96 protein-coding genes and 1 riboswitch (1 of these 97 running past the window's edge) are annotated in these 114317 nt (G+C 70.2%); of the genes, 49 read left to right on the top strand and 47 right to left on the bottom strand.

From position 1 onward, the window contains the following. The 3 genes from CEK65_RS05195 to CEK65_RS05185 form a co-directional block, all read right to left on the bottom strand. Positions 1-92, bottom strand: partial view of an ion channel gene (locus tag CEK65_RS05195; protein WP_152180990.1) — the beginning only. Its footprint begins 574 nt before the window's first position; only the first 92 of its 666 coding nucleotides appear in the window; it begins with the start codon at positions 90-92; its stop codon lies off the left edge, out of view. A gap of 149 nt (positions 93-241) precedes the next feature. Then, on the bottom strand, positions 242-2119 hold the full coding sequence (thiC, locus tag CEK65_RS05190) for a phosphomethylpyrimidine synthase ThiC (RefSeq protein WP_152180989.1): 1878 nt from the start codon (positions 2117-2119) through the stop codon (positions 242-244). A 111-nt stretch (positions 2120-2230) separates the two neighbouring features. Beyond that, a riboswitch (TPP riboswitch) is annotated at positions 2231-2331 on the bottom strand. A 213-nt stretch (positions 2332-2544) separates the two neighbouring features. After that, entirely contained in the window at positions 2545-4401 is a 1857-nt protein-coding gene (locus CEK65_RS05185; RefSeq protein ID WP_152181077.1) for a methyl-accepting chemotaxis protein, read from the bottom strand. 367 nt (positions 4402-4768) lie between these two features. Here CEK65_RS05185 and CEK65_RS05180 point away from each other — a divergent pair, with 367 nt between their 5' ends. Continuing rightward, a complete protein-coding gene (locus tag CEK65_RS05180; RefSeq protein ID WP_152180988.1) occupies positions 4769-6340 on the top strand; it encodes a BCCT family transporter in 1572 nt (523 codons plus the stop codon). A 22-nt stretch (positions 6341-6362) separates the two neighbouring features. On the opposite strand, the gene ggt is transcribed toward CEK65_RS05180, so the two are convergent. Then, the gene (gene ggt / locus CEK65_RS05175) at positions 6363-8084 is read right to left on the bottom strand and encodes a gamma-glutamyltransferase (RefSeq protein WP_226980476.1); all 1722 of its coding nucleotides are present in this window, start codon (positions 8082-8084) and stop codon (positions 6363-6365) included. 490 nt (positions 8085-8574) lie between these two features. Between ggt and ilvC the strand changes: the two genes are divergently transcribed. The 9 genes from ilvC (at position 8575) to leuB (ending at position 17718) form a co-directional block, all read left to right on the top strand. Beyond that, positions 8575-9582 carry a ketol-acid reductoisomerase gene (gene ilvC / locus CEK65_RS05170; protein WP_010343386.1) on the top strand — a complete coding sequence of 336 codons (1008 nt, stop codon included), beginning with the start codon at positions 8575-8577 and terminating at the stop codon, positions 9580-9582. 43 nt (positions 9583-9625) lie between these two features. Beyond that, positions 9626-11347 (top strand): acetolactate synthase 2 catalytic subunit, encoded by a 1722-nt coding sequence (ilvG, locus tag CEK65_RS05165; protein WP_152180987.1) that lies wholly within the window; start codon positions 9626-9628, stop codon positions 11345-11347. Continuing rightward, positions 11331-11579: an ACT domain-containing protein gene (locus tag CEK65_RS05160; protein ID WP_017910519.1), complete on the top strand. Its 249-nt coding sequence runs from the start codon at positions 11331-11333 to the stop codon at positions 11577-11579. The genes ilvG and CEK65_RS05160 overlap by 17 nt, the downstream gene beginning before the upstream one ends. 177 nt (positions 11580-11756) lie before the next feature. Continuing rightward, positions 11757-12857, top strand: coding sequence for a threonine dehydratase (locus tag CEK65_RS05155; protein ID WP_043094831.1), 1101 nt, complete (start codon positions 11757-11759; stop codon positions 12855-12857). Next, a complete protein-coding gene (locus CEK65_RS05150; RefSeq protein WP_026144683.1) occupies positions 12854-14410 on the top strand; it encodes a 2-isopropylmalate synthase in 1557 nt (518 codons plus the stop codon). The genes CEK65_RS05155 and CEK65_RS05150 overlap by 4 nt, the downstream gene beginning before the upstream one ends. 84 nt (positions 14411-14494) lie before the next feature. After that, complete coding sequence (gene leuC / locus CEK65_RS05145; protein WP_152180986.1) at positions 14495-15910, top strand: 3-isopropylmalate dehydratase large subunit; 1416 nt, start codon at positions 14495-14497, stop codon at positions 15908-15910. Further along, positions 15910-16089: a hypothetical protein gene (locus tag CEK65_RS05140; protein WP_043094828.1), complete on the top strand. Its 180-nt coding sequence runs from the start codon at positions 15910-15912 to the stop codon at positions 16087-16089. Before leuC ends, CEK65_RS05140 begins: the two co-directional genes overlap by 1 nt. After that, on the top strand, positions 16089-16667 hold the full coding sequence (gene leuD / locus CEK65_RS05135; protein ID WP_017914017.1) for a 3-isopropylmalate dehydratase small subunit: 579 nt from the start codon (positions 16089-16091) through the stop codon (positions 16665-16667). The genes CEK65_RS05140 and leuD overlap by 1 nt, the downstream gene beginning before the upstream one ends. After that, on the top strand, positions 16657-17718 hold the full coding sequence (leuB, locus tag CEK65_RS05130) for a 3-isopropylmalate dehydrogenase (protein WP_152180985.1): 1062 nt from the start codon (positions 16657-16659) through the stop codon (positions 17716-17718). Before leuD ends, leuB begins: the two co-directional genes overlap by 11 nt. 178 nt (positions 17719-17896) lie before the next feature. On the opposite strand, the gene CEK65_RS05125 is transcribed toward leuB, so the two are convergent. The 8 genes from CEK65_RS05125 to CEK65_RS05090 all read right to left on the bottom strand — a co-directional run bounded on the left by CEK65_RS05125 (position 17897) and on the right by CEK65_RS05090 (position 27401). Then, the gene (locus tag CEK65_RS05125; RefSeq protein ID WP_152180984.1) at positions 17897-20902 is read right to left on the bottom strand and encodes a ligand-binding sensor domain-containing diguanylate cyclase; all 3006 of its coding nucleotides are present in this window, start codon (positions 20900-20902) and stop codon (positions 17897-17899) included. A 114-nt stretch (positions 20903-21016) separates the two neighbouring features. Further along, a complete protein-coding gene (locus tag CEK65_RS05120; RefSeq protein WP_226980475.1) occupies positions 21017-22414 on the bottom strand; it encodes an ATP-binding protein in 1398 nt (465 codons plus the stop codon). Beyond that, complete coding sequence (locus CEK65_RS05115) at positions 22411-23088, bottom strand: response regulator transcription factor (RefSeq protein ID WP_010344484.1); 678 nt, start codon at positions 23086-23088, stop codon at positions 22411-22413. Before CEK65_RS05115 ends, CEK65_RS05120 begins: the two co-directional genes overlap by 4 nt. A gap of 21 nt (positions 23089-23109) precedes the next feature. Next, positions 23110-23766, bottom strand: a complete 657-nt coding sequence (locus CEK65_RS05110; protein ID WP_152180983.1) for a tetratricopeptide repeat protein — start codon at positions 23764-23766, stop codon at positions 23110-23112. Then, the gene (locus CEK65_RS05105) at positions 23763-24581 is read right to left on the bottom strand and encodes an SDR family oxidoreductase (RefSeq protein WP_152181074.1); all 819 of its coding nucleotides are present in this window, start codon (positions 24579-24581) and stop codon (positions 23763-23765) included. The genes CEK65_RS05110 and CEK65_RS05105 overlap by 4 nt, the downstream gene beginning before the upstream one ends. Next, positions 24581-25258: an iron-containing redox enzyme family protein gene (locus CEK65_RS05100; RefSeq protein WP_043094824.1), complete on the bottom strand. Its 678-nt coding sequence runs from the start codon at positions 25256-25258 to the stop codon at positions 24581-24583. Before CEK65_RS05100 ends, CEK65_RS05105 begins: the two co-directional genes overlap by 1 nt. Further along, entirely contained in the window at positions 25255-26748 is a 1494-nt protein-coding gene (locus CEK65_RS05095; protein WP_152180982.1) for an AMP-binding protein, read from the bottom strand. The genes CEK65_RS05100 and CEK65_RS05095 overlap by 4 nt, the downstream gene beginning before the upstream one ends. After that, complete coding sequence (locus CEK65_RS05090) at positions 26745-27401, bottom strand: thermostable hemolysin (protein WP_152180981.1); 657 nt, start codon at positions 27399-27401, stop codon at positions 26745-26747. The genes CEK65_RS05095 and CEK65_RS05090 overlap by 4 nt, the downstream gene beginning before the upstream one ends. A 184-nt stretch (positions 27402-27585) precedes the next feature. Here CEK65_RS05090 and CEK65_RS05085 point away from each other — a divergent pair, with 184 nt between their 5' ends. The 3 genes from CEK65_RS05085 to CEK65_RS05075 all read left to right on the top strand — a co-directional run bounded on the left by CEK65_RS05085 (position 27586) and on the right by CEK65_RS05075 (position 30428). Then, the gene (locus tag CEK65_RS05085; protein ID WP_173003362.1) at positions 27586-28248 is read left to right on the top strand and encodes a TetR/AcrR family transcriptional regulator; all 663 of its coding nucleotides are present in this window, start codon (positions 27586-27588) and stop codon (positions 28246-28248) included. Between the two features lie 134 nt (positions 28249-28382). Continuing rightward, positions 28383-29042 carry a protein-L-isoaspartate O-methyltransferase gene (locus CEK65_RS05080; protein ID WP_010344493.1) on the top strand — a complete coding sequence of 220 codons (660 nt, stop codon included), beginning with the start codon at positions 28383-28385 and terminating at the stop codon, positions 29040-29042. Positions 29043-29060: 18 nt separating this feature from the next. Continuing rightward, a complete protein-coding gene (locus CEK65_RS05075) occupies positions 29061-30428 on the top strand; it encodes a TolC family outer membrane protein (RefSeq protein WP_017911135.1) in 1368 nt (455 codons plus the stop codon). Positions 30429-30730: 302 nt separating this feature from the next. Here the strand turns inward: CEK65_RS05075 and waaA are convergent, their stop codons facing one another. Then, positions 30731-32050 (bottom strand): lipid IV(A) 3-deoxy-D-manno-octulosonic acid transferase, encoded by a 1320-nt coding sequence (waaA, locus tag CEK65_RS05070; protein WP_152180979.1) that lies wholly within the window; start codon positions 32048-32050, stop codon positions 30731-30733. 103 nt (positions 32051-32153) lie between these two features. Between waaA and CEK65_RS05065 the strand changes: the two genes are divergently transcribed. Beyond that, complete coding sequence (locus CEK65_RS05065) at positions 32154-33095, top strand: LpxL/LpxP family Kdo(2)-lipid IV(A) lauroyl/palmitoleoyl acyltransferase (RefSeq protein WP_152180978.1); 942 nt, start codon at positions 32154-32156, stop codon at positions 33093-33095. A 4-nt stretch (positions 33096-33099) separates the two neighbouring features. Here the strand turns inward: CEK65_RS05065 and CEK65_RS05060 are convergent, their stop codons facing one another. From CEK65_RS05060 to CEK65_RS05050, 3 genes are read right to left on the bottom strand one after another with little or no spacing between them, the layout of a single operon-like run. Further along, complete coding sequence (locus tag CEK65_RS05060) at positions 33100-34455, bottom strand: O-antigen ligase (protein WP_152180977.1); 1356 nt, start codon at positions 34453-34455, stop codon at positions 33100-33102. Then, a complete protein-coding gene (locus CEK65_RS05055; RefSeq protein ID WP_152180976.1) occupies positions 34436-35548 on the bottom strand; it encodes a glycosyltransferase in 1113 nt (370 codons plus the stop codon). The genes CEK65_RS05060 and CEK65_RS05055 overlap by 20 nt, the downstream gene beginning before the upstream one ends. A 10-nt stretch (positions 35549-35558) precedes the next feature. After that, complete coding sequence (locus CEK65_RS05050; RefSeq protein WP_010344507.1) at positions 35559-35756, bottom strand: zinc-finger domain-containing protein; 198 nt, start codon at positions 35754-35756, stop codon at positions 35559-35561. A 180-nt stretch (positions 35757-35936) separates the two neighbouring features. On the opposite strand from CEK65_RS05050, the gene CEK65_RS05045 reads away from it, so the two are divergent. Beyond that, positions 35937-36197, top strand: a complete 261-nt coding sequence (locus tag CEK65_RS05045; RefSeq protein WP_225851569.1) for a helix-turn-helix transcriptional regulator — start codon at positions 35937-35939, stop codon at positions 36195-36197. A gap of 465 nt (positions 36198-36662) precedes the next feature. On the opposite strand, the gene CEK65_RS05040 is transcribed toward CEK65_RS05045, so the two are convergent. Together CEK65_RS05040 and CEK65_RS05035 are read right to left on the bottom strand one after the other, a co-directional pair. Then, entirely contained in the window at positions 36663-38948 is a 2286-nt protein-coding gene (locus CEK65_RS05040; protein WP_017910606.1) for an NADP-dependent malic enzyme, read from the bottom strand. Between the two features lie 148 nt (positions 38949-39096). Further along, positions 39097-40461, bottom strand: a complete 1365-nt coding sequence (locus CEK65_RS05035) for a dicarboxylate/amino acid:cation symporter (protein WP_026144702.1) — start codon at positions 40459-40461, stop codon at positions 39097-39099. A 449-nt stretch (positions 40462-40910) separates the two neighbouring features. On the opposite strand from CEK65_RS05035, the gene CEK65_RS05030 reads away from it, so the two are divergent. Together CEK65_RS05030 and CEK65_RS05025 are read left to right on the top strand one after the other, a co-directional pair. Further along, the gene (locus CEK65_RS05030) at positions 40911-42083 is read left to right on the top strand and encodes a porin (RefSeq protein ID WP_152180975.1); all 1173 of its coding nucleotides are present in this window, start codon (positions 40911-40913) and stop codon (positions 42081-42083) included. A gap of 316 nt (positions 42084-42399) precedes the next feature. Further along, the gene (locus CEK65_RS05025) at positions 42400-45045 is read left to right on the top strand and encodes a PAS-domain containing protein (RefSeq protein ID WP_152180974.1); all 2646 of its coding nucleotides are present in this window, start codon (positions 42400-42402) and stop codon (positions 45043-45045) included. Positions 45046-45206: 161 nt separating this feature from the next. Here the strand turns inward: CEK65_RS05025 and CEK65_RS05020 are convergent, their stop codons facing one another. After that, positions 45207-45557 carry a DUF5713 family protein gene (locus tag CEK65_RS05020; protein WP_152180973.1) on the bottom strand — a complete coding sequence of 117 codons (351 nt, stop codon included), beginning with the start codon at positions 45555-45557 and terminating at the stop codon, positions 45207-45209. Between the two features lie 94 nt (positions 45558-45651). After that, positions 45652-46290: a response regulator transcription factor gene (locus CEK65_RS05015; RefSeq protein WP_017916289.1), complete on the bottom strand. Its 639-nt coding sequence runs from the start codon at positions 46288-46290 to the stop codon at positions 45652-45654. A gap of 283 nt (positions 46291-46573) precedes the next feature. On the opposite strand from CEK65_RS05015, the gene CEK65_RS05010 reads away from it, so the two are divergent. Then, positions 46574-49708 carry a ligand-binding sensor domain-containing diguanylate cyclase gene (locus CEK65_RS05010; RefSeq protein WP_152180972.1) on the top strand — a complete coding sequence of 1045 codons (3135 nt, stop codon included), beginning with the start codon at positions 46574-46576 and terminating at the stop codon, positions 49706-49708. A 19-nt stretch (positions 49709-49727) separates the two neighbouring features. Here CEK65_RS05010 and CEK65_RS05005 read toward each other — a convergent pair whose 3' ends face one another. Genes CEK65_RS05005 through CEK65_RS04995 form a run of 3 tightly spaced genes read right to left on the bottom strand, consistent with a single transcriptional unit; the run spans position 49728 to position 52892 of the window. Next, positions 49728-50810: an ABC transporter substrate-binding protein gene (locus tag CEK65_RS05005; protein ID WP_193314697.1), complete on the bottom strand. Its 1083-nt coding sequence runs from the start codon at positions 50808-50810 to the stop codon at positions 49728-49730. Then, a complete protein-coding gene (locus tag CEK65_RS05000; protein WP_017910911.1) occupies positions 50807-52195 on the bottom strand; it encodes a sensor histidine kinase in 1389 nt (462 codons plus the stop codon). The genes CEK65_RS05005 and CEK65_RS05000 overlap by 4 nt, the downstream gene beginning before the upstream one ends. Continuing rightward, the gene (locus CEK65_RS04995) at positions 52188-52892 is read right to left on the bottom strand and encodes a response regulator transcription factor (protein ID WP_017910910.1); all 705 of its coding nucleotides are present in this window, start codon (positions 52890-52892) and stop codon (positions 52188-52190) included. Before CEK65_RS04995 ends, CEK65_RS05000 begins: the two co-directional genes overlap by 8 nt. 222 nt (positions 52893-53114) lie before the next feature. Here CEK65_RS04995 and CEK65_RS04990 point away from each other — a divergent pair, with 222 nt between their 5' ends. The 5 genes from CEK65_RS04990 to CEK65_RS04970 all read left to right on the top strand — a co-directional run bounded on the left by CEK65_RS04990 (position 53115) and on the right by CEK65_RS04970 (position 59431). Next, positions 53115-54305, top strand: a complete 1191-nt coding sequence (locus tag CEK65_RS04990; RefSeq protein WP_152180971.1) for a porin — start codon at positions 53115-53117, stop codon at positions 54303-54305. 130 nt (positions 54306-54435) lie between these two features. Next, a complete protein-coding gene (locus CEK65_RS04985; RefSeq protein ID WP_148828832.1) occupies positions 54436-55761 on the top strand; it encodes a CitMHS family transporter in 1326 nt (441 codons plus the stop codon). 105 nt (positions 55762-55866) lie between these two features. After that, positions 55867-56607, top strand: a complete 741-nt coding sequence (gene phbB / locus CEK65_RS04980; protein ID WP_010344527.1) for an acetoacetyl-CoA reductase — start codon at positions 55867-55869, stop codon at positions 56605-56607. A gap of 252 nt (positions 56608-56859) precedes the next feature. Further along, positions 56860-57891 (top strand): LacI family DNA-binding transcriptional regulator, encoded by a 1032-nt coding sequence (locus tag CEK65_RS04975; protein WP_017913223.1) that lies wholly within the window; start codon positions 56860-56862, stop codon positions 57889-57891. Between the two features lie 181 nt (positions 57892-58072). Next, positions 58073-59431: a diguanylate cyclase gene (locus CEK65_RS04970; protein WP_152180970.1), complete on the top strand. Its 1359-nt coding sequence runs from the start codon at positions 58073-58075 to the stop codon at positions 59429-59431. Positions 59432-59515: 84 nt separating this feature from the next. Here CEK65_RS04970 and CEK65_RS04965 read toward each other — a convergent pair whose 3' ends face one another. Further along, positions 59516-60862 (bottom strand): MFS transporter, encoded by a 1347-nt coding sequence (locus CEK65_RS04965; protein ID WP_152181072.1) that lies wholly within the window; start codon positions 60860-60862, stop codon positions 59516-59518. Between the two features lie 299 nt (positions 60863-61161). On the opposite strand from CEK65_RS04965, the gene CEK65_RS04960 reads away from it, so the two are divergent. Both CEK65_RS04960 and CEK65_RS04955 read left to right on the top strand, forming a co-directional pair. Beyond that, the gene (locus CEK65_RS04960) at positions 61162-63621 is read left to right on the top strand and encodes a TonB-dependent receptor (protein ID WP_152180969.1); all 2460 of its coding nucleotides are present in this window, start codon (positions 61162-61164) and stop codon (positions 63619-63621) included. A gap of 47 nt (positions 63622-63668) precedes the next feature. Next, a complete protein-coding gene (locus tag CEK65_RS04955) occupies positions 63669-65597 on the top strand; it encodes an alpha-amylase family glycosyl hydrolase (RefSeq protein ID WP_193314696.1) in 1929 nt (642 codons plus the stop codon). A 337-nt stretch (positions 65598-65934) separates the two neighbouring features. Here the strand turns inward: CEK65_RS04955 and CEK65_RS04950 are convergent, their stop codons facing one another. The 3 genes from CEK65_RS04950 to rsgA form a co-directional block, all read right to left on the bottom strand. Then, positions 65935-66618 carry a type 1 glutamine amidotransferase domain-containing protein gene (locus tag CEK65_RS04950; protein WP_152180968.1) on the bottom strand — a complete coding sequence of 228 codons (684 nt, stop codon included), beginning with the start codon at positions 66616-66618 and terminating at the stop codon, positions 65935-65937. A 101-nt stretch (positions 66619-66719) separates the two neighbouring features. Beyond that, complete coding sequence (locus CEK65_RS04945) at positions 66720-67964, bottom strand: flavohemoglobin expression-modulating QEGLA motif protein (protein WP_152180967.1); 1245 nt, start codon at positions 67962-67964, stop codon at positions 66720-66722. 8 nt (positions 67965-67972) lie between these two features. Further along, complete coding sequence (gene rsgA, locus CEK65_RS04940) at positions 67973-69100, bottom strand: ribosome small subunit-dependent GTPase A (RefSeq protein WP_152180966.1); 1128 nt, start codon at positions 69098-69100, stop codon at positions 67973-67975. Between the two features lie 308 nt (positions 69101-69408). Between rsgA and CEK65_RS04935 the strand changes: the two genes are divergently transcribed. From CEK65_RS04935 to CEK65_RS04925, 3 genes are all read left to right on the top strand, one after another. Then, positions 69409-70686: a pyridoxal phosphate-dependent aminotransferase gene (locus CEK65_RS04935; protein ID WP_152180965.1), complete on the top strand. Its 1278-nt coding sequence runs from the start codon at positions 69409-69411 to the stop codon at positions 70684-70686. A 102-nt stretch (positions 70687-70788) separates the two neighbouring features. Further along, on the top strand, positions 70789-71430 hold the full coding sequence (locus tag CEK65_RS04930; RefSeq protein WP_152180964.1) for an SGNH/GDSL hydrolase family protein: 642 nt from the start codon (positions 70789-70791) through the stop codon (positions 71428-71430). A 57-nt stretch (positions 71431-71487) separates the two neighbouring features. Then, on the top strand, positions 71488-72159 hold the full coding sequence (locus tag CEK65_RS04925) for a methyltransferase domain-containing protein (protein ID WP_017910897.1): 672 nt from the start codon (positions 71488-71490) through the stop codon (positions 72157-72159). Positions 72160-72841: 682 nt separating this feature from the next. On the opposite strand, the gene CEK65_RS04915 is transcribed toward CEK65_RS04925, so the two are convergent. Continuing rightward, positions 72842-73633, bottom strand: a complete 792-nt coding sequence (locus CEK65_RS04915; RefSeq protein WP_193314695.1) for a polysaccharide deacetylase family protein — start codon at positions 73631-73633, stop codon at positions 72842-72844. Between the two features lie 43 nt (positions 73634-73676). On the opposite strand from CEK65_RS04915, the gene grxD reads away from it, so the two are divergent. Then, positions 73677-74603: a Grx4 family monothiol glutaredoxin gene (gene grxD, locus CEK65_RS04910; protein WP_043094779.1), complete on the top strand. Its 927-nt coding sequence runs from the start codon at positions 73677-73679 to the stop codon at positions 74601-74603. Between the two features lie 267 nt (positions 74604-74870). On the opposite strand, the gene CEK65_RS04905 is transcribed toward grxD, so the two are convergent. Continuing rightward, entirely contained in the window at positions 74871-75416 is a 546-nt protein-coding gene (locus tag CEK65_RS04905; RefSeq protein WP_152180962.1) for a DUF924 family protein, read from the bottom strand. A 163-nt stretch (positions 75417-75579) separates the two neighbouring features. Between CEK65_RS04905 and CEK65_RS04900 the strand changes: the two genes are divergently transcribed. The 4 genes from CEK65_RS04900 to CEK65_RS04885 all read left to right on the top strand — a co-directional run bounded on the left by CEK65_RS04900 (position 75580) and on the right by CEK65_RS04885 (position 80853). After that, positions 75580-76980 (top strand): amidohydrolase, encoded by a 1401-nt coding sequence (locus CEK65_RS04900; protein WP_017913208.1) that lies wholly within the window; start codon positions 75580-75582, stop codon positions 76978-76980. Next, positions 76977-78266 (top strand): amidohydrolase family protein, encoded by a 1290-nt coding sequence (locus tag CEK65_RS04895; RefSeq protein ID WP_152180961.1) that lies wholly within the window; start codon positions 76977-76979, stop codon positions 78264-78266. The genes CEK65_RS04900 and CEK65_RS04895 overlap by 4 nt, the downstream gene beginning before the upstream one ends. Before the next feature lie 167 nt (positions 78267-78433). Next, positions 78434-80038, top strand: a complete 1605-nt coding sequence (locus tag CEK65_RS04890; protein WP_152180960.1) for a rhamnogalacturonan lyase B N-terminal domain-containing protein — start codon at positions 78434-78436, stop codon at positions 80036-80038. 86 nt (positions 80039-80124) lie between these two features. After that, positions 80125-80853 carry a hypothetical protein gene (locus CEK65_RS04885; protein ID WP_152180959.1) on the top strand — a complete coding sequence of 243 codons (729 nt, stop codon included), beginning with the start codon at positions 80125-80127 and terminating at the stop codon, positions 80851-80853. A gap of 34 nt (positions 80854-80887) precedes the next feature. On the opposite strand, the gene CEK65_RS04880 is transcribed toward CEK65_RS04885, so the two are convergent. Then, positions 80888-81721: a cellulase gene (locus tag CEK65_RS04880; RefSeq protein ID WP_026144748.1), complete on the bottom strand. Its 834-nt coding sequence runs from the start codon at positions 81719-81721 to the stop codon at positions 80888-80890. A gap of 317 nt (positions 81722-82038) precedes the next feature. Here CEK65_RS04880 and CEK65_RS04875 point away from each other — a divergent pair, with 317 nt between their 5' ends. The 3 genes from CEK65_RS04875 to CEK65_RS04865 all read left to right on the top strand — a co-directional run bounded on the left by CEK65_RS04875 (position 82039) and on the right by CEK65_RS04865 (position 84077). Further along, the gene (locus tag CEK65_RS04875; RefSeq protein ID WP_152180958.1) at positions 82039-82668 is read left to right on the top strand and encodes a DsbA family protein; all 630 of its coding nucleotides are present in this window, start codon (positions 82039-82041) and stop codon (positions 82666-82668) included. A gap of 47 nt (positions 82669-82715) precedes the next feature. Continuing rightward, the gene (locus CEK65_RS04870) at positions 82716-83657 is read left to right on the top strand and encodes a DegV family protein (protein WP_152180957.1); all 942 of its coding nucleotides are present in this window, start codon (positions 82716-82718) and stop codon (positions 83655-83657) included. Positions 83658-83738: 81 nt separating this feature from the next. Further along, the gene (locus tag CEK65_RS04865) at positions 83739-84077 is read left to right on the top strand and encodes a hypothetical protein (protein ID WP_017913202.1); all 339 of its coding nucleotides are present in this window, start codon (positions 83739-83741) and stop codon (positions 84075-84077) included. A 60-nt stretch (positions 84078-84137) separates the two neighbouring features. On the opposite strand, the gene CEK65_RS04860 is transcribed toward CEK65_RS04865, so the two are convergent. After that, a complete protein-coding gene (locus CEK65_RS04860) occupies positions 84138-85049 on the bottom strand; it encodes a DMT family transporter (protein WP_152180956.1) in 912 nt (303 codons plus the stop codon). Next, positions 85046-85837, bottom strand: coding sequence for a PhzF family phenazine biosynthesis protein (locus CEK65_RS04855; protein WP_152180955.1), 792 nt, complete (start codon positions 85835-85837; stop codon positions 85046-85048). Before CEK65_RS04855 ends, CEK65_RS04860 begins: the two co-directional genes overlap by 4 nt. Before the next feature lie 106 nt (positions 85838-85943). Here CEK65_RS04855 and CEK65_RS04850 point away from each other — a divergent pair, with 106 nt between their 5' ends. Next, positions 85944-87356, top strand: a complete 1413-nt coding sequence (locus tag CEK65_RS04850) for a PLP-dependent aminotransferase family protein (protein ID WP_152180954.1) — start codon at positions 85944-85946, stop codon at positions 87354-87356. Positions 87357-87582: 226 nt separating this feature from the next. Here CEK65_RS04850 and CEK65_RS21295 read toward each other — a convergent pair whose 3' ends face one another. The 5 genes from CEK65_RS21295 to CEK65_RS04830 all read right to left on the bottom strand — a co-directional run bounded on the left by CEK65_RS21295 (position 87583) and on the right by CEK65_RS04830 (position 91030). Continuing rightward, positions 87583-87711 (bottom strand): hypothetical protein, encoded by a 129-nt coding sequence (locus CEK65_RS21295; protein ID WP_017908007.1) that lies wholly within the window; start codon positions 87709-87711, stop codon positions 87583-87585. 329 nt (positions 87712-88040) lie between these two features. Further along, a complete protein-coding gene (gene fghA, locus CEK65_RS04845) occupies positions 88041-88871 on the bottom strand; it encodes an S-formylglutathione hydrolase (RefSeq protein ID WP_017908006.1) in 831 nt (276 codons plus the stop codon). Positions 88872-88961: 90 nt separating this feature from the next. Next, positions 88962-89534 carry an S-(hydroxymethyl)glutathione synthase gene (gene gfa, locus CEK65_RS04840; RefSeq protein ID WP_152180953.1) on the bottom strand — a complete coding sequence of 191 codons (573 nt, stop codon included), beginning with the start codon at positions 89532-89534 and terminating at the stop codon, positions 88962-88964. A 70-nt stretch (positions 89535-89604) separates the two neighbouring features. Further along, positions 89605-90714 (bottom strand): S-(hydroxymethyl)glutathione dehydrogenase/class III alcohol dehydrogenase, encoded by a 1110-nt coding sequence (locus tag CEK65_RS04835; protein ID WP_017912530.1) that lies wholly within the window; start codon positions 90712-90714, stop codon positions 89605-89607. Positions 90715-90754: 40 nt separating this feature from the next. Beyond that, positions 90755-91030 (bottom strand): metal/formaldehyde-sensitive transcriptional repressor, encoded by a 276-nt coding sequence (locus CEK65_RS04830; protein ID WP_017908003.1) that lies wholly within the window; start codon positions 91028-91030, stop codon positions 90755-90757. A 318-nt stretch (positions 91031-91348) separates the two neighbouring features. Here CEK65_RS04830 and CEK65_RS04825 point away from each other — a divergent pair, with 318 nt between their 5' ends. Next, entirely contained in the window at positions 91349-92065 is a 717-nt protein-coding gene (locus CEK65_RS04825) for a response regulator transcription factor (RefSeq protein ID WP_026143454.1), read from the top strand. Continuing rightward, complete coding sequence (locus CEK65_RS04820) at positions 92062-93573, top strand: ATP-binding protein (protein ID WP_152180952.1); 1512 nt, start codon at positions 92062-92064, stop codon at positions 93571-93573. The genes CEK65_RS04825 and CEK65_RS04820 overlap by 4 nt, the downstream gene beginning before the upstream one ends. Before the next feature lie 36 nt (positions 93574-93609). Here the strand turns inward: CEK65_RS04820 and CEK65_RS04815 are convergent, their stop codons facing one another. The 7 genes from CEK65_RS04815 to CEK65_RS04785 form a co-directional block, all read right to left on the bottom strand. Continuing rightward, entirely contained in the window at positions 93610-93993 is a 384-nt protein-coding gene (locus tag CEK65_RS04815) for a YbjQ family protein (protein WP_152180951.1), read from the bottom strand. Positions 93994-94067: 74 nt separating this feature from the next. Further along, on the bottom strand, positions 94068-94325 hold the full coding sequence (locus CEK65_RS04810) for a hypothetical protein (protein ID WP_152180950.1): 258 nt from the start codon (positions 94323-94325) through the stop codon (positions 94068-94070). Positions 94326-94539: 214 nt separating this feature from the next. Then, a complete protein-coding gene (locus CEK65_RS04805; RefSeq protein ID WP_152180949.1) occupies positions 94540-94869 on the bottom strand; it encodes a hypothetical protein in 330 nt (109 codons plus the stop codon). 56 nt (positions 94870-94925) lie between these two features. Further along, the gene (locus tag CEK65_RS04800) at positions 94926-95621 is read right to left on the bottom strand and encodes a hypothetical protein (RefSeq protein WP_152180948.1); all 696 of its coding nucleotides are present in this window, start codon (positions 95619-95621) and stop codon (positions 94926-94928) included. Positions 95622-95625: 4 nt separating this feature from the next. Beyond that, positions 95626-96447, bottom strand: a complete 822-nt coding sequence (locus tag CEK65_RS04795; protein ID WP_152180947.1) for a DUF2199 domain-containing protein — start codon at positions 96445-96447, stop codon at positions 95626-95628. Between the two features lie 269 nt (positions 96448-96716). Next, positions 96717-97106: a hypothetical protein gene (locus CEK65_RS04790; RefSeq protein WP_152180946.1), complete on the bottom strand. Its 390-nt coding sequence runs from the start codon at positions 97104-97106 to the stop codon at positions 96717-96719. Between the two features lie 32 nt (positions 97107-97138). After that, a complete protein-coding gene (locus CEK65_RS04785) occupies positions 97139-98503 on the bottom strand; it encodes a glutamate--cysteine ligase (RefSeq protein WP_152180945.1) in 1365 nt (454 codons plus the stop codon). A 222-nt stretch (positions 98504-98725) separates the two neighbouring features. Between CEK65_RS04785 and CEK65_RS04780 the strand changes: the two genes are divergently transcribed. The 4 genes from CEK65_RS04780 (at position 98726) to CEK65_RS04765 (ending at position 102097) form a co-directional block, all read left to right on the top strand. Continuing rightward, positions 98726-99421 (top strand): VIT family protein, encoded by a 696-nt coding sequence (locus CEK65_RS04780; protein ID WP_152180944.1) that lies wholly within the window; start codon positions 98726-98728, stop codon positions 99419-99421. A gap of 144 nt (positions 99422-99565) precedes the next feature. Further along, positions 99566-99988 carry a VOC family protein gene (locus CEK65_RS04775; protein ID WP_017909404.1) on the top strand — a complete coding sequence of 141 codons (423 nt, stop codon included), beginning with the start codon at positions 99566-99568 and terminating at the stop codon, positions 99986-99988. Positions 99989-100167: 179 nt separating this feature from the next. Further along, positions 100168-100998, top strand: a complete 831-nt coding sequence (locus tag CEK65_RS04770; protein WP_152180943.1) for a helix-turn-helix domain-containing protein — start codon at positions 100168-100170, stop codon at positions 100996-100998. Between the two features lie 106 nt (positions 100999-101104). Next, positions 101105-102097, top strand: coding sequence for an MBL fold metallo-hydrolase (locus tag CEK65_RS04765; protein WP_017915081.1), 993 nt, complete (start codon positions 101105-101107; stop codon positions 102095-102097). Positions 102098-102263: 166 nt separating this feature from the next. On the opposite strand, the gene yihA is transcribed toward CEK65_RS04765, so the two are convergent. Beyond that, positions 102264-102887 carry a ribosome biogenesis GTP-binding protein YihA/YsxC gene (gene yihA / locus CEK65_RS04760; RefSeq protein ID WP_152180942.1) on the bottom strand — a complete coding sequence of 208 codons (624 nt, stop codon included), beginning with the start codon at positions 102885-102887 and terminating at the stop codon, positions 102264-102266. Positions 102888-103015: 128 nt separating this feature from the next. Between yihA and CEK65_RS04755 the strand changes: the two genes are divergently transcribed. From CEK65_RS04755 to CEK65_RS04740, 4 genes are all read left to right on the top strand, one after another. Beyond that, positions 103016-103837, top strand: coding sequence for a c-type cytochrome (locus CEK65_RS04755; protein ID WP_043094760.1), 822 nt, complete (start codon positions 103016-103018; stop codon positions 103835-103837). Positions 103838-103923: 86 nt separating this feature from the next. Continuing rightward, positions 103924-104565 (top strand): thiol:disulfide interchange protein DsbA/DsbL, encoded by a 642-nt coding sequence (locus CEK65_RS04750; protein ID WP_017910536.1) that lies wholly within the window; start codon positions 103924-103926, stop codon positions 104563-104565. A gap of 105 nt (positions 104566-104670) precedes the next feature. After that, positions 104671-105522 (top strand): thiol:disulfide interchange protein DsbA/DsbL, encoded by an 852-nt coding sequence (locus CEK65_RS04745; RefSeq protein WP_150410708.1) that lies wholly within the window; start codon positions 104671-104673, stop codon positions 105520-105522. A 25-nt stretch (positions 105523-105547) separates the two neighbouring features. Continuing rightward, a complete protein-coding gene (locus CEK65_RS04740) occupies positions 105548-106315 on the top strand; it encodes an endonuclease/exonuclease/phosphatase family protein (RefSeq protein ID WP_152180941.1) in 768 nt (255 codons plus the stop codon). Between the two features lie 110 nt (positions 106316-106425). On the opposite strand, the gene CEK65_RS04735 is transcribed toward CEK65_RS04740, so the two are convergent. Beyond that, positions 106426-107583 (bottom strand): ROK family protein, encoded by a 1158-nt coding sequence (locus CEK65_RS04735; RefSeq protein ID WP_017914882.1) that lies wholly within the window; start codon positions 107581-107583, stop codon positions 106426-106428. 169 nt (positions 107584-107752) lie between these two features. Here CEK65_RS04735 and CEK65_RS04730 point away from each other — a divergent pair, with 169 nt between their 5' ends. Next, on the top strand, positions 107753-110347 hold the full coding sequence (locus CEK65_RS04730; RefSeq protein WP_193314700.1) for a TonB-dependent receptor: 2595 nt from the start codon (positions 107753-107755) through the stop codon (positions 110345-110347). 10 nt (positions 110348-110357) lie between these two features. Beyond that, the gene (locus tag CEK65_RS04725; RefSeq protein WP_152180940.1) at positions 110358-111143 is read left to right on the top strand and encodes a DUF1868 domain-containing protein; all 786 of its coding nucleotides are present in this window, start codon (positions 110358-110360) and stop codon (positions 111141-111143) included. Positions 111144-111218: 75 nt separating this feature from the next. Here the strand turns inward: CEK65_RS04725 and CEK65_RS04720 are convergent, their stop codons facing one another. Next, a complete protein-coding gene (locus CEK65_RS04720) occupies positions 111219-114107 on the bottom strand; it encodes a TonB-dependent receptor (RefSeq protein ID WP_152180939.1) in 2889 nt (962 codons plus the stop codon). Positions 114108-114317 lie beyond the last annotated feature (210 nt).

The raw sequence follows: 114317 nt of genomic DNA, 5'->3' as shown, positions 1-114317 counted from the left end.
TCCATCCAGGGATACAGCAGCACGCCCAGCAGTTGCACCGCGAGCAACAGCGCGGACGGATGGCGACGCAGCGCGAACGCATAGCGCAGCATGAGACATTCCCTGTGGCGACAAGCGCGCATCATAGACGCGCGCGTGGATGACGCCGTCGTCATGATCGCGGCGCACGCCGCACACCCACGCACGGCCAGGTCCATATCGGCAGTGGCGGCGGCGCCCTGCGGCGCCGACCGCCGTGCGCTCACTCGGCGCGGTACACCTGCGCGCCAGCCGCCAGGAACTGCGCCGACTTCTCGGCCATGCCGGCCTGCAGCGCCGCTTCCGCATCGACCCCGTGCTCGGCCGCGTAGTCGCGCACGTCCTGGGTGATCTTCATCGAACAGAAGTGCGGTCCGCACATCGAACAGAAATGCGCCAGCTTGTGCGCGTCCTTGGGCAGGGTCTCATCGTGGAACTCGCGCGCCTTCTCCGGATCCAGGCCGAGATGGAACTGGTCGTCCCAGCGGAACTCGAAGCGCGCCTTGGACAAGGCGTTGTCGCGCACCTGCGCGCCGGGGTGGCCCTTGGCCAGGTCCGCGGCGTGCGCGGCGATCTTGTAGGCCATGATGCCGTCGCGCACGTCGGCGCGGTTGGGCAGGCCCAGATGCTCCTTGGGTGTGACGTAGCACAGCATCGCGGTGCCGAACCAGCCGATCATCGCCGCACCGATCGCCGAGGTGATGTGGTCGTAGCCGGGCGCGATGTCGGTGGTCAGCGGCCCCAGCGTGTAGAACGGCGCCTCGCCGCACTCGCGCAGTTGCTTGTCCATGTTCTCCTTGATCAATTGCATCGGCACGTGGCCGGGGCCCTCGATCATGGTCTGCACGTCGTGCTTCCAGGCGAGCCTGGTCAGTTCGCCCAGCGTTTCCAGTTCGCCGAACTGGGCGGCGTCGTTGGCGTCGGCGATGCAACCCGGGCGCAAGCCGTCGCCCAGCGAAAAGGCCACGTCGTAGGCCTTCATGATCTCGCAGATGTCCTCGAAGTGGGTGTAGAGGAAGTTCTCGCGATGATGCGCCAGGCACCACTTGGCCAGGATCGAGCCGCCGCGCGAGACGATGCCGGTGACGCGCTTGGCGGTCAGCGGCACGTAGCGCAGCAGCACGCCGGCATGGATGGTGAAGTAGTCCACGCCCTGTTCGGCCTGCTCGATCAGGGTGTCGCGGAAGATCTCCCAGGTCAGCTCCTCGGCGCGGCCATCCACCTTCTCCAGCGCCTGATAGATCGGCACGGTGCCGATCGGCACCGGCGAGTTGCGCACGATCCATTCGCGGGTCTCGTGGATGTGCTTGCCGGTGGACAGGTCCATCACCGTGTCCCCGCCCCAGCGGATCGCCCACACCAGTTTCTCCACTTCCTCGGCGATGCCGGAGCTGACCGCGCTGTTGCCGATGTTGGCGTTGATCTTGGTCAGGAAGTTGCGGCCGATGATCATCGGCTCGCTTTCCGGATGGTTGATGTTGCACGGCAGGATGGCGCGGCCGCGGGCGATCTCGTCGCGCACGAACTCGGGCGTGATCTGCCGCGGGATGGCGGCGCCGAACGCTTCGCCGGGATGTTGCGCGCGCAGTTGCGCATCGCGCAGATCCTGCAGGCGCTGGTTCTCGCGGATCGCCACGAACTCCATTTCCGGGGTGACGATGCCGCGCCGTGCGTAGTGCATCTGGGTGACGTTGGCGCCGTCGCGGGCGCGTCGCGGCAGACGCCTCGCCGGGAAGCGCACCGCCTGCAGGCGCGCATCGTCCTCGCGCGCGCGCCCGAACTGCGAACTGAGCCCGGCCAGCGCCACGCTGTCGCCGCGCTCGGCGATCCAGGCGGCGCGCAGCGGCGCCAGGCCGGCGCCGAGATCGATCCGCGCCTGCGGGTCGGTGTACGGCCCGGACGTGTCGTAGACGGTGATCGGGGCATTTTCCTCGCCGCCGAACACGGTGGGCGTGCGGGTCAGCGCGATCTCGCGCATCGGCACCTGCAGATCGGCGCGCGAGCCCTGCACGAAGATCTTGCGCGAACCGGGGATCGGGCGGGTCACCGCCGCGGACAAGGTGTCGGTCTGCTGCTGCAGCGGATTGGGTACGGCGTTCATCGGCGTTCGTCCTGGTTCAAGTGACCCGCAGGGGAAGCGGGACGGGTGCGAGCGGACTCGCATCTCGGACGAAGCGGCGGCGCGGGCCCGCCCCGGACGCGCACGCGCCCGCAGCGGACTTGCGAAGCTTCCCTACGCCGGTATCAACCGGATCAGGTTCGAAGGGACTGTCTCAACCGCGGCCTGCGCCGACGGTACCCCCGCTTCTGCGGCTATTAGACCCGTTTCCGCCGCTCGCCGCCAATCGATGCGGCTGAACGCCGGCACAGCCGCCGCGCGCATGTGTCAGCGCCGCCACACGCGACGGCGCCGGCGACAAACCGCGGCCACGTGACCGGCCTAGCCTGCGCGCACAAGAATCAGAGCTCTCTCTCATCGCCGCCGGCGCTGCCGGCGGCATTTTTTTTGCCAACGCGCGCGCCGGCTCATTCCAGCATGTAGGCCACGCGCAAGCCGCCCCAGTGGCGCCCGCGGACATGCACCGGCACCGACAGGTCGAACAGGATCTGCCCGGTATCGCGCCGATACACCTGCAGCAGATAGGGCTCGGTGTGGCGGCCGACATTGCGGCCGACCCGGTCGGCGAAGATGCGCTTGCTGCGGTTGCCGACCAGGTCGCGCGCGCGGTCGCCACTGAGCGGCTGGCTGAAGCGCAGATTGTGGGTCGGCACGTAACCATCGACGTTCGCGCAGATCGCGAACACGATCCACGGATGCGCGGCCAGCAGCGGCTCCTGCAGCGGCGGCAGCAGCTCGTCGCACAACGCATCGAATGCGGTGCGGTACTTGGGCGGGTCGATGCCGGGGATCGGCACGTACTCGGTGGAGAACAGCGCCTCCTCGCCGATGCGCCCGCGCATCAGCGCTGCCTCGAAGGCCAGGCCGACGCTGACCGCAGCGGCCTGGGCCAGATCGCGCACGCGCGCATGCCGTGGCTGGCGCATCGGATCGGCGGGCAGCCGGAACAGATTCACGCAGTCGTGCAGGGTGTCGCTGCCCGCGGCCAGGTCGGCGCTGCGCTGCACCACCTGCGCGGCGTGCTGCAGATTGCTGCGGCTGAGCCCGACCACGTGCTCGATGGCACGGTCGATGCCGCCGATCTCTCCGCTCTGCGTGGCGATGCGGCCGGCCACCGCCTCCATCGCCGCACTGGCGCGGCCGAGCAACGCGCCGATGCCGCCCAGCACCTGCTCGGTGCGCTGCGCCGAGGCCGCACTGTCCTGCAGGGCGGTGCCGGTCTCGCCGATGATGCTGCGCACGTCGCGTGCCGCGGTGGCGGCGCGTTCGGCGAGTTGCCGGATCTCGGTGGCGACCACCGCGAACCCGCGCCCGGCCGGGCCGGCATGCACTGCTTCGATGCTGGCGTTGATCGAGAGGATGTTGGTCTGGAATGCGACCGCATCGATCACCTCGATGACCTGGTTGGCGCGTGCCGAACGCCGCGCCACCTCTTGCATCGCCTGGCCGAGGATGCGCGCCGCCTCCACACCCTGGCGGGCGCTGTCGTCGGCGCTGGCCGCCACTGCGATCACCGCGCGCAGGTCGCGGTCCGTCTCCTGCAGGCTCTGCAGCAACTGCCGGGTGGTGCCCAGCACGGTCTGCAGCGCCTCCAGTTGGGTCTGGGACTGCCGCGCCAGTTCGTCGTTCTCGGCGACCACGTGCGGCACGTCGGCGGCGATCTGCAACGACAGCGCCACCGCCTGGCGGATCGCCTCGGCCAGGTTGCCGAAGCCGGCCGACAGGCGCCGTCCCGGCATCGCCTCGGCCTCCTGCGCCGACAGCGGCGTGTGCAGCCCCAGATCCAGATCGCAGCCGGTCAGCCGCTCGCCGACCCGATCCAGCAGCGTCTGCGCCACCACCCCCTCCTGGATCCGCTGCGCCAGCGCCTGCAGCGCCGGGCTGGTCGCACCCTGCGGCTGGCCCTCGGCGAGCAGCGCGACGTCGCGCAACAGTGCCGCGGTTTCCGGATGCGGCAGCGACAGCAGCCAGCCTTGGCAGCCACGATCGCGGTCGCGCTGGTAGCGCACGCGGCGCGCGGGATCGCCCCCCGGCGCCTGCCAACTGCCTTCGCTGTCGACCAGGGCGGACAGCGGCAAGCCCCAGACCGCCTCGCTGGCGGCGCCGAGCAGCGTTTCGGCCGGGACGCCCAGCAGGTCCAGGGCGGCACGGTTGGCGGCACTCACGCGACCGTCGGGCTCCAGCCGCAACAGCGCGATCGGGGCATCCGGCAAACCGGCAATGGGCGCGGCGTCGGCATCGGGACTGCGTGAGAACAAGGCCATCGGCGTCTTCCTCAGTGCTGCGGCCATGGTATCGGCTCCTGCCGCGCCCTCGCAGCGACACACGCTCCAACCGGGATCACCATCATGCAAGGGATGCGCATCGGCAGACCTGCCGACGACACGACCATGACGTCGTCTTCGCGAACATGGGGCCATCGCAACGCCCGACCGCTCCTGGATTTGGCGCCAAACGTTCGATGTGGCGCGACCGTGCAGTGCACCGGCACTGCGATGCGGCAGGCCACACGCCATGGGCGCGACGCGACGCCGGTGCAGACCCGCTGCGTCGTCTCCCCGCCCGTTTGCCGTGGGTCGGTCTGACGGCCGTAGCGCCTCTCATCCGTTCCACGACTGGAGACACGCCCCCATGGTGTTCCGCATTTCCATCGCCTTGGTGGCGCTGCTGGTCCTGATCGCCGGCGTTGCCCCCGGCCCCTTCAATGGCGTGGTGCAGACCGCGCTGACCGACGTGATCCGCAGCGCCGGCTGGCTGTACCTGCTGATCGTGTTCCTGACCCTGAGCTTCCTGCTGTACCTGGCGTTCGGTCGCTTCGGCAACCTGCGCATCGGCGGCGAAGACGCCGAGCCGGATTTCTCGCGCGGGAGCTGGCTGTCGATGTTGTTCGCCGCCGGCATGGGCATCGGCCTGGTGTTCTGGGGTGCGGCCGAGCCGATCTCGCATTTCCTCAAACCGCCGGAGGGGCTGGCGCCGGAGAGCATGCAGGCGGCACGCGCGTCGATGCGCTACGCCTTCTTCCACTGGGGTCTGCATCCCTGGGCGGTGTATGCGCTGATCGGCCTGGCGATGGCCTGGTTCCAGTACAACCGCAACGGCCGCGGGCTGATCAGCGACATCCTGCAGCCGGTCATCGGCCGCCATCACCGCGGCTGGATCGGGCAGTGCGTGAACATCGCCGCGGTGGTGGCCACCGCGGTCGGCGTGGCGACCACCCTGGGCTTCGGCACCATCCAGATCGCCGCCGGCGTGCAGCGCGTGTTCGGCGTGCACGCCGGGGTGCCGTTGCAGTTGACGGTGATCGGCGTGGCCTTCGTGCTGTACATGCTGTCAACCAGCACCGGTGTGGAACGCGGCATCAAGTGGCTGTCCAACATCAACCTGGCGCTGGCGGCACTGCTGCTGGCCGCGGTGCTGGTGCTCGGCCCCACCGGCTTCATCTTCGACACCTTCACCACCACGCTGGGCGCCTACCTCAATCAGCTGGTGACGATGAGCCTGCGCATGTCGCCGTTCTCCGGCGACCGCTGGGTCGCAGACTGGACCATCTTCTACTGGGCCTGGTGGATCGCCTGGGCGCCGTTCGTCGGCGCGTTCATCGCCCGCGTGTCGCGCGGCCGCAGCGTGCGCGAATTCGTCGTCGGCGTGGTGCTGGCGCCGACCCTGCTCGGCTTCCTGTGGTTCTCGGTGTTCGGCGGCACCGCGCTGTGGTCGCAGCTGTTCGGCCACGTGGACATGCTGCAGGCGCTGCACAACGGCTACGAGACGGTGCTGTTCACCCTGTTCGACAGCCTGCCGGGGTCGCTGCTGCTGTCGAGCGTGGCGTTGTTGCTGCTGATGATCTTCTTCGTCAGTTCCGCCGATTCGGCGGTGCTGGTGCTGGCCAGCATGTCCACCGACGAGGCCGGCGACCCGCCGCTGGCGCGCAAGCTGGTGTGGGGCGTGGCGGTGGCGCTGATCGCCGCGGTGCTGTTGCTGGCCGGCGGCCTGGATGCGCTGCAGGGCGTGATCACCATCGCGGCGCTGCCGTTCGCCTTGCTGATGGTGCTGGTGATCGTGTCGCTGTACCGCGTGCTCGATGCCGAGTCCAACCGCCAACGCCGCCAGGCGCAACGCGCCAGGCACATGATCGAGGCCTGGATCGCGCGCGAACAGGCGGCGCGGGACGACGCTGACGCGGCGGCGCCCCGCGCACAGGAATGAACGCCCCCGCGCGCGGCCGGCCTCAGTAGCCGGCGGCCTGCCCGTCCTTGCGGCTTTCCGACGCGCCGTAGTACACGCCGCTGTCCGGATCGCGCGCGATCGCCTGGTAACCGCCGTACGGCCCGTCGGCGAAGATCACCCGATGGCCCTTGCGCATCAGTTCGCGGATGGTGTCGTAGGCGAAGCCGGTTTCCAGGTTCAGCTCGCCGCCGTCGCGCATCGCCGTGGCCTGCCCGGTCGGCTCGGTGGAGCCGTCGTGCTGGATCCGCGGTGCGTCGCCGGCCTCCTGCAGGTTCATGTGGAAATCGATCAGGTTCATCAGGATCTGCACGTGGCCCTGCGGCTGCATCGCCCCGCCCATCACGCCGAAGCTCAGCCACGGCTTGCCGTCCTTGGTCACGAACGCGGGGATGATGGTCTGGAACGGACGCTTGCCCGGCGCGTAGCCGTTGGGATGGTCCTTCTGCAGCACGAACATCTCGCCGCGGTCCTGCAGGATGAAGCCCAGCCCCGGCGGCGCCATGCCGCTGCCCATGCCGCGGTAGTTGGACTGGATCAGCGACACCATCATGCCGTCGGCATCGGCGACGGTCAGGTAGATGGTGTCGCCCTCTTCCAACTGCTTCGGCGTGCCCGGCTGCACTTCCTTCAGCGCGCGGTCCATCGAGATCAGCGCGCGCCGCTGCGCGGCGTAGTCCTTGGAGATCAGCCGCGCCAGCGGCGCCGGCTGGAACGCCGGGTCGGCGTAGAAGCGCGCACGATCGGCGAAGGCCAGCTTCTTCGCTTCGGTGAACAGGTGCACGTGCTCGGCCGAGCCGAACGGGATCCTGGAGAAGTCGTAGCCTTCCAGGATGTTGAGCATCTGCAGCGCGGCGATGCCCTGGCTGTTGGGCGGCAGTTCCCACACGTCGTAGCCGCGGTAGTTGGTGGACACCGGCTCGACCCATTCGCCGTGGTGGCTGGCCAGATCCTCGTAGCGCAGGAAGCCGCCGTTGGCCTTGAAGTAGGCATCGATGGTGCGCGCGATCGGGCCCTTGTAGAACGCGTCGCGGCCGCCGTCGGCGATCTGCTGCAGGGTGTCGGCCAGGTTCGGGTTCTTCCACAGCTCGCCCTTGCGCGGGGCGTGGCCGTCGATGGTGAACTGCTCCTTGAAGCCAGGGTACTGCGACAGCCGCGGCACCGAGCGATCCCAGTAGTAGGCGATGGTCTCGGCCACCGGATGGCCGTCGCGGGCGTAGCGGATCGCCGGCGCCAGGTTCTGCGCCATCGTCCTGCGCCCGAAACGTTCGTGCAGCGCGAACCAACCGTCGACCGCACCGGGCACCGAGACCGGCAGCGGACCGGTGGCCGGGATCTCCTTCAACCCGCGGCGCTGGAACTCGGCCAGGGTCAGCGCCTTCGGCGAACGGCCGGAGCCGTTGTAACCGTACAGCTTCTGCGTCTTCGGATCCCAGACGATGGCGAACAGGTCGCCACCGACGCCGTTGCCGGTCGGCTCCATCAGCCCCAGCGCGGCATTGGCGGCGATCGCCGCATCCACCGCCGAGCCGCCCTCACGCATGGTCTCCAGTGCGATCTGCGTGGCCAGCGGCTGCGAGGTGGCGGCCATGGCGTGCGGGGCGATCACTTCCGAGCGCGTGGCGAACGGCTGACCGGTGATGCGGTCGGCGGCCTGCGCCGGCACCGACGTCGCCAGTGCCAGCGCGAGCGCCAGGCGCGCCAGGGAAGGAAGCGAAACGGACATGCGCGGCTCTCCGGAGAACAGGGGACGCCCACCGTACCCGAGTGCGGCGGGTGCCGCCGCGCAGGCGCTCACATCGCGCCATCGCAAAGGCCGGATTTCCGCGCAATTGGCGCCATTCGTCGCCTGCTCCACCTCCGTTTCATGCGTAACCATGCAGTGCTGGCGCGGCTTTCGGCACATTCGCCCGCGGAGGCCCGCAACACAGTTGACAGTCGCGCAAAGCCCATGGTTATCTCGCTGCATGTTGCAGCGCCACACCCGCCCGAAGTCGACCCACCAGCCCGCCGCATTGCGCGCGGACGCTGCTGCGTCGCTCCTCGTACTCGTGCTTATTACCTCGCCCACAAGTGCGGGACGAACCGGCGTGTAAGCGACAAGCAGCCAGGATTCGATCAGACCCCGCACCGGCAACGGCGCGGGGTTTTTCGTTTCAGTGACCACGAATGCAAGACCCCTCTCCACTCCAACACCGTTCAAGGACATCCGCACAATGACCAGTTCCGCCCAGCCCACCACCAAGATCGCCATCGTCGGTTACGGCAGCCAGGGCCGCGCGCACGCGCTGAACCTGCGCGAGTCCGGCTTCGACGTCACCATCGGCCTGCGTGCCGGCGGCCCGACCGAAGCCAAGGCGCAGGCCGACGGCTTCGTGGTGAAGAGCCCCGCCGAGGCGGTCAAGGACGCCGACCTGGTCGCGGTGCTGACCCCGGACATGGTGCAGAAGAAGCTGTACGAAGAAGTGCTGGCGCCGAACATGAAGCAGGGCGCGTGCCTGCTGTTCGCGCACGGCCTGAACGTGCACTTCGACATGATCAAGCCGCGCGCCGACCTGGATGTGGTGCTGGTCGCGCCGAAGGGCCCGGGCGCGCTGGTGCGCCGCGAGTACGAGATCGGCCGCGGCGTGCCGTGCATCTGGGCGGTGTACCAGGACAAGAGCGGCAAGGCCGAGCAGTTCGCGCTGGAGTACGCCGCCGGCCTGGGCGGCGCGCGCGCCAACCTGATCAAGACCACCTTCAAGGAAGAGACCGAGACCGACCTGTTCGGCGAGCAGGCGGTGCTGTGCGGCGGCGCCTCGTCGCTGGTGCAGGCCGGCTTCGAAGTGCTGGTGGAAGCCGGCTACCAGCCGGAGATCGCCTACTACGAAGTGCTGCACGAACTGAAGCTGATCGTCGACCTGTTCTACGAAGGCGGCATCACCCGCATGCTCGAGTTCGTCTCCGAGACCGCGCAGTACGGCGACTACGTCAGCGGCCCGCGGGTGATCGACGCGGCCACCAAGGAGCGCATGCGCGACGTGCTGACCGACATCCAGAACGGCACCTTCACCAAGAACTGGGTGGCCGAATACGACGCCGGCCTGCCGAACTACAAGAAGTTCAAGCAGGCCGATCTGGACCATCCCATCGAAACGGTCGGCAAGCAGCTGCGCGCCAAGATGGTGTGGCTCAACGGCGACGCCGCTGCCGCACCGGCCGCCGGCGGCACCAAGGCCGCGTAATCCGCGGCTCTCCCACCCGCTTCCACCGAAAGGTCGCCACCGTATGAACTCCTCCGCTCACGGCACGCCCCGCAACGGCGCGCGCTGGCTGACGCAGGCCCTGGAAGCCGAAGGCGTGGACACGCTGTTCGGCTATCCGGGCGGCACCATCATGCCGTTCTACGACGCGCTGGTAGACAGCCAGCTCAAGCACATCCTGGTCCGCCACGAACAGGGCGCGGCGCTGGCCGCCAACGGCTACGCCCGCGCCAGCGGACGGGTCGGCGTGTGCGTCGCCACGTCCGGCCCGGGCGCATCCAACCTGGTCACCGGCATCGCCGATGCGATGCTCGACTCGGTGCCGATGATCTGCCTGACCGGGCAGGTCGCCACGCCGCTGCTGGGCACCGACGCGTTCCAGGAACTGGACGTGTTCGGGCTGACCCTGCCGATCGTCAAGCACAGCTTCCTGGTGCGGCACGTGGACGACCTGCCGCAGGTGCTGCGCGACGCGTTCCGCATCGCCCGCGAAGGGCGGCCGGGGCCGGTGCTGATCGACCTGCCCAAGGACGTGCAGCTGGCCGATGCCTCGCATCTGCCGGCGCACCTGCCGGCGGCGGTGCCGACCCCGCCGGCGCCGCAGGACGCGGTGCTGGCAGAGGCGCTGGCGGCGATCGCCGGTGCCGAGAAGCCGGTGATCTACGGCGGCGGCGGCATCGCCCTGGGCGATGCGGTGGACGCGTTCCGCGCGTTCGTCGACGCCACCCGCATCCCCACCGTGCTGACCCTGCGCGGCCTGGGCGCGCTGCCGCATGCGCACCCGCATTACCTGGGCATGCTCGGCATGCACGGCACCCGCGCCGCCAACATGGCGGTGCAGGAGTCGGATCTGCTGATCGTGGTCGGCGCGCGCTTCGACGACCGTGCCACCGGCAAGCTGGCCGAGTTCGCGCCGTTCGCACGGGTCATCCACCTGGACGCCGACGCCTGCGAGATCTCCAAGCTGCGCCAGGCCGACATCGCCGTGCCCGGCGACGTGGCGCAGGCGCTGCGTGCGCTGTCCGCGGCGACCAGCACCTGCGAGGCCTGGCACGCGCGCTGCGTCGGCCATCGCGAGAAGTTCGGCGCGCGCTACGACGCGCCCGGGCAGGACATCTATGCGCCCGGCCTGCTGAAGCGGCTGAGCGAACTGGCCCCGGCCGACACCGTGATCGCCTGCGACGTCGGCCAGCACCAGATGTGGGTCGCCCAGCACTGCCGCTTCAACCACCCGCGCAATCACCTGACCAGCGGCGCGCTGGGCACCATGGGCTTCGGCCTGCCGGCGGCGATGGGCGCGCAGTTCGCCTGCCCCGACCGCACCGTGGTGCTGGTCAGCGGCGACGGCAGCTTCATGATGAACGTGCAGGAGCTGGTCACCATCGCCCGCTGCAAGCTGCCGGTGAAGATCGTGCTGCTGGACAACAGCTCGCTGGGCATGGTGCGGCAGTGGCAGGAGCTGTTCTTCGCCGAGCGCTACAGCGAGATCGACCTGTCCGACAACCCGGATTTCGCCGCGCTGGCGCAGGTCTTCGGCATCCCGGCCAAGCGCATCACCGCGCGCGGTCAGGTCGACGACGCGCTGGCCGAGCTGCTGGCGCAGCCGGGCCCGGCGCTGCTGCACGTGGCCATCGACGCCCGCGCCAACGTGTGGCCGCTGGTGCCGCCGAATACCGCCAACAGCACCATGCTGGAAAGCAATCCCGCTGCCCAGCGCCAGGAGACGACACATGCGTTACCAGCTTGACCTGGTGCTGAAACCGATCGACGGCGCCCTGCTGCGCGCGATCGGCATGGCCGAACGCCGCGGCTTCGCGCCGATCTCGATCAGCGGCGCGCCGGTGGCCGAGGACGCCGGCCGCTGGCACCTGCAACTGGTGGTGGACGGCAACCGCCCCGGCGAGACCCTGCGCCTGCAGATGGAGAAGGTCTACGACTGCGAATCGGTGCGCGTGACCGCGCTGGATGGGGTGGTATGAAGAGGTCGGGACTCGGGACCCGGGACCCGGGACCCGTGGCGGTCGCCGCGGGTGTCAGGCGCAGCGCGAAACGCGCGAAAGCGAGGGTTGCGCGGAGGTGTCTTCTTCCATGGAGGTCGCTTCTCTGGGAACCCGCTGTTCCCGGGTCACGGGTCCCGGGCCCCGGGTCCCGACCGCATGTCTAACATCCCCGCCCCGCAGGAGCCGGACGTAGGCCACGTCGCCGTCAGCGTGGCCGACGTATTGGCCGCGCAGGCGCGGCTGCGCCGCTATCTGCCGCCGACGCCGGTGCATTACGCCGAGCGCTTCGGCGTCTGGCTGAAACTGGAAAACCTGCAGCGCACCGGTTCCTACAAGGTCCGCGGCGCGCTCAATGCGCTGCTGGCCGGGCTGGAACGCGGCGACGAGCGCGCGGTGATCTGCGCCTCCGCCGGCAACCACGCGCAAGGCGTGGCCTGGGCCGCGCACCGCCTGGGCGTGCAGGCGATCACGGTGATGCCGCATGGCGCACCGCAGACCAAGATCGCCGGCGTCGCGCACTGGGGCGCCACCGTGCGCCAGCACGGCAACAGCTACGACGAGGCCTTCGCCTTCGCCCGCGAACTGGCCGAGCAGAACGGCTACCGCTTCCTGTCCGCCTTCGACGACCCGGACGTGATCGCCGGCCAGGGCACGGTCGGCATCGAGCTGGCCGCGCACGCACCGGACGTGGTGATCGTGCCGATCGGCGGCGGCGGCCTGGCCTCCGGCGTGGCCCTGGCGCTGCGCTCGCAGGGCGTGCGCGTGGTCGGCGCCCAGGTCGAAGGCGTGGACTCGATGGCGCGGGCGATCCGCGGCGACGTTCGCGCCGTGGATCCGGTGCCCACCCTGGCCGACGGCGTCAAGGTTAAAATCCCCGGGTTCATCACCCGCCGGCTGTGCGCCAGCCTGCTCGACGACGTGGTGATCGTGCGCGAGGCGGAACTGCGCGAAACGCTGGTCCGCCTGGCGCTGGAGGAGCACGTCATCGCCGAGGGCGCCGGCGCGCTGGCCCTGGCGGCCGGGCGCCGCGTCGCCGGCAAGCGCAAGTGCGCGGTGGTGTCCGGTGGCAACATCGACGCCGGCGTGCTGGCGACGCTGCTGTCGGAGGTGCGCCCGCGCCCGCCGCGCAAGCCGCGCCGCCGCAGCGCCGAGCGACTTCGTAGCCAACGTCCCGCCCCGCCCGCTCCTGCCCGCATCGCCGCGTCCCCGCATCCCCATCCGCAAGCCAACGCCGCCGTAGAGGAACCCATCTGGTGAACACTTCCGTTTCTTCCCAGACCCCCCGCATCCGCATTTTCGACACCACCCTGCGCGACGGCGAGCAATCCCCCGGCTGCAGCATGACCCCGCCGCAGAAGCTGGTGATGGCGCGCGCCCTGGCCGAGCTGGGCGTGGACATCATCGAGACCGGCTTCCCGGCCAGCTCGCAGTCCGACCGCGAGGCGATGGCGCTGATCGGCCGCGAAGTGCGCGGCCCGACCCTGGCGGTGCTGTCGCGCTGCCTGGCCGCCGACATCGAGACCTCGGCGCGGGCGCTGGAAGCGGCGGCCAATCCGCGCCTGCACGTGTTCCTGTCGACCAGCCCGCTGCACCGCGAGCACAAGCTGCGCATGACCCGCGAGCAGGTGCTGGAGTCGGTGCGCAAGCACGTCGCGCTGGCGCGCCAGTACGTGGACGACGTGGAGTTCTCGGCCGAGGACGCCACCCGCACCGAGGAGGATTTCCTGGCCGAGGTCGCCAGCGTGGCGATCGCCGCCGGCGCCACCACCATCAACCTGCCCGACACGGTCGGCTTCACCACCCCGGAAGAGATCCGCGGCATGTTCGCGCGGATCATCGCCAGCGTCCCCGGCGCCGACCGCGTGGTGTTCAGCGCGCACTGCCACAACGACCTGGGCCTGGCCGTGGCCAACTCGCTGGCCGCGGTGGAAGGCGGCGCGCGGCAGGTGGAATGCGCCATCAACGGCATCGGCGAGCGCGCCGGCAACTGCGCGCTGGAAGAGATCGCGATGGCGCTGAAGGTGCGCAACGCGTTCTACGAACTGGACACCGCGATCCACACCCCGCGCATCGTCGCCACCTCGCAGTTGCTGCAGCGCCTGGTCGGCATGCCGGTACAGCGCAACAAGGCGATCGTCGGCGGCAACGCCTTCGCCCACGAGTCTGGCATCCACCAGCACGGCATGCTGCGCCACCGCGGCACCTACGAGATCATGCGCCCGGAAGACGTGGGCTGGGAGTCCTCGCAGATGGTGCTGGGCCGCCACAGCGGCCGCGCCGCGGTCGAGCAGCGCCTGCGTGCGCTCGGCTACGTGCTGGACGAGGCCGAACTGAACATCGCCTTCGACGCGTTCAAGGCGCTGTGCGAACAGCAGCGCGTGGTCAACGACGCCGACCTGCAGGCGATGATGCAGGACGCGCCGGAGAGCCAAGGCTACCGCCTGTCGTCGATGACCGTCAGCGACCGCGGCCAGCGCGCCAGCGCGCAGGTCGAGCTGTCCGATCCGGACGGCCAGCGGGTCAGCGAGCGCGCCGAGGGCGACGGCCCGGTGGACGCCCTGTTCGCCGCACTGTCGGCCGCCACCGGCGTGCAACTGGTGCTGGACAGCTACCAGGTGCACAGCGTCGGCATCGGCGCCGACGCGCGCGGCGAGGCCAATCTCAGCGTGCGCCACGGCGAGGTCGAGTACGACGGCACCGGCACCAGCCGCGACATCATCGAGGCCAGCGCGCTGGCCTGGCTGGACGTGGCCAACCGCGTGCTGCGCCAGCGCCAGGGCGCGCCGGCCGCGGCCGACGCGCTGGCCTGAGCGGCCACAGCGCGGTCATCGTCCTCGTGCACGCTCGCCTTCGTTCCCCTTCCCCGCCCAGCTTTCCTGCCAGGTAGTTCCGCAATGTCCGCCACTCCCCGCACCCTGTACGACAAGCTGTGGGACGCGCACGTCGTCGTCCCCGAAAGCGCCGCCGCCCCGGCGGTGCTGTACATCGACCTGCACCTGATCCACGAAGTGACCTCGCCGCAGGCCTTCACCGAACTCAAGACGCGCGGTCTGGCGCCGCGCCGGCCCGACCGCACCAAGGCGACGATGGACCATTCCACGCCGACCCTGCCGCGCGGCGCCGACGGCAAGCTGCCGTACTACACCCCGGCCTCCGAGGCGCAGGTGGACATGCTCGCGCGCAACTGCGCCGACTACGGTATCGAACTGTTCGACATGGGCTCGGACAACCGCGGCATCGTCCACGTGATCGCGCCGGAACAGGGCTTCACCCAGCCCGGCATGACCATCGTCTGCGGCGACAGCCACACCTCCACGCATGGCGCGTTCGGCGCGCTGGCGTTCGGCATCGGCACCAGCGAAGTCGGCCACGTGCTGGCCACCCAGTGCCTGCTGCAGCGCAAGGCCAGGACCATGGCGATCACCGTCAACGGGCCGCTGGCGCCGGGCGTGGGCGCCAAGGACGTGATCCTGCACATCATCGGCGTGATCGGGGTCAACGGCGGCACCGGCCACGTGCTGGAATACCGCGGCTCCACCATCGAAGCGATGGACATGGAGCAGCGCATGACCCTGTGCAACATGTCGATCGAGGCCGGCGCGCGCGCCGGCATGGTCGCGCCGGACCAGGTCACCTTCGACTGGGTCGGCAACACCCCGCGCGGCCCCAAGGGCGCCGACTTCGACGCCGCCGTGCAGCGCTGGTCGCAGCTGCGCAGCGACCCCGGCGCGCGCTTCGACGCCGAGGTGCGCATCGACGCGCGCGACATCCGCCCGACCCTGACCTGGGGCACCCACCCCGGCACCGCGATCGCGGTGGACGTGCCGATCCCGGCTGCGCAGGATCCGGCGGCGCAGAAGGGCCTGCACTATATGCACCTGGAAGCCGGGCACGCGCTGATCGGCACGCCGGTGGACGTGGTGTTCGTCGGCTCCTGCACCAACGGCCGGCTCAGCGACATGCGCGAAGTGGCGCAGGTGCTGCGCGGCCGCAAGGTGGCGCCGCACGTGCGCATGCTGGTGGTGCCGGGCTCGGAAATCGTCAAGCGCCAGGCCGAGGCCGAGGGCATCCACGAGGTGGTACGCGCGGCCGGTGCGGAATGGCGCGAATCCGGCTGCTCGATGTGCATCGCCATGAACGGCGATCTGGTGGCGCCGGGGCAACTGGCGGTGAGCACCAGCAACCGCAATTTCGAGGGCCGCCAGGGCCCGGGGTCGCGCACCCTGCTGGCCTCGCCGCTGACCGCGGCCTGGGCCGCGGTGAACGGCCAGGTCAGCGATCCGCGCGCGCTGTTCGCGGAGGTCGCGTGATGGCGCCGCACATCGCCGCGTTCGCGGCCACGCTGACCTTCGTCGCCACCACCACCCGCGCCTTCGCGCACCGCCACCAGCCGCTGCTGCCGCCACACGTGCCGCCCGCGGCGCTGCCGCCGGTGGCCGACACCGCGGCGCCCGCCCCCGACTCCGTCGCTTCCCAGGAGACCCCGTGATGGCCGGCTTCGCCACCCTCACCTCGCGCAGCGTGGTGCTGCGCCAGACCAACATCGACACCGACCAGATCATCCCGGCGCGGTTCCTGTCCACCACCGAGCGCGCCGGCCTCGGCCGCCACGCCTTCAACGACTGGCGCTGGCAGGCCGACGGCACGCCGAACCCGGAGTTCGCCTTCAACCAGGCGCACAACGCCGGCCGCCAGATCCTGCTGGCCGGGCGCAACTTCGGCTGCGGCTCCTCGCGCGAGCATGCGCCGTGGGCGCTGACCGACCTGGGCCTGCGCGCCATCGTCAGCAGCGAGATCGCCGACATCTTCCGCAACAACAGCCTCAAGAACGGCCTGCTGCCGATCGTGCTGGCCGAGGACGACGTGCAGACGCTGATGCAGCGCCCGGACGACGAGCTGACCGTGGACGTGGCCGCGCGCGAGCTGCGCACGCCCGACGGCCGCGTCTACGCCTTCCCGCTCGATGCGTTCTCGCAGACCTGCCTGCTCGAGGGCGTGGACGAGATGGGTTACCTGTTGCTGCGCCAACCCGACATCGAACGCTACGAGGCCACCCATGCACGCTGACATCGTCGTCCTGCCCGGCGACGGCATCGGTCCGGAAGTCGCCGCCGCCGCGGTCGCGGTGCTGCGCGCCGTCGCCGCACGCCACGGCCACGACTTCCAGTTCCACGAACACGACATCGGCGGCATCGCCATCGACCGCCACGGCGAGCCGCTGCCGGCGGCGACGCTGACCGCCTGCCAGGGCGCCGACGCGGTGCTGCTGGGCGCGGTCGGCGGGCCGAAGTGGTCCGACCCCAACGCCAAGGTGCGCCCCGAACAGGGCCTGCTGGCGATCCGCCGCGGCCTGGGCCTGTTCGCCAACCTGCGCCCGGTCAAGCCGCACAAGGCGGCGCTGGACGCCTCGCCGATCAAGCCGCACCTGCTGCAGGGCGTGGACATCGTGGTGGTGCGCGAACTGACCGGCGGCATCTACTTCGGCGACAAGACCCGCAGCTCCAGCGACGCCAGCGACCTGTGCCGCTACACCGTCGCGGAAATCGAACGGGTGTTGCGCAGCGCGTTCCGCCTGGCCCGGCAGCGCCGCAACCACGTGGTCTCGGTGGACAAGGCCAACGTGCTGGAAACCTCGCGGCTGTGGCGCGACGTCGCCGCACGCATCGGCCGCGAGGAATTCCCGGACGTGCGCCTGGAACACCAGTTGGTCGATTCGATGGCCATGCACCTGCTGGCCAAGCCGCGCGAGTACGACGTGATCGTCACCGAGAACATGTTCGGCGACATCCTCACCGACGAAGCCTCGATGCTGGCCGGCTCGCTGGGCCTGCTGCCGTCGGCCTCGCTGGGCGACGGCCGCATCGGCCTGTACGAGCCGATCCACGGGTCGGCGCCGGACATCGCCGGCAAGGGCATCGCCAACCCCTACGCGACCATCCTCAGCGCGGCGCTGCTGCTGCGCCACTCGCTGGGCCTGGAAGCCGAGGCGGCGGCGATCGAGCAGGCGGTGGATGCCGCGCTCGACGCGCAGGCGTTCACCGCCGATCTCGCCGCGCCCGGCCAGGGCATCTCCACCGACGCCGCCACGCAGGCGGTGCTGCAGCGCCTGCAGGCCTGATCCGCGGCGGCGCACCCGCGCCGGCCGTCTCCCGCCCGCCGCAGCGATGCGGCGGTGCGCAACGCCCCACTGCCACGCCCCACGCGCTTCGCGGCGCCTGCCTGGCGCCTGCGCGCGCTCCCCACACAACGTTCGTCGCCGCGCCACCGACGCGCTGCGTCCGGGTTGCGGCAGCGGCCTAGCCGACCACCCGATCGCGGCCTTCGCGCTTGGCCTGGTACAGGTGCTTGTCGGCCTTCACCAGCAGGTCGCGGCGGGTGCGCAGGGCCGGCGACAGGCAGGCGAAGCCGATGCTGGCGGTGAAGCGCACCGCGCGGCCGTCGTCGGCGTACAGCACCAGGTCGGCCACGCGCAGGCGCAGCGCGTCCAGGCGCGCGCGCGCCGCCTCCTGGTCCAGGCCGGGCAGCACCAGCAGGAATTCCTCGCCGCCATGGCGCGCGGCGAACGCCTGCTCGCCGAGGCTGTCGCGCAGCGCCTCGCCGACCCGGCGCAGCACCTCGTCGCCGATCTCGTGGCCGTAGGCGTCGTTGATCTTCTTGAAGTGGTCGATGTCCAGCAGCGCCACGCACAACGGCGTGCGCGCGCTCAGCGCCCGCTCCAGCGCCGTGTTGAGATAGGGATCGCCGGTGCGCCGGTTGGGCAGGCCGGTCAGCGCATCGTGCCCGGCCTGGTAGGCGAGCTTGCGCACCAGGTCCTCGCGTTCGAGATTGGCCAGCTTCAACGCCAGGTTCTTGGCCTTCAGCTCGTGGGTGCGCTCGGCGATGATGGTGTTGAGCCGGCGCTGGCGGCGCCGGTAGCGACGGCTGCGGCCGCGGTACCACCACAGGATCAGACCGGTCGCGCACAGCGCCGCCAGCACCACGAACGGCCAGCGCTCCCAGAACGGCGGCACCAGCTGCAGTTGCAGCGAGGCGCTGCCGATGCGTTCGCTGCGCGACCAGTCCAGCGGACTGGTCATCGCCTGCACGTCCAGGCGATAGCTGCCCGACGGCAGGTTGGTGTAGACGGCTTCCTCGTTGCTGCCGGCATCGACCCACTGCCGGTCGAATCCCTGCAGGCGGTAGCGGTAGCGCACCTTGTCCGGCGAGCGGAAGCTCAGCCCGGCATAGCCGACCGCGAGCCGGGCGACACCGCCGTGCAGGCGGTACTCGCCACGCAGCGGCTGCGCCACGCCGTCCACCTGCACATGCGAGATCACCAGCGGCGGCGCACGCACGTTGCGCCGGCTCGGCAGGGCCGGATCGATCAGCGCCAGCCCGGCCGAGGTCGGGATCAGCAGCACACCGTCGCGGCTGCGCCAGCCGGCCGGTGCGCTGCTGCCGTTGCCCTGCCCGCCGGGCATGCCGTCGCTGCGGTCGACCACGTCCACCGCCAGGGTGCTGCGCTGGCCAGCGTCCAGCTCCGCCAGCCGCGCACGCGCGATGCGCAGCACGCCGCGGTTGCTGTTCGCCCACAGGTTGCCGTTGCCGTCGTCGAGCAGCCGGAACAGCTTGTCGCGCGGCAGACCGACGCTATGGTCGTAGATGCGCCACTGCCCGCCGCGCAGCCGCAGCAGGCCACGGTCGCTGGCGACCCACAGGGTGCCGTCGGCATCTTCGAGGAAGTCGAAGGCGTTCTGCGCCGGGAAGCCCTGCCCGCTTGGCCGCGCCTGCAGCGTGCCGTTGCCCGCGAGCGTGGCGACGCCCTGATTGGTGCCGATCCACAGCACGCCGGCGCGGTCGCGGTACAGCGCCTGCACCTGTCGCCCGGGCAGGCCGTCGGCGCTGCCGTAGGCCCGCGTGCGATCGCCCTTGCGGTACAGCAGCCCCTCGTTGCCGCCGATCCACAGGCCGCCGTCGGCATCGGCCAGCAGCGCGCGCACCATGGTCCGCGGCACGCCCGCGGCCACGCCCAGGCGTTGCCGGATCGTGCCGTCGGCCGACAGCAGCAGCACGCCCTGGTCGTAGGTACCCACCCACATGCCGCCGTCGCGGGCAGCGGCCAGCGCCAGCACCGATGGATCGCGGCCCGGCCGCTCGCTCAGCCGTACCGCGCGGATGCGGCCGCCCTCCCAGCGGTCCACGCCGGCGGCATGGCCGATCCAGATCGTGCCATCGGCGTTCTGCTCGACCACGCGTACGTAGTCGCTGCCGAGCCCGTCCTGGCGGGTCAGGCCGCCGGCGTCGCCCTTGGCGACACGGAACAGCCCGTCGGTGCTGCCGGCCCACACCAGGCCCTCGTGGTCCTCGATCAACGCGGGGCTGACCACGCCGGAGATCGACAGGACTTCGTCGCTGGCGCCGTTGGCGGTGCGCCGCAACAGTTGCCCGCTGGACAGGCTCATCCATAGCTGGCCGTCCTGGTCCTGCAGCGCGGCATCGACGCGCTGGCCGCGCCGCAGCCATTGCAGCTCGCCGTTGCCGCCGAGCCAGAACACGCCCTCGTCGCTGGCCACCAGCAGGCCGCCGTGACGGTCGGGGGTCAGCCGCCGGATCGAGGCGGTGCGCATCGCCGCCGTGCCCCAGCGTTGCGCCTGCGTGTCGTGCGCGGTCAGGCGGAACAGCCCCTGCGAGGTGCCCACCAGCACCGCATCGCGGTAGCGCAGCAGCGCAGCGATGCGGGTCCGGCGCAGCCCCGCGGCGGTGCCGACATCGACCAGGCGGCCGTCGGCCTCGATCCGGAACAGGCCGTCCTCGCTGCCCACCCACAGCGCGCCGTCGGCATCGCGCAGCATCGCGGTGACCCGCAGGCGCTGCGCGCGCGCATCGCCCAGATGCTCCCAGCGCCCGGCGGCGTAGCGGAACACGCCGTCGTAGGCGGTGCCGACCAGCATGCCGCCATCGGTTTCGGCGAGCAGTGCGAACACGCCCGACAACTCCATGCCCGGGGTGTTCTGGCGATCGAAGACGGTGAAGGCGCGGCCGTCGAAGCGGGCCACGCCTTCCCAGGTTCCCACCCAGATCATGCCGTCGCGGTCCTGGGCCAGCGCGTGCACCAGGTTGTGCGGCAGCCCCTCTTCCATGGTCCAGCGCGCGATCACCGGACGGTCGAGCACGGCGCGCTCGGTCAGCGGCGCGGCCGGTTCGGCGCGCGCGGCGGCACTGGCGCAGCACAGCGCCAGCAGCAGGCATATCACCACGCCCAGGCGGCGACACAGCGCGTGCGCGCCGTCGCGACTATCGTGACGCCGATCCCCCTGTTCCATCCCTTTCCGAATCACACCTGCAACGGCGCGCGGGTACCCCCTGTGGGCAGATGGCTAATCTATCACCGCCTGTTCGGCGCCGATGTCAGGGTGTTCCTGACGCCCAGGCCTGGCTCACGGGGGCAGCGGCAGGGTCACGCAGACGCGCAGGCCGCCCAGGGTCGGCGAGGCGTCCAGGGTCACCTCGCCGCCGTGCGCGGTCACCACCTCGCGCACGATAGCCAGGCCCAGGCCGCTGCCTTCCACGCCACTGCCCAGCTCGCGGTGGAAGCGCGCGAACACCCGCTCGCGCGCCTCGGCCGGGATGCCGGGGCCGGAATCCTCGACGCTGAAGCAGACGCCGTCAAGGCCGGCGCACAGCGCCACCTCGACCTGGCCCTGCGGCGGCGCATAGCGCAGCGCGTTGTCGATCAGGTTGCGCACCAGCGCCGACAGCGCCGCCTCGTTGGCCGGCAGCCGTGCCGGGTCGTTGCGGCGCAGGTGCAGGTGCTGGCCGCGGCGCGCGGCCTGGTCGCGCGCCTCCTCCACCTGCAACGCCACCAGCGCGTCCAGCGCCAGCGGCGACAGCGCCGCGGCGGCAGCGCCCGGCTCGACCCGGCTCAGGGTCAGCAACTGTGCGACCAGCCGCTCCACCCGGCGCACGCTGGCGTCCAGGTGCCGCTGCGATTCGCTGCGCTCGTCGGCGTCGCGGGCCTGGCGCAGGTTGTCGGCGTGCACCTTCAGCGCGGCGATGGGAGTGCGCAGTTCGTGCGCGGCATCGGCGATGAAGCGGCGTTCGCGCTCCAGCGCGGTCTGCAGGCGCTGCATCAGTCCGTTGACCGCGGCGACCAGGCCGAGGATCTCGCGCGGCACGCCCTGCAGCGGCAGCGGTTCCAGCCGCTGCGGGTCACGCTCGCCGATCGCCTGCGAGACCCGACTCAGGGCACCGCTGGCCCAGCTCACCACCAGCCACACCAGCACCACCAGCACCGGCAGGGCCAGCAGCAACGGCAGGGCCGTGCCCAGCGCGATGTCCTCGGCCAGTTCCTCGCGGATATCGGCCTGTTCGCCGGTCTGGAACCAGCGCCCGCCCGGCGAGCGCAGGCTGAAGGTGCGCCAGCGGTCGCCATCCAGGGTGACGTCGGCGAAGCCGGCGCGCAGCGGCGCCAGCTGCCGGGTCGGCCCGCTGTCCGAGCGCAGCAGCAGATGGCCATTGCGGTCGCGCACCTGGAACGCGAGTTTGCTTTCGTAGGCGTGCCCGGTGCGAAACGCCAGCGCCTCGCCCACGCCCTGCGCCTGACCATGCCAGCCGCGGATCACGATGGCGTCGCCGGCCGGACCCAGCCGCGACAGATCGTCCAGCGGCTCGTCGACCAGGCTCAGCAACACGCGCGATGACTGCACCAGCTTGGCATCGAACATCTCGCCGGCCTCCTGCAGGCCGGCGCGGTAGCTCAGCAGCGCGGTCAGCGCGAACACCGGCACCACCACGCCGAGCAGGCCGCCCAGCAAGCGTCGCCGCATCGAACTCATGGCGCCGCCGTCGCGGCCTGGGTGTCGAGCGCGTAGCCGACCCCGCGCACGGTGCGGATCAGCGCCGGATCGAGCTTGCGCCGCAACTGGTGCACGTGCACGTCCACCGCGTTGCTGGCCACATCCTCGTCCCAGCCGTACAGCCGCTGCTGGATCGAATCGCGGGCGATGGCGCGGCCGTGGCGCTCGGCCAGCAGCCACAGCAGGGCGAACTCGCGCCGGGTCAGGTCCAGGGCACGGCCGCGCCAGCGCACCGCCAGGCGCTCCGGGTCCAGGTGCAGCGCGCCGATCTCCAACTGCGGCGTGGCGCGGCCGGCGCTGCGCCGCAGCAGCGCACGCGTGCGCGCCAGCAGTTCGGTGGTGTCGAAGGGCTTGCCCAGGTAATCGTCGGCGCCCACGTCCAGGCCCAGCGCACGGTCGGCCGGCCGCTCGCGCGCGCTGAGCACCAGGATCGGCACGTCGGCACCGAGCTGGCGGGTGCGCCGGATCACCTCCAGCCCGTCCATCCGCGGCAGCCCCAGGTCCAGCAGCACCAGGTCGATCTCGCCATCGCCGATCGCGGCCAGCGCGGCGGCACCGTCCTGCACCCAGTCCACCGAATAGGCGGCGCGGCGCAGGGCGGTGCGGATGCCCTCTCCCAGCGACAGATCGTCTTCCACCAGCAGGATGCGCATGACCGCAGTGTGGGCGGCCGCTCAGCGGCTGGCAAGATGCGTTTCGACCTCGTGCAGCGCCGCCTGGATCTGCTGGCGGCGGCCGTGGTCGGCCACCTCGCGGCCGGGCCGCGGCGGCGCCGCCAGGGCCTTGCGCAGCGCCGCCGCGGCGCCGCTCCAGTCCTTCTGCGCGCGCAGGAAATCGCCATAGAAGTAGTTGGCGTCGATGCCGTCCGGGTCGTACTGCAGGCCCTGCCGCAGCAGCGCGCGCGCCTTGGCGTCGTCGCCGAAGCCCACCGGCCAGCCCGGCACCTGGTAGTACAGCGCGCCCAGGCTGGTGCAGCCGGCGCCGTTCAGGGCGGCCGGGTCCAGCGCCAGCGCCTGCTCGAAATCGCTGCGGGCGCGCTTGACCAGGCCCAGCGCACCGAGGCCGCCGCGCTCGCCGGCTTCGCTGGACAGCACAATGCCCTCCCAGATCAGTGCCGCCGGATCGCGCGGCGCCGCCTGGCGGGCGGCGGCCGCCTGCGCGGCCAGGCTGGCATAGGCCTCCAGGCGCTGCGGCTTCGGCGTCTGGTAGGCGACCTGGGCCCACTGGTCGCGCACCGCGACCACTGCCGGCGTCAGCGGCGCGGCGGCGACGGCCGCCCCCAGCGGCGACAGCGCAAGCAACAGCAACAACGCACACGGACGCAGCTTCATCGGGCATCTCCAAGTCGGGAAGGAACACGTGTGGCATGCCGGCGCACCACGGGCAACTGCGCTTTCAAGCTGCGGTCCACCAGCCCCGGCAAGGCGCCGTTGAGGCGGGCGAAGAGTTTTTCCGGCCAACCGATCTGCAGGCGCCGATCGCCGCGTTCGATCGCCTGGCGCAGCGCGCGCGCCACCCGCTCGGGCGTATCCGCGCCGACCTTCAGCTCCTGGTTCATCGCATCCACCTGCGCGGTGTTGAACGCGGTGCGGGTGGCGCGCGGCGCCAGGTACTGGAACCGCACATGGCTGTCGGCGTACTCGCGCGCCAGCGCCTCGAACAGCCCGCGCAGGCCGAACTTGCTGGCGCTGTAGCCGGCAAAGCCGGGAAAGCCCAGGCTGCCGAAGGTGGAGCCGACCGCCACCACCGTGGCCTGCGGCTGCGCCTGCAGCAACGGCAGCAGCGCGCGCACCAGCAACATCGGCGCCATCAGGTTGGTGTCGAGCAATTGCCGCAGATCCTGCTCGGACTGCTCGGCGAACAGGCCGAAGCCGCTCTGCGCATGCGCGATCAGCAGCAGCGAGGGACGGATCGGCAAGGCCCCGGCGGCGGCGAGCAACTGCGCGCGCCCGGCCGGCGTGGACAGGTCCAGCGGCAGCGGCAGCACCCGCCCCTGCGGATGCCGGCCGGCGACCTGCGCCAGGCGCACCGGGTCGCGGCCGACCGCCAGCACGCAGGCACCGGCGGCCACCAGTTCGTCGCACAGGGCGGCGCCGATGCCGCCGCTGGCGCCGGTGAGAATCACACTGCGTCCGTTGAGATCCATCATGCGGCCTCCGCCATGGGCAGCGCCGGCTGTGCGCGCAGGCTGCGGAAAATGTCGCCGTACAGGCCGTAGAAGCGCTTGGCCGCATGCACCACGGCGCGCTGGTCGTCGGCATCGTCGAGCCGGTCCATCAGGCCTTCGAAGAAGCCGGCATGCTCGATGTCCAGGTCGCCGTGCGAGCGCAGGTAGCTGAAGGCGTTGCGCGGCAGGCCCAGCGAGGTCTCGATGCTTTCGGCCGCACGCGTGGCCAGCGCCACGCTGGTGCCTTCCAGCACCAGCACCATGCCGAAGAAGCCGACCGGATTGCCGCGGGCGATGGTGTCGTAGGCGTAGGCCACCATCAGTTCGGTCGCCGCCGATGGCATCGAGGCGGCGGCGGCGGCGCGGTCGGCGCCGCAGGCGGCCAGGTCGTCGAGGATCCACTCCTGGTGACCCAACTCTTCCTCGATGTACTCGGCCACCGCGCTGCGCAGCCACTCCAGCCGTGCCGGCAGGCGCGCGCCGCAGGCCATCAGCAGGGGCACGGTATGGCGCACGTGGTGATAGGCCTGGCCGAGGAAGGCGACGTAGTCGGCGCCGGCGATCTGCCCGGCCAGGGCAGTCTGGATGATCGGGATGGCGATCAGGTCGGCGCGTTCGGCCTGGGTCTCGGCGAGCAGCCGGGCATGGAAACTCATTGGAAAGCTCCTGGGGCGGGATCGGGTTCGAGTTCGGCATAGCGCTGCGCCACGGCGTCGGCGTAGCGCTGCAGGATGGCGTCGCGGCGCGGGCGGCCGTTGCCGGTGAGCAGGCCGTCGGCGGCGCTGAACGGCGCGGCGGCGCGCACGAAGCCGGCGACGCGGGCGTAATCGGGCAGGCCGGCGTTGACCTCGGCCAGCGCGCCGTGCAGCGCGGCGTCGTCTTCGCCAGCGCGGCGCGGCCACAGCACCGCCAGGTTGTGCGCACGCGCCTCGCCGCACACCACCGCCTGGGCGATCAGCGGATGCTGCAGCAGTTCGCTTTCCACCCACTCCGGCGAAACGTTGCGGCCGAACGCGGTGATGAACACATGCTTGCGGCGGCCGGTGATGTGCACGAAGCCGTCGGCATCGACATGGCCCAGGTCGCCGGTGGCGATCGGCCCCGGCGCCGGGCCGGGCGCGCCCAGGTAGCCCAGGCAGCGCACGCCCTCGACCTGCAGTTCGCCATCGACCACCTGCACCCGCGCATGCGGCAGTGGCCGTCCGACGCTGCCCAGGCGCTGCGCCTCGGGCCGGTTCAAGGCCACCACCGAGGCGCACTCGGTCAGGCCGTAGCCTTCGAACACTGGCAGTTGCAGCGCCGCCGCACGGCGCAGCAGCCCCGGGCCGACGCGGCCACCACCGACCGCCAGGTAGCGCAACGAGGCGGGCAGCGGCACGCCGCGCTCGGCGGCCATGACCAGCCCCAGCAGCAACTGCGGCACCAGGATCACGCTGTGCGGCTGGTAGCGATGCAGGCAGGCGATCAGGGTCGGAATGTCCAGGCCGGCAGCGCCGCTATAGCCGATCTCGGCCAGCGACGGCAGCGCGATCTGCGCGCCGGACAGCAGCGGCGCGTACAGGCCGCCGACGTTCTCCAGCAGCGTCGACAGCGGCATCAGGCACAGGTGCCGGCGCGGCGCCAGCGCCGAGGCGGCGTCGGCCAGCGAGCCGGCGACCTGCAGCAACGCGTCGGCGCTCAGGCACACGCCCTTCGGCTGGCCGGTGGTGCCGGAGGTGTAGGTGATGCAGCCGGTGTCCGCGGGCAGCGCCACCGGCGCCTGCGTCAGGCGCCGGCCCGCCAGTCCCGGCTCCGGCAGGCGCAAGGCCTCACCATCGAGGTCGGCCAGGGCCGGACCCGGCGCCGCGATCAGCCCCTGCGCGCCGCTGCTGGCCAGGGCGTACTGCAACTGCGCCGGGCTGAAGAAGGTCGGCAGCGGCACGTGCACGCCGCCGTTCAGGCGGATCGCCAGATCCAGCAGCAGCCACTCGGGGCCGTTGTCCAGGCGGCTGGCGACGCAATACACCCCATGCCCCTGCAGCGCATCGGCCAGGCGCTGGGCGCGCTCGAGCAGATCGCGCTCGCGCAGCGCCCCATCGGCGTAAAGCACGCGCGCGTCGTCGCCGCGCAAGCCGGCCAGCAGGTCGGCGACGCCGGGCGTGCTCACGGCGCCCCCGCCAGGCAGGCGCGGAACGTGGGCAGCACGCCGTGGCGGGGTTCCGCCTCGCGCTGCAGGAAGGCGTGCCCGGCGGCGATGTCGCCGAACATCAGCCGCGGCTGCGCCGCGTAGTAGTCGCCCCAGTCGCTGGGATCGTCGCGCAGGTCCTGGCCGCGCGCCTCGCCCAGCTCCACAGTGGCCAGGTGCAGGCGATCGAAGGCGTTGCGCAGTTGCCGGGTCGCCACGAACAGCACCCAGCGCAGGCCTGCGCCATGCAGGGTGCAGGTCAGTGCGCGGATCATCGCCCGCGCGTCGCCGGCGTGCTCGGCGGCGAAATTGCCCACCTCCACCAACTCCGTGCGCACCACTCGCCGCGGCATCAGCTCGGCGATCGCCAGCTCGGCCGGCTGCGCCAGGTACTGCTCGACGAACAGCGGACCCTCGCTGGCGCAGCGCAGCCCCAGCGCGGCCTGCAGGCGACCGTCGGCGCCGTGGTAGGCGAGCAGGTGCGGAAGAAAGCCGCGCAGGACCGCGCCGTAGCGCTCGCGGTAGACCCGGGCGATGAAGGCTTCCACCTGCGCGCGATCGGGATGCAGGGCATCGACCAGCACAGGATCGGCGAAGCGGAAACCGGAAGCAGCGGAGAGGGGGACGATGGCCATGGCGGCATCGTCGTGGCAGTCGATTAGGCGACCATGAGCCCGATGTTAGGCAAATGTAAGCCGCGCATAAGCAAAGCATTGGATGCCGCGGCCCTGCCGCCCGCGCCCGCCGAACGCAGCGTCACAATAATGAACCAGCGGGTCTAGTATAAATATCGAACCGACTGGTCTAGTATTGCCACCCATGGTCAGCAAATCGTCCGCCGCCTCCGCCAAATCCTCCTCGCGTCCCGCCGGGCCCGGTCGCCCCAAGGACATGGGCAAACGCGCCGCGATCCTGGAAGCGGCACGGGAAATGTTCACCGAACTGGGCTTCGGCGGGGTCAGCATGGACGGCATCGCCGCCCGCGCCGGCGTCTCCAAGCTCACCGTCTACAGCCACTACGGCGACAAGGAAACCCTGTTCGCCGAGGCGGTGCGCGCGCAATGCCAGGCGCTACTGCCCGACGACCTGTTCGGGCACGCCCTGAAAGGACCGCTGCGCACCCAGTTGCTGGACATCGGCCAGGCCTTCTTCGCCATGATCAGCAGCGAGGCGGCGATGGCCACCCACCGCATGATGCTGACCCCGGGCACCGGCGACGACCACGTCCGCGAGATGTTCTGGAATGCCGGTCCCAAGCGCACCCAGCAGCACCTGGCGCAGCTGCTGCAGGCCCACGTCGCCGCCGGCGCGCTGGACATCGCCGACCTCGACCTGGCCGCCTCGCAGTTCTTCTGCCTGGTCAAGGGCGAGCTGTACTCGCTGATGATGTGCGGGCTGTGCCGCGACGCCAGCCAGGAGCGGATCCGCACCCATGTCGAGGCCAGCATCGACTTCTTCCTGCGTGCCTATGCGGCGCGCTAGCCCGGCCGTGGGGCTGTCCGCGACGGCCGATGACTTCCGGCACTGCGCGCCGGACCGTCCGGCGGCGATGCTGCGGCATACGCCCGGCCTCCGTGCCGGCTAAAATGCCCGGCCCTCCGCGTTGGATGCCCGAAATGACGATCGACTACTCCCAAGCCCGCGAAAAGATGGTGGAACAGCAGGTCCGTCCCTGGGACGTGCTGGACCTGCGCGTGCTCGACGTGCTGTCGCGGCTGCCGCGCGAGACCTTCGTGCCGCCGGCCCACCGCGCCGTGGCCTACGCCGACCTGGAGATTCCGCTGGGCCACGGCCAGTTCATGATGAAGCCGGTCATCGAAGGCCGCATGCTGCAGGCCCTGGACCTGCAGCCGGGCGAGGACGTGCTGGAGATCGGCACCGGCAGCGGCTTCGTCAGCGCCTGCCTGGGCGAGCTCGGCCGCGAAGTGGTCAGCCTGGAGATCGAGCCGGCCCTGGCCGCCGCTGCGCGCGCCAACCTGGACGCCGCCGGCCTGGGCAGCAACGTCCGCATCGAGACCGCCGACGCCTTCGCCTGGAACAGCGAGCGCCGCTTCGACGTGGTCTGCGTCACCGCCGCGGTCACCGAGATCCCGGCCCAGTTCCTGGCCTGGCTGCGCCCCGGCGGCCGCCTGTTCGCGATCCGCGGCCGCGCGCCGGTCATGGAAGCGGTGCTGGTGCATGCCGAAGCGGGCGCGCCGCGCACGGAATCGCTGTTCGAAACCGACCTGGCGTACTACCTGCGAGGCGCAGCGCCAGTCCCCCAGTTCACATTCTGATCCATCAAGGAAGCCGCAATGATCCGCCGATCCCTCGTCCTGGCGCTGGCCGCCGCGCTGTTTCCGTTGGCCGCCAACGCCACGGACCTGCTGCAAGTCTACGAAATGGCCCGCAACAGCGACCCGCAGTTGGCCTCCGCGGAATCGACCCGGCTGTACGACAAGGAAGGCGAAGTGCAGGCGCGCGCCGCCCTGCTGCCGCAGATCAACGGCAGCGCGTCGCTGCAGCGCAACCATAGCGAAGTCGAGCGCGGCGGCGGCGAACTGGCCGGCACCGGCAAGAGCCGCAGCTACGCCGTGCAGGGCCAGCAGACCCTGGTCAACTTCGCCCAGTTCTCCAACCTGCGCGCGCAGAAGGCGCGCAGCCTGGCCGCCGACTACACCCTGGATTCCGCCAACGACGACCTGATCGTGCGCACCTCGGCGGCCTACTTCAACGTGCTGGTGGCGATCGAATCGCTGGTCGCCGCCGAAACCAACGAAGCCGCCGCCAAGAAGCAGTTCGACTACGCCGACAAGCGCCTGGAAGTGGGCCTGGCGCCGATCACCGACGTGCACGAAGCCCGCGCCGAGTACGACCAGGCCCGCGCCGACACGATCAATGCGCGCAACTCGCTGCAGGACCTGTACCAGGCGCTGACCCAGATCACCGGCCAGCCGGTGCGCGACCTGCGCGGACTGCCGGAGGATTTCCGTCCGCAGCTGCCGGCCACCGGCGGCGACATCGACAGCCTGATCGCCTCGGCGCTGGACAAGAACCCGTCGCTGCGGTCCTACCAGTACCAGGTGCAGGCGGCCGAGGCCAGCGTCTCGGCGGCACGCGCCGGGCACCTGCCGACGCTGAGCCTGTCGGCCAGCGCCGGCCGCGATGCGAACTGGGGCAACAGCGTCTCCGGCAGCGGCAGCACCCCGCGCGCCGACAGCAACACCATCGGCCTGACCTTGAACATCCCGATCTTCGCCGGCGGCGCCACCCAGTCCGGCGTGCGCCAGGCGCTGGCGCAGCGCGACATCGCCCAGGACACCTACGAACTGCAGAAGCGCGCGCTCGACCGCAACACCCGCAACGCCTACCAGACGGTGGTGGCCGGGATCAGCGAGATCGAGGCGCGGCGCCTGGCGGTGGTCTCGGCGCAGGCCGCGTTCGATGCCTCGCAGGTCGGCCTGGAAGTGGGCACCCGCACCGTGCTGGACGTGGTGCAGAACCAGCGCACCCTGTACCAGGCGCAGCTGGCCTACGCGCAGGCGCGCTACAACTTCCTGCAGAACCGTCTGCTGCTGAGCCAGGCGCTCGGCTCGCTGGACGTAGCCGAGGTGCAGTCGATCAACGCGCTGCTGACCCAGAGCGCCGAATCCAAGCTCAACTCCGCCAACAGCACGCAGTAAGCGCACGCACACGCGCTTGCCGCCGAAACGGCGGGCCTTCGGGTCCGCCGTTTTTGTTTATGGAGGCGTGGGGCGAATTGCGGCAGCCTCCTGTGGGAGGGACTTCAGTCCCGACGCGCTGCGCGATGGGAGGAGAGGGATGGCGATTGCCATGCGTCGCGACTTGCAGGGCATCTCGAGTCACGACGCATGTCATGCGCAGGAGCCGCAGGAGCGGCTTCAGCCGCGACGGGACTTCCCATGAACAGCCCGTCATGGCGATATCCGCTGCGACGGCTATGCCCGCGCGCCTCTACGACGCGTCAGTCCTCCACGCCCGCATCGCCCGCCAGCGGCGGCAGGTGCGGCGCGATCAACTGCAGGGTCCGCTGCAGCGCGCCGCGCCCGTTGGCGACCAGCGCGCAGCCGGCCTCGGCCATGCGCGTGCGCGCCTCGGCATCGCCCAGCAGGGTCTGCAGCGCCGCGCACACGGCGCCGGCATCCTCGCAGATGGCCACCGCGCCGGCTTCGCGCATGCGCCGCGAAATCTCGGAAAAATTATGCAGGTGCGGGCCGGTCACCGACGGCGTGCCGACCGCCGCCGGCTCCAGCAGGTTGTGCCCGCCGATCGGCTGCAGGCTGCCGCCGACGAAGGCCACCTGGGCACACGCATAGAACCCCATCAGCTCGCCCAGCGTATCGATCACGAACACCGCATCCTCGGTGCCCGGCCACTGCTGCTGGCGGCGCGTGACCACGCGCCAGCCCTGGTCGCGCGCCAGCGCCTCGACCTTGGCGAAGCGCTCCGGATGCCGCGGCGCCCACAGCAGCAGCAGGTCCGGCCACTGCCGGCGCAGCTGCCGGTGCATCTCGATCACCGCCGCTTCCTCGCCGTCGTGGGTACTGGCGGCGATCCACACCGGACGCGTCGCCGGCACGCGCTCGCGGAACGCGGCGACGACCTCCGGCAAGTGCGCAGGCGCGGCGATGTCGAACTTCAGGTTGCCCAACGCGCGCACCTGCTCGGCACGCGCGCCCAGCGCGACGAAGCGCTCGGCATCCTCCTGCGACTGCGCCGCCACGCAGGTGACGGTGCGCAGCGCGCGCCCGATCAACGGCCGCAGCAGCCGGTAGCCGCGCAACGAGCGCGCCGACAGCCGCGCATTGAGCACGTACACGGGAATGCCGCGGTCGCGGCAGCCGAACAGCATGTTCGGCCACAGCTCGGTTTCCAGGATCAGCGCCAGGCTGGGGCGGAAGTGCTGCAGGAACCGGCCGACGCTGCCGGGCACGTCGTAGGGCAGATACACATGATCGAGCGCGTCTCCCCACAGCGCGCGCACCCGCTCCGAACCGGTCGGGGTGATGGTGGTGATCACCCAGCGGATGTCCGGGCGCTGCGCGCGCAGCGCATTGACCACCGGCGCGGCGACGTTGACCTCGCCCACCGAGACCGCATGCAGCCACACCCGCGGCCGCCCGCGCGCCTGCGAATACGAGGCATAGCGCTCGTCCCAGCGCTGGAAGTACTGGCGCACGCGGAAACCGCGCCAGACCAGGTGATAGACGGTAACCGGCAGCAGCAGATAGAGCACGGCCGAGTACAGGCCGCGCAGCAGCCGCTCGATGAAATCGTTGCGCATCCGGACAGCATAGCCGGTTGCGCGCAGGCGGCGGCAGACGATCGCCATGCGCGCCGCAGCGCACGCCGACGCGGTGATGCGCGCGCCCGGCTAAACTTGGCGCATGTCTGCCGCCCCCACTCCGCCCGCGTCCGCCACCCAGGCCGCACCGCCGCCACGCTCGCCCCGCCACTGGCCCACCTGGCTGCTGCTCGGCCTGGCGGTGATCGCCGCGCGCCTGCCCTGGCTGTTGCAGCGCGCCCTGGGTCGCGGCATCGGCTGGCTGGCGCTGCGCCTGGCCGGCACCCGCCGCCATGCCGCCGAGGTGAACCTGACACTGTGCTTCCCGGAGCAGAGCGAGGCCTGGCGGGACCGCCTGCTGCGCGACAGCTTCGATGCGCTGGGCGTGGGCGTGTTCGAGTTCGCCCGCGCCTGGTGGGGCGGCATCGGCGCGATCCGCCGGCGCACCCGCATCGAGGGCCTGGAACACCTGCAGGCCTTGCAGGCGCAGGGCCGCGGCGTGCTGCTGGTGTCGGGCCACTTCATGACCCTGGAGATCTGCGGCCGGCTGCTGTGCCAGTACGTGCCACTGGCCGGCATGTACCGGCGCCACCGCAATCCTGTGTTCGAATGGGCGGTCAAGCGCGGCCGTCTGCGCTACGCCACCGCGATGTTCGCCAACGAGGACCTGCGCGGCAGCGTGCGCCATCTCAAGCGCGGCGGTTTCCTGTGGTACGCGCCGGACCAGGACATGCGCGGCAAGGACACGGTGTTCGTGCCGTTCTTCGGCATGCCCGCGGCCACCATCACCGCCACCCACCAGCTGGCGCGGCTGACCGGCTGCGCGGTGGTGCCGTACTTCCATCGCCGCGAAGGCGCCGACTACGTGCTGCGCATCGCGCCGCCGCTGCAGGACTTCCCGTCGGAGGACATGGTCGCCGACACCGCGCGGGTCAACGCCGCCATCCAGGCGATGGTGCGCGAAGCGCCGGCGCAGTATCTGTGGATCCACCGCCGCTTCAAGCGCCAGCCCGGCGGCCGCAGCGACTTCTACGAGCGCGACTGAGCGCTCACCCCGGCGTCGCGGCGTCGGCGCGCTCGCCCGGTTCAGTGTCGTTCGCCAGCAGGGCGCCGGCGTACAGGCCGATCAGCAGCATGGTCAGCCCGCCCCAGAACGACGAATAGAACGCCAGGTGGGTGTTGAACGGGAACACCGTGATCAGCAGCGCCTGCATCGCCGGGCGCGCCCGCTCGCGCGCTTGCGCCGAGGCGTAGCGCCAGGCGCGCCACGCCTGCGCGGCACCGGCCAGCCACAGCAGCAGGCCAATCACGCCGGTCTCGGCGAGCACCTCGAGCACAATCTGGTGGGCATGGAAGGCCGGCTCGCGCCCCCATTCCCCGGCATGGCTCGGATCCGGGTCGCACCCGACGTAGGCCTCGCGGAAGCCGCGCACGCCGACGCCGTTGATCGGGTGCTGGCGGATCATGCACCAGGCCGCGCTCCAGATCTGCGCACGCCCGGTCAGCGCCGCGTTGAGATCGGCCGGATGCCCGCTGAGGGCGCGCGCGGTGCGCTCGAAGCGGTCGTGCACCTGCGGCGACACCACGCCCAGCACCCCGGCGCCCAGCAGCGCGGCCACGCCCAGCGCCAGCAGCTTGCGCGCGCCGAGCAGGCGCCAGCCCGACAGCACCAGCAGCAGCGCATAGGTGACCCACGACGCGCGCGATCCCGCCAGCACCAGCACCACGCCGACCGCCCCTGCCGCGATCAGCCAGCCCCAGGCACCGCCGCGGCGCGCGGCCAGCCACAGCAGGAACGGCGACACACTGGCCAGCACCTGGCCGAACTTCAGGTTGCACGGGCCGAACACGCCGCTGAGGCGATCGGCCAGGGCGATCTCCTGCGGCGTGCACAGGCCATGGTGACTGATCGCCCACTTCAGCTGGTCCAGCGACCAGAACAGCGGGCTGGTGCCGCACAACGCCTGCGCCAGCGCATCCACGGTCCAGATCGCGGCGATCACCGCCAGGCCGTTGAAGGTGGTGCGGCGACCGCGCGGCGTCGCCACCGCCATCGCCACCAGCCACAGGAACGGCAGGAAACGCAGGTCCACCGCCGATTCGCGCAGCGCCAGCGGCACGTCCACCGCGCCCAGCGCCGACAGCGGCTGCGGCAGCCAGTAGGTGAGGAACAGCAGCGTGGTCAGCGCCCAGGCCGGGCCGCTGAGCAGGCGCGCACCGCCGCGGAAGCGGCTGTGCAGCAGGCGCGCCAGGGTCACCAGGGCGCCCAGCGCCAGCACCCCGGCGGCCAGGCCCGGCGCCGGCCACAGCGCGACGAACACCAGCACCCAGACCGGCGCCCAGCGTTCGCGGACTTCGGGCAAGGCAGAAGCGGACAGGGAACCGTCAGGGCCGGAGTTCGTCATAGATCGCCAGGGTGCTGCGCTGCATCGCCTGCAGCGTATAGGGAAGCGTGGCCGGCGGCGCCGGCGGTTGTGCCAGCAGCGCGCGCGCGGCCGCCAGCAGGGCCACGGCGTCGAAGGTCGCCACTGCGCCGGCTGGCTGCAGCTGCGCCAGCAATTCGCCGACCCCGCCATGCGCCCAGCCCAGCACCGGCCGCCCGACCGCCAGCGCCTCGACCACGGTGCGACCGAACGCCTCGGGCTTGCGCGAGAGCTGCAGCACCAGGTCGCTGGCGGCGTAGGCGTCGGCGATGCGCGCGGTCGGCGGCGTGAACGCCACCGCGTCGGCCACGCCGAGGGTCGCCGCCTCGGCTTCCAGTTCGCGGATGTAGGCCTCGCGCCCTGCCTCGCGCGCGCCTGGCAGCCACAGCCGCGCGTCGCGTCCCTCGCCGCGCAGCGCCGCCAGCAGACGCAGCGCGTCGGCGTGGCCCTTCAGGCGGGTGCCGCGCCCCGGCAGCAACAGCAGCGGCCCATCCCCGGCCAACGCCGGCGCCTGGCTGACGGCCCAGGCCCGCGCCTGCGCATCGGGCCAGGGACGGCGCGGGAACTGCGCCGGATCGATGCCGCGCGGCACCACCCGCAGGCGCGCCGGATCGGTCTGCGGATAGTGCTGCAGCACGTAGTCGCGCACGGTCTCGGACACGCAGATGACCCGCTCGCCGCGGGTCATCACCGCGCTGTAGCGGCTCGGCGAGTTGAGCCCATGCACGGTGGTGACCAGGCGCGGACGCTGCGCCGCCGGCATGCCCTGCAGCGCGCGCCAGCCCAGCCAGGCCGGCAGCCGCGAGCGCGCGTGCACGATGTCGGCGCGCTCGCGCGCGAACAGGCGCCGCAGCGCCGGCACGTGGCGCAGGGTCAGCAAGGACTTGCGGCCGATGTCCAGGGCGATGTGTTCGGCGCCGGTGGCGGCCAGCGCCGGCAGCAGCCGGCCGCCGGCCGACACGACCACGGCGCGATGCCCGTCCTCGACCAGGGCCTGGGCGATTTCCAGGGTGGACCGCTCGACGCCGCCGGACTCCAGCGCCGGCAGCAGCTGCACCACGGTCAGGCGGTGCATCGAACCCGGATCAGTCGACCAGCACGAAGACCGCGCCGCAGTACGGGCACTTGGCTTCCAGGCCCGGCTCGTCCTCGATCGGCAGGTAGACCCGCGGATGCGAGTTCCACAGCGCCATTTCCGGGGTCGGGCAGCTCAGCGGCAGGTCGGCGCGGCGCACCTCGTAGCGCGTCTGGGCATTGGCGGGCGCGGTGGCGGTATGGCTCATGGCGGTGGGGACACGGCAAAAAGGGACAGGCGATTCTAGCAGCCCGTCCCGCCACGGGCGCGGTGCGCGGCGGCGGCCCCAGGCGGTCCTTTCACGCGCCTTTCCGGTTCGCTTGATACGGAACCGACGCACCACTATGCTGGCATCACGCGGCGCCGACATGCCGCTTTGAGGTGTCTCGTGGATATAGGTGTGCGTTTGATGCAGGCGCGGCGAAATGCCGGTTTCACACTGCGCGAGCTTGCCGCCTTGCTGGGCGTGGCGCATAGCACCCTGGGTCATTGGGAGAACAACCGTTCGGTCCCCAATGCCCGGCATTTGCTGAAGATCGCCGAACTTACCGGCGTCGATGCGTATGTGCTGCTGACCGGCAAGCCGTCCAAGCTGAACCAGACCGACAGCGACAGTCTGCCGTTGCCGGTGGGCAAGCGCATGGCCTGAGCGCGGCGCGGCGCCACTGGCGCCGTCCCCGTGCCCGGCTCGACCCCGCGCAGCCCAGGTGCCGGCTGCGAGTGAAGACGCGACTCGCACTGCGACACTCGCTGTCGCCCTGATATGAAACCGCTTCCAGCCCCGCCCTTTCGCTGATCTCGCCGCAATCCGGCGCAGCGGTTGCGGCACTCTTGCCGCTGCAGCGCCACTCCCTCACTGCCCCTGGCGCAACCGCGGCCGCCTTCCGTGCTACTCATTCCGTCTGCGGCGACATCGCGCGCTCAGGCACGGCCTCGTGCACGACTCGCACGTGAGGCGCGCGCAGCGCGCGAGCGGATCTCCTGAAGACATGAGGGTGGCAGCCGTGCTGCCAGCCGTGCCGTGTGCGCACGCCCGAAGCGCCGCTGCAGCACGTGCAGCCGCACCGGCACCGCAGTCATGCGGGCCGGTGCGGGCTGGAAGCCGCGTAGAGGCTTATTTTTCCGCTTCGAGCTGCTTGCGGATCTGCGCGTCGACCGCGGCGATCGCGGTCATGTTCATCACCCGGCGCGAGGTGGCGCTGGTGGTGAGGATGTGCACCGCCTTGGAAATGCCCATCAGGATCGGGCCGATCGCCACACCGTCGGTGAACACGCGCACCAGGTTGTAGGCGATGTTGGCCGCTTCCAGGTTCGGCAGCACGAACAGGTTGGCGCGACCCTTCAGCGTGCTGTTGGGCATGATCTGCTTGCGCAGCGCCTCGTCCCACGCGGTGTCGCCCTGCATCTCGCCGTCGATGTTGAGCTCGGGCTTGCGCTTGAGCAGCGCCTCGCGCACCTGGCGCATCTTCAGCGCGTCGCGCGAATCGTGGCTGCCGAAATTGGAGTGTGACAGCAATGCGATGTTCGGCTCGATGCCGAACAGCTTCAGGCGATAGGCGGCCTGCAGCGTGGCCTCGACGATCTGCTCCACGCTCGGGTCTTCCTGCACGTGGGTGTCGACGAAGAAGAACGCGCCCTGCTGGTTGATCACACCGGTCATCGCCGAGGTCGAACTGACCCGCGGCTCCAGCGGAATCACGCTGCGCGCATAGCCGAGCTTCTTGTGGAAGCGGCCGACCACGCCGGTGAGCAGCGCATCGGCTTCGCCGCGCGCGACCATCACCGCGGCGATCAGGGTCGGCCGCGAGCGCATCAGCTCCTTGGCCGCAGTGACGGTGACGCCGCGGCGCTCGGTGAGCGCATGGTAGTACTGCCAGTAGTCGTTGAAGCGCGGATCGTCGTGGATGTTGGTGATCTCGAAATCCACGCCGGCGGTGATGCGCAGGCCCAGGCGCTGGATGCGCGCCTCGATCACGTCCGGGCGGCCGATCAGGATCGGGAACGCCAGGCCCTCGTCGATCACGCTCTGCACCGCGCGCAGCACCACTTCCTCTTCGCCCTCGGCATAGACCACGCGCTGCTTGTCGGCGCGGGCGCGGTCGTACACCGGCTTCATCATCAGGCTGGTGCGGTAGACGAACTGGCTGAGCTTGTCGCGGTAGGCGGCCATGTCGGCGATCGGCCGCGTGGCCACGCCCGAATCCATCGCCGCCTGCGCCACCGCCGAAGACAGCTCGACCAGCAGGCGCGGATCCAGCGGCCGCGGGATCAGGTAGTCGGGACCGAAGCTCGGCGTCTCGCCGCCGTAGGCCGCGCCGAGGTCGGAGGCCTCGCGCCGCGCCATCGCCGCGATCGCCTTGACGCAGGCGATCTTCATTTCCTCGTTGATGCCGGTGGCGCCGACGTCGATGGCGCCACGGAACAGGTAGGGGAAGCACAGCACATTGTTGATCTGGTTCGGATAATCCGAACGGCCGGTGCCGATGATCGCGTCCGGACGCACCGCCTTGGCTGCCTCCGGCGTGATCTCCGGATTCGGATTGGCCAGGGCGAAGATCACCGGCTGCGGCGCCATCGTCGCCACCATCTCCGGCTTGAGGATGCCCGCGGCCGACAGGCCCAGGAAGATGTCCGCGCCCTCGACGATCTCGGCCAGGGTGCGCTTGTCGGTGTCGCGCGCGTAGCGCGCCTTGTCCGGGTCCAGGTCGGTGCGGCCGGTGTGGATCACGCCGTCGCGGTCCAGGGCCAGGATGTTCTCCGGCTTCAGGCCCAGCGAGACCAGCATGTTGACGCAGGAGATGCCGGCCGCGCCCATGCCGGTGGTGGCCAGCTTGACCTCTTCGATCTTCTTGCCGGTGACCACCAGCGCATTGAGCACGGCCGCGCCGACGATGATCGCGGTGCCGTGCTGGTCGTCGTGGAACACCGGGATGTTCATGCGCTCGCGCAGCTTGCGCTCGACGATGAAGCACTCCGGTGCCTTGATGTCTTCCAGGTTGATGCCACCGAAGGTCGGCTCGAGGCTGGCGATGATGTCGACCAGCTTGTCCGGGTCGTTCTCGTTGATCTCGATGTCGAACACGTCGATGCCGGCGAACTTCTGGAACAGCACGCCCTTGCCTTCCATCACCGGCTTGGATGCCAGCGGGCCGATGTTGCCCAGGCCCAGCACCGCGGTGCCGTTGCTGATCACCGCCACCAGGTTGCCGCGCGCGGTCAGTTCGCTGGCCTGTTTCGGATCGGCGACGATGGCCTCGCAGGCGAAGGCGACGCCCGGCGAATAGGCCAGTGAGAGATCGCGCTGGGTCAGCATGGGCTTGGTCGCGGAGACCTTGATCTTGCCCGGCGGCTGCTGGCGGTGATAGTCGAGGGCGGCCTGTTTGAAATCGTCGTTTGACATCGAGGGCTTCTTTTGTCGAAAGGCGCGGAGGCCCGGAATTCTACCCCCAGCCGCGGGAGCGGTCCTGTCTGGCGGCTGTCGCCACGGCCTTGGGAGCAGGAAAAAAGCAACGCGCCGGCAAGGCCGGCGCGTCGTGTGATGCAAGGGATCAGCGCGTGGCGAGCGGTTCGGCCGCCACCGCCGGCAGCGGCACGGCCTCGCCATCCAGCGCCAGGCGCAGGCGGTCGCGATCCAGCGCATTCTCCCAGCGCGAGACCACCACGGTGGCCACCGCATTGCCCATGAAGTTGGTCAGCGAGCGGCACTCGCTCATGAAGCGGTCCACGCCCAGGATCAACGCCATGCCGGCGACCGGCACTTCCGGCACCACCGCCAGCGTCGCCGCCAGGGTGATGAAGCCGGCACCGGTCACACCGGCCGCGCCCTTGGAGCTGAGCATCGCCACCAGCAGCAGCGTGATCTGATGGCCCAGAGTGAGTTCGGTGTTGGTGGCCTGCGCAATGAACAGCGCCGCGAGCGTCATGTAGATGTTGGTGCCGTCGAGGTTGAACGAGTAGCCGGTGGGCACCACCAGGCCGACCACCGACTTCTCGCACCCGGCGCGCTCCATCTTCTCCATCAGCGACGGCAGCGCCGATTCGGACGAGGACGTGCCCAGCACCAGCAACAGTTCCGTCTTGAGGTAGCGGATCAGCTTGAAGATCGAGAAGCCGCACAGATAGGCGACGGCGCCGAGGATCACCACCACGAACAGCAGCGAGGTGACGTAGAACGAACCGACCAGCCAGGCCAACTGCACCAGCGAGTGCAGGCCGTGCTCGCCGATGGTGTAGGCGATCGCGCCGAGCGCGCCGATCGGCGCGGCCTTCATCAGGATGTGCACCAGCTTGAACACCGGCGCGATCAAGGCCTCCAGGAAGTTCAGGACCGGCTTGCCGCGCTCGCCGACCATGGCCAGCGACACGCCGAACAGCACGGCGACGAACAGCACCTGCAGCACGTTGGTCCCGACCAGCTTGCCGTTGACCACCTGGTCGCCGGTGAACGCGCCGAGCAGCGAGTTGGGGATGATGTCCATCAGGAAGCCGACCAGGGTCAGGTCGTGCGACTTCTGCACGTAGCTGGCGACCTTGCTCTGGTCCAGCTTGGCCAGGTTGACGTCCATGCCCGCGCCGGGCTGCACCACGTGCGCGACGATCATGCCCACCACCAGCGCCAGGGTGGAGAAGAACAGGAAGTACACCATCGCCTTGCCGAACACCCGGCCCACCGTCTTCAGGTGCGTCATGCCGGCGATGCCGGTGACGATGGTCAGGAAGATCACCGGCGCGATGATCATCTTCACCAGCTTGATGAAGGCATCGGCCAGCGGCTTGAGCTGCGTGGCGAACTGCGGCTCCAGATGGCCGAGCACGGCACCGATGACGATGGCCACCAGCACCTGGACGTAGGTATGCCGGTAGAACGGCACCGGCCGCGGCGCAGGGCTGGCCGGGGAAGTTGAGATATGCATCGAAGGCGCTCCGGGACGGTCCGCCCACCCGACGCGGGTCGCGGAATGCTGCCTTTGTACGCGTCGCCAGCGTCTAAGCAGATAACCTATTGGTACTAGGCCCGGCGCCGCGCCGTGTCGACGCGGTTACAGTGGCGCGGCAGGCTCACGGAAGGGCTGACGCAACGCCGCACGCAGACGCCGCCCCTCGCGGCCGATGGCGGCGTGGCCGCCATCGCAGCGCACGTCTTCAGGGGGAGACGGCGTCGCAGGACTGCAACATCGCCGTAAAGAACGGCCGGGCGCGTCCGCTATTGCATGCAGGGGGCATCGCGTCCGGCACCGTGTCCGCGTCGCAGCGGCCTCGCCGTTCGCGTGCGGTCCACCGCCGCACTGCCCGCGCCATCCATGGCACCACCAGCCCGGCCGGGGACTGCCGCGCCTTCATTCCTTACCGAGACGACTCCATCATGCGCCACACTCTCCTCTTCGCTGCGCTGGGCCTGACCGCCGCCGCTCCCGCCGTCGCCGCCAACGGTTTCGACGACTGGCCGACCAAGGTCGCCTTCAACGACGGCACCGAACTGGCCGTGACCGGCAACTACGCCTACGACTGGAACAACTTCTCCAACGACGACGGTCGCCTGGAGGACGACAACGCGTTCCGGCGCAAGGAGTTCGGCGCCACGTTGAAGAAGAAGGGCGTGTACGACGCGATGGTGTACTTCGACTTCCAGTCCAAGCTGTGGCTGGACGTGTTCTTCCGCTTCGAGACCAAGGCCCTGTTTGGCGCCGACTACGGCAAGGTGCGCCTGGGCTACATCAAGGTGCCGGTGGGCCTGGAAGGCGTGACCAGCTCGCGCGCGGACAGCTTCATGGAAGTGGCGCTGCCGGTGCAGGCCATCTACCAGGGCCGCCGTACCGGCGTGGAGTGGACCTTCGAGCGTCCGCAATACCTGCTGCAGGCCGGCGCCTATGGCGGCAAGGACCTGCAGGGCGACAACCCCGGCACCACCCAGGCGGTGCGCGGCGTGTGGACCCCGTTCAAGGCCGACGGCGACGTGCTGCACCTGGGCCTGGCGTACTCGCAGGAGAATCCGCGCGGCTACCACAACGGCCTGGACGTGAGCTTCAGCCCGCGCGCGCGCTTCCGTGCGCGTCCGGAAGCCGGCCTGACCGACGTGCGCCTGATCGATTCGGGCACGCTGGTCGACGTCGACCAGGTGCGCCGCACCGGCCTGGAGGCGATCTGGATCAAGGGACCGTTCTCGATGCAGGGCGAGGCGCTGCGCGCCGACGTGACCCGCGACAACGGCCGCACCGACTACACCGCCGACGGCCAGTACGTGTTCGCCAGCTACGTGCTGACCGGCGAATCGCGGCCGTACAGCGCCGGCAACGTCGGCAACATCAAGCCGGCCAACGCCTATGGCGCGGTCGAGCTGCTGGCGCGCTACAGCCGCCTGGACCTGGACGACGGCACGGTGCTCGGCGGCCGCCAGCACGACTGGACCTTCGGCGCCAACTGGTACCTGACCAGCCACTTCAAGTTCCAGGTCAACTACGTGCGCGCCGATGCCGAACGCGCCGGCGTGCACGTCAAGCCGAACTCGCTGGACGTCCGCGCCCAGGTCCAGTTCTGAGCCAGCGCACGCCGGCCGATCCGAGGCGATCGCCCGGCGTGCACCCCGCTGCGCCAGCCGCAAAGGCTGCGCAGCGAACCGCAGGAGGGGCCTCCGCGATGCCAAGGCCCCTTGGGTGATGCGGCCTCGGCGCCCACAGCGTGTTCGCGGCACATCCGCAAGACGACACCGGCGACGTTCCCTGATGCGATCGCCGTTGCACCTGCCGGCGGTTTCGGCTCGTTGGCGGTCCGCGACGCCAGCCATCTCCGCCGCATGCCGCAAACGGCAGCGCACCCTCTAAGCTGATGCGGTCCCGGTCGCCGCGTTCTTCCGCATGCCCTCGCTCCTGCGCCATCGTCGCCTGATCCTGCTGCTGGTCGTCATCGTCGGCGGCATGGTGCTGGCGATGCTGTCGGCGCAGCACGTCGCCGAACAGCGCGCGCTGCGCGCCGAGAGCGTGCAACTGCGTCAACAGCTGGAGCTGTATGCGCAGACCCTGCAGCAGCGCATCGACCGCTACCGTACCCTGCCGCAGGTGCTGGCGCTGGATCCGGAACTGCGCGACGCCCTGACCCATCCGCTGGACGCGGCCACCCAGCAGCAGTTGAACCTGAAGCTGGAGCGCGCCAACGACGTCACCCGCTCCTCGACCCTGACCCTGATCGATGCCAACGGCGTGGCCCTGGCCGCCAGCAACTGGCGCCTGGCCAGCAGCAACGTCGGCGCCGACTACAGCTTCCGTCCGTACGTGAAACAGGCCCTGGCGCAGGGCAAGGGCCGCTTCTACGGCATCGGCATGACCACCGGCGTGCCCGGCTACTTCCTCTCGCAGGCGATCCTCGACGCACGCGGGCGCCCGCTCGGGGTGATCGTGATCAAGATCGAACTGGCCGCGCTGCAGCACGAATGGCTGCGCGTGCCCGACGTGGTGCTGGTCAGCGACAGCCACGGCGTGGTGTTCCTGTCCAGCCGCGACGTCTGGCGCTATCGCCACTTGCAACCGCTCAGCGCGCACGAGCGCGACGAACTGCTGGCCACCCGCCAGTACGCGCAACAGACGCTGCTGCCGGCGCGCCGGCGGGTGCTGGAGACGCTGGACGACGGCGGCCAGGTGATGCGCATCGAAATGCCTGCGCAGCCGGCGCCGCTGCTGTGGCAGAGCATGGCGCTGCCGGAGGGCGGTTGGCGCCTGCACCTGCTGCACGACGTCGGCGGCAGCCGCGCGGCCGGCCGCGCCGCCGCGCTGGCCGCGGCCGGGATCTGGCTGGCGCTGTCGTTCCTGGGCCTGCTGTTCCAGCAGCGCCAGCGCCTGGCACGGCTGCGCCAGCGCAGCCGGCGCGAACTGGAAGCGCTGCTGCAGCAGCATGCGCAGGAACTGCGCACCGCCCAGGACGGCATCGTGCAGGCCGCGCAGCAGGCCGACACCGGCCTCAGCCGCAGCCTGGAGCACCTGCCGCAGGGCGTGGTGATCATCGATGCGCAACTGCGCCTGGTGGCGTGGAATTCGCGCTATCTGGAGATCTTCCGCTTCCCGCCGGAACTGATCCGGGTCGGGCGCCCGATCGAGGATGTGTTCCGCTACAACGCACGCCGCGGCCTGCTCGGCCCCGGCCCGGTGGAAGCGGCGATCCAGCGCCGCCTGGACCACCTGCGCAGCGGCCGCCCGCACATGCGCGAGAGCGAGAAGGACGACGGCACGGTGCTGGAGATCCGCGGCAATCCGCTGCCCGACGGCGGTTTCGTCACCAGCTACGCCGACATCACCAGCTACAAGAACGCCGCGCGCGAACTGCGCTCGCTGGCCGACGCGCTGGAGCATCGCGTCGCCGAACGCACCCACGACCTGGCCGAGGCCAAGCGCGAGGCCGAGAACGCCAATCGCTACAAGACCCGCTTCGTGGCCTCGGCGGTGCACGACCTGCTGCAGCCGCTCAACGCCGCGCGCATGTTCGTCTCGGCGCTGCGCGGCAAGTTGCACGAGGCCGATGCGCGGCAGATCGCCGACCATGTCGACAACGCGCTGGCGGCGCAGGACGCGATCCTCAACAGCCTGCTGGACATCTCGCGACTGGAAGCGGGCACGTTGAAGACGCAGGTGCAGGACCTGGCGCTGGACCCGCTGCTGCAGACCCTGGCACGCGAGTTCGGCATCGTCGCCGAAGGCCGTGGGCTGCGCCTGGACTACGTACCGACCCGCGCCACCGTGCGCAGCGACGCGACCCTGCTGCGGCGCATCCTGCAGAACTTCCTGTCCAACGCGGTGCGCTACACCCCACGCGGACGGGTGCTGCTGGGTTGCCGGCGCGACGGTGCGCAGTTGCGCATCGAAGTGCACGATCAGGGACCGGGTATTCCCGACGCCCTGCAGCAGGAGATCTTCGAAGAATTCCGCCGACTTGGCGACGGCGTCGCCAACGACCGCGGCGCCGGCCTCGGCCTGGCGATCGTGGAGCGCATCGGCCGCCTGCTCGGTCACCGCATCGGCCTGCGCTCGCAGTTGGGCCGCGGCAGCGTGTTCTCGGTGACCGTGCCGCTGGGCGATGCCGCTGCGGCGCAACGCCAGGTGCCGGCGGCGATGGCCAGCGACAACGGCGACGACCCGATCCTGCATGGCTGCCGGGTCTGGTGCATCGACGACGACCCGCGGGTCTGCGAGGCCAGCCGGACCCTGCTGACGCGCTGGGCCTGCCAGGTGGAACTGGCCGCCGGCCCGGACCAGGCGCTGGCCGCGGCGCAGCCGGCACAGGCGCCGGAACTGGTATTGCTGGACGTGCGCATGGGCGACTGCCACGGCCCGACCCTGTTCGCGCAGCTGTGCGCACGCTGGCAGGCCGAGCCGCGGGTGATCCTGGTCACCGCCGAAGCCGATCCGGCGCTGCGCACCTTGGCACAGGACCGCGGCTGGGGCTTCCTGGCCAAACCGGTCCGCGCGCCAGCCCTGCGCGCGCTGATGACGCAGATGCTGCTGCGGCGTGGGTGAGGCGTGTGAGCGGTTTATCAGGCTTGGGGAATGTGGATCTTTGGCTGCCGTACCCTCATCCGCCCCTGCGGGGCACCTTCTCCCGAAGGGAGAAGGGAAGGGCTAGCCCCTCTCCCCCCGGGAGAGGGGTTGGGGTGAGGGTACGGGGCGCCGCGCGATGTCTACCACTCGCGCGGGGCGATCAGCTCTTCGACGTCGGCGTGGGCGAAACCGTAGGCCTTGGCGATGTGCAGGAAATCCACGCCGATGTTCTCGCTTGCGGCGGTCTCGATCTCGCTGTCGTGGGCCTCGAACTCCAGCGCCAGCTTGTTGAACTCTTCGGTGGCGGCATGGGTGAGCCGGTACAGCGCCGGCAGGTCTGCCGGTGCCTGCGCCTCGATCGCCTCGCACAACCGCAGCAGGATCTTCTGTCCCTTGCCGACCAGCGACGGGGGGAAGTAGTCGTCGTCCAGCATCTCCTGAAGGAACGGATAGTGGGCGGTCTGCTCGTTGCGGAGGGTCGTGGTGGGCATGGTCCGGTGGTCTCCGCCCGCGGGGGGCGCGGGCATCGGCGCATAGCATCGCGTATCCGGGCGCCGCAGAAAACGCCCCCCGCCGGCGCCCGGTTCAGGCCTCGCCTTCCGGCTCCAGCGCCTTCACCAGCACCGCGGCCTGGGTGCGGCTGTGGCATTCGAGCTTCTTCAGGATCGCGGTCACGTGGACCTTGACGGTGTTCTCGGCCAGGCCCAGTTCGTAGGCGATCTGCTTGTTGAGCAGGCCGTCGGCCAGGCACAACAGCACCCGGAACTGCTGCGGGGTCAGTTGCGCCAGGCGCGCCGCCAGCTGCGCGTCGGCCTCCGACCGCGCCGCGGTCAGCGGTGGGAACCAGGTGCCGCCGTCGAGCACCGCCGCCACCGCAATGCCGATGGTCTCGGCCGGCGAGGACTTGGGAATGAAGCCGGCCGCGCCGAACTGCTGCGCGCGGCGGATCACCCGCGGATGGTCGTTGGAGGAAATCACCACCACCGGCACGTCCGGGCGCTCGCCGCGCACGTGCAGCAGGGCCGAGAAGCCGCGCGCGCCGGGCATGGCCAGGTCCAGCAGGATCAGATCGGCATCGGCCTGCGCGGCCAGCGCGGCATCCAGGGTGCCAGCGCTGGCCGCCTCCACCACCAGGGCACGCGGCAAGGCCTCGCGCAGCGCGTGCAGCACGGCGGCGCGGAACAGCGGGTGGTCGTCGGCGACCAGGATCGTCGGGGCATCCATGGGCGTGAAGGCGGCTGGCATGACGCTGCAACGCGGCGTCGGGTGGGCGCGGACAACGCGCAGGACCCGCAGTGTACGTGCGTGGCCGCTGGATGCCGAGTGCGCGAGACCCGATCGGGCGGCGGCGGGTTGCCCGAGACCGGCGTGCCGGGTGCCTGCGGAGAAACTCGTGCAGGACGCCGCGCACAACACCGCCACGCCGCGCATTGGCGCTCCGCAGCGCGCAGCAAGGCGTCCTCGGCCGCGCATTCAAGGCCGGCCCCACCATGGCCGATAACACGGCGTGACCGTCTCGTTCTCCAATCTGCTGGGCCGCCTGCCGCTGGCCGCGTCCTGCCTCATCGCGTGCCTGGCGCTCGCGCCGGACGCGTCCGCGGCCGTCACCGCAAGCGACGACGACCTGCCCAGCAGCCTGGAGCACTTCGGCCTGGACGAGGGCCTGTCGCAGTTGTCGATCAACGCCCTGCAGAGCGACGACCAGGGCTTCCTGTGGGTCGGCACGCAGGAAGGCCTGAACCGCTTCGACGGGCATCTGTTCCGCGCCTACCGGCGCGAACTCGGCAGCGACAGCCGGCAGAGCCTGCTCAGCAGCAGCATCGACAGCATCGGCTTCGAGCCGCGCGGCACCCGCCTGTGGCTGGGCACCAACGACGCCGGCCTGGAAGTGATCGAGCTGGCCACCTGGCAACACCACCGTCTCGACGCGAAACAGGGCCTGTCGCACAACCGCGTCACCCAGATCCTGATCGATCCGCAGGGCGGCGCATGGCTGGGCACCGAACGCGGCATGGACCGGATCGAGGCCGACCTGCAGCGGGCGCGCCCGCTGGGCGGCGATGCGCCGGTGGTGGGCCTGACCTGGATGCCGGACGGCAAGCAACCAGTGGCACTGGACCGGCAATGCCGGCTGTGGCGGCTGGGCCGCGACGCGCGCGAGGAACTGCCGGCACCGCGCGGCATCGACGAATGCGTGGGCCTGCAGTCCGGTCCGGAAGGGCTGTGGCTGGCCTCGGCGAGCGGCGGCCTGTTCCAGCTCGATGCGCAGGGCGCGGTGCTGGCGCACTGGACGCCAGCGCAGTTGGCCACCGGCGGCAGCGACCTCAGCGCGCTGATCCGGCTGCACGACGGCCGCGTGCTGGTCGGCACCACCAATGCCACGGTGACGCAACTGGACAGCGCGCAGCATGCGCCGCAGCGGCTGAGCTTCGACATGCCGCCCAACAGCGCCATCATCCGTTTCTACCAGGCGCCCGACGGCACCTGGTGGATCGGCACCTACACCGGCGGGCTGTACCGGGTGCGTCCGTTGTCGGCGGTGATCCGCAACGACGAGGAGCGCGTCAGCGACACCCATGCGTGGCCCAGCAGCAGCGTGCGCAGCATCTGGCGCGACGGCGAGCGCATGCTGATCGGCACCGACCAGGGCCTGCTGCTGCGCGACAGCAGCCGTGCCGCCTGGCAGCTGGTGCCCGGGCTGGCCAGCCAGGCGATCCGCAGCATCGCCGCCGACCGCGACGGCTGGTGGCTGGGCACGCGCCAGGGGCTGTGGCGCCTGGACCGCAACGGCACAGTGCGGCGCCTGGGCGGGCTGGCCGACGAGCACGTCAACGATCTGCTGCTGGAAGGCGACACGCTATGGGTGGCCACCCGCCGCGGCCTGACCCGCGTGGTCGATGGGCGCGTGCGCAACGATCCGCGCTGGGCACCCCTGAACGGGCACACCCTGACCCGGGTCTACCGCGACAGCGAAGACACGCTGTGGATCGGCTGCAACGACTGCGGCGTGTGGCGCATGCGCAGCGGCCGTCCCGCCGAGCCCTACCGCCCGCGCGGCAGCACCCTGTACCCGTCGGTGTGGTCGCTGTACGAACACGACGGCGTGCTGTGGGTGGGCACCTTCTCCGGCGGGCTGTACCGCATCGACCTCAAGCGCGACGTGGCGCTGCGCTACAGCGACCGCGAGGGGCTCAGCAGCAACGTCATCTACACGATCCTGCCGGATCCGCAGGGGCGGCTGTGGCTGAGCACCAACAACGGCCTGAGCGTGCTGGATCCGCGCACGCGCATCGTGCAGAGCCTGGGCCGCCGCGACGGCCTGCAGAACCAGGAGTACAACAGCGGCCGCGGCTACCGCGACGCGCACGGCCTGCTGTATTTCGGCGGCACCCAGGGCGTGGACGTGATCGATCCCACGCGCCTGCCGCTGCGCAGCCCGCAGGCGCGCGCAGTACTCACCGACCTGCGCATCCTCAATGCCGGCGAGGACCGCGACGGCAGCGAGAACCAGACCGAGAGCGACGTGGTCTACGCGCAGCGCATCGCCCTGGACCATCGCGACAACGTGTTCACCATCGGCATGACCGCGATCGACTTCGCCGCCCCGGGCACCGCGCGCCTGCGCTACCGCGTCGACGGGCTGCAGAAGGGCTGGGTATACCCGCAGACCGCGCACAGCGACTTCTCGGTCAGCCACCTGCCACCGGACCGCTACACGCTGGTGGTGGAAGCGGCCGGGCGCGACGGCCAGTTCGGTGGCGCGCGGCGGCTGCAGATCGAGGTGCTGCCGCCGCCGTGGCGGCATCCGCTGGCCTACGCCGGCTACGTCGTGCTGGGCCTGGCGCTGCTCGGCCTGGCGCTGCAGCGGGTGCGGCACACGGTCAACCGCGAGCGCGACATGGTGGAACTGCTCAACCTGACCGTGGCCGAGCGCACCCGCCAGCTCGAACGCGCCAACCAGCAGTTGCTGCAGAGCAATGCGCGCCTGCAGGCGGCCACGCGCCTGGATCCGCTGACCCAGGTCGCCAACCGCCGCGAGCTGCAGGACTGGCTGGCGCGCGAATGCCCGGCCCTGCTGGCGGCGCTGGACGAAGGCAGCAGCGCCGATGCGCTGTACTTCTTCATGATCGACGTGGACAACTTCAAGCGCATCAACGACGACTACGGCCACCAGGCCGGCGACGCCGCGCTGGTGCACTGCGCCGATCGCCTGCGCGGACTGTGCGGCGAACGCGACCTGCTGGTGCGCTGGGGCGGCGAGGAGTTCCTGCTGGTCACCCGCCTGCCGCGCGAAGACGTCGCCAGCGACCTGGCCGAACGCCTGCGTGCGGCGGTGGCGACGCAGCGCTTCGCGCTGGCCGAGCGCGAACTGACCCTGACCTGCTCCATCGGCTTCGCCCCGTGGCCGTTCGTCGCCGCGTGGCCGGCGCTGGGCGACTGGGAACAGAGCGTGGGCCTGGCCGACCGCTGCCTCTACGCCGCCAAGGGCGCCGGCAAGGACGCCTGGGTGGGACTGGCCCCGGGCGCGGCGCCGGACCGGCCGCGCCTGCACGCGCTGCTGGCCGGCGGCGCACCGGAAGAACTGGGCGACAGCGTACGCGTGCTGTGTTCGCCCGGGCGCCAGCCGCGCTTCGCGCGCTGAGCGACGCCGGCGCGGCGGCTCAGCGCGGCGGCGCCTGCTGCATGCTGCTGCGCCAGGCGTCCAGGAACTGACGTCGCTTCAGCGCATCCAGATACACCAGCAGCCCCGGGCCCAGCGCGATCGGACGGAACGCCGACGCAGCGGCCGGCCCGCCCTGCGCCGCCACGCCCGGCTGCGGCAGGATCGGCTGCAGCCGCGCCTCGCGCGACAGCCCCTGCTGCCCGCGCGGCGACAGCAGGTAATCCAGGAAACGGCGCGCCTCGGCCGCGTGTGGGCTGTCGCGCGGGATCACCGCGGTGCGCAGCGCGACCAGGGTGTAGTCCTCCGGCTGCACGATCGCCAGCGGCGCGCCGGCATCGATGCGCGCCTGCGCGTACGAACCCAGCACGTTGTAGGCCAGCAGCAGGTCGCCGCGGGCGACCTTGTCCAGCAGCACGCCGGTGCGTTCTTCCAGCACCACCTGGTTGTCGCCCATCGCCGCCAGCAACGCGCCGGCCATGCTGCCGAGCTGGCTGTCCTGGGTCGCGAACAGGTAGCCCACGCCGCTGCGCTCCACGTCGTAGGTGCCGATACGCCCGCGCAGCGGCGAGCCCTGCGCGCGCAGCAGTTCCAGCAGCCGGCGGCGGGTGCGCGGCACCTGCGCGGCCGGCAGCCGCGCGGTGTTGTAGACGATCGCCACCGGCTCGTAGCTGATGCCGAAGACCTCGTGCCGCCACTGCGCCCACGCCGGCAGCGCCTCGGTCTGCGGCGAGCGGTGCGCCAGTGCGTGACCGTCGTTCACCAGCTTGGTCTGCAGGTCCATGCTGGCGCTGATCAGCAGATCGGCGCAGCGCGGGCCAGGGCCTGGATGCAGGTAACGCCGGTAGATATCGCCGGCGATCACGTCCTGGTACACCACCTCGGTGTGCGGATGCAGGCGCTGGTAGTCGCCGATCACCGCGGCGAACACCTCGATGTCGGTCGAGCCCTGGATGCACAGTTGCGCGGTGGCCGTGCCCTGCGCCGGGAAGCGGCGCACGTCGCCGGGCGCGGCCAGAGCATTGCCGGCGAGCAGCATGGTCAGCAACAGCGGCAGACGGCGCAGCAGCGCGGGCAGGCTCATGGATGCAACCTCGGCAGGTGCAGGCTGGCGATCAGGCCGCCGCCCACGCGATTGGACAGGTCGATGCGCCCGCCATGGGCCTCGACCACGCGCTTGACGATCGCCAGGCCCAGCCCGGCGCCGCCGGCGGCCGCACCCTCGCCGCGCACGAAGCGCTCGAACACGCGCTCGGCCTCGGCTGCGGCGATGCCCGGACCGTGGTCGGCCACGGTCACCACGCAATCGCGTGCGCTGCAGGTCAGCGCCACCTGCAGCGGGCCATCGCCGCCGTACTTGCAGGCATTGTCGATCAGATTCTTGATCGCCTCGCGCAACAGCAGCGCATCGCCGCGCACCAGCGCCGGTTCGCTGGCCACGGCCAGTTGCACGCGTGGCCGCGGCGCGGCCTGCGGCACGGCCTCGTGCAGCGCCTGGTGCAACACCTCGGCCAGGTCCACGCTGGCGTAGCGCTGCAGGTTGGAACGGTGGATCACGCTGGCGTCGCTGAGCAACTGGTTGAGCAGGCGGCTCATGTGCGTGGCATTGCGCTCGATCGCCTCCAGGCTGCGACGCATCTCGTGCGGGTCGTCCTCGTCCAGCGCCAGTTGCGCCTGCGCACGCAGCGCCGCCAGCGGCGTGCGCATCTGGTGCGCGGCCTCGGCCATGAACGCGCGCAGGGTCTCGTTGCTGCCGGCCAGGCGCGCCATGAAGCGGTTCAGCGCCGCCACCATCTGCTGCATCTCCTGCGGCGCCGTCGCGGCCACCGGCTTCAGTTCGGACGGTTCGCGCCGCGACAGTTCGCGCTCCAGCGTGCGCAGCGGCCGCAGCGCACGCGATACACCCAGCCATACCAGCGCCAAGGCCAGCAGCGACAACAGCGCGATCGCCACCAGCGCATGCAGCACCACGTCCTGCGCCAGCGCCTCGCGGGCGCGCCGGGTCTGCCCCACCTGCACCCACACCTGGTCCTGCGCCGCCGCCGAGGACACCCGCCGCGACACTACCGCGAAGCGCACCGGCTCGCCGCTGTAGACCGCATCGAACAAGCGCGGCGGCGCGCTGGCGCGCGGCAGCGACGGCGCCGCCGGCAGGTCGTCGTAGCCGGTGATGGTGCGCCCGCGCGCATCGAACACGCGGTAGAACACCCGGTCCTCCGGCGCCATCGCCAGCAGGTCCAGCGCGGCATAGGGCAGGTCCACCTGCCACTGGCCGCCGGCCAGCGCCACCGAATCGACGATGGACAGCGCCGAGGACACCAGCAGATGGTCGTAGGAACGGTTGGCGGCACGCTGGCCGTAGTCGCGGGCGACGAAGAACAGCGCCACCGCGCCGAGCAGCGACAGCGCGCCCAGGTAACGCAGCAGCGTGCGCCGGATCGATGGCGCCGGCGGCGCGGCCTCAGCCATCGCCGTCCGCTGCCGCCGGATCCGGCGGCGACGCGGCCGCCTCCAGCTTGTAGCCGACGCCGCGCACGGTGACGATGCGCAGCGGCGCGTCGGCCAGCTTCTTGCGCAAGCGCCCGACGTACAGTTCGATCGCATTCGGCCCGGCCTCGTCGTCGAAGCCGAACAGACCGTTGCCGATCTCGTCCTTGCCCACCACCTGGCCGAGCCGGCCGATCAGGATCTCCAGCAGCCGGTACTCGCGGTTGGGCAGTTCGATCGGCGTGCCGTCCAGGCTGACGCTGTGCGCGGCGTTGTCGAAGGCGAAACCGCCGAGCTGCACCACCTCGCTGGCCTGGCCGCGATTGCGCCGCAGCAACACCCGGCAGCGCGCCTCGAACTCGCGAAAGTCGAACGGCTTGCCCAGGTAATCGTCGGCGCCCACGTCCAGCGCCTGCACCCGATCCTCGATGCCGTCGCGCGCGGTCAGCATCAGCACCGGCGTGGTGTCGCCACGCTCGCGCAACCCGGCCAGCACGCGCAGCCCATCCAGCCCGGGCAGACCGATGTCCAGCACCACCAGATCGAAGCGCTGGTAGCGCAGCACCCCGGCCGCACTCAAGCCATCGCGCTGCCAATCCACCGCATGCCCGCTGCGGCGCATGCGCCGCACGATCGCATCGGCGAGATCGGCGTTGTCTTCTACCAGGAGCAGGCGCATTGGGGGCCGGGAATGGTGAATCGGGAATGGGGAATGGAAACAGCAACGGCAGAAGCCTAGCGCATCCAGGAACGTGCTTTTTCGATTCCCCATTCTCGATTCCCGATTCCCCACCGCCGACAGGTCGTTGACAGCTACGTCCGACTAGGCTGCGTCCATGCCGGTCCGCGGCCGTTGCGGACGGACCGATCCAATCGCTGCGACACGCACCTGGGAGGGGACGTGGAACTGAAGACTCTGACATGGGGCAGCGCCTGCGCGTTGCTGTGCCTGGCCGGATCGGTGCACGCCGCCACCGACGACGACGGCCCGGTGACCGCCGAACTCGGCGGGCGCCTGCATTGGGATTTCGCCCACTTCGACAACGACAATCGCGGCACGCCCAATCCCGACGACACCGAGATCCGCCGGCTGTGGCTGGACGTGTCGGGCAAGGTCTTCGGCTTCGGCTACAAGGTCGAAGGCGATTTCGCCGGGCTGCAGGACGACTTCAACGGCAAGGGCATCGAGGCCAAGGACGTCTACATCACCCGCAAGTTCGGGGCCGGCACCCTCACCGTTGGCCAGTTCAAGCAGTACTTCACGCTCGACGACCGCACCGGTTCCAACTTCGGCCAGTTCCTGGAGCGCAGCGGTGCGGGCAGCACGCTGGCGCCGCTGTACCGCAAGGCGGTGTCGTGGCAGGCCGCGGGCACCGACTACACCTGGGCCGCCAGCGTCTACAGCCTGCAGAGCATCGACGTCTCCAACGTCCGCGGCCATGCGTTCGGCGGCCGCGGCACCTGGGCGCCGGGCGCGCGCGACGGCGACGTGCTGCATCTGGGCCTGTCGCTGGCGCACGAGCACTACGACCATCCCGGTGCCGGCGGCGCGCCAGCGCTGAGCATCCGCCCCCGCCCGGCCGGGCATCTGTCCGACGACAGCCGCGTCACCCTGGCGCGCTTCGCCGACGGCCGCGACACCGACGTGGACAAGTGGTCGCTGGAATACGCGCAGGTGCGCGGGCCGCTGTCGTGGCAGGGCGAGTTCAGCGGCGGACTGTTCGACGACGGCGCGCAGCGTGCCGAGGTGATGGCGGCTTACGGCTTCGTCAGTTGGTTCGCCACCGGCGAATCGCGCCGCTACGACAGCAAGACCGGGCGTTTCACCCGCATCAGGCAGGTCAATCACAGGTACGGCGCCTTCGAGCTGGCGCTGCGCTACGACCGCATGTGGGGCGCGCAGCACCGCGACGGGCAGCCCGATCTGCTCGATGCCTCCACCGCCTCGTGGACGCTGGCCGGCAACTGGTACCTCAAGCCGAACCTGCGGCTGATGCTCAACCTGATCGACAGCCGCAACCGCGATCACCTGGCGGGCGTGACGCTGGATCACACGCGGGCGATCACCGGGCGCTTTCAGTATGACTTCTGAGTGCCGGGATTGGGGAATGGGATTCGGGATTCGCAACGGCGGGATCGTGCGATGTGACGTCTGGTCGGCCTCTTTTCGGATCCCTGATGCGGGGTCCATCTTCTTCCATGCACTGCCCTGAGGAACTTCCATGCTGACCGCGCTCGGTTTCGGAATGGTCATTACCTTCATGTACCTGATCATGAGCAAGCGGCTGTCGCCGCTGGTCGCGCTGATCATCGTGCCGATCGTGTTCGCGCTGGCCGGCGGCTTCGGCACCGGCATCAACGAGATGATGCTGGAGGGGATCAAGAAGATCGCGCCCACTGGCGTCATGCTGATGTTCGCGATCCTGTACTTCGGGGTGATGATCGACGCCGGCCTGTTCGATCCGCTGGTGCGGCGCATCCTGCGCCTGGTCAAGGGCGACCCGATGAAGATCGTGGTCGGCACCGCGGTGCTGGCGCTGCTGATCTCGCTCGACGGCGACGGCTCCACCACCTACATGATCACCGTCTCGGCGATGCTGCCGCTGTACCGGCGGCTGGGCATGAACGCGCTGAACATGACCTGCGTGACCATCCTCGCCGGCGGGGTGATGAACCTGACGCCGTGGGGCGGCCCGACCGCACGCGCGGCCACCGCGCTGCACGTGGACCCGGCCGACGTGTTCGTGCCGCTGGTGCCGGCGATGGCGCTGGCGATCGTCGGCATCCTGCTGCTGGCCTGGTACCTGGGCATGAAGGAACGCCGCCGCCTCGGCGTGGTGACGCTGCCCGGCGATGCCTGGATGGACGGCAGCGTGGCCGACGACGGCGAGGCGCTGCCCACCGTGGAGGATGCCGAGGACATCAAGCGGCCGCGGCTGCTGTGGGTGAACCTGGCGTTGACCCTGGCGCTGATGGCGGCGCTGGTGATCGGCGTGCTGCCGATGCCGGTGCTGTTCATGATCGGCTTCGCCCTGGCGCTGCTGATCAACTACCCGAACCTGGCCGAGCAGCGCCGCCGCCTGGTCAACCATGCCGGCAACGTGCTGTCGGTGGTGTCGCTGATCTTCGCCGCGGGCGTGTTCACCGGCATCCTCTCCAACACCGGCATGGTCGAGGCGATGTCGCGCAGCTTCCTGGCGGTGATCCCCGACGCATGGGGGCCGTACCTGGCGGTGATCACCGCACTGGCGAGCATGCCCTTCACCTTCTTCATGTCCAACGACGCCTTCTACTTCGGCGTGCTGCCGATCCTGTCCGACGCCGCCAGCCACTACGGCATCACCCCGGTGGAAATGGCCCGCGCCTCGCTGGCCGGGCAGCCGGTGCACCTGCTCAGCCCACTGGTGCCGTCCACCTACCTGCTGGTCGGCCTGGCCAAGGTCGACTTCGCCGACCACCAGCGCTTCACCCTGAAGTGGGCGGTGCTGGTGTCGTTGGTGTTGATGGGTGGCAGCTTGTTGTTCGCACTGTATCCGTTGGCCGCTTGAGTGCTGCCGGGAATGGGGAATCGAGAATCGGGAATCGCAACAGCGCCTCGCTTCTCACCATTCCCGATTCCCAATTCTCGATTCCCAACTCCGAAGGAGTTCAACGTGACCCTCAGAATCGCCTACGTCACCAGCGGCATGGGCAGCATCGGCACCGCGATCTGCCAGAAGCTGGCGCGCAACGGCCATACCGTGGTCGCCGGCTGCGGGCCGGACTCGCCGCGCAAGTCGGCGTGGCTGCGCGAGCAGCGCGAGCTCGGCTTCGACTTCATCGCCTCCGAGGGCAATGCCACCGACTGGGACTCGACGGTGGCCGCGTTCGCCAAGGTCAAGGCCGAGGTCGGCGAGATCGACGTGCTGGTCAACAACGCCGGCGGCAGCCGCGACATGCTGTTCCGGCAGATGGGCCGCGAGGACTGGCAGGCGGTGATCGCCAGCAACCTGCATGCGCTGTTCAACATCACCAAGCAGGTGGTGGACGGCATGACCGCGCGCGGCTGGGGCCGCATCGTCAACATCGGCGCGGTCAGCGCGCAGAAGGGCCAGATCGGGCAGATCAACTACGCCACCGCCAAGGCGGCGATGCAGGGCTTCAGCCGCGCGCTGGCGCAGGAAGTGGCCTCGCGCGGAGTCACCGTCAACACGGTGTCGCCCGGCTACATCGCCAGCGCGGCGATCAGCGGCTTCCCGCCGGACGTGCTCGATCGTCTCGCCAGTTCGGTGCCGCTGCGACGGCTCGGCAAGCCCGAGGAAGTGGCGGCGCTGTGCGCCTGGCTGGCCTCGGACGAGGCCGCCTACGTCACCGGCGCCGACTACGCGGTCAACGGCGGCCTGCACATGGCCTAGTGCCTCGCCTGCCCCGCATGGCGCCACGGTTGCGCGTGCATGCAGCGGAGACGCAGGACGTGGGACTGCGCTCGACCGCGACGGATGCGCCCGCGCGCGGCCGTCGGATTCGGCAGGCCGGCACGCCGCGGCATACGCGAACAGGCATGCAGCGCGCCATCGCCGCGGCAATGCAGCCGCGGCGTGCAAAGCGCCGCGACGCCCGCCTGGCATACACTGCCGGTTCCGCTTCGTCCGTCGCGCCCGCTCCGCATGTCCGACAAACCCGAACCCGGCGCGCCCGCCGCGCGCCTGCAGATGGCCGACATCGCGCGCATGGCCGGCGTCTCCGAATCCACGGTGTCGCGTGCGCTGGCCGACAACCCGGTGGTCGCCGAACGTACCCGCGCCTACATCAAGCAGTTGGCCCGCGACGCCGGCTACCGGGTCGATCCGGTCGCGCGCAGCCTGCGTTCGCGGCGCTCCAACATCGTCTGCGTGGCGGTGCCGCTGATGCACGCGCACGAGCAGCCGCTGTCGGACCCGTTCATGATGACCATGCTGGCGCTGCTCGCCGACGCGCTGACCGCGCGCGGCTACAGCATGCTGCTGTCCAAGCTGGACCAGCACCAGGACCACTGGGTCGAGGACCTGGCACGCAACAGCCGCGCCGACGGCGTCATCATGCTCGGCCAGAGCCACGAGCACGCCTCGCTCGACGCGGCCGCGCGCGGCGGCCTGCCGATGCTGGTGTGGGGCAGCCGCATCGACGGCCAGGCCTATGCCAGCGTGGGCAGCGACAACCTGCGCGGCGGCGAACTGGCCACCGCACACCTGATCGAACATGGCCGCCGGCGCATCGCCTTCCTCGGCGACGAGCAGTTGCCGGAAGTGGCACCGCGCTTCGCCGGTTACCGGCGCATGCTCGACGCGCACGGCCTGGCGTTCGACCCGCGGCTGCACGCGCGCAGCCACTTCCTCAGCGAAGACGCCTACCGCCTGACCCGGGCGATGCTGAAGAAGACCGACCCGCCGGATGCGGTGTTTGCCGCCTCCGACGTGATCGCCCTGGGCGCGATCCGCGCCCTCATCGAAGCCGGCCACCGCGTGCCGCAGGACATCGCCCTGGTCGGCTTCGACGACATCCCCCTGGCCGCCTACAGCCAGCCGCCGCTGACCACCGTGCGTCAGGACCTGGCCCAGGCCGCCACCCTGCTGGTGGACGGGGTGCTGAACCTGATCGCCGGCACGCCGGTGGAATCGGTGGAGCTGCCGGTCAGCCTGGTCGTGCGGGAATCGGCCTGAGGCGGGGATAGCGCCGTCGAGAACGCGGCAAGGACGCGCACCTGTGCCGGTTGCTGCGGAGCGCGCCTCCAGCGCACCCGGACCCCAGCTGCATCACCTCCTGGCGCCCTCCCCCGCGATGCCAGCGCAAATCGCGGCATCGCGGCACAATGGGTCACCAGGCCCCGACGGCTCGTGCCGCATGCAACGCATTTCGCCCCTGAACATCGTGGACCTGCTGCTCGATGCGGTCTGCATCGTCGAGCCTGACAGCACCATCGTGTTCGTCAGCCCCGCCTTCGAGCGCATCTTCGGCTATACGCCGCAGGAGGTGACAGGCAAGCGCATGCTCGACATGGTGCATCCCGACGACCTGCCGGCCACCCGCGCGCAGGCCGACAGCATCACCGAGGGCGCGCTGCAGCTCCACTTCGAGAACCGCTACATCCGCAAGGACGGGCGCATCGCGCACATTCGCTGGACCGCGCGCTGGGTCGCCGACTACAGCATGCGCCTGGCCGTGGCGCACGACATCACCGAACGCAAGTCGACCGAGGCGCTGCAGGCGGCGCTCTACGGCATTTCGGAGGCGGCCCACACCGAGCAGACGCTGGAGTCGCTGTGCAGCCGCATCCACCAGATCATCGGCGAACTGCTGCCCGCCACCAATTTTTCCGTGGCGCTGTACGACGCGTCGTCGCAGACGCTGCGCTTTCCCTACCATGCCGATGAGCACCATGCCGCCCCGCCCTGCCTGCTGCTGGCCGAGGCGCCGCTGCACGCCGAGGTGATCCGCACCGGCTGCACGCTCCTGCGCGCACCCTACGCCCCCATCACGCCGGCATCAGGTGGACTGGAGCAGTCCGCGCTCGCACCGCAGCCCCATTCGTGGCTGGGCGTTCCGCTGCAGACACCGAAGGGCGTTCTCGGCCTGCTGGTGCTGCTCGGCTACTCCGAGCAGTCGCGCTACACCGACAAGGACCAGGCACTGCTGCAGTTCGTGTCCACCCAGGTGGCAGCCGCCGTCGAGCGCAAGCAGACGCTGGAACGCCTGCAGCACATGGCCCAGTACGACCATCTGACCCAGCTCCCCAACCGCCAGTTGTTCCTGGACCGGCTCGAGACCGCCCTGGTGGAGGCCCGGCGCGCGCGCAGACGGCTGTCGCTGTTGTTCATCGACCTGGATCGCTTCAAGGACGTGAACGACACCCTCGGCCATGCGGTCGGCGATCTGCTGCTGCAGCGCGTGGCGGGGCGCCTGCTCGACTGCGTCCGCGCATCGGACACGGTCGCCCGGCTGGGCGGGGACGAATTCGTGGTGCTGATCGAAGGCGACCACTCGGCCGACCATGCCACGGGAATGGCCGACAGGATCCTGGCCGTCTTCGGCGAGGCGTTCGACCTGGACGGCCACCACCTGCACGTGTTGCCCAGCATCGGCGTGGCGTTCTACCCCGATCACGGCGACGACGCCCACAGCCTGCTGGTGCATGCCGATGGGGCGATGTACCGCGCGAAGAAGGCCGGTGGCAATCGGATCGGCGTGGCGTCCATGGCATGAGCGACACGTCGCCAGGCCGGCGGCGTTCGTGCAAAGGGCTGGACCGCGCCGTGCGAGATCGGAGATCGAAGGTGCGGCGGCGCTTCAATGCGCCGCGCCGCGCTTTTCCGATTCCCCATTCACGGTTCCCCATTCCCGACGCTTCACCAACAACATCGCCACCGCGGCTGCCAGCATCAGCGCGCCGGCCAGGCGAATCACGTTGCGCGGATCGCCCTGCAGCAGGCGGTCGTAGTACAGCGGCAGGGTCACGATCTGGATCAGCATCGGCAGCACGATGAACAGGTTGAACAGGCCCATGTACACGCCGGTGCGCTCGGGCGGGATGCTGTTGGCCAGCATCAGGTAGGGATTGCCCATCATGCTGGCCCAGGCCAGGCCGATGCCGAGCATCGGCAGCAGCAACAGCCAGCGGTCGTGGATCGACGGCAGCACGCACATGCCGATGCCGGCGGCGACCAGGCAGGCGGCGTGGGTGGCCTTGGGGCCGAACCGCCGCGCCACCGGCACCATCGCGAACGCGGCCAGGAAGGCGACGAAGTTGTAGAAGCCGCCGATCTGCCCGTTGACCAGGCCGGCCTCGCGGAAGCCATGCGAATCGGCCGCGGTGGTGCCGAACAGCGTGGTCGACAGCGACAGCACGATGTACTGCCAGTAGCAGAACATCGCATACCACTGGAACAGCATCACCGGCGCCATCTGCCGCATCGTCGGCGGCATCTGCCGCACCGCATCGACGATCTCGCGCAGCGTCGCCAGCGGCCCGACCGCGGCGCTGCGCAGGCGCTGCAGCTCCGCCGCCGGCAGCATCGGCTCGCGCACGCTGCGCGCGGTGAGCAGGATCGAGGCGGCGGAGAAGCCCGCACCGATCGCGAACGCGGCGATGGTGACGTAGGGAATGTGGTGGGCGTTGGCCGCGTCCTGGTTCATGCCCAGCCACACCAGCAACGGCGGGGTGACATAGGCCAGGGTCTGGCCGAGGCCGGTGAACGCGCTCTGAGTCAGGTAGCCCAGCGGCCGCTGCGGCGGCGCCAGCACGTCGCTGACCAGCGCGCGGTACGGCTCCATCGCCACGTTGTTGGCCGCATCCAGCATCCACAGCAGCGCCACCGCCATCCACAGCGCCACGCTGAAGGGCATGGTCAGCAGGCACAGGCTGCAGACCAGCGCGCCCACCACCATGTACGGCATGCGTCGGCCCCAGCGGGTCACGGTGCGGTCGCTGAGCACGCCGACCACCGGTTGCAGCACCAGCCCGGTGATCGGACCGGCCAGCCACAGGTAGGGCAGGTTGGCGTGGTCGGCGCCCAGGTAGTTGTAGATCGGGCTCATGTTGCTCTGCTGCAGCCCGAAGCTGTACTGCACGCCGAAGAAACCGGCGTTGAGCGCCAGCACGCGCGAGAGCGGAAGCAGGGGACGATCGGAACGCATGAGCATCGGCATCGGCCTGGGCGGGTCGGGCACGCGGGAGGCGTGCCGCAGCGGCGGAGCGGAGTGTCGCCGCGCCTGCAATCGTTTGTAACGCTGCGCCGCACCATGCAGAATGCTTCGATCTCTGATCGATAAGGTTGGCGTAAGCGCCATTGGTGGATTTGCTGCACTGCAAATTGCAATCGATTGCGGACGGCCGTATCTGTACGCCGCCGCACCCACCGACCGCGCCGCGCCCTGCCCGTTCCGGCAGCGGCGCGCCGCCACCCACTGCACCACTCGCTTCGGGAGAGACAGCAATGCATCACCCTTCGATCCGCCTGCAGACCCTGGCCCTAGCCGTCGCCGCGGCGCTGTCCGCACCGGCGGCGCTCGCGCAACAGGCCACGCCTGCCGCTGCCGACGCCCCGGCGGCGCAGGGCGACGTGGTCAGCCTGGACTCGGTCTTCGTCACCGGCACCGCCACGCCCAAGAGCAAGCTCAAGTCCAGCGTCTCGGTGAGCACGGTCGGCGCCGAGGCGATCGAACAGTCGGCGCCGCGCAGCACCGCCGAGATCTTCCGCAACATCCCCGGCATCCGCTCCGAATCCAGCGGCGGCGAAGGCAACGCCAACATCGCCGTGCGCGGCCTGCCGGTCGCCTCCGGCGGCGCCAAGTTCCTGCAGTTGCAGGAAGACGGGCTGCCGGTGCTGGAGTTCGGCGACATCGCCTTCGGCAACGCCGACATCTTCCTGCGCGCGGACTACAGCCTGGAGCGCATCGAGGCGATCCGCGGCGGCTCGGCCTCCACCTTCGCCAGCAACTCGCCCGGCGGCATCATCAACTTCATCAGCAAGACCGGCGACACCGCCGGCGGCAGCGTCGGCCTCACCCGCGGCCTGGGCGGCTACGACAACACCCGCCTGGACTTCGACTACGGCGCACCGTTCGCCGAGCACTGGCAGTTCAACGTCGGCGGCTTCTACCGCCGCGGCGACGGCATCCGCGACGCCGGCTACACCACCGACAAGGGCGGCCAGCTCAAGGCCAACCTGACCCGGCTGTTCGACAACGGCTACGTGCGCGTCTACGCCAAGTACCTCAACGACCGCGCCGCCGGCTACCTGCCGGTGCCCACGCGGGTCAGCGGCCGCGACGGGTCGCCGCACTTCGGCAGCATCGACGGTTTCGATCCCGGCACCGACACGCTGTACAGCCCGTACTTCCGCAGCAGCGCCACCCTCGATGGCGGCAACAAACCCTCGCAGGTGGAACTGAGCGACGGCATGCACCCGCTGTCGCGCGCGTTCGGCGCCGAGGCGCAGTTCGACATCGGCGGCGGCTGGACCCTGACCGACAAGTTCCGCATCGCCGATACCTCCGGCCGCTTCGTTTCGCCGTTCCCGGCGCAGGTCGCCGATGCCGGCGCGCTGGCGGCGAGCATCGGCGGCGCCGGTGCCGGCCTGCGCTACGTCGACGGCCCGAACGCCGGCCAGGCCTACACCGGCCTGGCGCTGCGCACGCATCTGTTCAACGTGCATCTCAACGACCTGGGCAACGCGGTCAACGACCTCAGCCTGGCGCGCGACTTCGGCAGCGGCGACGGCGGCAACCTCAACCTCAAGGCCGGCTGGTACACCTCGCGGCAGACCATCGACGTGGACTGGACCTGGAATTCCTACGTGCAGTCGCTGGGGCACCGCCCGCGGCTGCTGGACGTGGTCGCCACCGACGGCAGCCTGCGCTCGCAGGACGGCCTGTACGCCTACGGCGTGCCGTATTGGGGACTGGACAACACCCGCCACTACGACGTGCGTTACGACATCAACGCGCCGTACCTGGCGCTGAGCTGGGACCAGGGCCCGCTGAGCGTGGACGGCAGCCTGCGCTACGACATGGGCCGCGCGCGCGGCAACACCGCCGGCGGCGTGCTGGCCAGCAATGTCGACGTGAACGGCGACGGCGTGATCGAGGCGCCGGAGCAACGCGTGGCGACCATCGACTACGCCAACCCCAAGCCGGTGCGCTACGACTGGAACTACCTGTCGTATTCGTTCGGCGGCAACTACATGCTCAACGACGACCTGGCCGCATTCGCGCGCTACAGCCGTGGCGCCCGCGCCAACGCCGACCGCCTGCTGTTCGGCGTGGTGCGCGACGACGGCTCGGTGTCCTCCAACGAAGCGGTGAACGTGGTCAAGCAGCTCGAGGGCGGCCTGAAGTGGCGCAGCGGCGGGCTGAGCCTGTTCGCCACCGCCTTCGCCGCGCGCACCCAGGAGCAGAATTACGAAGCCACCACCCAGCGCTTCTTCGACCGCACCTACAAGGCGCACGGCGTGGAACTGGAAGCCGCGTACCGCACCGGCGGCTTCACCCTCAACGGCGGCCTGACCTGGACCGACGCCACCATCGACAAGGACCAGATTACCCCGGCCAACGCCGGCAACACCCCGCGTCGGCAGGCGCGCTTCGTCTGGCAGCTGACGCCGAGCTACCGCGGCGAGCGCTACCAGGTCGGGGTCAACGCGATCGGCACCAGTTCGGCCTACACCCAGGACAGCAACCAGCTGAAGATGCCCGGCTACACCCAGGTCAACCTGTTCGGCGACTACCGCATCACCGATGCGCTGACTGTCTCGCTCAACGTCAACAACCTGTTCAACACCTTCGGTCTGACCGAAGCGGAGGAAGCGTCGATCGCCGACGCCGCCTCCGGCGTGATCCGCGCGCGCTCGATCCCGGGCCGCACTTCCAGCATCAGCCTGCGCTACGACTTCTGACGAGGACCGCACATCCGCGCCCCACCGGGGGCGCGGCCAAGCCCCCCATGACCGCACCCGCTCCTTCCGCACTGTCCGCGCTCGCCCACACCCTGTGGCAGGCGCATCTGCAACCGGACGCCGCCGCCGCGTTGCTGCCACGCCTGCAGCACCACGGCGAACGCTTGCTGGCGCCTTTGCATGCGCTGTACGGCACGCATCCGGCCTTCGCGCAGTGGTTGCCGCAGTGGCTGACGCAATTGGCGGCCACCGCCAACGCGCGGCCGTCGGCGCTGCGCCAGCTCGATGCCGAGCGCGCGCCCGACTGGTTCGCCACCCCGGCGATGCTCGGCTACAGCGCCTATGTCGACCGCTTCGCCGGCACCTTGCATGGCGTCGGCGAACGCGTGCCCTACCTGCAGGAACTGGGCGTGCGCTACCTGCACCTGCTGCCGTTCCTGCGCGCCCGCGCCGGCGACAACGATGGCGGCTTCGCGGTCAGCGACTACGGCCAGGTCGAACCGCGGCTCGGCGACACCGACGATCTGGCGGCGCTGACCGCGCGGCTGCGTGCGGCCGGGATCAGCCTGTGCGCCGACTTCGTGCTCAACCACACCGCCGACGACCATCCCTGGGCGCTGGCAGCCAAGCGCGGCGATGCGCGGCATCTGGACTACTACCACCATTTCCGCGACCGCAGCGCACCGGACGCCTACGAGCGCACCCTGGGCCAGGTGTTCCCGCACACCGCCCCGGGCAACTTCACCTGGGTGCAGGAAGCCGACGCCTGGCTGTGGACCACGTTCTACCCCTACCAGTGGGATCTGGACTGGAGCAATCCGGCGGTGTTCGGCGAAATGGCGCTGGCGCTGCTGCACCTGGCCAACCTGGGCGTGGAGGTGTTCCGCCTGGATTCCACCGCCTACCTGTGGAAGCGCCCAGGCACCGACTGCATGAACCAGCCGGAGGCGCACACGATCCTGCAGGCGCTGCGCGCGCTCACCGACATCCTGGCCCCGGCGGTGCTGCTGAAGGCCGAGGCGATCGTGCCGATGGCGCAGTTGCCGCCCTACTTTGGCGACGGCGCCGCGCGCGGCCACGAATGCCACCTGGCCTACCACAGCACGCTGATGGCGGCCGGCTGGGTGGCCCTGGCCGAGCAGCGCGGCGACATCGTGCAGGCCGCGATCGCACACACGCCGGCGCTGCCGCCGGCCTGCGGCTGGCTCAGCTACGTACGCTGCCATGACGACATCGGCTGGAACGTGCTGCAGCGCGAAGCCGCCGGTGGCGATGGCGTGGCGCCGTTCGCGCTGGCGCGCATCGCCCAGTTCTACGCCGGCGACACAGCGGACAGCTACGCGCGTGGCGAAGCCTTCCAGAGCAGCGGCGATGGCGTGCACGGCAGCAACGGCATGAGCGCGGCATTGACCGGCATCACGGCAGCGCTGGCCACCGATGATGCCGATGATGCCGATGCGCTGGAACTGGGCGTGCGTCGCCTGGTGTTGCTGTACGCGGTGGCGCTGGCGATGCCGGGCATCCCGCTGCTGTACATGGGCGACGAACTGGCCCTGGGCAACGACGAGGCCTACCGCAACGACCCGCTGCGCCGCCACGAAGGCCGCTGGCTGCATCGCCCGGCAATGGACTGGGCACGCGCGGCGCAACGCCACGACACCGACAGCCTGCCCGGCCAGGTCTACACCCGCCTGCGCGGGTTGATCGCCGCGCGTGCCGCCACTGCGGCACTGGCCGCCGACCAGCCGTTGCGTGCCGTGCCGCTTGGCGATCCCGCCCTGCTCGGTTTGGCGCGCGGCGAGGCGTTCGTGGCGGTGTACAACTTCAGTGCGGAGCCGGTTGCGGTGGATGTCGCCGCAACCTTGGGCGACGGCAACTGGCAGGCAATCGCCGATGGCGGCAGCGATCCCGCAGCGCTGGCGCATTGGAACGGCGCGCTGCCCGCGTACAGCCTGCGTTGGTGGCTGCGCGGCTGAGCCGAAAACAGCAGCGGCGCCGATCAGCGCCGCTGCGTTGCATCTGCGCTTTCGAGTGCGTGCAGTCGGGACTGATGTCCCTCCCACAGGCGCGCACCCTGGCTCGCACGCGGCGGCACATCTACTAGGCCTCGTAGGGGCGGCTTCAGCCGCGACCGGCATCAGTGCGAACGCCCGTCGCGGCTGAAGCCGCTCCTATAGAGAACAAACGGCGAAGGCTACAAAAGCGGCACGAGGTTGCGCTTCAACCGCTACGTCATCACCCCAGCGCAAACCAAAGCACCTCGCGTACCGAAAATGGCAAGTTAGCCTTGCCATCATCGCGCTCGATGAGTGCTCACTTCCCGCGCAGCATTCCCAGCAACGCTTCAGCCGCCGCCTCGGACGAGGCCGGGTTCTGCCCGGTGACCAGGCGGCCGTCCTCGACCACGTGCACGCCCCAATCGGCGACCTTGCTGTACTGGCCGCCCAGGCGCTGCAGTTCGTCCTCGACCAGGAATGGCACCACGTCGGTCAGGCCCACCGCGGCTTCCTCGCTGTTGGTGAAGCCGGTGACGCGACGGCTCTTCACCAGCGGCGTGCCATCGGCCGCGGTCACCCGACGCAGCACGCCCGGCGCGTGGCAGACGAAGCCGATCGGCTTGTCGGCGCGTGCGAACGCTTCGATCAGGGCGATGGAATCGCGGTCCTCGGCCAGGTCCCAGAGCGGGCCATGGCCGCCCGGGTAGAACAGCGCGTCGTAGTCGTCCACGCGCACCGATGCCAGCGGATGCGTACTCGCCAGTTGCTGCTGCGCCGCCGGATCGTCCTTGAAGCGCCGGGTGGCTTCGGTCTGCGCGTCCGGCGCATCGCTCTTCGGGTCCAGCGGCGGTTGCCCGCCCTTGGGCGACGCCAGGGTCAGTTCGGCACCGGCGTCCTTGAACGTGTAGTACGGCGCGGCGAATTCTTCCAGCCAGAAGCCGGTCTTGTGGCCGGTGTCGCCAAGCTGGTCGTGCGACGTCAGCACCATCAGGATCTTCATGCGGATCTCCTTGTGAGGGGAAGCGACCATGCGGAGGCAGGCCGGGCGCCGCAGTATCGGCAGCCGCACATTCGCGGCGGGTGAGCGCCGCGTGGCGCCGTTCAGTCCACCTGATCCATGCGGATGCGGTTGGCGAACAGCGAGAACGCCAGCATGCCGGCCAGGCCGCTGGCGCGCGCGACCCACGTCGGCAACCAGCGCGGCGGCGCCAGCACGCCGGACTCGAACAGCGGTGCGAACGCGGCCACGTCCTCCAGCGCCATCTTGCCGGCGAACAGCCAGCGGCACAGCGGCAGCCGGTCGCGCTGCAGCGCCTGGCGGAAGAAGGTGTGCACCGACACCAGCCCGCGCAGGTACACGGTGTCCTTGGTGAATGCGGCGCCGCCGGTGGTCGGCACGCCGCGGAACACGCGCTGCGCCGAGGAGAAGCTCTCCGCAGGCGCCTGCCCGGCCGCATCGAAGTAGCGGAACACCTCGATGAAGTCGGCGCCGTCGCGGGCCAGCGCGATCGCCTCGATGCGCAAGCTGATCCGCTTCATCCGCGCGATGTCGATGCTGCCGGTGATCTGCTCGGCGAAGGTCGCCAGGCCTTCCTGGGTGGCGGTGGTGCGCGGCGAGGACAGCGCCAGGCTCGGCAGCTGCGCCTGTTGCCGGCCGTTGAGCGCGGTCAGCGAATGCACCAGCGCCTCGTGGTGGAACAGTTGCGCGCGGTCGTAGTCGCTGAAGTGCGCGCCGGAGCGCAGGCGGATGCGCTGCGCGCCGGCGGCGGCCTTGGCCAGCAGGTCCGGATCCAGTTCCACCGTGATCACCCGCGTGCCGAAGAACTCGTCCAGGTCGCGCTGCAGCAGCAGGCGCAAGGCAGTGGCCGAGACCGGCACCTGCTCCTCGGCCGAGAACAACTCGCGGTCCAGCTCCTGGGCGATGCGGATGAAATGGCCGGCGGCCTCGCGGGTGGTGGGACCGTGGCCAGGCATCGGGTCGTCCGGCACGCCGAACAACTGCGCCGAGTACGTGCCCACCGCGGGCGTGCCGAGCGCTTCCAGCAGGGCGGCGGCCAGATCCCAGCTGTGCACCGAGGCCTGCAGGTAGGCGCCAAGCGGATGTGCCGGATCGGCGGCCTCGGCGATCGCCGCCAGCTCGCGGCGGGTATCGGCGAAATCCAGCCTGGGGTAGTCCACCTGCGGCAGCTGCGGCTGCCCGCGCGCCACGCTCTCCAGGAACGGCGCCTGCAGCGCCACCGGCCAGCTGGCCAGGGCCAGCAGGCGGATGCCGCGCACCGCCTTGACCAGCCGCGCGTCGAGCGCTGCGTGGTGGCGGATCTCGGCCGGCAGCGCGCGCTTGGCCACGGCCGGCGTCAGCGGCGCAGGGTGCGCGGTGGCGGACGCTTGCCGCCAGGTTTGCCACCACTTGGCTTGCTACCGCTGGGCTTGCCGCTGCGGCCGGCGGCCGCGTTCTGCGCCTGGCGCTGCGCCAGCTTGCCGGCGGCGCCGGCGACCTCGTCGCGCAGCTTCAGGTAATTGGCCAAGCGCGCCTCCTCGATCTCGCCGCGCTCGATCGCCGCCTGCACCGCACAGCCCGGTTCGGCCTGGTGCGCGCAGTCGTTGAAGCGGCACTGCGCGGCCAGCGCCTCGATGTCGGCGAAGCCGCCCTCGGCCAGGTCTTCCTCGCCGGTGGGCTTGAGTTCGCGCATGCCCGGGGTGTCGATCAGGCAGGCGCCGGACGGCAGCGGCAGCAGCGCGCGATGGGTGGTGGTGTGGCGGCCGCGCGAGTCGGTGGCGCGCACCGCCGCGGTACGCATCTTCTGCACGCCGAGCAAGGTGTTGGTCAGGGTGGACTTGCCGGCACCGGACGAGCCGACCAGCACCGCGGTCTGCCCCGGCCCCAGCCACGGCCGCAGCGCGTCGACACTGTCGGCCTGGCGGGCGTTGACCGTGAGCAGCGGGATCGACTGCGCCGCCAGTTCCTCCAGCACCGCCAGCGCGTCGTCGGCGTACTCGGTGAGGTCGGCCTTGGTCAGCACCACCACCGGCGCCGCACCGCCGCCGCCCACCAGCAGCAGATAGCGCTCGATCCGGCGCGGATTGAAGTCCGCATCCAGGCCGCAGACGATGAACACCGTGTCGATGTTGGCCGCGATCACCTGCTGGTGGTAGTGCTCGCCGGCGGCGCCGCGCTTGATCGCGGTGCGCCGCGGCAGCAGCGCGACGATGCGCGTGTCCTCCAGCAATACCCAATCGCCGACCGCGGCGCGCTCGTGGCTGGGAAAGCGCGGCCGCTGCCAGTCCGGCAGCGATTCGACCTTGAATCCTGTGTCCACCGCATCGGCGACCACATAGCCGGTGCGGTGCTGCTCCACCACCCGCGCCGGCCGCGCCTGCGGATGCGCGTCGAACAGCGCGCGCCAGGCCGGCTCCTCGGGCAATCCGGGCCAGGGCCAGCCGATGAGGCGCAACGCGTCGAAGTCGATCGGGGAGGAGGTCATGGGTGGATTCTAGAGGGTGTGCCGGGCCCGGAGGTGAGCGCAGGGCGGCCACTGGGACACGCGCAGGGCGGCGCCTTGCGTGGTTGGCCCGCGCCGCAGGCGGCGTCCCGGGAGTCGCCAGCAGCGGCGCATGATCCGCGCCACGCGTGTGTGGCCGCCACACGGGCCAGCCATCGCGCCACGCCCGTCGCAGCGCCAAGCGTGGCGGCCGGGCGCCGTAGACGACCCGCCACCACGGCGCCCCACCGCCCCGCCGCGGTGTCACATTTCCGCTACCATGCAGGTCCCACGCCCCACCGGCCAATGCGATGCCCACCCTGCCGATCAAGCCGCTCGCGATCCGCGAACGCCTGTCCGAAGTCCGCTACGAGATCCGCGGCGAACTGGCACGGCGAGCCCGCGAGCTGGAGGCCCAGGGGCGCAAACTGATCAAGCTCAACATCGGCAATCCCGGCGCGTTCGGCTTCCGTGCGCCCGAGCACCTGCAGCGCGCGATCGCCGACGACATGGGCCGCACCGATCCCTATACCCACCAGCAGGGCCTGCCGGAGGCGCGCGAGGCGATCGCCGCGGCCTACGCCCGGCGCCAGCATCCGGACGCGCACCCGGACCGCATCTTCGTCGGCAACGGCGTCAGCGAGCTGATCGACCTGTCGCTGCGTGCGCTGCTCAACCCCGGCGACGAAGTGCTGGTGCCCTCGCCCGACTACCCGCTGTGGTCGGCCGCCACCATCCTCAACGACGGTCGCCCGGTGTACTACCGCTGCGCGCCGGAGAACGGGTTCCAGCCCGACCCGGTGGAGATCGAGACGCTGGTGTCCTCGCGCACCCGCGCCATCGTGCTGATCAACCCGAACAACCCCAGCGGCGCCAGCTACTCGCGGGCGCTGCTGGAGAAGATCGTCGCCATCGCGGTCAAGCACAACCTGCTGCTGATGGTCGACGAGATCTACGACCAGGTGCTGTACGACGACGCGGAATTCGTGTCGGTGGCACCACTGGCCGGCGCGCATCCGTGCATCAGCTTCGGCGGCCTGAGCAAGGTGCACCGCGCCTGCGGCTGGCGCGTGGGCTGGGCGCTGCTGTCGGGCGACGCCGAGCGCGTCGGCGATTTCCGCAACGCCATGGACCTGCTCGGCGCGCTGCGCCTGTGCGCCAACGTCCCCGGCCAGTTCGCCATCGATGCCGCGGTCAACGGCCCGGACACGATCTCGCCGCTGTGCGCCCCGGGTGGACGCCTGTACGAAACGCGCCGCGCGGTGCTCGAGGCGTGCGCGGCCAGCGAGCACCTGTCGCTGGTGCAGCCGGCCGGCGCGCTGTACGCGTTCCCGGCCGTGGTCGGCGCCGCCGCGCGCGGGTTCGACGACCACGCCTTCGCCCTGGAATTGATGGAACAGGAAGGCGTGCTGGTGGTGCCCGGCTCCAGCTTCAACGTGCCCTACCGGCACCATTTCCGCGTCACCCTGCTGCCGGAGGCGGCGACGATGCGCGAGGTGTTCGCGCGCATCGACCGCGTGCTGGCGCGCCGCGCCGAGGACGTCACCAAGGTGGTGCCGCTGAAGCCGCGGGCGGCTGTGGGGCGGTGAGTGGGGACTGGCGAATCGGGAATCGGGAATCGGGAATGGCTAAGCGTGCGCCGTTCCTGGAGCGCGTATCCCGGTGATATGGCAGCTGCCGGTTCCGCTTAGATGAGCAAAGGTAGTTTCGCCACGCCCGAGCACACACCGCTGCGCTACCTGGCGCTGGGCGATTCCTACAGCATCGGCGAAGGCGTGGACGCCGACGGACGCTGGCCGATGCAGCTGGCCGCGGCGTTGCGCCGCGACGGCATCGCCCTGGCCGATCCGCAGATCGTCGCTACCACCGGCTGGACCACCGACGAACTGGACGCCGGCATCGACACGGCCGCGCCGCGGGGACCCTTCGACCTGGTGACGCTGCTGATCGGCGTCAACAACCAGTACCGCGGCTATCCGCTCGACGACTATCGCGCGCAGTTCGACGCGCTGCTGCAGCGTGCGATCGGTTTCGCCGACGCGCGGCCGCAGCGGGTGCTGGCGGTGTCGATCCCGGACTGGGGCGTGACCGCGTTCGCACAGCCGCCCGCACACGATCCGGCGCGCATCGCCGCGCAGATCGACGCCTTCAACGCCGCCGCGCAGGCCTGCTGCGCCGCGCGCGCGGTGCGCTTCGTCGACATCACCGGCTGCAGCCGCGATGGCGGCGGCGATCCGTCGATGCTGGCCGCGGACGGGCTGCATCCGTCGGCGGCGATGTATGCGCGCTGGACCGCGCGGCTGTTGCCGGCGGCTCGCGATGCGTTAGCCTAGCTGGCGTACGCCCGCTGCCAAGGACCGACATTGCGCGACGCCAGCACCACCCAGCCCATGACCCGCCCGCAGGCCCTGGCCATCGCCCGCGCCTTCCTGCCCACGCATCCGCTTGGCAACCGCTACGACTACTACTACACGCGCACCAAGCTGCGCACCGATCCGCTCTACCCCGGCGTGCTCGCCGCGCTGCGCGGCACCGACGCGCCGGTGCTGGACCTGGGTTGCGGGCTGGGCCTGCTCGCGCACGCGCTGCGCGCCGACGGCCAGCGCCAGCGCTACCACGGCGTGGACATCGACGCGGCCAAGATCCGCCGCGCCGGCGCCATCGCCGCCCGCAACGGGCTGCAGGACACGCATTTCGCGGTGGTCGACCTGGGCCAGTCCTGGCCCGAGCACCACGGCAGCGTCGCGATCCTGGACGTGCTGCAGTACCTGGACCGCGACATGCAGTCCAACCTGATCCGCAGCGTGGCGCGCATGCTCACGCCCGGCGCCAAGCTGGTGATCCGCAGCGGCCTGGGCGATGCCAGCGGCCGCGGCCGCACCAGCCGCATCACCGACGTGCTCGCGCACCTGGCCGGCTGGATGCAGGAACTGCCCAAGGCCTACCCCACCCGCGACAGCCTGCAGGCCCAGCTCGACGCCGCCGGCCTGCGCGCCAGCTTCGCGCCGCTGTACGGCAACACGCCGTTCAACAACTGGCTGATCGTGGCGGAGCCGCGTTGACGTCGCAGCTGTCGCGCGAACTCCCGGTCTGCACGACCTTCTCGCCGATCGTGGCCCAGCGCGCGCGACAGCGAGCGTCCTCCGCGTCGGCGCGTTCCCCGCTGCAAGCTGCCATGCCGCCGCACAGCGGCATGGAGATGGCCTCCCATGCACTGAAGGCTGCAGTGCGCGAAAGACGGCCTCTGGCGGTTCCTGGCGGACGGTTTTCAGGTGTGCGATAGTCCGCCCGACCAGCCACGGACTCGGCAGAGGGACACATGGATGTTGCGCCACTACTGGCGACATTGCGAGGGATCGCTGCGGCTATTCGCTCACCGTCGCGGCGCCAGACCGCGGACGTGCGACGCGTCTTCGCGGACCGCACCGAGATGCACCAGTACTTCGACGCGCAGCACGCGGCAGGCTACGACTGCTTCGTCACTCGCCTGCGAGACGGCTGGGAGGTGCGCAGTTACAAGCGCACCAGATGAAAGCGCAGCCGGGCCTTGCGCCATGCTGCCTGCACTACATCTGCACACGCCGGATGGTCATGCCTTCGCCGCATGCGCCGACCACTCCGTGCAGCGAGCGACAGATACCCCTCGGGAGCCTGTCGGCATGCCGCCCCGTGCATGCACACGGCCGCCGCAGCGTATGCGCATCGGCACCACGCCACAGAGCAAGCGGGGAAGCGCGTCCAGCCTCAGGTCGGGCGGATCGTCTCCAGCCCGCGCGCCTGCAACGCCTGCAACACCCCCTCCACGATCGCCGGATTGTGCCCGTGCGCCGCGCCCTCGTGCAGCAGCACGATGGCGCCGGGGCGCAGATCGCGGGCGATGCGCGCGACGGTGATCGCGGGGTCGCAGCGCACGCCATCGAAGCCGCGCGCGCTCCAGGCCACCCGGGTGAGGCCGTGCTGGCGCAGCGGTGCGGCGACGAAAGGGTTGGTCATGCCCACCACCGAGCGGTACCAGCGCGGCGCAGTGCCGGCGATCGCGGCCAGGGTCTGCTGCGCCTGGCCGATTTCCTGCGCCATGCGCCGTGGCCCCAGCGCCCAGAACCACGCCTGCGGATGGTGCTGGCTGTGGTTGCCGATGCCGTGGCCGCGGCGCAGGATCTCGCGTACCAGTTGCGGGCGCGCGGCGGCGCGGGCACCGACCAGGAAGAACGTGGCCTTGGCCTGGTGGCGGTCGAGCAGGTCCAGGATCGCCACGGTGTCGTCGGAGGGGCCGTCGTCGATGGTCAGCCACACCCGCGGCGCGCTGCCGGGCAGGCGATCCAGCACCGGCGCGTACAGCCGCGCCCGCGGCAGGAACACCGGCAACACCAGCGCGGCGTGCGACAGCAGCAGCGCCGGCAGGCCGACTGGCCAGCCATATGCCCACCACAGCCCCGCCACCAGCGCCTGCGAGGCCAGCGCCCAGGGCAGCCAGCGGTAGGGGTGGCGCGGGATGCGATGCAGCGTTTCCGGAACTGTCATGCCCCATGATGCCATGCGGCGTAGAATGACCGGTCCGACTCTGCGACGACTGCCTGCCATGTCCCTCGACCCCGCCCTGCGCTCCCGTATCGAAACGCTGCTCAGCTCCAACCGCGTCGTGCTGTTCATGAAAGGCCAGCCGAGCATGCCGCAGTGCGGGTTCTCCGCCAAGGCGGTGGGCGCGCTGAACGAGCTCGGCGTCGACTTCGCCCACGTCAACGTGCTGGCCGACCAGGACATCCGCGAGGGCATCAAGGTCTACGGCGACTGGCCGACCATCCCGCAGCTGTACGTGGACGGCGAGCTGATCGGCGGCAGCGACATCATCCTGCAGATGGCCGGCAGCGGCGAGCTGAGCGAACTGCTCGGCGTGGCCGCGCCGGACCGCACGCCGCCGTCGATCACCATCACCGACGCCGCCGCCGAGATGCTGCGCGGCGCGCTGGCCGACGCCCCGGGCGCGAGCCTGGCGCTGGCGATCGACGCGCAGTTCCAGCCGAACTTCCAACTGGCGCCGACCGATCCCAACGCCATCGCTGCCGAGTCCAACGGCCTGCGCGTGCAGTTCGACCTGGGCAGCGCGCGCCGCGCCGACGGCATCACCATCGACTGGGTGGACGACATCCGCGGCCGCGGCCTGGCCATCGACAACCCCAATGCGCCCAAGCCGGTGCAGGACCTCAGCCCGCGCGACGCCGACGACCAGGTACGCGCCGGCGGCCTGCTCCTGGTGGACGTGCGTCCGCCGGAAGAGCGCGCGGTGGCAGCGGTCAATGTGCCGTTCCGCACCCTCGACGGCGAGCAGCGCGCGCAACTGGAAGCGCTGCCGAAGGACACCGCCCTGGCCTTCCTGTGCCACCGCGGCGGCCGCAGCGCGCAGGCGGCCGAGCACTTCCGTTCGCTGGGCTTCACGAAGGTGCACAACGTGGTCGGCGGCATCGACGCCTGGACCGACCAGGTGGACGGCAGCGTGCCGAAGTACTGAGTCAGGCACCTCGTGGGTTGCGTCCCGTGCGGACGTGTCGAAAGGGCGATCGAACGATCGCCCTTTTTTGTGCCCGCGCGCCGCGATCGCCACACGCACACGCTCCTACCCTGGGCACACACTCGCCTGGCGTCTTGCGCAAGTGCTGACGGCAGCACCGAAGTCCGGCGCTCCCTGTGGGAGGGACTTCAGTCCCGACTGCAATGAGGTCCGATGCGCCAGTGGCTTCATCCGCATGAAGTGGCGAGCGCACAGGCACCGCTTCCCTCAACCAGCAAACCCACCCGCATCCAGGAACGCCTGCTCCTCCGGCGTGGTCGTGCGCCCCAGCGCCACATTGCGGTGCGGGAAACGACCGAAGCGCTGGATCACGTCTTCGTGCACCACCGCCCACTGCAGCGACTCCGCATCGCCGAGCGCGCTGAACAGCTCCACCGCCTGGCGCTGCCGCGCCGCGTCCTCGGCATGCGTGTAGGGCAAATAGAAGAACATCCGCAGTTCCGCGTCGGTCTGCTGGTCGAAGCCTGCCGCCAGCGCCTGGTCGGCATAGCGGCAGGCCAGGCCGTCGGTGGCGAAGGCGTGCGCGCTGCCGCGGAACACGTTGCGCGGCACCTGGTCGAGCAACAGCAGCAGCGCCAGTGCGCCTTCGGCGTCGGTCAGCCAGTCGCTGCGTTCGCCGCGCGCGGCGGCGTGATGCGCCTCCAGCAGGTGCTGGCGGACATTGGCGTCGAAGGAGTCGTTGGCGGCGAACCAGCGTTCGCGGCCGGCACTGCGCCAGAAGTCCACGACGGTGCGCGCGGGGGTGTCGGTCATTGCGGTGTCCATTGACGGGAATCGCGCTGCATAACAGGTTCCGCGTCGCGATTCGGTGCAGCAAGGCGTGCCGATGCCGCACCCGCACTTGGCAAGCGCGCCGGCTCGGGCTAGCGTGCGGGCACGGCCGCAAGGGCCGGATTCATCTTCCGGGGAAAATTCGATGCGTCATCTGTTGCTCGCCTGCCTGGGCGTGGCGTTGTGCGGCCCGGCCGCCGCGGCCTCGCGTTTTGTCGACGATCCCTATCCCAGCACCTATCGCGCGCTGGCGTCGGTGCCGGTGCTGATCGAACACGCCACCGTGCTCACCGGCACCGGCGAGCGCCTGGACGATGCCGACGTGCTGCTGCAGGACGGCCGCGTGCAGGCGGTCGGCCGCGCGCTGGCCGCGCCGGCCAACGCCACCCGCATCGACGGCCACGGCAAGTGGGTCACGCCCGGCATCATCGACGTGCACTCGCACCTGGGCGTGTATCCCAGCCCGGGCGTCAGCGCGCACAGCGACGGCAACGAGGCGACCGCACCGGTGACCCCGAACGTGTGGGCCGAGCATTCGATCTGGCCGCAGGATCCCGGCTTCGGCACCGCGCTAGCCGGCGGCGTCACCGCGCTGCAGGTGCTGCCCGGCTCGGCCAATCTGGTCGGCGGCCGCGGCGTCACGTTGAAGAACGTGCCGGCCACCACCTACCAGGCGATGAAGTTCCCGGGCGCGCCGTGGGGCCTGAAGATGGCCTGCGGCGAGAACCCCAAGCGGGTCTACGGCGAGAAGGGCGGCCCGTCCACGCGCATGGGCAACGTCGCCGGCTACCGCGCCGCCTTCATCGACGCCAGCGAATACCTGCGCAAGAACGCGCCCAAGCAGAAGAGCCCGCCCAAGCGCCACTGGTGGAGCCGCGGCAACGGCGACAACGACAGCAGCGGCGACAGCGGCGGCAAGCGCGACCTCAAGCTGGACACGCTGGCCGGCGCCATCAATGGCGACATCCGCGTGCACATCCACTGCTACCGCGCCGACGAGATGACCACCATGCTCGACCTGGCCAAGGAGTTCGGCTTCAAGATCGCCGCCTTCCACCATGGCGTGGAGGCCTACAAGATCGCCGACCGCCTGGCCCAGGAGAACGTCTGCGGCGCGCTGTGGGCGGACTGGTGGGGCTTCAAGATGGAGGCCTTCGACGGCATCCAGGAGAACATCGCCCTGGTCGACCGCCCCGCCAACGGCTGCGCGATCGTGCACTCGGATTCGGAGGAAGGCATTCAGCGGCTCAACCAGGAAGCGGCCAAGGCGATGGCCGCCGGCCGCCGTGCCGGCATGGACATCCCGCCCGAACGCGCGATCCGCTGGCTGACCAGCAACCCGGCCAAGGCGCTGGGCATCGACAGGCAGACCGGTTCGCTGGAGCCGGGCAAGATGGCCGACGTGGTGCTGTGGAACGGCAACCCCTTCAGTTCCTACGCCCTGGCCGACAAGGTCTACATCGACGGCGCGCAGGTCTACGACCGCGCCGACCGCCGCCTGCAACCGACCTCCGATTTCATGCTCGGCCAGGAGGCTGCCCGATGAGCCGCGCCCTGCTCTCGTCCCGTCGCCTGGCGCAGCGCCTGGCCCTGGCCGCCTGCCTGCTGCTCGGCAGCGCGCCCGGGTTCGCCCAGGACGTGCTGATCCGCGGCGCCACCGTGCACACCGCCAGCGCCCGCGGCACCCTCGCCAATGCCGATGTACTGGTCCAGGGCGGCGTGATCCGCGCGGTCGGCCCCGGCCTGAGCGCGCCGACCGGCGTCGCCGTGGTCGAGGCCAAGGGCCGGCCGCTGACCCCGGCGCTGTTCGGCGGCATCACCGAGATCGGCATCGAGGAAGTCTCCGGCGAGGCCTCCACCGTCGACAGCACGCTGACCCTGCCGCACGACCAGCCGATGCGCCCGGAGTTCGACGTGACCCTGGCCTACAACCCCGAATCGGTGCTGATCCCGGTCGCACGGGTGGAAGGCATCGGCTTCACCGCGCTCGGCGCCAACACCGGCGGCGCCTTCGTCGCCGGCCAGGGCGCGGTGATGCGCCTGGACGGCGGCGCCGACCCGATCGGCCCGCGCGCGCTGTACCTGCACCTGGGCAGCGATGCGCTGGAACTGAGCGGCAAGTCGCGCGCTGCGCAGTGGATGCTGCTCGACCAGTTGGTGGCCGAAGCGCGCGGGCGCATGCCCGCTGATTCGCCGCATGCGCTGCTGACCCCGGCCGGACGCGCGGTACTGGCGCGCTACCTCGCCGGCCAGGGCCGCATCGTGGTGACGGTGAACCGCGCGGCCGACATCCGCCAGTTGCTGCGTTGGGCACAGCGCGAGAAGGTGCGCATCGCCATCGCTGGCGGCGACGAGGCCTGGAAGCTGGCGCCGGAACTGGCGAAGGCGCAGGTGCCGGTGTTCGTCAACGCGCTGGACGACCTGCCGGCCAGCTTCGACCAGATCGGCGCCACCCTGGAGAACGCCGCACGCCTCAACGCCGCCGGCGTGGCGGTGAGCTTCACCCAGGGCGGCGACGGCGCGCACAACGCGCGCAAGCAGCGGCAGCTGGCCGGCAACGCGGTCGCGCACGGGCTGCCGTGGGACGCCGCCCTGGCCGGCCTGACCCGGGTCCCGGCCGAGGCCTTCGGCGTGGGCGACCGTCTGGGCAGCATCGCCCCGGGCAAGCTCGCCGACCTGGTGCTGTGGGAAGGCGACCCGCTGGACGTGGCGCATTACGCCGAACAGGTCTGGCTGGGTGGCCGCGCCATCCCGATGCGCTCGCGGCAGACCGAACTGCGCGACCGCTACATGCAGCAGAACGGCGCGCTGCCGAAGGCGTACACGCACTAAACCGCGTCGAGCACGCCGGGACGGCATCGCACTGACGATGCCGTCCCGCCGGTGGCGACGCCCCGCAATGCGCACCTGAGCGCTGCCCCACCGCCGCGCGGAAACGGCATCGCGTCCGCGTCCGCGCGCAGTAGGCTGTGCGCCTCGCTGCCGTCGCCCGCGCCGCCATGCCCTGCTTGCTTCGCCTGCTGCTGTGCTGCCTCGCCCTGTACGCCGCGGCACCCGTGCTGGCAAACGCAGTCGATTTCGGCGTCGCTCGGGTCGGCGATCGCTTCGTCGTCGACAGCGGCGCCGATTTGCAGTTCAGCGTGGACGCCCGCACCGGCGACGTGGTCTCCATGCGCTACCGCGGCGTCGAACTGGAGAGTCCGGAAGCCAAGCACTCGCAGATCGCCTCGGGCCTGGGCAGCGCCCGCGTCGCCGCACGCACTGTCGGCGACACCATCGTGGTCTCGGCCAGCGCTGGCGACCTGGTGCAGTACTACATGGCGCGCAAGGGCCGCGACGCGCTCTACCTGGCCACCTATGCGCCGACCCTGCTGCCGGTCGGCGAACTGCGCTTCATCGCCCGCCTCGACGCAACCAAGCTGCCCGACGCCGAGCGCGAACCGGATTCCAACATCGGCACCGCGATCGAAGGCAAGGACTTATTCCTGCTGCCGGACGGCCGCACCAGCTCCAAGTTCTACTCGGCACGGCGCGCGATCGACGACAGCGTGCATGGCGTCAGCGGCCCCGGCCCCGCCGTGCGGATGTGGATGGGCGATCGCGAACACAGCGCCGGCGGGCCGTTCTTCAAGGACATCGCCACGCAGCGGACCACGCGCACCCACGAGCTGTACAACTACATGTTCTCCAACCACACCCAGACCGAACCCTACCGCGGCGGCCTGCACGGGGTGTACGTGCTGCAGTTCAGCCGCGGCGGCGCGGAAGCGCAGGTGCCGCCGGACCTGCGCTTCGTCGACGCGTCGCTGGGCTTGCAAGGCTTTCTGGGCGCGGAAGCGCGGGGTGCGGTGGCCGGCCAGGTCTCCGGCATCGACGCAGGGCAGCCGGCAGTGGTGGCCCTGCGCAACGCGCAGGCGCAGTACTGGGCCAGGGCCGATGCCGACGGCCGCTTCCGCATCGCCGGCATCCGCCCCGGCGCGTACCGTATCGCGCTGTACCAGAACGAGCTGGAGGTGGCCCACGACACCGTGCAGATCGCAGCCGCGGCCACCGCGCAGGCCGCCCTGCACGCGGTGCCGCTGCCGGGCCAGGCGATCTGGCAGATCGGCGATCCCGATGGCACGCCGGCCGGTTTCCGCAACGCCGCGTTGCTGGCGAGCGCGCATCCCTCCGACCGGCGCATGGCGCCATGGGGACCGCTGACCTATCGCGTGGGCCACGACCGTCTCGACGCATTCCCGGCGGCGCAATGGGGCGGCGTCAACACGCCCACGCACATCGCCTTCGTGCTCTCGCCCGAGCAGGTCCACGCCTACCGCCTGCGTCTATTCGTCACCCTGACCCAGGCCGGCGGCCGTCCGCAGCTGCGGGTGAACGATCGCTGGAGCGGACCCGTGCCGCCGCGGCCGGAGCAGCCGGACAGCCGCGGCATCACCCGCGGCACCTACCGCGGCAACAACGCCGTCTATCTGTTCGACATCCCGGCCAGCGCGCTGCAGGCCGGCCTCAACACGCTGGACATCGACGTCGCCTCGGGCTCGCCGGACAATGGTTTCCTCGGCCCGGGCATCGTCTTCGACAGCGTGCAATGGCTCGCGCCGTGAGGCACTGCGGGCAGACGCGCCACACGCGCCGGCGAGGACGTCGCCACGCTGCTACGCTGCGCCCCTGGCCCGACGGAGACATCCCGATGCGCGGTTCGCTGTCCCTCCAGCGCCTGCTGCCGCTGGCGCTGCTGGCCCTGGCCTGCGGCGCCGGCGCCGCGCCGCCCACACCCGGCGTCTATCTCGCCGATGGCGGCGACCGCCTCGACGTCGCGCGCGACGCCGACGGTCTGGGCTTCTCGCTCGACGTCACCGGCGCCAACGGCCATACCTGTGCGCTGGACGGCACGCTGCAGGGCGAACTCGGCTTCACCCGCGCGCACGACGACGATCCCGCGTCGCTGTGCCGCACCCGCCTGCACGCCGAGGGCGACGCCATCCGGGTCAAGGCGCTCACCCCCGACACCTGCCGCGACTACTGCGGCGCACGCGCCTGGTTCGAAGGCGACTACCGACGCGCCGCGCCGGCCTGCGTGCCCGAGGCGGCGGAGGCCACGCGCGCGCGCTTCCTGCGCCAGTACCAAGCCAAGGACTACGCCAACGCCGAACGCACTCTGGCCGCGCTGCTGGACGGCTGCGGCAAGACCCTGTTCTGGCTGGACGCCGCGCAGGTCCGCACCGATCTGGCGCTGACCCAGTATCACCTGGGCGACCGCGCCGGTTGCCTGCGCACGCTGGCACCGGTGCTGGAACGCGCCGGCAGCGGTGCCGAGGACGTGCGCAACAGCCTGCCGCCCAGCGATGCCGACGGGTTCCTGCCGATCGCCCGCGCCGCCTGGCACAACGCGGCACTGTGCAAGGCGCCGCCGCGCTGAGCCAGGCAGGAACGGCGGCGCCAATGCGGCGCCGTCAGTTGGCGCCGATATTGGCCTGGATCCAGGCCCAGCCGTTGCCGCGCACCACCTCGAAACCGGCCTCGACCACGTGCAGGTACATCGCGTTGCTGAAGCGTCCGTCCTGCGCGCGGTGCGTATGCAGCCAGCTCAGGAACGGTTTGATGTCGATGTTGAGATTGCCGTTGCTCGGCAGGGTCGGCTGGCCGGCGGTGTTGTGCGGAATGAAGGTGTAGACGTAGTAGCCGGCGGCGCTGTTCATGCCTTCCCACAGATCGAAGGTGTAGCCGCCGGCGCTGATGACGTTGCTGGCGGTGAGCGTGCCGATCGGATACGAGTTGTGGCCGCCCCAGATCATCACTTCGGCCTGCGGAATCGCGCTGGACGACACCGTGCTGTCCCAGCGGAAGAACAGGTCGTAGGCGAAGTCGCCGGCCAGGTTGCTGCCGCCGGACGAGTACGCGAAGGTCGCCGGCAACGACCGCAGCGCCGAGACCTGCCGCGGGAAGGTGCGGTCGGCAGTGGGATTGAAGCCGTAGTGCGAGCCGCGCAGGATCGCCGGATAGCCGTACAGACTGGCGTTGGGGAAATTGAAGGTCACGGTCATGCTCGGCGTGCTGCCGCTGTGGAACGTGCCCTGGATGACGTTGTTGGGGTCGTTGAAGTTGTTCACCCAGGCGTACTGGTTGCCGTACACCTGGTACGGCCCGGCCAGCGCCATCGGCGCGATCGCGAGCAGGGCGGTGGCGAACAGCGCGCGCAGGGTCCGCGCCCAGCCGCGCGGCGACCTGACGACCGTGGCGGGAAGGCGCGGCGAAGCAGCGGCGGAAACGGAAGCGGAAGCGTGCATGGCGGTCTCTCCTGAGCGTGCAGGGGCAGCGAATCTACTGCCGCGGCGGACGCTAGCAAGGTGCACGTACCGCGAGCTATGACAAGACCCGCGCATGCCATGCGCCAGCGCAATAGCGCTACCGCGATCCAGGCCACGGCCGCGCGGCGCTTCACAGATATCGCGTGCCAGCGAGATTTCCGCCACGGCATCGTCTACGCATTGCGGTCGCCCCGGCGAACGGACGTCAACGACATCTCGCACTGCAGCATGCGATGTACGCAGTCGCAGCGCGCGCGACGCCGCGATAAGCTGATGCGTCATGACGGAGAAGCACGATGACGTTGCGCTGGTATTTCGATTTCATCTCGCCGTTTTCCTATCTGCACTGGCAGCAGGTGAAAGCGCTGCCGGAGTTCTCGCGGATCCAGCCGGTGCCGATCGTGTTCGGCGCGGTGCTGGCGCAGCTGCAGACGCGCGGGCCGGCCGAGGTGCCGCACAAGCGCGAGTTCACCTATCGCTTCGTGCAGTGGCAGGCGCAGCAGCAAGGCGTGCCGCTGCGCTTCCCGCCGGCACATCCGTTCAACCCGCTGACGGCGCTGCGCCTGTGCATCGCCGCCGGCACCACGCCGCAGGCCATCGATGCGCTCTTCGACTGGCTGTGGCGCGATGGCCACGCGGGCGACGACGCCGCGACCCTGGCGCCGGTCGGCGAGGCATTGGGGATCGCCGACGTGGCCGCGGCCACCGCCGATGCGCAGGTCAAGGCGCAACTGCGCGCCAACACCGAACAAGCGCTGGCGGCCGGCGTGTTCGGCGTGCCGACCCTGCAGATCGACGACACCCTGCTGTGGGGCAACGACGCGCACCCGCTGATGCGCGCGGTGCTGGCCGACCCGCAACTGCTGCAGCGCGGCGACATGGCGCGCCTGAGCGCGCTGCCGGTCGCGGTGCAGCGCAACGCCTGAGCGGTCGCCATGTCCATCGATCTCCCCAATCACTGGAGCTTCAGCGGATGCGCATCGGCATCGTCGTAGATTCCGCCTGCGACCTGCCGCAGGACTACATCGCCCAGCACGACCTGGTGGTGTTGCCGATCAGCGTGCGCCTCGGCGGCACCGTCCTGGCCGATCGCCGCGACGAAGCGGCGACGCTGGAGTTCCTGCACGCACAGGTCAGCGCGCACGGCGCCGAAGCCGAGACCGTGCCGTACAGCGTGGCGCAGATCCGCGAGCTGTTCCTGAGCCGGCTGGTCATCGACTACGACCACGTGTTCTGCCTGACCATCGCCAAGACCCGCAGCCCGATCCACGACCACGCGCAGCAGGCCGGCTTCGCCATCCTCAGCGACTACAAGCCGATCCGTCAGGCTGCCGGCCACGCCTCGCCGTTCGCGCTGCGGGTGATCGACACCCAGAACCTGTTCGCCGCGCAGGCCGTGATCGCCGTCGAGGCGGTGCGGATGCGTGCCGACGCTGCCGGCGTGCAGGCCATCCGCGAGCGGCTGGAGACGCTGGCCGAGCACACCCATGGCTACATGATCGCGCGCGACCTGTACTACCTGCGCAGCCGCGCGCGCAGCAAGGGCGACCGCAGCGTCGGCCTGCTCAGCGCCGCGCTCGGCTCGGCCCTGGACATCAAGCCGGTGCTGCACTGCCACCGTGGCGAGACCGCGCCGGTGGTCAAGCTCAAGGGCTTCGACCACGCCGTGCAGACCCTGTTCGGCCTGGCCGCCAAACGCGTGGCCGCCGGGCTGATGACGCCCACGCTGTGCCTGAGCTATGGCGGCGAGCTGGCGGAACTGCGCGCCCTGCCCGGCTACGCGGCGCTGCGCCAGGCCTGCGACAGCCACGGCGTTGAGCTGCTGGAGAGCGTGATGAGCCTGACCGGCATGGTCAATGTCGGCAAGGGCGCGCTGGTGCTGGGCTTCGCCGGGGAGGCGCTGCGCTTCGGCTGATCGCCCGCTGGCCGCGTCGACGGCGGGTCGCCGCCGGCTCTGCTAGGCTGCGCCGCTTCGTACCGCCCACAAGAGATGCCCATGGCCGTCACCTACTCGATCAGCCTGCCCGATCCCGCCCGTGCCCGCGGCAGCAACCCGTCGCTGAGCTTCTCCGCGCACGGCGCCGACGCCTTCGCCGAACAGCTGCAGGCCGCCCTCAGCGACCCGGCCTGGTTCGAGCGCTGGCGCGCCATGCAGCCGGAGCCGGACGAGGTCGATCCGGCGCTGGGCGTGACCGATCCGGCAGCACGGGTGACCGGCCGCCAGGACGATCTGCGCATCGACCTGTCCGCGACCACCAGCATCCCCGGCGACATCCTCAAGCAGCGCCTGCGCCTGCTCGCCGGCAGCGGCTGGGAACTGCGCGACGTGCGTTGAAACGCCCGCCCAGGCCACCGCACTGCGGTGGCCGACGCGCCCACGCGGAGCCGCGCCACGCTACGACGCGGCCACCGCCCGGCGCGGCCAGGACCAGCGCAGATTGACCGCCAGCGTCCCCAGCACGATCAGCGCCAGGCCCAGCCACTGCACCGGCACCAGCCGGTGGCCGTACAGCAGGTAGTCCAGCAGCAGCGTCACCAGCGGGTAGACGAAGGCGACCACCGCGATCGCCGCCACGTGCAGGTGCCGGTAGGCGCTGTAGAACAGCACGTACACCACGCCGCTGTGGATCACCCCCAGGCCGATCAGCCAGAACCAGTGGCGACCCGGGTGCAGCGCGGCGCCGCTGGAGAAGCCGGCCAGCATCGCCGCACCGACCCAGCACTGCACGGTCACCACCGCCAGCGGCCGCTCGCGACTGATCCGCCGCGACATCAGCAACGACGCGCCGCACAGCAGCGCGCCCAGCAGGGTCAACGCGATCCCGCCCAGGTAGCCGCGGTCGGCGCTGGACCACAGCCGCAGCGGGTCCGCCGAACAGGCCACGCCGACGAAAGCCAGCAGGGTCCAGCCCAGGTCGGAACGGCGGCTGCGCTCGCCCTGCAGCAACGCCGCCAGGATCAGCATGACGAACGGGAACACGTGGTAGACCATGGTCGCCACGCCGATCGACGAACGCGCCATGCCGGCGAACAGCGCCACCCAGTTGAGCACCAGCAACACGCCACTGAGCGCCGCGTCGCGCAACAGCGCGCGCTCGCGCCAGAGGCCGCGCAACTGCCCGCCGAGCAGGCCGCACACGGTCAGGAACAGCGCGCCGAACAGGCAGCGGTAGAACACCGCGGTCACCGGATCCTGGCCGCTCTCGTGCACGAACACGCCGACCGAACCGATCAGCACCTCGGCCAGCAGCAACTGCCACAGTGCCCGCCGGGACGCGCCCGCGGATGTCGCGACGGCGGCGCTCACAGCGCGATGCTCCCGTGCAGGTACTGCACCGCCGCGCCACGCACCTGCACGTGGTCCGGCAGCACCCGGCACTCCAGTTCGCCGCCGCGCGCAGACGCCTGCCACGCACGCAGGTCGCACTTGCCCAGGCGCTGCGCCCACAGCGGCGCCAGCGCGGCGTGGATCGAGCCGGTCACCGGATCCTCGACGCCGCCGTTGGCCGGCCAGAAATAACGCGAGACGAAATCGTGCTCGCGCCCGGGCGCGGTGACCGCGACATCGCGCGGTGCCAGCACCGGCATCCGCGCCAGGTCCGGCACCACCGCGCGCACCTGGGCTTCGTCCGCGTACACGGCGATGTAGGCCTGGTCGTTGCGGTACGCCGCCTGCGGCGCGATCGACAACGCCTGCGCGAGTGCCTGCGGCACCGCCGCCAGCGCGGCCGGCGCCTGGTTCGGAAAGCGCAGGACGAAGCGCCCGTCGGCCTCGCGGTCCACACCCAGTTCGCCGACCGCCGCGGCGCGGAACCGCAACGGCAGCGGCGCCAGGCCCTGGGTGGCGACGACGAAGGCGCTGGCCAAGGTGGCATGGCCGCAGAACCCCACTTCGCGCAGCGGCGAGAACCAGCGGATCGCGAACGCGCCGTCGGCCTCGCGCACGAAGAACGCGGTCTCCGACAGATTGTTTTCGCTGGCGATGGCCTGCATCAGCGCGTCCGGCAACCACGCCTGCAGCGGCACCACCGCGGCCGGGTTGCCGCGGAACCGCACCGTGGTGAAGGCATCGACGATGAACAGCGGCAGTTGCACGCGCGGCCTCGGGAATGGGGAAGGACACGGCCAGTGTGCGCCGGGGTGGGCGACCAGCACAGAGTCAGATACGCTGCAAATCGACCGATACAGATGAGGCCGCCGCATGCGCCTGTACGAAGCCCTCGCCAGCCAGCTGCGCGACCAGATCGCGCAGGGCACGCTGCGTGCCGGCGAGCGCCTGCCGTCGATCCGGCAACTGGCCGCCGGCCACGGCATCAGCGCCGCCACCGCGGTGCAGGCCTGCCTGCAGCTGGAACGCGAAGGCCGGGTGCAGGCGCGGCCGCGCTCGGGCTACTTCGTGCGCGCCGCGGCCACACCGCAACCGGCCGGCGCAGGCGCCGCTACCCGGCGGCGCGCCCCGGGCGCAGTCGCCAATCCCGCGCTGCAAGGCGTGCTGGACATGCTCGCGCGCTCGGATCTGGTGCCGCTGCACACCGCCACGCCAGCGGCGGCGCTGCTGCCCGGCGCGCACCTGGCCAGCGCGCTGGCGCGGCAGTTGCGCCGCCAGCGCAGCGCCGCGCTCGACTACGCACCGCCGCAGGGCCACGCCGCGCTGCGCCGGCAGATCGCGCAGCGCTACGCGCACTGCGCCACGGTCGTTGCCGCCGACGAGGTGGTGGTGACCGCCGGCGCGATGGAGGCGATCAGCCTGGCGCTGCGCACGCTCACCGCCCCCGGCGACGTGGTGCTGGTCGAGACCCCGACCTACCACGGCATCCTGCAGGCGGTGGCGGCGCTGCGGCTGAAGGTGCTGGAGGTCCCGAACCGGCCCGGCCAGGGCATCGACGCCGCACGCCTGGACGCGCTGCTGCAGCGCACGCCGGCGCGCGCCGCGGTGCTGGTGCCGAACTTCAACAATCCGCTGGGCAGCCTCACCCCCGATGCCGCCAAGCGCGCCGTGCTGGACAGTTGCGCGCGCCACGGCATAGTGGTGATCGAGGACGACATCTACGGCGAACTCGACTGGTCGGGGCAGCGCCCGCGGCCGCTGCGCCATTTCGACACCCACGGCAACGTGATCACCTGTGGCGCCTTCTCCAAGGTGCTGGCGCCCGGCCTGCGCGTGGGCTGGCTGCTCGGTGGCGCCTGGACCGACGCGCTGGTGCGCGCCAAGTACTTCTCGACCATCGGCGGCGCCAGCCTGCCGCAACTGGCCCTGGCCGACTACCTGCAGCGGCACGACCTGGAACGCCACCTGCGCAAGCTGCGCCGCACCCTGGCCGACAACGGCCAGCGCCTGCGCGAGGCGGTGCTGCGGCACTGGCCGGCCGACACCCGCATCGGCGACCCGGCCGGCGGCCTGTCGCTGTGGCTGCAACTGGCCGACGCCGGCAGCGGCCAGGCGCTGTTCGAGGCCGCTCTCGCCGCCGGCATCGGCACCTCGCCCGGGCACCTGTTCTCCAGCCGCGGCGACTATGCCGACCACCTGCGGCTGAGCTGCGGCCAGCCGTGGAGCGAGACGCTGGAAGATGCAATGCGGCGGCTGGGCAAACTGGCAACGCGACTGCCGCGCTAGCGCCGCGTCCAGCGCCGCACCGCGGTCCCGATGCGAAGTTCGCTCCCAGCGCTTGCTCGCACCGCGCCTGCAAGGCGCCCTGGGCCGCCTCCGAGCGACGCCGTGCATGCAACTCCACATGCACATCGACCCATCACGGCGATCGCCCCGCGTGCGACACGACCGCAGCGGCCGCATCCGGCGCAACGGCGTGACCACGATCGACGTCAGCCAGGAGCGGCGTGCGCTACGGCGTTGCCGCGCCGATCGCCAGCGCCACGCAGGCGCCGACCAGGGTGCAGGCGAGCATCGCCACGGGGCTGAGCGGGCTGCGCCAGCGCGGCCAGGGGAGCAGCAGGATGCGACGGCAAGACATGGCGCGGCTCCGATCCAGGGACGTGGCGAGGGCGAACCCTGCGGAATCTAGCCAGCGCCGGTCTCAGCAGGCGCGAACGCGATCGCACAACCGCATGTCGGGCGCTGCGGCGCACCTGATTGTTTACGAGACCGGCCACGTCGCGGCCGCGGCGGTCACCGGGCTGTCATGTGTGGGCTCGGCGAGCCTCGCATGCATCGCGCGCCTGTGGCCGCCTTGCCACCGCGCAGAACGGCCACGGACGACAAGGAGGGAACGCTGCGACTGGCAGCGCAACGCGCGGCCCCCTGCCCGGCGGGCCGCGTCGCGCGGCCGCCGGTGGAGCGCGCTCAGCCCTGCAGGGCGCGCGCGTGGAAGGCGATGTGCTCGCCGATGAAGCTGCCGATGAAGTAGTAGCTGTGGTCGTAGCCGGGCTGCACGCGCAGGGTCAGCGGGTAGCCGGCGGCCTCGGCGGCGGCCTGCAGCAACTGCGGGCGCAACTGCTTGTCCAGGAACTCGTCGCCGCCGCCCTGGTCGATCAGCAGCGGCAGACGCTCGCTGGCACTGCCGATCAGCACGCTGGCGTCGTAGGCCTGCCACTGCGTGCGGTCCTCGCCCAGGTAGGCGGTGAATGCCTTCTCGCCCCACGGCACCTGGGTGGGCGCCACGATCGGCGAGAACGCCGACACGCTGCGGTAGCGGCCGGGATTCTTCAGCGCGATCACCAGGGCGCCGTGGCCGCCCATCGAATGCCCGCTGATCGCGCGCCGGCCGTTGTGCGGGAACTGCGCCTCGATCAGCGCCGGCAGTTCCTGCACCACGTAGTCGTACATGCGGTAGTGCGCGTCCCACGGCGCCTGGGTGGCGTTGACGTAGAAGCCGGCGCCCTTGCCCAGGTCGTAACCCTCGGCGTCGGCGACGCTCTCGCCGCGCGGGCTGGTGTCGGGCGCGACCAGGATCACGCCATGCTCGGCCGCATAGCGCTGCGCGCCGGCCTTGGTGATGAAGTTCTGCTCGGTGCAGGTCAGGCCGCTGAGCCAGTACAGCACCGGCAGGGTGGTGTGCTCGGCCTGCGGCGGCAGGTACACGGCCACCTGCATGGGGCAGCCGAGCACAGCCGAGTCGTGGCGATAGACGTCCTGCCAGCCGCCGCAGCAGGCGTGGTGTTCGATACGTTCCATGGGCAGTTCCGGGAAGAGGGCCTGCGGCCGCGACCGGCCGCAGGCGGGGTGCCGCGACGCGTCGACCGGCGACGCGCGCGGCATCGGGCTTCAGTGCAGCACGCCGTTCTTGCGCGCCACGTGGGTGGAGATCGCGTCCATCAGCGGCGGCGACAGGCAATCGTACGGTTCCAGCTTCAGTTCGCGCAGGCGGTTGCGCACCCCGGCCATCGCCTCCGGACGCGTGCCGCTCTCGATGATCGACGACACGAAGGCGGCGAACCCCGGCGCCGACCAGCCCTGCTGCGGCGACAGTTCCGTATGCACGAAATCCAGGCCGTAGAACGGATGCTCGGTGTTCTCGATGCGGCCGTACATGTGCACGCCGCAGCCGGTGCAGGCGTGACGGCGGATGGTCGCGCTCTCGTCCACCACCTTCAGCTTCTCCTCGTGCGCCGTCACCTTGACCTTGTCGCGCGCCACCACCGCCACCACCGAGAAGGTCGCGCCCTTCGGCTTCCAGCACTTGGTACAGCCACAGGCGTGGTTGTGCGCGGTCTGCGCGCCCACTTCCACCACCACCTTGTCGCTGGCGCAATGGCATTCCAGGGTACCGCCCTGGAAATGCTCCGCGCCGGCACGCACGCCGGCATCCACCGACGGATGAATCGTCACAGTACTCATCTTGCCCCCTCCCGGGTTCGTTGCGTCGCTGCAATGCGCGGAAACGGCCGCGCGCCGGACTGACCTGCGGTCAGAAGTGGATGACGGTGCGGATCGACTTGCCCTCGTGCATCAGGTGGAAGGCTTCGTTGATCTCGTCCAGCGGCAGGGTGTGGGTGATGAACGGATCGAGATCGATCTCGCCGTGCATCGCCTGCTCCACCATGCCCGGCAGCTGGGTGCGGCCCTTGACCCCGCCGAAGGCGCTGCCGCGCCAGACGCGGCCGGTGACCAGCTGGAACGGGCGCGTGCTGATTTCCTGGCCGGCGCCGGCCACGCCGATGATGACGCTCTCGCCCCAGCCCTTGTGGCAGCACTCCAGCGCCGAGCGCATCACGTGCACGTTGCCGATGCACTCGAAACTGAAGTCCACGCCGCCGTCGGTCAGCTCGACGATGACTTCCTGGATCGGCTTGCTGTAGTCCTTCGGGTTGATGCAGTCGGTGGCGCCCATGCTGCGCGCCAGCTCGAACTTGCCCGGATTGGTGTCGATGGCCAGGATGCGCCCGGCCTTGGCCTGCACCGCACCCTGGATCACCGCCAGGCCGATGCCGCCGAGGCCGAACACCGCGACGCTGTCGCCTTCCTTCACCTTGGCCGTGTTGTGCACCGCACCGATGCCGGTGGTGACGCCGCAGCCGAGCAGACACACCTTCTCCAGCGGCGCCTCGGGGTTGACCACGGCCAGCGAGATCTCCGGCACCACCGTGTACTCGCTGAAGGTGCTGCAGCCCATGTAGTGGTAGATCGGCTGGCCGTTGTAGGAGAAGCGGGTGGTGCCGTCGGGCATCAGGCCCTTGCCCTGGGTGGCGCGCACCGCCTGGCACAGGTTGGTCTTGCCGGACAGGCAGAACTTGCACTTGCGGCACTCGGCCGTGTACAGCGGGATCACGTGGTCGCCGACCTTGACGCTGGTCACACCCTCGCCCACCGCCTCGACGATGCCGCCGCCCTCATGGCCGAGCACCGCCGGGAAAATGCCTTCCGGATCGTCGCCGGACAGCGTGAACGCGTCGGTATGGCACACGCCGGTATGGGTGATGCGCACCAGCACTTCGCCCTGGCGCGGCGGTTCGACATCGATCTCCACGATCTGCAGCGGTTTGCCTGCTTCGAAAGCGACGGCGGCTCGGGACTTCATGCGATTTCTCCTGGCTGACGGAATGGGCGTGGGGTGGGGATCATTTGAGGTAGGAGCGGACCAGCATGGCCATCTCGCGCACGCGCGCGGCGCGCTGCGCATCGGAGGTGGCGGCATGGCCGAATTCATCGCGGACGTGCGCCTGCATCACTTCCGACATCAGGCCGTTGACCGCGCCGCGGATGGCGGCGATTTGCTGCAGCACAGCAGCGCAGTCCGTCCCCTCCTCCAGCGCGCGTTCCAACGCCTCGGTCTGGCCGCGCAGGCGGCGGATGCGAGCGAGGACGCGCTTCTTTTCGTGCGGGGCGTGCGGCATGTGGCGGGGACTCGGGAACTATACTGGGGGATAGTATTCCTGCCATCGAAAAAAGAAAACGCCCGCGCCGCTACTCCACCCATCCTGGCCGACCCGGGCGCGGCCGGACGCCCCGCCGCGCGGGTGCCGGCGCATGGCAATGCGTGTCGGCCCAGGACACGAAACCGCCATGTTGGCGCCGCCGGTACTGCCTATGATGGCCACGCGTTCATGCGCGGGCCCCGGTGCCGGTGGCCACGTCCCTGCCCGCCCCCAGTTCCAGGCAGCCGCGGCCACGTCTAGACTGGGCGAATCCCCGTGTGGCCGCCCTTCAAGATCGTGGACATGAAATCCTTCATTCTGGTCGTCGACGACGATCCGGATCTGCGCCGACTCATCAGCGAGTTCCTGAGCGACCACGGCTATCAGGTGGACACCGCCGAGACCGTGGCGGAGATGCGCCTGCGGATGGCCGAGCGCCAGCCGGACCTGGTGATCCTGGACGTGATGATGCCCGGCGAGGACGGCCTCAGCGCCGCCCGCCAGCTCGCCAGCGAGCGCGGCGCGCCGGCGGTGATCATGCTCAGCGCGCTGGGCAGCGACACCGACCGCATCATCGGCCTGGAAGTCGGCGCCGACGACTACCTGGCCAAGCCGTGCAATCCGCGCGAGCTGCTGGCGCGGGTGCGCGCCCTGCTGCGGCGCAGCCAGGCGGCGACGCTGCCGCCGGAAGCGCGCGGCAACGTCTACGAGTTCGCCGGCTGGCGGCTGGACGTGATCCGCCGCGACCTGCGCGATCCCACCGGCATCTTCATCAATCTCTCCGACGGCGAATTCGCGCTGCTGCGCACCTTCGTCGAGCACCCGCAGCGCGTGCTCAGCCGCGACCAGTTGCTCGACTACGCGCGCGGCCGCGACACCGAGGTCTACGACCGCGCCATCGACAGCCAGATCAGCCGCCTGCGCCGCAAGATCAACGAGCGCGTGCAGACCGAACTGATCCGCACCGTGCGCAACGAGGGCTACATGCTGCTGCCGAGCGTCGCCCGCCTGTGAGCGGGCCCACGCGCGCCCGCCGCGGCGTGCCGATCTTCGCCCGCGCCTTCCTGCTGCTGGTGGTGGCGCTGCTCACCGCGCAGCTGATCGGCATCGCCCTGGTGCTGCGCACGCCGGTCTACGAGATGCCGGTGCACCCGCCGGAGGTGATCGCCCTGCTCAGCACGCGCATGCCGGCCGGCACCCAGACCCTCAAGGTGCAGGACACCGCCCATGCGCCGCTGCCGGCGCGCGACCAGGTGCGCGACCGCAACGTGGAACGGCTGATGGCGCACTGGCTGGAAGTGGCGCCGGACCAGGTGCGCTTCTACCGCAACAGCGACGGTCGCCTGGAACGCCTGCGCCTGCGCCTGGGCGAACGCCCGCCGCCGCCGCCGCATGCCATGGCGTCCGACGACGACGTCCCCGCACCCGCGGAGGTGGCGCCCCCAGCCACCGCGCAGCAACCGCCGCCGCCGGAACCGCCGCCTGCGCCGGGCGAGGCACCGCGCAATGGCGCCTTCGGCGCGACCATGCGCGCCGTGGGGTGGCGCGAACGCGGCTTCGCCCCGGCGGTACCGCTGCTGGACGGTTTCACCGCGGCCCTGCGCCAGCCCGACGGGCACTGGCGCAGCGTGATGTCGCCGCCGCGGCGGTTCTCCAACGAATTCAAGACCCAGGTGGTGATGCTGTTCCTGGTCGGCATGCTGGCGATGCTGCCGCTGGCCTGGTGGTTCTCGCGCGCACTGTCGGCGCCGATCCGGCGCTTCGCCGAGGCGGCCGACCAGCTCGGCCGCAATCCCGATGCGCAGCCGCTGCGGCGCAGCGGCCCCAGCGAGATCGTGCAGGCGGCCGATTCGTTCAACGCGATGCAGGCGCGCCTGAACCGGCTGATCAACGAGCGCACGCACATGGTCGCGGCGATCGCCCACGACCTGCGCACGCCGTTGGCGCGACTGGCGTTTCGCCTGGAGACCCTGCAACCGCCGCTGCGCGAGAAGACCATGGCCGACATCGACGAGATGAAGGCGATGATCTCCGCGGCGCTGGACTTCATCCACAACGACAGCCGCCGCGGCACCCGCTCGCCGCTGGATTTCCGCCTGCTGGTGGAAAGCGTGGTCGACGACGCCAGCGACACCGGCGCGGACGTGGTGCTGCTGCTCGGCGACGCCATCACCCTCGACGGCGATCCGCTGTCGCTGCGGCGCATGGTGATGAACCTGGTGGAGAACGCGCTGAAGTACGGCAAGCGTGCGCGCCTGCAACTGCGGCACGAGGCCGGCGAATGCGTGCTGTGGATCGACGACGACGGCCCCGGCATCGATCCCGCACAGCGCGAGAAGCTGTTCCTGCCCTTCTTCCGCGGCGAGAACTCGCGCAACCGCGACACCGGCGGCATCGGCCTGGGCCTGTCGGTGGCGCACAGCATCGTGCTGGCGCATGGCGGCCAGATCGCCCTGGACAACCGCCCCGAGGGCGGCCTGCGGGTCAGTGTGCGGCTGCCGTGCCAGGCGGTCGGTGGCTGAGCCGGGCGCGCCCCGTTCCGCCGTACGTCGATCGACTCAGCGCTGGTTCGGCTCGACGACCACGGCCGTGCCATAGCACAGCACCTCGGTCAGGCCGGCCATCAGCTCGGTGGCGTCGTAGCGCACCGCGACGATGGCATTGCCGCCCATCTGCCGCGCGTGCTGCAGCATGTCCCGGTAGGTCTCCAGGCGCGCCTGCTCGCACAGCTCGGTATAGATGGTGATGTTGCCACCGAACAGCGTCTGCAGCCCGCCGAGGAAATTGCCGACGATGGAGCGCGAGCGCACGGTGATGCCGCGCACGATGCCCAGATTGCGCACGATCCGGTAGCCGGGAAGTTCCAGCGCGGTGGTCACCATCGCATCGTTCAGTGGCGAGACCGCCGCGCGCGGCGGCGAGGAATTGTACGGATCGGTCATCGGTGTGCCCTGCTGGCGTGGCCCGTGGCTCCGCGGACCGCGGACCCGGCGCGCACGCACCGAGGCCGGCAGTGTTAGCACCGCATGAAGAACCACGCAATCGCCAGCACCAGGCCGCCACCCCACAGCAGCAGCATCGCCACGACGCCGGCCAGCACGACCGCCACCCGCCGCCATCGGCCCAGCCCGCGCGAACGCCGCACCACGTGCACGCACAGCCAGCCGCCCAGCGCCACGCCGCTGGCGACCACCGCCCATCCGAGCAGATCGATGAGCGGATCCTTGTGACCAACGTCGGCGGGGCATTGGCTGGTCGCATGCGCGGATGCCATGCAGCCGAGCAACACGCTCAGAACACCGGCCCTGCCGCCACGATGGCACCGAGAACCGCTGCGCGCAGCAAGACAGGCGGCAAGGCGACTGCGAACGATGCGAAGTGCGCGCATTGCAAAGCGACTCGACGAGCGACAGCGCATCGCGCATGTCTGGTCGTGAAGTCTCTGGCCGAACGTAGAAGGCAACACTCTCATGCATCCGACACGGTCATCACGGCACATGCTCATAGCGCCCCGTGCGCCGCCAATCGGGCAACACATGTCGATACCAGTAGAGCATTTTCGACCAGTTTGAAGTCTCCAACACCAGCAGTGCACCCCACGCGCCACTGCGTTCGCCCACATAGCGATCCTTCCAATGCAGGATCGGAATGATGAACAGCCAGAGCAGGAGCCGCACCACCAGCAGCCCTCCGACAGCGACAATCACCTCGCGCTCTGCGCTCCAGCCAGCGACGATGAGCACGCTTCCCAGTCCAGCGGCGACCGCGAATCGCTTGAGCCATCGCCATTTCGATTCGAACCAGTCCGCACGCACCATGGAGTCCCCCTTATTTGCCTGAAGCACCACTGACTGCAAAACCCGAAAACTGCAGATCAACGCATCGGTGGCGCGCCGCTGCTGCCCATCGTCGGCAATGAACGCCGAAACTCTGCAGCGACAGGCCGTGAAAGCAAGCGCGCGATGATCCAGCCATGCAGGGCGACGAAAGCCACAGCAAAGACCGCGCCGATCGCCGACATGGCCCACAGCATCGGCTGCATGTCCGGCGCGCCGTGCATCTGCGCAACAGCGAGCTGCTTCTGCATGAAGGCGATCATCTGCACCTGCACGACCGCGCCGCCCAGGTTCCACGCGATCACCAGCAACATGGCCGCGATGAAACACCACCGCGCCCAACTCATCCGTCGCAGAAGCCCGATCGAACTCGCCAGGGTCCACACTGAAAACAGCGCAGTTCCAAGAAACAACCAACGAAAGTTGGAAAAAATGAAGGCAATCGTCGGCGGCATGCCTGGCGGAAGCCTCTGCACCGCATCGGCAAACTGCACGTGATCGAACATGACGAACACAACGAAGACCTGCATGGTGCCGACCACTGTGCCGAAACCCGAGAGTGCGATGAAGATCCAAGCCAGGATCGTGACAAAGCTGGATCGCGGCTGCGCTTGGTGCATGACGTCCCCCCTGAAGACGAATGCGGCATTGTCGCCTGCCCCGTGGCCGCCGTCATCACCATTCAGGCGCGTCAATGGAAGACGCGAGGCCGCAAACCAGGCCAGCCGATGCAAAGCGCTATCGACGTTGCGCCATCCGCATGCGCCGGAGCAGCAGGAGCCGTTTGCCCGACCGCACCGATATCAACAAGGCGGCAAGCATTCCCAATGCGATGAACAACACCGCGCCTGAAGCTGGTCCAAGCGCGAGCAGAATGCCGCAATAGACGAAAAGAGACACAAAGCCGAAGAAGCCTGCGGCATTCTTGTAGAAGTGCCAAGACGTGATCGCGGCACTTTCCGGATTGCGAGACACCAAACGGCCTGCGCCTTCCCCAGTTGGTGCGACCTCCCAAGAAGAAGCCTGCTGAGCGACGTCCATACGTCGAGAGCCCTTGAAATGCCCGCACAACTCCAGCATCCGGTGGTGCTGCGCCTCATTGATGCCATTTCGCTGATCCACGGCAAGCACATGGTCTGCGGATGATGGAAAGACAAACGTGGGACGGCTCGCCGGATCCTGGAACTCGATCGAAACAAGCAGCCCCACGGTATCGTTCACACCGGGAATGGCATTGGCGAGCGCTCCCGAAAACATCCTACCTTGCGCCGACGCGTCATTGAAGCTGTTCACATATAAGTCGTGATCCTGCTTCGACACCTCGGCCCAAAGCCCCCAGGCAAATGCGTCTTCCCGATACAGAAACGGAATTTCCAGGACGCCCCGAATAAAGAATCTCCGCTCGTCCAGCGTGCACAGATCGGCGTTGGAACGGACACGGCGGTAGGCGTCCAGATAGGACAGCGCGAAGACCTCATCCGGCAATCCAAAGCCCCGATCCGTCGGCAACCCCTGATGCACCTCCCCACAACTCGTGCACACAACCTCATGTCCCGCCATAGCTCCCCCCAGGGACCGCTAGAAAAACTTCAGTTCCTAGTATCCGCCCTGCAAGAATGCATTGGAATGCACCGATCTCCAGCCCTCTCGGCGATGCACCAGGCCACTGAGCAGTCCAAAGTCACCCGCTTCACGCCAACCAACGCTAAACGAAGACGCTATAGCAAAAGCGGGCTTCCCGCCGCCATCCATTCCTGCAACGACGCCGCAAGCGGCGCGCGGCTGCCCGGCCTGGGGCGTGCCCAGGGCGCGGATGGGCGGCTAGGTGTCTAGCGCGAAGGCCATAGCCGTCGCCACCATGGCGGCGTTTGCGGCGCTATGGCACCCGCATGTCGCTGCGCCACAGCCTCGGCATGACGCGCCAGCAACAGCGGCAGTGCGGTCGCCCGCCAGAACACCAGGCTGACGTATCCCGAGGACATGCCGCCATGGCTGAGGCGCGGCACGAACACCGACTCGACGGATGCGTCGTCCAGCGCCGTGCCGACCAGGCGCGCGAAGGTGTCGGCGAGCAGTGCCTCGCACTGCGTGGCCGTCGCCGGCAACGGCACGCCGGCCAGGGTCGACGCCATCTCTTCCCACAGATACGGATCGCCACGGCCGCCCCATCTGCTCGGCTCGTCCTGGAACAGGCCCGCCATGTCACCGATCGCGGCCATCGTTCTGCTGGCCTGCGGGCGCGCCGCTGCACTCAGTACGCGAACTCGCGGAACACGTGGTCGATGTCGCCCTGCCAGGCGCCGTGGTACAGCGCCAGCTTGCGCTCGGCCGCGGTCTCGCCGCCATGCAGGATTTCCACCAGCGGTTCGAGGAAGCGCGATTCGTCCTGGCCGTCGCGGTTCAGGCGCGCGCGCCGGCGCAGGCCGGACAGGGCGATCTTCACCGCCTCGGCAGCCAGGTCCTGCACGGTACCGTTGCGGAACGGCAGCTTCAGCGCCTGCTTCGGCACGCCGTCGCGCAGCGCGTGGCGTTCGACCAGGTTGAAATCCTTGACCAGGTCCCAGGCCGCGCCCAGCGCCGCATCGTCGTACAGCAGGCCGACCCAGAACGCCGACAGCGCGCACAACCGGCCCCACGGACCGGCGTCGGCGCCGCGCATTTCCAGATACTTCTTCAGGCGCACTTCCGGGAACGCGGTGGTCATGTGGTCGGACCAGTCGCGCAGCGTCGGCAACGCACCGGGCAACGCCGGCAACTTGCCCTGCAGGAAATCGCGGAAGCTCTGCCCGCTGGCGTCGATGTAGGTGCCGTCGCGGTAGGAGAAGTACATCGGCACGTCGAGCAGGTAATCGACGTAGCGCTCGTAGCCGAAGCCGTCCTCGAACACGAAGTCGAGCATCCCGGTGCGGTCGGCGTCGGTGTCGGTCCAGATATGCGAGCGGTAGCTGAGGTAGCCGTTGGGCTTGCCCTCGGCGAACGGCGAGTCGGCGAACAGCGCGGTGGCGATCGGCTGCAGCGCCAGCGACACGCGGAACTTCCTGATCATGTCCGCTTCGCTGGCGTAATCCAGGTTAACCTGCACCGTGCAGGTGCGCGTCATCATGTCCAGGCCGAGCGAACCGACCTTGGGCATGTAGCGCTTCATGATCTGGTAGCGGCCCTTGGGCATCCACGGCATCTCGTCGCGGCGCCACTTCGGCTGGAAGCCCATGCCGAGGAAACCCAGGCCCAGTTCGTCGGCGACCTGCTTGACCTCGTTGAGGTGGCTGCCCACTTCGACGCAGGTGTCGTGGATGGTCGGCAGCGGCGCGCCGGACAGTTCCAGCTGACCGGCCGGCTCCAGCGTCACCGAGGCGCCATCGCGCAGCAGGGCGATGGTGTGCCCGGCTTCGCGCACCGGCGCCCAGCCGAAGCGGGTCAGGCCCAGCAGCAAGGCCTCGATGCCGCGCTCGCCGTCGAAGGTCGGCGGCCGCAGGTCGTCCAGCCGGAAGCCGAACTTCTCGTGCTCGGTGCCGATGCGCCACTGCGCTTCGGGTTTTTCTCCGGAGGCAAGCACCTCGACCAGTTCGGCGCGGTCGGTGATCGGCGTCTCGGCAACGTGGCTGGGGCTCGACAAGGGCAGGACTCGCACGGCGGGTGAGGCGATGTGGGGACCATCCCCTGCCATCGCAAGGCCCGCACTATAGCGTGCCGGGGGCGCGGCCCGCGTCGCTACCGGCGGCACTGCAGCATTCCATGGCCGCGCCGCTGACGGCGTCGAGAGTGAGACGCAGCAAGCGTTCGCGGCGCCGGCTCGGCTAGGCTGCGGTCTCCTTCCCGCTCCGCCGCAGGCAGCGCCATGCGCCCGACCCACTCCGAACGCCATCGCACCGACCGCGCCGGCTGGCTGCGCGCGGCCGTGCTCGGCGCCAACGACGGCATCCTGTCCGTGGCCGGCCTGGTGGTCGGCGTCGCCAGCAGCGGCGCGTCGGCGGCCACGGTGCTGACCACCGGCATTGCCGGCCTGGTCGCCGGCGCGATGTCGATGGCCGCCGGCGAATACGTGTCGGTGCAATCGCAGGCCGACACCGAGCGCGCCGACCTGGCGCTGGAACGCCGCGAGCTGCACGAGGACCCGCAGAGCGAACTGGACGAACTCACCGCGATCTATCGCCAGCGCGGGCTGGACCCCGGCCTGGCCCGCCAGGTCGCCGAGCAGTTGACCGCGCACGATGCGCTGGGCGCGCACGCGCGCGACGAACTCGGCATCACCGAGAGCCTGCGCGCACGTCCGCTGCAGGCGGCGGCCGCGTCGGCGGCGGCGTTCTGCACCGGCGCCGCACTGCCGATCGTGGCCGCCTGGCTGGCGCCGGACGGCCGGCAACTGTGGGTGACCGGCGCGGCGACCCTGATCGGCCTGTCGCTGACCGGCGCGCTGGCCGCGCGTGCCGGCGGCGCCTCGGGCCTGCGCGGCGCGGTGCGGGTGGTGTTCTGGGGCGCGGCGGCGATGCTCGCCAGCGGCGCGATCGGCCATGTGTTCGGCGTGCATGTCTGAGCGGACGCGCCCCGTACTGGATAGCATCACCGGCATGGCCACAGCCGTTTCCCCGAAATGCAAGGCAACCGCACGCCCGTCGTTCAACACGGAACCTGACCTGGAGTACTGAAAATCGACACTGGCCCCTTCGTCGTCGACCACATGGGATTTTCCGTTTCATCGCTGGATGAGGCGATCGCGTTCTGGACTGAGGCCATGGGCTTCGAACTTGTCCGCACGGGCGAAATGGGCGGCGATTTCCTGCGCGAGGTGACGGGCGTCGACGATCCTCGTTGCCGCATGGCGCTGGTGGTCTCGCCTGCCGGCTTTCCCATCGAACTGCTGGAATACTCGACGGCCCGCACATTGGGCAAGACACCCGCAAGCGCTGGCGCGATCGGCGCGGCCCATCTCGCCGTCACCGTGACGGAGATCGACGTGGCGGTCGCCAGGATCCAGGCGCAGGGATGGCAGTTGAAAGGATCTCCGCGGCCGATCGAGGCAGGGCCACGCGCGGGAACCGTCGTTGCCTACGTCAGCGGGCCCGACGGAATCACCATCGAGCTCATGCAACCTCCCAGGTAAACGTGGCTGACAAAACGACTGCGCAGTCGCCAGACCGCGGGGAAGCGACCTGCGGCGCACCGAGACCGGCAGTTTGCGGAGCCGGCACCAGCGCAGTCGTGGCAGTCCGGCCGGCTGCGACGTAGCAGCCTGGCGCTTTACGCTGAGCGCGCGCGCCGCGCTGCGCTAGCATCACGGCCATGGCCGACACCACCTCTCCCGACGCTTTGCTGCTGGCACGCCTGGCCAGCCTGGCCGACTGCACGCAGGCCGAGGGCTACGCCTGCATCACCGCGCGCCGCGAACACGGCGCGCGCTCGGTGGAGATCCCGCAGCCGCACCTGGCGATCCTGCTGCAGGGACGCAAGCAGGTGCGCACCGCGACACAGGCCCTGGACTTCGTACCGGGCGACCTGTTCCTGGTGACGCGGCGCTGCCGCATCGATGTGGTCAACATCCCGGATCCGCACAGCGGCCTGTACCTGAGCGTGCTGGTGCCGCTGTGCGAGGAAGCGCTGAGCGCGGCACGCGTGCTGTGGAACGAGCCGCTGCCCGCCGCAGGCGCGGAACTGGCGCGCCTGCGTGCCGAGACGTTCGGCGGCACCCTGCTGCAATGGCGGCAGGCGCTGCAGGACGGCCGCTACACCGAGGCGCGGCTGGCACTGGCGGCCCTGGTGGTGGCACTGTGCCGGCAAGGCCACGGCGGCCTGCTGCTGCCGCCGGCGCCGAGCGTGGCAGCGCAGGTGCGCGAGCTGATCGCCGCACAGCCGCAACGCGGCTGGCGTTCGCGCGACATCGAGGACAGCCTGGGCCTCAGCGGTGCGACCCTGCGCCGGCACCTGGCCGGCGAACGCACGTCGTTGCGCGAACTGCTCACCGATGCGCGCCTGGCGCACGCGATGCAACTGCTGTACACCACGCGCTGGCCATTGAAGACGGTCGCCGCGCACGCCGGTTACCGCTCGGTGCGCAGCTTCAGCCAACGCTTCCAGGAGCGCTATGGCCTGGATCCTGCCAGCATCGGCAACTGAGCCACGTCGGCATTGAGCGCCGCGCGCAGCGGAATGAGCGAATCGCGCAGCGGCGCCGGTGCAGCATGCCATTACCGCGGCGCACGCCGCTCTGCCAGGAAATCCCATGTCCGTGTTCCCGCTGCGCGCGTTGTGCGCGCTGGCCCTGAGCGCCAGCGCGGCGCTGACGCTGCCATCACCCGCCCACGCCGCCGCGCCGGCCAGCGCCCAGACGCAGGTGCCCGGCGTCTATCGCCAGGCGATCGGCCGCTTGCGGGTCACCGCCCTGTTCGACGGCACCGTGGCGCTGTCGCGCGCGGAACTGGCGAACATTCCGCCGGAGGCGATCGCACGCCTGCTCGACCACCGCTATGTGCCGGAGAACGACAAGGGCCTGCAGACCGCGGTCAACGCTTATCTGATCCAGGACGGCACGCACCTCACCCTGGTCGATACCGGCACCGCGACCTGTTTCGGCCCTGGCCTCGGCCAGGTGCTGGCCAACCTGCGCGCGGCCGGCTATGCGCCAGAGCAGGTCGACGACGTGCTGCTGACCCACGCCCATCCCGATCACCTGTGCGGCCTGCTGGACGCACAGGGCCAGCCCGCCTATCCCAAAGCGACGGTGTGGCTGAGCGCCGCCGACGCGGCGTACTGGCTGGACCCGGCCAGCGAGGCCGGGGCGCCGCAGGCACTGCGCTTCGCCTTCCCGCTGGCGCGGGCGGCGGTGGCGCCCTACCAGTCCGCGCAGCGGCTGCGCCGTTTCCGTCCCGGCGATGCGCTGCCCGGCGGCGCGGTGGCGCTGGATACCCACGGACACACGCCCGGGCACGTGTCGTACCGCTTCGACGGTGGTGCGGGGCAGCAACTGCTGGTGTGGGGCGATCTGGTGCACTACCACGCGGTGCAGTTCGCGCAGCCGCAGGCGTCGTTCGAGGCCGACAGCGACCGCGCCGCGGCGATCGCCGCGCGCAAGCGCATGCTGGCGCAGGCCGCGGATCACGGTTGGTGGGTAGCCGGCGCGCACCTGCCGTTCCCGGGACTGGGCCACGTGCGTCGCGAGGGCGAGGCCTTCGCCTGGGTGCCGACCGAGTTCTCGCCGTTGCCGGCGGCGCCTTGATTGGCCCGTACCTTCATCCGGCACTGCGGGGCACCTTCCCCCGAAAAGGGGGCCATGGTCCCAATGGGAGAAGGGAACGGCTAGCCCCTCTCCCATCGGGAGAGGGGTTGGGGTGAGGGTCCGGCGCGAAGCGTCTCGCGGAGCTTGGGCGCCAGCGCCGCCGCGCTCACTCCGCGGCAGTCGGCTCCGTGTCCAACCCCAGCCAGCCACCGACGATGCCACGCAACTCATCCACGCCCTGGCGGGTCTCGCCGGAGAAAGTCTGCACGCTGACCGTATCGCCGAACGCGCTGGTCAGCTCCTTGCGTACCTGCTGCAGCACCTGCCCCTGCTGGCCGCGGCCGAGCTTGTCGGCCTTGGTCAGCAGCGCGTGCGCGGGCAGCCCGCGCTGGGCGGCGTAGCCCAGCATCTGCCGGTCGTAGTCCTTCAGCGGATGGCGGATGTCCATCACCACCACCAGCCCGCGCAGGGCCTCGCGCGTGCGGAAATAGGTGTCGATGAACTTCTGCCAGTGCGCCTGCAGTTCCTGCGGCACCTTGGCGTAGCCGTAGCCGGGCAGGTCCACCAGGTAGCGCTCGGGCTGGACCTGGAAGAACACCAGCTGCTGGGTGCGGCCAGGCGTCTTGGACACGCGGGCCAGGGCGTTCTGTCGGGTCAGCGCGTTCAGCGCGCTGGACTTGCCGGCGTTGGAGCGGCCGGCGAACGCCACTTCCCAGCCGCCGTCGTCCGGCAACTGGCGGGCATTGTGGGCGGACAACAGATAGTGGGCACGTTCGAGGATCAGCGACATCCCCCTAGGATCGCACGTCCAGGGCACCGGGCGGGCTTCGTTGACCGCCGGGCCGCGGCATGCCGATAATCGCGCGAGTGCGGTCGCCGTCCGGCAGCCGCGGGGTCGGGTCATACGGAGCTTCAGCAATGCGCCACGCTCGCGTTCTTGCCTTTGCCGGTCTAGCGGTTTCCGTCGCTGCCGCGGTCGCGTTCGCGCAGACCTCGGTGGTTCCCATTCCCGACCACGCGCCGGTGCGCACCACGCCGCTGGAGGGCGACATCGGCAAGGCCGCCTGGGGCGACCCCAAGGCCGGCCAGGCCAAGGCCGCGGCCTGCGCCGCCTGCCACGGCGCGGACGGCAACCCCGCGATCGCCATGTATCCGCGCATCGCCGGCCAGGTGGAGCGCTACAGCGCGCGGCAGATGGCGCTGATTGCCCACGGCGAGCGCACCAGCGGCGCGGTCGCGGCGATGGTGCCGTTCGTGCAGCCGCTGAGCGCGCAGGACATGCGCGACATCGGCGCCTACTTCGCCACGCAGAAGGCCGGCGCCGGCATCGCTGACGACGCGGTGATCGCCGACGGTCCCTACGCGGGCATGAAGTTCTACGAGGTCGGCCAGCAGCTGTATCGCGGCGGCGACGCGACCCGCGGCATTCCCGCGTGCATGGCCTGCCACGGCCCGGCCGGCGCCGGCAACCCGGGTCCGGCCTATCCGCATCTGGGCGGCCAGCACGCCGATTACGTGGCGCGGCGCCTGCAGGAATACCAGGCCGGCACCACCCAGGAGCGCGATCCGACGATGTTCAAGATCATGGCGCAGGTGGCCAAGCCGCTGACCGACCAGGAGATCAAGGCGCTGGGCAGCTACCTGCAGGGCCTGCACGACCGCGCCGACGACGCGGCCGCCGCGCAGGCCGCACCGGCCGCGGCGACGCCACAGCAGCCGACGCCCGCGCAACAATCCTGACCGAGCGCCGCCGCGGCGGCGCCGGCCCGTTTCCCCTTCGCGCCGGTCCCGACGACCGGCGTTCGTTTTTTGCCATTGGAGATCGCATGAACCGTCTGCCCCGCCTGCTGTTGTGCCTGCTCGCCCTGCTGCCGTTGAGCGCCTGCGCGCAACCCAAGTCCGCCACCGCGGTGGAAGGGGAGGACTACACGCTGATCGCCAATCCCAAGCCGTTCGCGCCGCTGGCCGGCAAGATCGAGGTGGTGGAAGTGTTCGGCTATACCTGCCCGCATTGCGCGCACTTCGAGCCGCTGCTGGAAGAGTGGGCCGGCAAGCAGGCCAAGGACGTGCGCCTGACCCTGGTGCCGGCGGCGTTCGGCGGCTACTGGGACAACTTCGCCAGCGCCTTCTATGCCGCGCAGCAGTTGGGCGTGCAGAGCCGCAGCCACCGCGCCATGTTCGAGGCCATCCACGACAAGCGCAGCGTACCGGTGCAGAACGTGGCGCCGGAGGAACTGGCCACGTTCTACGCCGGCTTCGGGGTCAAGCCGCAGGCCTTCATCGCCGCCTACCAGAGCCCGCAGGTCGCCGCGCAGGTGAAGGCCGCGCGCGATTTCGCCGTGCGCGCCGACATCTCCGGCACCCCGGCGCTGATCGTCAACGGCAAGTACCTGGTCAAGGGCAAGAACTTCGAGGACATGCTGCGTATCGCCGACGCGTTGATCGCCCGCGAGCGCGCAGGCAAGTAATCGGCGTACGGCGCTTCATCCGCGCCATGGCATCATGACGGGGTGGCCGGACCGCGCTTGCGGCGCGTCCGGCATTTGTCCCCCATCCTGCTGGAGATGTCGCCGATGAAGACCCGCTTCGCCCTGACCCTGATGGCCCTGCTGCCGATCCTGGTGGCATGCAAGGCCCAGGACGGCACTGCCGACGCCGTCGCCCCTGCCTCCGGCACCGCTGCCGCCCCGGCTGCCGCGCCCGCCGCCGGCAACGATGCCGCCGCTGCACCCGCCGAGACGCCGGCCGCGCCCGCGGCCACCACCGCCGATGCCGCTGCACAGCCTGCCGCCACGGAAGGCGACAACGCCGCGGCCAAGCCGGTCGCCGCCAAGACCCCGAACGGTCCGGAGCCGGTCGCCGGCACCGACTACGTCGACATCGCCGGCGGCCAGCCGTTCCAGCCGACCAACGGCAAGATCGAGGTGGCCGAGATCTTCGGCTACGTCTGCCCGGCCTGCGCGCGCTTCCAGCCGCTGATCGGCCCGTGGAAGGCCGGCCTGCCGTCGGACGTGCGCTTCGTCTATGTGCCGGCGATGTTCGGGGGTACCTGGGACGACTACGCCCGCGCGTTCTACGCCGCCGAGGCGCTGGGCGTGCAGGAGAAGACCCACGAGGCGCTGTACAAGGCGATCCACGTCGACGAGACCCTGAAGGGCGAGCGTGGCCGCGACTCGGTGCAGGACATCGCCAACTTCTACGCCAAGTACGGCGTGGACCCGAAGCAGTTCGCCGACACCATGGGCAGCTTCGCGGTGGCCACCAAGACCAACCGCGCCAAGCAGTTCGCCACCCGCAGCGGCATCACCGGCACGCCGTCGCTGATCATCAACGGCAAGTACCTGGTCAAGGGCAAGAGCTACGACGACATGCTGCGCGTAGCCGATCACCTGATCGCGCGCGAGCGCGCGGCGATGACCAAGTAAGCCGTTCGCCTCGGGCCGCACCGCCGTGACCGCTCCCGCCACCCGCACCCTGCGCGTGCTGACCGCCAACATCCAGGCCGGTTCCAGCACGCGCCGCTACAGCGACTACGTGACCCGCAGCTGGTCGCACGCGCTGCCGGCCGGGCGCAAGCGCAGCAGCCTGGACGCGATCGCGCAGCTGGCCAGCGACCACGACATCGTCGGCCTGCAGGAAGCCGATCCCGGCAGCCTGCGCTCGGGTTTCACCAACCAGACCCACTACCTGGCCGAACGCGCCGGCTTCAACTACTGGAGCCACCAGCCGAACCGGCGCGTGGGCGGCGTGGCCTCCAGCGCCAACGGCCTGCTCAGCCGGCTGGAGCCGGTGGAAGTGCAGGACCACGCCCTGCCCGGCCGGCTCGGCGGGCGCGGCGTGCTGCTGGCCAAGTTCGGCAACGGCGCCGAAGGCCTGGCGGTGGCGGTGGCGCACCTGTCGCTGGGCGCCAACTCGCGTGCGGCGCAGTTGGCCTTCATCGCCGAGTTGCTGTCCGATCATCCCAACGTGGTGCTGATGGGCGACTTCAACTGCGTCGCCGACCGCCCGGAAATGCAGTTGCTCTACAAACGCACCCGGCTGCAACCGCCGGGCTGCGTGGTGCCGACCTTCCCGAGCTGGCGCCCGCAGCGCGCCATCGACCACATCCTGGTCAGCGACGGCCTGCGCTGCAACGAACAGCGCGCAATGCCCGCCGCCTTCTCCGACCACCTGGCGGTGGCCACCGAGATCGACGTGCCGCAGCACGTGTTGCGCTGAGGCGCCATCGCGCCACAGTCCGCTCGGCGGCGCGAAACCGTCAGCAGCGGCAGCGCGCCTGCCAAGCCCAACCCGAAGGGTCGCGGTTGCGCGGGGATGGATGACACGCCCTAGAACAGCGTCTCCTTGAACGGCAGCATCGCCGCGCCCAGTACCGTGGCATGCGCTTGGACTTCGCCGACCAGCAGTGTGGGATATGGCGAGGCGATGCCACGCCGCGGGGCCGACTCGAACGCAATGCGGGCGATCAGCCGTCGCGCAAGATCGGCAGGCAGGCGCGCACCGAACACGATCACCGGCGGATCGATCAGCGCAATGGTCGCCGCCACCGCCAGCGTCACCGTCGATTGCACGGCATCCAGCCAAGCGTCGATCTGCGGCCACGCCGGGTCGTACTGCTGCAGCATCGCATGCAGGTCCGGCAGCGCGTGACCGTCGGCGACCAGCGCCTCGCGCAGGCTCTCCAGCGTCGGCCGTGCCATGCCGGTGATGGCCGAAATACGGCCCAGTTCGCCAGCATTGCCGTGCGCGCCGCGGCACACGCCGCCGTCGGCGATCACGCCCGCGGCGAATCCGTCGCCGATGTACAGATAGACCAGGTCCGGCGTTCGACGGCCGATCCCATACACCGCCTCCGCCAGAGCCGCGCAATGGGCGTCGTTGTCCATCCAGACCGGCAACTGCAGGCAATCGGCGACGAATCGGTCCAGTTCGACCTCCACCCAGTCCGATGCCAGCGACAGCGGCGGGTTGACGCGCGCGCCCTCGCCGATGCGCGGTCCGGTCATGCTCAGACCAACGCCGAACAGCTGTTGTCGGTCCACAGCAGCGGCCTGTAGCAGTTCCTCCACCATCGCCGGCAACTGCCGACGCACGTCAGCCAACGTGAGCGGGAATGCAGTGAACTGACGCATCCCACGGATCTGCCCGGCGAAGTCGATCAACAGCACCGCGATGCCATCGACCGTCAACGAGACGCCGACGCTGTACGCGTAATCCGGCACCAAACGCACCAGGCGACTCGGCTGGCCGCGCCCGCGACGCGGCGATGGCCCCAGTTGCAGCAGGCCATGTGCGACCAACGGATCGAGGATGCCCTTTGTCCCCGGCACGCTGAGTCCAATGGCGCGGGGCAGATCGGCACGCTCGACCTGTCCCGCGCGGCGGACCAAGTCCAACAGCATGCGCTCGCTGGTCCCAGCGACGTTGCCGTCGCTGCGGCGGCGGTACTGCGGACGGACAGCGGCGTTGGCGAAGAAGCCGGACACGCGAAGCGACAGCGGGGGCGTTGTCATATTTCTTTTAATTAACCAACTTAATTTAATGCATCTTCGGCCACCACTCTGGGGCCGCCCAAGACTGGATCGTGCCATGCGTCTGCTGCCGCCTCATCCCCTTTGCGTCTTCCGCTCGCCCGACGCCTCCTCTCCGTCCGGTCTGTCGCTGGCACTTCGCCTGGCGCTGACCGGCGTCCTGCCGTTGGCATCGCCGGCGTATGCCGATGCGCTGCAGGCCGACGAGGATGCGAAGACCATGGATGCAGTGCAGGTCCGCACCTCGTTCCAATCGCAGAACACGCGCGCCATCGCCACCAAGCAGGGGGCTTCCACCATCGTGGATTCGATCGCCGCCGACAGCATCGGGCAGTTGCCGGACTTCAACGTCGGCGACGCGCTGCGCCGGGTCGCCGGCGTGAGCACGGTGGAGTACCAGGGCGAACCGCGCTATGTGACCGTGCGCGGCCTCAACGGCAACTACAACAGCATGTTGATCGACGGCTTCGCGTTCGCCAGCAACGATATCGGCAGCCGCCAGGCGCTGATGGACGTGCTGCCGGCCAATTTCGTCGATCGCATCGACGTGGTGAAATCGCTGTTGCCGGAAAACGACGGCGGCGCGATCGGAGGCGTCACCGATCTGGTCACCGAAAGCGGCTTCGAGCGGCCCGATGGATTGCTCACCGCCGCGGCCAAGGGGGGCGTCAACCTCATGGGACAGCGCTACGGCGGGCGCACGCCGGCCGGCGAAAGCGAACTGAAGTGGAGCAAGCGCTTCGGTGGCAACGACGAATTCGCGTTCCTGGGCGCGGCCAGCGTCTGGCGCCGCGTGATCTCGGTACCGCAGGAGGAAAACGGAAGCGGCCTGAACTGGTACAACGCCGACGGTACGCGCTCCGCCTTGGCCTATGGCGGCGTCGGCAACGCGGTGCCCAGCGAGCGGCGTTGGTACAACTACGACAACACCCGCGAGCGCCGCGGACTGACCATGCGCCTGGATTGGCAACCGGATGGCCCGCTCAGCGGCCATCTCGCCGGCTATCGCTTCCGTCAGCGCGAGACCTCCGACCGCGACGCCGAGGTCGCGCAGGTGCAGAACAGCGCGCGCCTGGTTCGCACCGGCACCGACAGCGGAACCCTGGACAATCTCAATCAGCTTGTCGAACTGGGCCAATTGCGCTGGAAACGCGGACTGACCGGGCTCAACGGCGAACTGCTGGCCGAACTGCCGGCGCAGTGGCGCGGCGCACTGCGCGCCAGCACCTCGCGCGCCACGGTGGATAACCCGCAGACCTGGGACCGTTTCCAACAAAACCGCTTGGGCTACGCGTTCGACTGGAGCGACAGCCTGCCTGCGTTCACTGCACTCAACCCGGCGCTGGCCGACGACCCGACGCGCTACGCCAACCTCTATCACCAGCAGGAACGCACGCGCTACGCCGAGCGGGTCAGCGATCTGCAATTGGAATTGCGCCGCAACATGGACGAGGACAGTCGTGGATTGGGCGTGGCATGGGGCCTGCGACAGGTGCGTACGCACATGCGCACGTCCTTCCAGCGCACCACCTGGAGCGGGCTGCCCTACACCCTGGCGGACGTGCTGGGCGATTCGACCTGCGGGCTGGGCTGCAATACGCCGATGCTGACCATCGATCCGGCCCTTGCCGACGCACGCTGGGATGCCGTCGCCGACCAGGCAAGTGGCGTGGTGGACACCGCCGCGCAGAACAGCGGCAGCTACGCCGTGGACGAACAGGTGCGCGCCGGCTTCGTCCAGGCGCAATGGCGGGGCGAGCGCTGGCGCCTGGCCGGCGGCGTGCGCTTGGAACAGACCCGTTTCGGCAGCGACGGACTGCAACTGAGCGGATCGACATGGAGCCCGGTCAGTGCCGTGCGCCGCTATCGCAACTGGTTGCCGTCGCTCGCCGGCCAGTGGCAGACCAGCGCCAACGGCACCCTGCGCTTCGGCGTCTCGCGCTCGATCGGGCGCCCGCGCCTGGACCAGATGGCGCTGAACGGCGGCGTGCTGACACTCAGCAGCACGCCGCCCACGCTCAACCAGGGCAACCCGGACCTGCAACCGCGTCGCGCACTGAATCTGGATCTCGGCCACGACTGGACCTTCGACGATGGCGGCAGCCTGCTGTCGATCGCGCTGTTCCACAAGACCATCCACGATGAAATCTTCCGCTACGGCCAGCTGCAGTCCCTCGACGGCCAGCAGGTGCTGGTCACGCAGCCCCGCAACGTGGACCGGCCAGTGCGGCTACGCGGCCTCGAACTGAGCGCGATCAAGGAACTCGGCCCATGGCTGCCCGCGCTGAACGGCCTGTCGGTGAGCACCAATGTCACGCTGCTGGACGTGGACTACCCGGTGGTGCTGGGCGACGGCAGCCGTACGACGCTTTCGGTGCTGCCGCAGCAGCCCAAGCAGCTGTGGAATCTGGCGCTCAACTATGCGCGGGGTCCGCTGAGCGCCTCGCTGGCCTGGAACCATACCGGTGTGTTGTGGGACGACCGTTACCCCAACTACACCAACCAGTTGGAGTTCTATCGCAACCGCTACCAGCAGGCGTTGGACCGCGTCGACCTGAAGCTGGGCTGGCAGGTATCGCCCTCCGTCGCGCTGAGCCTGGACGTGCTGAACCTGACCGGACAGGGCTACGAGTACCGCATCGGCCGCCAGCAGGAATACCTGCAATCGGCCTGGAAGATGGCGCCGACCGTGATGGTCGGCCTCAATGTCAAACTCTGAGGCAAACCGCATGTCATCGTTTTTCGATACCAGCATCAGCCGTCGCCAGTTGCTGGCCGCGGCCGGCGCGACGGTCGTGGCTTCGGCACTGCCGGCGCAGACCATCTCGCCACAGCCGCCGGATGTGGGACGCAAGTTCCTCCGCTCACGGCGCCCGCTGCCGTTCCCCGGCAATACGTTCCTGGGCCATCTGCAACAGCAGGGCGATGGCTACCAGAGCTTCGACCGCGTGCTGGACATCTATCGCGAATTCTCCGAGCACCGCTTCGCCGACAAGTTCGCCTTGCTGCCACCGAGCAGCTATCACGTGACATTGCTGGGTGGCGTCAACGAGATCGACCGCGCTGGTGGGCCATGGCCCAGCGACATGGCGCGCGACGTACCGCTGAGCGACATCCATGCGACGTTCCTGGCACGGCTGCAGCAGCGCGACGTCGCGCCACTGGGCGCGTGCCGGTTCCTGATCGATCCTGCGGCAGCGAAGACCGGCCGCAACGACAATCTGCTGATCCCGTTGCGGCCCGCGGACGTAGCGACCGCGCTGCGGCTGGACGTCGCCCGCCGCGGCCTGATGGCACTCATTCGCCTGCAGCGCCCGGACTACGTCGACTACCGGTTCCACATCTCGTTGGCCTATCTGTGCGACACGCTCGATGAGGTCGAACATGCCGCCTATCGGAAGGCGGTACACGACTGGCTGGCGCGGCTCGCCGCGGCCGGACCGATCACCGTGCCGCGCTTCCACTTCTGCACCCTTCAGGACATGTACGCGTTTCGGACGCTGCAAGAGGTGTGAGGCGCCCAGGCGACGGACGACATCGGCATGCGAAACGCGCGGCGCGGGATACGCGCCGCAACGTCCGTCACACCGCTAGAACTTCAGATCCGCCCGCACATACAGGTAACGCCCACCGGGAATGCCGTAGGTGGAGGCGTCGTAGCCGTTGAGCGAACACGACAGGCAGATCGGCGGGTCCTTGTCGAAGACGTTGTTGACGCCGCCGCTGAGGGTCAGGCCCTTGAGCCAGTCGAAGCGGTAGCCGACCTGCAGGTCGTGGTAGGTGATCGCGTCCAGCGTGTTGGTGCCGGCGACAGGATTGCTGCACACCGGGAACGCGACCGCGTCGCCGCACTGCTCGGTCAGCTCGGAGATGTGCCGCAGCGTCCACGACGCATTCCAGCGGCCGCGCGACCAGTCCAGGCTCAGGTTGCTGGTCCACTCGGGAATCGAGCTGTCCACCACCTCCACGCCCGGGCGCTGCGGCTGCACCTGGCCGGCCGCGCCGGTGGCGACGTAGCGGGTGACGAAGGTGTTCTGCCAGCCGATCTTGAAGCGGCCGGCAGCGGTTTCCGGCGAGTTCCAGAACAGGTCCACGTCCCAGCCGTCGGTCTTGATCGAGCCGAGGTTGGTCAAGCGGTTGTTGAAGCCGTTGATGCCGCCGGTGGAGGCGCGGGTGATGCCGTCGCAGTAGGTCGGCGACAGCGTGTCCACGCACAGGTCGAGCTGGGTCTGCGCGTTGATCGCCTGGATCGCGCCGTCGATGTCGTGGCGGTAGAAGGTCACCTCCACGTCGAAGCGGTCCGACCACGGCACGTTGCTGGCGAACCACGGGCTCCAGACGAAGCCGGCGCTGAAGCTGCGCGCCTTCTCCGGCTCCAGCGCGCGGTTGCCGCCGGTGGTCACCGAGATCTGCGAGTTGGCCTGCTGGTAGCCGGCCGGCACGCCGAGCGTGGCGCAGTTGCTGGCGCTGCCGCGCGGCGCGGTGCCGCCCAGGCCGATCGAGCATGGGTCGGACAGGGTCAGGTCGGCGCGCGCGGCCGAACCATACAGCTCGCCGATGCTGGGCGCGCGGAAGCCTTCGGCATAGCTGGCGCGCAACACGAAGTCCGGCGCCACCTGCCAGCGCAGGCCGTACTTCGGGGTGAACTTGCCGCCGAAGGTGGAGTAGTCGGAATAACGGCCGGCCAGGCTGAGGTCCAGTTTGTCGCCCAGCGGCGAGTCGGCGAAGATCGGCACGCTCAGTTCGAGGTAGGCCTCCTTGACGTCGTAGCTGCCCTGCGTCGGCAGCGACGGCACGCCGTTGTAGTGGCCGATTACGGTCAGCGGATCGGGGCGGTAGAAGCCCTCGTACTTGCGGTATTCCACGCCGGTGGCGAAGGACACCGCGCCGGCCGGCAGCCGGAACAGGTCGCTGCTGAGGTTGGCGGTGAACTGGGTCAGCTCGTTCTGGCTGCGATCGTGCACCACCGGCTGGATCCAGCGCAGCATGTCCGGGGTGATGCTGCCGGCGCCGCCGAAGATGTTCAGCGGCACGCAGCCGGCCACCGCCGCGCACGCCGCCGGATCGCCCAGCGCCAGGTTGATGTTGTAGATGTTGTAGCTGCCGTAGTTGGTCTGCTCGGCCTTGTTCTTGCTGTAGGCGCCGTTGACGTCCCAGAACCAGGTGCGGTCGGCGCCCTCGAAGCTGCCGATGAAGCCGGTGCCGACATACTGGGTGTCCACGCGCTGCTCGAACACGCGCGCACCGCCTTCCACCGGGCGGCGCCCGATCATGATCAGATTGCTGCCCGAATCCAGCGCGAAGCCGAACGGGTTGTACGGGTTGGCGGCGGAGATGACGATGTTGTCGGCCAGCGGATTGCCGGTGCCGGCGTCGGGCCCGAGGAAGATCGGTTCCGGCGCGGCCTGGTTGGTCGACTCGCGGCGGTTGCCGAGCAGCTTCAGGTACCACTGCACGTCGTCGTTGAAGAAGAAGCGGAACTGGCCGAACACGCCCTTGCGCTCGGACGGGGTCAGCAGCAGGTTGGACGCGGCGAAGTTGTAGCGGTCGGCGGTGGTGAAGCAGTGGTAGTCGTCGCTGCGGATGCAGCCGCCGGTGCCGTCGTAACGCGGCGTGCGCGCACCGCTGTTCGGGGTCAGGTTCTGCTCGGCGCCGGTGTTGGGGTCGACGAAGATGAAACGCCCGTCCGGGGTGGCCGAACTGCCGAAGCTCAGGCCGGTGCCGGGAATCGGATACAGCGACTGTGCACGGTCGCGCGCGTAGATCGGATCCTGCTTGGTGTAGCTGGCGCCGAGGAACAGGCTGGTGCGTTCGGTGCTGTGGCCCCAGGCCAGGTCCACGCCCTTGCTGGCGCCGTCGCCCTTGTCGTACTCGCCGTAGTTCAGGGTGACCTGCCCGCCTTCGAAATTGCGCCGGGTGATGATGTTGACCACGCCGGCGATGGCATCGGAGCCGTACAGCGAGGAGGCGCCGTCTTCCAGCACCTCGACGCGCTCGACGATGGCCAGCGGAATGGTGTTGAGGTCGGTGGCCGCGCCCACGCCCGAGGCCGAGGACTCGTTGACCCAGCGCATGCCGTCGACCAGCACCAGGACGCGCTTGGCGCCCAGGTGGCGCAGATCCACCTGCGCCGAACCGGCACCGACGCCGCTGCCGTCCGGCGGGAAGCCGAAATTGCCGGAGGAATTGAACTTGGCGTTCAAGGCCGAACCGGAGGCGGTGAGTTCCTGCAGCACATCGCCGATGGAGGTCAGGCCGGTGCGTTCGATGTCGGCGCGGCTCAGGGTCTGCACCGGCACCTGGCCCTCGACTTCGGCACGGCGGATGCGGGTGCCGGTGACCTGCACGCTGTCCAGGGTGGTGGCCGTACCGGGAGCGGCCGGGGGCGTCTGTTGCTGGGCGCCGGCGATGGCGGGGACGCCGCCAAGCAGGACCATGGATACCGCGAAGACCAAAGGATGGCGGTGCAGGAAATTCATCCGTCTCTCTCTCCAGAAAGGATGTGGGTCGGCCGCTGCGACCCCCTGCACCGCGACGGCATGGAATTCTTTGTAAACAAATCGTAAACGCCGTGCAAGCGTCCGGCAGGCAAAGCGCGGGCCATCGCGACGACTGGTCGATCTGGTAGACACCGGATGCGCAAGACATCGTCAAGCAGCGCAACGCTCAAGCCCCTCTCCCCTCGGGAG

The sequence above is a fragment of the Xanthomonas sp. LMG 12459 genome (assembly GCF_009192905.1).
Lineage (GTDB): Bacteria > Pseudomonadota > Gammaproteobacteria > Xanthomonadales > Xanthomonadaceae > Xanthomonas_A > Xanthomonas_A sontii.
This window is presented reverse-complemented; position numbering and strand designations above follow the sequence as displayed.

What these genes read in the sequence shown, in the direction of transcription:
- CEK65_RS04935 (WP_152180965.1), top strand. Translation starts at nt 69,409, where the DNA reads ATGCCCACCCTGCCGATCAAGCCGCTCGCGATCCGCGAACGCCTGTCC.
- gfa (WP_152180953.1), bottom strand. Translation starts at nt 89,534, where the DNA reads ATGAGTACTGTGACGATTCATCCGTCGGTGGATGCCGGCGTGCGTGCC.
- CEK65_RS05060 (WP_152180977.1), bottom strand. Translation starts at nt 34,455, where the DNA reads ATGACGAACTCCGGCCCTGACGGTTCCCTGTCCGCTTCTGCCTTGCCC.
- CEK65_RS04950 (WP_152180968.1), bottom strand. Translation starts at nt 66,618, where the DNA reads ATGAAGATCCTGATGGTGCTGACGTCGCACGACCAGCTTGGCGACACC.
- CEK65_RS04960 (WP_152180969.1), top strand. Translation starts at nt 61,162, where the DNA reads ATGCATCACCCTTCGATCCGCCTGCAGACCCTGGCCCTAGCCGTCGCC.
- CEK65_RS04830 (WP_017908003.1), bottom strand. Translation starts at nt 91,030, where the DNA reads ATGCCGCACGCCCCGCACGAAAAGAAGCGCGTCCTCGCTCGCATCCGC.
- waaA (WP_152180979.1), bottom strand. Translation starts at nt 32,050, where the DNA reads ATGCGCAACGATTTCATCGAGCGGCTGCTGCGCGGCCTGTACTCGGCC.
- CEK65_RS04835 (WP_017912530.1), bottom strand. Translation starts at nt 90,714, where the DNA reads ATGAAGTCCCGAGCCGCCGTCGCTTTCGAAGCAGGCAAACCGCTGCAG.
- CEK65_RS04745 (WP_150410708.1), top strand. Translation starts at nt 104,671, where the DNA reads ATGAAGACCCGCTTCGCCCTGACCCTGATGGCCCTGCTGCCGATCCTG.
- CEK65_RS05085 (WP_173003362.1), top strand. Translation starts at nt 27,586, where the DNA reads ATGGTCAGCAAATCGTCCGCCGCCTCCGCCAAATCCTCCTCGCGTCCC.
- CEK65_RS05110 (WP_152180983.1), bottom strand. Translation starts at nt 23,766, where the DNA reads ATGAAGCTGCGTCCGTGTGCGTTGTTGCTGTTGCTTGCGCTGTCGCCG.
- CEK65_RS04895 (WP_152180961.1), top strand. Translation starts at nt 76,977, where the DNA reads ATGAGCCGCGCCCTGCTCTCGTCCCGTCGCCTGGCGCAGCGCCTGGCC.
- CEK65_RS05105 (WP_152181074.1), bottom strand. Translation starts at nt 24,581, where the DNA reads ATGGATCTCAACGGACGCAGTGTGATTCTCACCGGCGCCAGCGGCGGC.
- CEK65_RS04900 (WP_017913208.1), top strand. Translation starts at nt 75,580, where the DNA reads ATGCGTCATCTGTTGCTCGCCTGCCTGGGCGTGGCGTTGTGCGGCCCG.
- CEK65_RS04795 (WP_152180947.1), bottom strand. Translation starts at nt 96,447, where the DNA reads ATGGCGGGACATGAGGTTGTGTGCACGAGTTGTGGGGAGGTGCATCAG.
- CEK65_RS04925 (WP_017910897.1), top strand. Translation starts at nt 71,488, where the DNA reads ATGACCCGCCCGCAGGCCCTGGCCATCGCCCGCGCCTTCCTGCCCACG.
- CEK65_RS04890 (WP_152180960.1), top strand. Translation starts at nt 78,434, where the DNA reads ATGCCCTGCTTGCTTCGCCTGCTGCTGTGCTGCCTCGCCCTGTACGCC.
- CEK65_RS04790 (WP_152180946.1), bottom strand. Translation starts at nt 97,106, where the DNA reads ATGGCCGCGATCGGTGACATGGCGGGCCTGTTCCAGGACGAGCCGAGC.
- CEK65_RS05185 (WP_152181077.1), bottom strand. Translation starts at nt 4,401, where the DNA reads ATGGCCTTGTTCTCACGCAGTCCCGATGCCGACGCCGCGCCCATTGCC.
- CEK65_RS21295 (WP_017908007.1), bottom strand. Translation starts at nt 87,711, where the DNA reads ATGTCTTGCCGTCGCATCCTGCTGCTCCCCTGGCCGCGCTGGCGCAGC.
- CEK65_RS04970 (WP_152180970.1), top strand. Translation starts at nt 58,073, where the DNA reads ATGCAACGCATTTCGCCCCTGAACATCGTGGACCTGCTGCTCGATGCG.
- CEK65_RS04850 (WP_152180954.1), top strand. Translation starts at nt 85,944, where the DNA reads ATGCGCCTGTACGAAGCCCTCGCCAGCCAGCTGCGCGACCAGATCGCG.
- grxD (WP_043094779.1), top strand. Translation starts at nt 73,677, where the DNA reads ATGTCCCTCGACCCCGCCCTGCGCTCCCGTATCGAAACGCTGCTCAGC.
- CEK65_RS04765 (WP_017915081.1), top strand. Translation starts at nt 101,105, where the DNA reads ATGTCCGTGTTCCCGCTGCGCGCGTTGTGCGCGCTGGCCCTGAGCGCC.
- CEK65_RS04965 (WP_152181072.1), bottom strand. Translation starts at nt 60,862, where the DNA reads ATGCGTTCCGATCGTCCCCTGCTTCCGCTCTCGCGCGTGCTGGCGCTC.
- CEK65_RS04905 (WP_152180962.1), bottom strand. Translation starts at nt 75,416, where the DNA reads ATGACCGACACCCCCGCGCGCACCGTCGTGGACTTCTGGCGCAGTGCC.
- CEK65_RS05100 (WP_043094824.1), bottom strand. Translation starts at nt 25,258, where the DNA reads ATGAGTTTCCATGCCCGGCTGCTCGCCGAGACCCAGGCCGAACGCGCC.
- CEK65_RS05035 (WP_026144702.1), bottom strand. Translation starts at nt 40,461, where the DNA reads ATGCATATCTCAACTTCCCCGGCCAGCCCTGCGCCGCGGCCGGTGCCG.
- CEK65_RS04870 (WP_152180957.1), top strand. Translation starts at nt 82,716, where the DNA reads ATGCGCATCGGCATCGTCGTAGATTCCGCCTGCGACCTGCCGCAGGAC.
- yihA (WP_152180942.1), bottom strand. Translation starts at nt 102,887, where the DNA reads ATGTCGCTGATCCTCGAACGTGCCCACTATCTGTTGTCCGCCCACAAT.
- leuB (WP_152180985.1), top strand. Translation starts at nt 16,657, where the DNA reads ATGCACGCTGACATCGTCGTCCTGCCCGGCGACGGCATCGGTCCGGAA.
- CEK65_RS05015 (WP_017916289.1), bottom strand. Translation starts at nt 46,290, where the DNA reads ATGGATGCCCCGACGATCCTGGTCGCCGACGACCACCCGCTGTTCCGC.
- CEK65_RS04750 (WP_017910536.1), top strand. Translation starts at nt 103,924, where the DNA reads ATGAACCGTCTGCCCCGCCTGCTGTTGTGCCTGCTCGCCCTGCTGCCG.
- CEK65_RS05090 (WP_152180981.1), bottom strand. Translation starts at nt 27,401, where the DNA reads ATGGCCATCGTCCCCCTCTCCGCTGCTTCCGGTTTCCGCTTCGCCGAT.
- CEK65_RS05160 (WP_017910519.1), top strand. Translation starts at nt 11,331, where the DNA reads ATGCGTTACCAGCTTGACCTGGTGCTGAAACCGATCGACGGCGCCCTG.
- rsgA (WP_152180966.1), bottom strand. Translation starts at nt 69,100, where the DNA reads ATGACCTCCTCCCCGATCGACTTCGACGCGTTGCGCCTCATCGGCTGG.
- CEK65_RS04975 (WP_017913223.1), top strand. Translation starts at nt 56,860, where the DNA reads ATGTCCGACAAACCCGAACCCGGCGCGCCCGCCGCGCGCCTGCAGATG.
- CEK65_RS04815 (WP_152180951.1), bottom strand. Translation starts at nt 93,993, where the DNA reads ATGACCGATCCGTACAATTCCTCGCCGCCGCGCGCGGCGGTCTCGCCA.
- CEK65_RS04725 (WP_152180940.1), top strand. Translation starts at nt 110,358, where the DNA reads ATGTCATCGTTTTTCGATACCAGCATCAGCCGTCGCCAGTTGCTGGCC.
- CEK65_RS04930 (WP_152180964.1), top strand. Translation starts at nt 70,789, where the DNA reads ATGAGCAAAGGTAGTTTCGCCACGCCCGAGCACACACCGCTGCGCTAC.
- CEK65_RS05180 (WP_152180988.1), top strand. Translation starts at nt 4,769, where the DNA reads ATGGTGTTCCGCATTTCCATCGCCTTGGTGGCGCTGCTGGTCCTGATC.
- CEK65_RS05065 (WP_152180978.1), top strand. Translation starts at nt 32,154, where the DNA reads ATGTCTGCCGCCCCCACTCCGCCCGCGTCCGCCACCCAGGCCGCACCG.
- CEK65_RS05120 (WP_226980475.1), bottom strand. Translation starts at nt 22,414, where the DNA reads ATGAGTTCGATGCGGCGACGCTTGCTGGGCGGCCTGCTCGGCGTGGTG.
- CEK65_RS04770 (WP_152180943.1), top strand. Translation starts at nt 100,168, where the DNA reads ATGGCCGACACCACCTCTCCCGACGCTTTGCTGCTGGCACGCCTGGCC.
- CEK65_RS04755 (WP_043094760.1), top strand. Translation starts at nt 103,016, where the DNA reads ATGCGCCACGCTCGCGTTCTTGCCTTTGCCGGTCTAGCGGTTTCCGTC.
- CEK65_RS04985 (WP_148828832.1), top strand. Translation starts at nt 54,436, where the DNA reads ATGCTGACCGCGCTCGGTTTCGGAATGGTCATTACCTTCATGTACCTG.
- CEK65_RS04915 (WP_193314695.1), bottom strand. Translation starts at nt 73,633, where the DNA reads ATGGCATCATGGGGCATGACAGTTCCGGAAACGCTGCATCGCATCCCG.
- CEK65_RS05005 (WP_193314697.1), bottom strand. Translation starts at nt 50,810, where the DNA reads ATGAGCCTGCCCGCGCTGCTGCGCCGTCTGCCGCTGTTGCTGACCATG.
- CEK65_RS05155 (WP_043094831.1), top strand. Translation starts at nt 11,757, where the DNA reads ATGTCTAACATCCCCGCCCCGCAGGAGCCGGACGTAGGCCACGTCGCC.
- ilvC (WP_010343386.1), top strand. Translation starts at nt 8,575, where the DNA reads ATGACCAGTTCCGCCCAGCCCACCACCAAGATCGCCATCGTCGGTTAC.
- CEK65_RS05025 (WP_152180974.1), top strand. Translation starts at nt 42,400, where the DNA reads ATGCCCTCGCTCCTGCGCCATCGTCGCCTGATCCTGCTGCTGGTCGTC.
- CEK65_RS05075 (WP_017911135.1), top strand. Translation starts at nt 29,061, where the DNA reads ATGATCCGCCGATCCCTCGTCCTGGCGCTGGCCGCCGCGCTGTTTCCG.
- CEK65_RS05000 (WP_017910911.1), bottom strand. Translation starts at nt 52,195, where the DNA reads ATGGCTGAGGCCGCGCCGCCGGCGCCATCGATCCGGCGCACGCTGCTG.
- CEK65_RS04875 (WP_152180958.1), top strand. Translation starts at nt 82,039, where the DNA reads ATGACGTTGCGCTGGTATTTCGATTTCATCTCGCCGTTTTCCTATCTG.
- thiC (WP_152180989.1), bottom strand. Translation starts at nt 2,119, where the DNA reads ATGAACGCCGTACCCAATCCGCTGCAGCAGCAGACCGACACCTTGTCC.
- ggt (WP_226980476.1), bottom strand. Translation starts at nt 8,084, where the DNA reads ATGTCCGTTTCGCTTCCTTCCCTGGCGCGCCTGGCGCTCGCGCTGGCA.
- CEK65_RS05125 (WP_152180984.1), bottom strand. Translation starts at nt 20,902, where the DNA reads ATGGAACAGGGGGATCGGCGTCACGATAGTCGCGACGGCGCGCACGCG.
- CEK65_RS04885 (WP_152180959.1), top strand. Translation starts at nt 80,125, where the DNA reads ATGCGCGGTTCGCTGTCCCTCCAGCGCCTGCTGCCGCTGGCGCTGCTG.
- CEK65_RS04780 (WP_152180944.1), top strand. Translation starts at nt 98,726, where the DNA reads ATGCGCCCGACCCACTCCGAACGCCATCGCACCGACCGCGCCGGCTGG.
- CEK65_RS05140 (WP_043094828.1), top strand. Translation starts at nt 15,910, where the DNA reads ATGGCGCCGCACATCGCCGCGTTCGCGGCCACGCTGACCTTCGTCGCC.
- CEK65_RS04880 (WP_026144748.1), bottom strand. Translation starts at nt 81,721, where the DNA reads ATGCACGCTTCCGCTTCCGTTTCCGCCGCTGCTTCGCCGCGCCTTCCC.
- CEK65_RS05080 (WP_010344493.1), top strand. Translation starts at nt 28,383, where the DNA reads ATGACGATCGACTACTCCCAAGCCCGCGAAAAGATGGTGGAACAGCAG.
- CEK65_RS04720 (WP_152180939.1), bottom strand. Translation starts at nt 114,107, where the DNA reads ATGAATTTCCTGCACCGCCATCCTTTGGTCTTCGCGGTATCCATGGTC.
- CEK65_RS05055 (WP_152180976.1), bottom strand. Translation starts at nt 35,548, where the DNA reads ATGCACCGCCTGACCGTGGTGCAGCTGCTGCCGGCGCTGGAGTCCGGC.
- leuD (WP_017914017.1), top strand. Translation starts at nt 16,089, where the DNA reads ATGGCCGGCTTCGCCACCCTCACCTCGCGCAGCGTGGTGCTGCGCCAG.
- CEK65_RS05030 (WP_152180975.1), top strand. Translation starts at nt 40,911, where the DNA reads ATGCGCCACACTCTCCTCTTCGCTGCGCTGGGCCTGACCGCCGCCGCT.
- ilvG (WP_152180987.1), top strand. Translation starts at nt 9,626, where the DNA reads ATGAACTCCTCCGCTCACGGCACGCCCCGCAACGGCGCGCGCTGGCTG.
- CEK65_RS04805 (WP_152180949.1), bottom strand. Translation starts at nt 94,869, where the DNA reads ATGGTGCGTGCGGACTGGTTCGAATCGAAATGGCGATGGCTCAAGCGA.
- CEK65_RS04995 (WP_017910910.1), bottom strand. Translation starts at nt 52,892, where the DNA reads ATGCGCCTGCTCCTGGTAGAAGACAACGCCGATCTCGCCGATGCGATC.
- CEK65_RS04955 (WP_193314696.1), top strand. Translation starts at nt 63,669, where the DNA reads ATGACCGCACCCGCTCCTTCCGCACTGTCCGCGCTCGCCCACACCCTG.
- CEK65_RS04810 (WP_152180950.1), bottom strand. Translation starts at nt 94,325, where the DNA reads ATGGCATCCGCGCATGCGACCAGCCAATGCCCCGCCGACGTTGGTCAC.
- CEK65_RS04865 (WP_017913202.1), top strand. Translation starts at nt 83,739, where the DNA reads ATGGCCGTCACCTACTCGATCAGCCTGCCCGATCCCGCCCGTGCCCGC.
- CEK65_RS04775 (WP_017909404.1), top strand. Translation starts at nt 99,566, where the DNA reads ATGGGATTTTCCGTTTCATCGCTGGATGAGGCGATCGCGTTCTGGACT.
- CEK65_RS05020 (WP_152180973.1), bottom strand. Translation starts at nt 45,557, where the DNA reads ATGCCCACCACGACCCTCCGCAACGAGCAGACCGCCCACTATCCGTTC.
- CEK65_RS05050 (WP_010344507.1), bottom strand. Translation starts at nt 35,756, where the DNA reads ATGAGCCATACCGCCACCGCGCCCGCCAATGCCCAGACGCGCTACGAG.
- fghA (WP_017908006.1), bottom strand. Translation starts at nt 88,871, where the DNA reads ATGGAACGTATCGAACACCACGCCTGCTGCGGCGGCTGGCAGGACGTC.
- leuC (WP_152180986.1), top strand. Translation starts at nt 14,495, where the DNA reads ATGTCCGCCACTCCCCGCACCCTGTACGACAAGCTGTGGGACGCGCAC.
- CEK65_RS05115 (WP_010344484.1), bottom strand. Translation starts at nt 23,088, where the DNA reads ATGCGCATCCTGCTGGTGGAAGACGATCTGTCGCTGGGAGAGGGCATC.
- CEK65_RS05040 (WP_017910606.1), bottom strand. Translation starts at nt 38,948, where the DNA reads ATGTCAAACGACGATTTCAAACAGGCCGCCCTCGACTATCACCGCCAG.